The organism is Roseovarius sp. MMSF_3281, assembly GCF_030733685.1.
Classification (GTDB): Bacteria; Pseudomonadota; Alphaproteobacteria; order Rhodobacterales; family Rhodobacteraceae; genus Roseovarius.
Map to the genome: position 1 here is coordinate 56,954 of NZ_JASHIM010000004.1, position 112,007 is coordinate 168,960.

110 protein-coding genes, 1 tRNA gene and 2 riboswitches (2 of these 113 running past the window's edge) are annotated in these 112,007 nt (G+C 62.4%); of the genes, 72 read left to right on the forward strand and 39 right to left on the reverse strand.

Annotation, left to right across the window (positions count from 1 at the left end; all coding sequences use genetic code 11):
• From RBB32_RS06565 to RBB32_RS06580, 4 genes are all read right to left on the reverse strand, one after another.
• Window positions 1-24 carry the 5' end (the start) of a rod shape-determining protein MreD gene (locus RBB32_RS06565; protein ID WP_306151905.1) on the reverse strand. It extends 549 nt beyond the left edge of the window, so only the first 24 of its 573 coding nucleotides appear in the window; the start codon lies at window positions 22-24; the stop codon falls past the left edge of the window.
• Window positions 17-940: a rod shape-determining protein MreC gene (mreC, locus tag RBB32_RS06570; RefSeq protein WP_306151906.1), complete on the reverse strand. Its 924-nt coding sequence runs from the start codon at window positions 938-940 to the stop codon at window positions 17-19. The genes RBB32_RS06565 and mreC overlap by 8 nt, the downstream gene beginning before the upstream one ends.
• A 38-nt stretch (window positions 941-978) precedes the next feature.
• Entirely contained in the window at window positions 979-2,025 is a 1,047-nt protein-coding gene (locus RBB32_RS06575) for a rod shape-determining protein (protein WP_306151907.1), read from the reverse strand.
• Window positions 2,026-2,178: 153 nt separating this feature from the next.
• Window positions 2,179-2,253: transfer RNA gene (locus RBB32_RS06580), tRNA-Thr, on the reverse strand.
• Between the two features lie 86 nt (window positions 2,254-2,339).
• On the opposite strand from RBB32_RS06580, the gene RBB32_RS06585 reads away from it, so the two are divergent.
• The 3 genes from RBB32_RS06585 to RBB32_RS06595 are packed head-to-tail and all read left to right on the forward strand — an operon-like array spanning window position 2,340 to window position 4,237.
• Window positions 2,340-2,501: a hypothetical protein gene (locus tag RBB32_RS06585; protein ID WP_306151908.1), complete on the forward strand. Its 162-nt coding sequence runs from the start codon at window positions 2,340-2,342 to the stop codon at window positions 2,499-2,501.
• 3 nt (window positions 2,502-2,504) lie between these two features.
• The gene (gene murA / locus RBB32_RS06590; protein WP_306151909.1) at window positions 2,505-3,773 is read left to right on the forward strand and encodes a UDP-N-acetylglucosamine 1-carboxyvinyltransferase; all 1,269 of its coding nucleotides are present in this window, start codon (window positions 2,505-2,507) and stop codon (window positions 3,771-3,773) included.
• Entirely contained in the window at window positions 3,770-4,237 is a 468-nt protein-coding gene (locus RBB32_RS06595) for a DUF2948 family protein (protein WP_306151910.1), read from the forward strand. Before murA ends, RBB32_RS06595 begins: the two co-directional genes overlap by 4 nt.
• Here the strand turns inward: RBB32_RS06595 and RBB32_RS06600 are convergent.
• The gene (locus tag RBB32_RS06600) at window positions 4,228-4,626 is read right to left on the reverse strand and encodes a c-type cytochrome (RefSeq protein ID WP_306151911.1); all 399 of its coding nucleotides are present in this window, start codon (window positions 4,624-4,626) and stop codon (window positions 4,228-4,230) included. The genes RBB32_RS06595 and RBB32_RS06600 overlap by 10 nt on opposite strands.
• Before the next feature lie 266 nt (window positions 4,627-4,892).
• On the opposite strand from RBB32_RS06600, the gene hisD reads away from it, so the two are divergent.
• The 9 genes from hisD (at window position 4,893) to RBB32_RS06645 (ending at window position 12,120) form a co-directional block, all read left to right on the forward strand.
• Window positions 4,893-6,197, forward strand: coding sequence for a histidinol dehydrogenase (gene hisD / locus RBB32_RS06605; protein WP_306151912.1), 1,305 nt, complete (start codon window positions 4,893-4,895; stop codon window positions 6,195-6,197).
• Window positions 6,198-6,507: 310 nt separating this feature from the next.
• A complete protein-coding gene (locus RBB32_RS06610; RefSeq protein ID WP_306151913.1) occupies window positions 6,508-7,101 on the forward strand; it encodes a LysE/ArgO family amino acid transporter in 594 nt (197 codons plus the stop codon).
• A gap of 89 nt (window positions 7,102-7,190) precedes the next feature.
• On the forward strand, window positions 7,191-8,123 hold the full coding sequence (locus RBB32_RS06615) for a pirin family protein (protein WP_306151914.1): 933 nt from the start codon (window positions 7,191-7,193) through the stop codon (window positions 8,121-8,123).
• A 282-nt stretch (window positions 8,124-8,405) separates the two neighbouring features.
• On the forward strand, window positions 8,406-9,311 hold the full coding sequence (locus RBB32_RS06620; RefSeq protein ID WP_306151915.1) for a DMT family transporter: 906 nt from the start codon (window positions 8,406-8,408) through the stop codon (window positions 9,309-9,311).
• A gap of 53 nt (window positions 9,312-9,364) precedes the next feature.
• Window positions 9,365-9,566: riboswitch (cobalamin riboswitch) on the forward strand.
• Between the two features lie 95 nt (window positions 9,567-9,661).
• Window positions 9,662-9,934, forward strand: a complete 273-nt coding sequence (locus RBB32_RS06625) for a hypothetical protein (protein WP_306151916.1) — start codon at window positions 9,662-9,664, stop codon at window positions 9,932-9,934.
• Between the two features lie 258 nt (window positions 9,935-10,192).
• A complete protein-coding gene (locus RBB32_RS06630; RefSeq protein WP_306151917.1) occupies window positions 10,193-10,672 on the forward strand; it encodes a UPF0262 family protein in 480 nt (159 codons plus the stop codon).
• A 7-nt stretch (window positions 10,673-10,679) separates the two neighbouring features.
• On the forward strand, window positions 10,680-11,141 hold the full coding sequence (locus RBB32_RS06635) for a low molecular weight phosphatase family protein (RefSeq protein ID WP_306151918.1): 462 nt from the start codon (window positions 10,680-10,682) through the stop codon (window positions 11,139-11,141).
• The gene (locus RBB32_RS06640; protein ID WP_306151919.1) at window positions 11,138-11,536 is read left to right on the forward strand and encodes a ketosteroid isomerase-related protein; all 399 of its coding nucleotides are present in this window, start codon (window positions 11,138-11,140) and stop codon (window positions 11,534-11,536) included. Before RBB32_RS06635 ends, RBB32_RS06640 begins: the two co-directional genes overlap by 4 nt.
• Complete coding sequence (locus RBB32_RS06645) at window positions 11,533-12,120, forward strand: GNAT family N-acetyltransferase (RefSeq protein ID WP_306151920.1); 588 nt, start codon at window positions 11,533-11,535, stop codon at window positions 12,118-12,120. The genes RBB32_RS06640 and RBB32_RS06645 overlap by 4 nt, the downstream gene beginning before the upstream one ends.
• A 238-nt stretch (window positions 12,121-12,358) precedes the next feature.
• Here RBB32_RS06645 and RBB32_RS06650 read toward each other — a convergent pair whose 3' ends face one another.
• Genes RBB32_RS06650 through RBB32_RS06660 form a run of 3 tightly spaced genes read right to left on the reverse strand, consistent with a single transcriptional unit; the run spans window position 12,359 to window position 14,186 of the window.
• Entirely contained in the window at window positions 12,359-13,432 is a 1,074-nt protein-coding gene (locus RBB32_RS06650; RefSeq protein ID WP_306151921.1) for a 5-(carboxyamino)imidazole ribonucleotide synthase, read from the reverse strand.
• A complete protein-coding gene (purE, locus tag RBB32_RS06655) occupies window positions 13,425-13,913 on the reverse strand; it encodes a 5-(carboxyamino)imidazole ribonucleotide mutase (protein ID WP_306151922.1) in 489 nt (162 codons plus the stop codon). The genes RBB32_RS06650 and purE overlap by 8 nt, the downstream gene beginning before the upstream one ends.
• 48 nt (window positions 13,914-13,961) lie before the next feature.
• Window positions 13,962-14,186: a YdcH family protein gene (locus RBB32_RS06660; RefSeq protein WP_154149667.1), complete on the reverse strand. Its 225-nt coding sequence runs from the start codon at window positions 14,184-14,186 to the stop codon at window positions 13,962-13,964.
• Between the two features lie 159 nt (window positions 14,187-14,345).
• Here RBB32_RS06660 and RBB32_RS06665 point away from each other — a divergent pair, with 159 nt between their 5' ends.
• The 3 genes from RBB32_RS06665 to RBB32_RS06675 all read left to right on the forward strand — a co-directional run bounded on the left by RBB32_RS06665 (window position 14,346) and on the right by RBB32_RS06675 (window position 15,963).
• The gene (locus RBB32_RS06665) at window positions 14,346-14,759 is read left to right on the forward strand and encodes an Hsp20 family protein (RefSeq protein WP_306151923.1); all 414 of its coding nucleotides are present in this window, start codon (window positions 14,346-14,348) and stop codon (window positions 14,757-14,759) included.
• A 5-nt stretch (window positions 14,760-14,764) separates the two neighbouring features.
• Window positions 14,765-14,992: a DUF1150 family protein gene (locus RBB32_RS06670; RefSeq protein WP_306151924.1), complete on the forward strand. Its 228-nt coding sequence runs from the start codon at window positions 14,765-14,767 to the stop codon at window positions 14,990-14,992.
• A gap of 92 nt (window positions 14,993-15,084) precedes the next feature.
• Window positions 15,085-15,963, forward strand: a complete 879-nt coding sequence (locus RBB32_RS06675) for a hypothetical protein (protein ID WP_306151925.1) — start codon at window positions 15,085-15,087, stop codon at window positions 15,961-15,963.
• Here RBB32_RS06675 and RBB32_RS06680 read toward each other — a convergent pair.
• The gene (locus RBB32_RS06680) at window positions 15,912-16,634 is read right to left on the reverse strand and encodes a hypothetical protein (protein WP_306151926.1); all 723 of its coding nucleotides are present in this window, start codon (window positions 16,632-16,634) and stop codon (window positions 15,912-15,914) included. The two genes, RBB32_RS06675 and RBB32_RS06680, sit on opposite strands and share 52 nt — an antisense overlap.
• A 96-nt stretch (window positions 16,635-16,730) precedes the next feature.
• The gene (locus tag RBB32_RS06685) at window positions 16,731-18,443 is read right to left on the reverse strand and encodes a bifunctional sulfate adenylyltransferase/adenylylsulfate kinase (RefSeq protein WP_306152049.1); all 1,713 of its coding nucleotides are present in this window, start codon (window positions 18,441-18,443) and stop codon (window positions 16,731-16,733) included.
• A 283-nt stretch (window positions 18,444-18,726) separates the two neighbouring features.
• Between RBB32_RS06685 and RBB32_RS06690 the strand changes: the two genes are divergently transcribed.
• Window positions 18,727-19,779: a cytochrome-c peroxidase gene (locus RBB32_RS06690; protein ID WP_306151927.1), complete on the forward strand. Its 1,053-nt coding sequence runs from the start codon at window positions 18,727-18,729 to the stop codon at window positions 19,777-19,779.
• Between the two features lie 263 nt (window positions 19,780-20,042).
• On the opposite strand, the gene trxB is transcribed toward RBB32_RS06690, so the two are convergent.
• Window positions 20,043-21,023, reverse strand: a complete 981-nt coding sequence (gene trxB / locus RBB32_RS06695; protein WP_306151928.1) for a thioredoxin-disulfide reductase — start codon at window positions 21,021-21,023, stop codon at window positions 20,043-20,045.
• A gap of 208 nt (window positions 21,024-21,231) precedes the next feature.
• Here trxB and RBB32_RS06700 point away from each other — a divergent pair, with 208 nt between their 5' ends.
• Complete coding sequence (locus tag RBB32_RS06700; RefSeq protein ID WP_306151929.1) at window positions 21,232-21,732, forward strand: Lrp/AsnC family transcriptional regulator; 501 nt, start codon at window positions 21,232-21,234, stop codon at window positions 21,730-21,732.
• Here RBB32_RS06700 and RBB32_RS06705 read toward each other — a convergent pair.
• The 5 genes from RBB32_RS06705 to lgt form a co-directional block, all read right to left on the reverse strand.
• Entirely contained in the window at window positions 21,729-22,529 is an 801-nt protein-coding gene (locus RBB32_RS06705; protein WP_306151930.1) for a Hint domain-containing protein, read from the reverse strand. The two genes, RBB32_RS06700 and RBB32_RS06705, sit on opposite strands and share 4 nt — an antisense overlap.
• A 336-nt stretch (window positions 22,530-22,865) precedes the next feature.
• Complete coding sequence (locus RBB32_RS06710; RefSeq protein ID WP_306151931.1) at window positions 22,866-23,243, reverse strand: hypothetical protein; 378 nt, start codon at window positions 23,241-23,243, stop codon at window positions 22,866-22,868.
• A 22-nt stretch (window positions 23,244-23,265) separates the two neighbouring features.
• Window positions 23,266-24,021, reverse strand: a complete 756-nt coding sequence (gene pgeF, locus RBB32_RS06715) for a peptidoglycan editing factor PgeF (protein WP_306151932.1) — start codon at window positions 24,019-24,021, stop codon at window positions 23,266-23,268.
• A complete protein-coding gene (locus RBB32_RS06720) occupies window positions 24,018-25,082 on the reverse strand; it encodes a class I SAM-dependent methyltransferase (protein WP_306151933.1) in 1,065 nt (354 codons plus the stop codon). Before RBB32_RS06720 ends, pgeF begins: the two co-directional genes overlap by 4 nt.
• Entirely contained in the window at window positions 25,079-25,966 is an 888-nt protein-coding gene (lgt, locus tag RBB32_RS06725) for a prolipoprotein diacylglyceryl transferase (RefSeq protein WP_306151934.1), read from the reverse strand. Before lgt ends, RBB32_RS06720 begins: the two co-directional genes overlap by 4 nt.
• A gap of 97 nt (window positions 25,967-26,063) precedes the next feature.
• On the opposite strand from lgt, the gene RBB32_RS06730 reads away from it, so the two are divergent.
• Window positions 26,064-26,303 (forward strand): accessory factor UbiK family protein, encoded by a 240-nt coding sequence (locus RBB32_RS06730; protein WP_306151935.1) that lies wholly within the window; start codon window positions 26,064-26,066, stop codon window positions 26,301-26,303.
• Window positions 26,304-26,624: 321 nt separating this feature from the next.
• On the opposite strand, the gene RBB32_RS06735 is transcribed toward RBB32_RS06730, so the two are convergent.
• The 6 genes from RBB32_RS06735 to RBB32_RS06760 all read right to left on the reverse strand — a co-directional run bounded on the left by RBB32_RS06735 (window position 26,625) and on the right by RBB32_RS06760 (window position 31,263).
• A complete protein-coding gene (locus tag RBB32_RS06735) occupies window positions 26,625-27,083 on the reverse strand; it encodes a hypothetical protein (protein WP_306151936.1) in 459 nt (152 codons plus the stop codon).
• 275 nt (window positions 27,084-27,358) lie between these two features.
• Window positions 27,359-28,480, reverse strand: coding sequence for a beta-ketoacyl-ACP synthase III (locus tag RBB32_RS06740; protein ID WP_306151937.1), 1,122 nt, complete (start codon window positions 28,478-28,480; stop codon window positions 27,359-27,361).
• Window positions 28,481-28,561: 81 nt separating this feature from the next.
• A complete protein-coding gene (locus RBB32_RS06745) occupies window positions 28,562-29,521 on the reverse strand; it encodes a D-glycerate dehydrogenase (RefSeq protein WP_306151938.1) in 960 nt (319 codons plus the stop codon).
• Window positions 29,518-29,859: a tRNA-binding protein gene (locus RBB32_RS06750; protein ID WP_306151939.1), complete on the reverse strand. Its 342-nt coding sequence runs from the start codon at window positions 29,857-29,859 to the stop codon at window positions 29,518-29,520. The genes RBB32_RS06745 and RBB32_RS06750 overlap by 4 nt, the downstream gene beginning before the upstream one ends.
• The gene (gene proC / locus RBB32_RS06755; protein ID WP_306151940.1) at window positions 29,852-30,667 is read right to left on the reverse strand and encodes a pyrroline-5-carboxylate reductase; all 816 of its coding nucleotides are present in this window, start codon (window positions 30,665-30,667) and stop codon (window positions 29,852-29,854) included. Before proC ends, RBB32_RS06750 begins: the two co-directional genes overlap by 8 nt.
• A gap of 95 nt (window positions 30,668-30,762) precedes the next feature.
• Window positions 30,763-31,263: a YbjN domain-containing protein gene (locus tag RBB32_RS06760; protein WP_306151941.1), complete on the reverse strand. Its 501-nt coding sequence runs from the start codon at window positions 31,261-31,263 to the stop codon at window positions 30,763-30,765.
• A gap of 768 nt (window positions 31,264-32,031) precedes the next feature.
• Between RBB32_RS06760 and RBB32_RS06765 the strand changes: the two genes are divergently transcribed.
• On the forward strand, window positions 32,032-32,805 hold the full coding sequence (locus RBB32_RS06765) for a sulfotransferase family 2 domain-containing protein (protein WP_306151942.1): 774 nt from the start codon (window positions 32,032-32,034) through the stop codon (window positions 32,803-32,805).
• Window positions 32,806-32,944: 139 nt separating this feature from the next.
• Here the strand turns inward: RBB32_RS06765 and RBB32_RS06770 are convergent, their stop codons facing one another.
• A complete protein-coding gene (locus tag RBB32_RS06770) occupies window positions 32,945-33,904 on the reverse strand; it encodes a LysR family transcriptional regulator (protein ID WP_371931028.1) in 960 nt (319 codons plus the stop codon).
• A gap of 111 nt (window positions 33,905-34,015) precedes the next feature.
• On the opposite strand from RBB32_RS06770, the gene RBB32_RS06775 reads away from it, so the two are divergent.
• The 10 genes from RBB32_RS06775 to RBB32_RS06820 all read left to right on the forward strand — a co-directional run bounded on the left by RBB32_RS06775 (window position 34,016) and on the right by RBB32_RS06820 (window position 43,309).
• Entirely contained in the window at window positions 34,016-34,882 is an 867-nt protein-coding gene (locus RBB32_RS06775; protein ID WP_306151944.1) for an ABC transporter permease, read from the forward strand.
• Window positions 34,882-35,667: an ABC transporter permease gene (locus RBB32_RS06780; RefSeq protein WP_306151946.1), complete on the forward strand. Its 786-nt coding sequence runs from the start codon at window positions 34,882-34,884 to the stop codon at window positions 35,665-35,667. The genes RBB32_RS06775 and RBB32_RS06780 overlap by 1 nt, the downstream gene beginning before the upstream one ends.
• Before the next feature lie 54 nt (window positions 35,668-35,721).
• Window positions 35,722-36,864 carry a PotD/PotF family extracellular solute-binding protein gene (locus tag RBB32_RS06785; protein WP_306151947.1) on the forward strand — a complete coding sequence of 381 codons (1,143 nt, stop codon included), beginning with the start codon at window positions 35,722-35,724 and terminating at the stop codon, window positions 36,862-36,864.
• A 119-nt stretch (window positions 36,865-36,983) separates the two neighbouring features.
• On the forward strand, window positions 36,984-38,054 hold the full coding sequence (locus tag RBB32_RS06790) for an ABC transporter ATP-binding protein (RefSeq protein ID WP_306151949.1): 1,071 nt from the start codon (window positions 36,984-36,986) through the stop codon (window positions 38,052-38,054).
• A gap of 4 nt (window positions 38,055-38,058) precedes the next feature.
• Window positions 38,059-39,411 carry an aspartate aminotransferase family protein gene (locus tag RBB32_RS06795; protein ID WP_306151950.1) on the forward strand — a complete coding sequence of 451 codons (1,353 nt, stop codon included), beginning with the start codon at window positions 38,059-38,061 and terminating at the stop codon, window positions 39,409-39,411.
• A 9-nt stretch (window positions 39,412-39,420) separates the two neighbouring features.
• On the forward strand, window positions 39,421-40,347 hold the full coding sequence (locus RBB32_RS06800) for a 3-keto-5-aminohexanoate cleavage protein (RefSeq protein WP_306151951.1): 927 nt from the start codon (window positions 39,421-39,423) through the stop codon (window positions 40,345-40,347).
• 1 nt (window position 40,348) lies between these two features.
• Complete coding sequence (locus tag RBB32_RS06805; RefSeq protein WP_306151953.1) at window positions 40,349-40,837, forward strand: N-acetyltransferase; 489 nt, start codon at window positions 40,349-40,351, stop codon at window positions 40,835-40,837.
• Entirely contained in the window at window positions 40,834-41,856 is a 1,023-nt protein-coding gene (locus RBB32_RS06810; protein ID WP_306151954.1) for a histone deacetylase family protein, read from the forward strand. The genes RBB32_RS06805 and RBB32_RS06810 overlap by 4 nt, the downstream gene beginning before the upstream one ends.
• Window positions 41,853-42,962 carry an FAD-binding oxidoreductase gene (locus RBB32_RS06815; RefSeq protein WP_306151955.1) on the forward strand — a complete coding sequence of 370 codons (1,110 nt, stop codon included), beginning with the start codon at window positions 41,853-41,855 and terminating at the stop codon, window positions 42,960-42,962. The genes RBB32_RS06810 and RBB32_RS06815 overlap by 4 nt, the downstream gene beginning before the upstream one ends.
• Window positions 42,959-43,309 carry a RidA family protein gene (locus RBB32_RS06820; RefSeq protein WP_306151956.1) on the forward strand — a complete coding sequence of 117 codons (351 nt, stop codon included), beginning with the start codon at window positions 42,959-42,961 and terminating at the stop codon, window positions 43,307-43,309. The genes RBB32_RS06815 and RBB32_RS06820 overlap by 4 nt, the downstream gene beginning before the upstream one ends.
• A 51-nt stretch (window positions 43,310-43,360) precedes the next feature.
• Here RBB32_RS06820 and RBB32_RS06825 read toward each other — a convergent pair whose 3' ends face one another.
• Genes RBB32_RS06825 through RBB32_RS06835 form a run of 3 tightly spaced genes read right to left on the reverse strand, consistent with a single transcriptional unit; the run spans window position 43,361 to window position 46,142 of the window.
• Entirely contained in the window at window positions 43,361-44,497 is a 1,137-nt protein-coding gene (locus RBB32_RS06825; protein ID WP_306151957.1) for a mandelate racemase/muconate lactonizing enzyme family protein, read from the reverse strand.
• The gene (locus RBB32_RS06830; RefSeq protein WP_306152050.1) at window positions 44,494-45,237 is read right to left on the reverse strand and encodes a sulfite exporter TauE/SafE family protein; all 744 of its coding nucleotides are present in this window, start codon (window positions 45,235-45,237) and stop codon (window positions 44,494-44,496) included. The genes RBB32_RS06825 and RBB32_RS06830 overlap by 4 nt, the downstream gene beginning before the upstream one ends.
• Window positions 45,237-46,142, reverse strand: a complete 906-nt coding sequence (locus RBB32_RS06835) for a LysR family transcriptional regulator (protein ID WP_306151958.1) — start codon at window positions 46,140-46,142, stop codon at window positions 45,237-45,239. The genes RBB32_RS06830 and RBB32_RS06835 overlap by 1 nt, the downstream gene beginning before the upstream one ends.
• A 156-nt stretch (window positions 46,143-46,298) precedes the next feature.
• Between RBB32_RS06835 and RBB32_RS06840 the strand changes: the two genes are divergently transcribed.
• The 4 genes from RBB32_RS06840 to RBB32_RS06855 all read left to right on the forward strand — a co-directional run bounded on the left by RBB32_RS06840 (window position 46,299) and on the right by RBB32_RS06855 (window position 50,916).
• On the forward strand, window positions 46,299-47,276 hold the full coding sequence (locus RBB32_RS06840; RefSeq protein ID WP_306151959.1) for a tripartite tricarboxylate transporter substrate binding protein: 978 nt from the start codon (window positions 46,299-46,301) through the stop codon (window positions 47,274-47,276).
• 79 nt (window positions 47,277-47,355) lie between these two features.
• Entirely contained in the window at window positions 47,356-47,850 is a 495-nt protein-coding gene (locus RBB32_RS06845; protein ID WP_306151960.1) for a tripartite tricarboxylate transporter TctB family protein, read from the forward strand.
• The gene (locus RBB32_RS06850; protein WP_306151961.1) at window positions 47,847-49,358 is read left to right on the forward strand and encodes a tripartite tricarboxylate transporter permease; all 1,512 of its coding nucleotides are present in this window, start codon (window positions 47,847-47,849) and stop codon (window positions 49,356-49,358) included. Before RBB32_RS06845 ends, RBB32_RS06850 begins: the two co-directional genes overlap by 4 nt.
• 4 nt (window positions 49,359-49,362) lie before the next feature.
• Window positions 49,363-50,916 (forward strand): thiamine pyrophosphate-binding protein, encoded by a 1,554-nt coding sequence (locus tag RBB32_RS06855; protein ID WP_306151962.1) that lies wholly within the window; start codon window positions 49,363-49,365, stop codon window positions 50,914-50,916.
• Between the two features lie 78 nt (window positions 50,917-50,994).
• On the opposite strand, the gene RBB32_RS06860 is transcribed toward RBB32_RS06855, so the two are convergent.
• The 4 genes from RBB32_RS06860 to RBB32_RS06875 form a co-directional block, all read right to left on the reverse strand.
• Window positions 50,995-52,710 carry a SulP family inorganic anion transporter gene (locus tag RBB32_RS06860; protein ID WP_306151963.1) on the reverse strand — a complete coding sequence of 572 codons (1,716 nt, stop codon included), beginning with the start codon at window positions 52,708-52,710 and terminating at the stop codon, window positions 50,995-50,997.
• A gap of 61 nt (window positions 52,711-52,771) precedes the next feature.
• Entirely contained in the window at window positions 52,772-53,656 is an 885-nt protein-coding gene (locus tag RBB32_RS06865) for an MBL fold metallo-hydrolase (RefSeq protein WP_306151964.1), read from the reverse strand.
• A gap of 23 nt (window positions 53,657-53,679) precedes the next feature.
• Window positions 53,680-54,105 carry a DUF6691 family protein gene (locus RBB32_RS06870; RefSeq protein ID WP_306152051.1) on the reverse strand — a complete coding sequence of 142 codons (426 nt, stop codon included), beginning with the start codon at window positions 54,103-54,105 and terminating at the stop codon, window positions 53,680-53,682.
• Window positions 54,106-54,112: 7 nt separating this feature from the next.
• Window positions 54,113-54,544 carry a YeeE/YedE family protein gene (locus tag RBB32_RS06875; RefSeq protein WP_306151965.1) on the reverse strand — a complete coding sequence of 144 codons (432 nt, stop codon included), beginning with the start codon at window positions 54,542-54,544 and terminating at the stop codon, window positions 54,113-54,115.
• Window positions 54,545-54,766: 222 nt separating this feature from the next.
• On the opposite strand from RBB32_RS06875, the gene RBB32_RS06880 reads away from it, so the two are divergent.
• From RBB32_RS06880 to RBB32_RS06910, 7 genes are read left to right on the forward strand one after another with little or no spacing between them, the layout of a single operon-like run.
• Window positions 54,767-56,032, forward strand: coding sequence for a hydroxymethylglutaryl-CoA reductase (locus RBB32_RS06880; protein WP_306151966.1), 1,266 nt, complete (start codon window positions 54,767-54,769; stop codon window positions 56,030-56,032).
• A complete protein-coding gene (locus tag RBB32_RS06885; RefSeq protein WP_306151967.1) occupies window positions 56,029-56,940 on the forward strand; it encodes a UbiA family prenyltransferase in 912 nt (303 codons plus the stop codon). Before RBB32_RS06880 ends, RBB32_RS06885 begins: the two co-directional genes overlap by 4 nt.
• Complete coding sequence (locus tag RBB32_RS06890) at window positions 56,937-59,393, forward strand: PEP/pyruvate-binding domain-containing protein (protein ID WP_306151969.1); 2,457 nt, start codon at window positions 56,937-56,939, stop codon at window positions 59,391-59,393. Before RBB32_RS06885 ends, RBB32_RS06890 begins: the two co-directional genes overlap by 4 nt.
• Window positions 59,380-60,480, forward strand: a complete 1,101-nt coding sequence (locus RBB32_RS06895) for a DUF3419 family protein (RefSeq protein WP_306151970.1) — start codon at window positions 59,380-59,382, stop codon at window positions 60,478-60,480. Before RBB32_RS06890 ends, RBB32_RS06895 begins: the two co-directional genes overlap by 14 nt.
• Window positions 60,477-61,781, forward strand: a complete 1,305-nt coding sequence (locus RBB32_RS06900; RefSeq protein WP_306151971.1) for a hypothetical protein — start codon at window positions 60,477-60,479, stop codon at window positions 61,779-61,781. Before RBB32_RS06895 ends, RBB32_RS06900 begins: the two co-directional genes overlap by 4 nt.
• Window positions 61,778-62,620, forward strand: a complete 843-nt coding sequence (locus RBB32_RS06905) for a hypothetical protein (protein WP_306151972.1) — start codon at window positions 61,778-61,780, stop codon at window positions 62,618-62,620. The genes RBB32_RS06900 and RBB32_RS06905 overlap by 4 nt, the downstream gene beginning before the upstream one ends.
• Complete coding sequence (locus RBB32_RS06910) at window positions 62,613-64,031, forward strand: AMP-binding protein (protein ID WP_306151973.1); 1,419 nt, start codon at window positions 62,613-62,615, stop codon at window positions 64,029-64,031. The genes RBB32_RS06905 and RBB32_RS06910 overlap by 8 nt, the downstream gene beginning before the upstream one ends.
• 192 nt (window positions 64,032-64,223) lie before the next feature.
• Here the strand turns inward: RBB32_RS06910 and RBB32_RS06915 are convergent, their stop codons facing one another.
• The gene (locus RBB32_RS06915; RefSeq protein ID WP_306151974.1) at window positions 64,224-66,314 is read right to left on the reverse strand and encodes a caspase family protein; all 2,091 of its coding nucleotides are present in this window, start codon (window positions 66,312-66,314) and stop codon (window positions 64,224-64,226) included.
• 212 nt (window positions 66,315-66,526) lie between these two features.
• Between RBB32_RS06915 and RBB32_RS06920 the strand changes: the two genes are divergently transcribed.
• A complete protein-coding gene (locus RBB32_RS06920) occupies window positions 66,527-70,867 on the forward strand; it encodes a CHAT domain-containing protein (RefSeq protein ID WP_306151975.1) in 4,341 nt (1,446 codons plus the stop codon).
• A gap of 163 nt (window positions 70,868-71,030) precedes the next feature.
• Here the strand turns inward: RBB32_RS06920 and RBB32_RS06925 are convergent, their stop codons facing one another.
• On the reverse strand, window positions 71,031-72,146 hold the full coding sequence (locus tag RBB32_RS06925; protein WP_306151976.1) for a zinc ABC transporter substrate-binding protein: 1,116 nt from the start codon (window positions 72,144-72,146) through the stop codon (window positions 71,031-71,033).
• Window positions 72,147-72,202: 56 nt separating this feature from the next.
• On the opposite strand from RBB32_RS06925, the gene RBB32_RS06930 reads away from it, so the two are divergent.
• From RBB32_RS06930 to RBB32_RS06945, 4 genes are all read left to right on the forward strand, one after another.
• Window positions 72,203-72,721: a transcriptional repressor gene (locus RBB32_RS06930; protein ID WP_306151977.1), complete on the forward strand. Its 519-nt coding sequence runs from the start codon at window positions 72,203-72,205 to the stop codon at window positions 72,719-72,721.
• The gene (locus tag RBB32_RS06935; RefSeq protein ID WP_306151978.1) at window positions 72,718-73,476 is read left to right on the forward strand and encodes an ATP-binding cassette domain-containing protein; all 759 of its coding nucleotides are present in this window, start codon (window positions 72,718-72,720) and stop codon (window positions 73,474-73,476) included. Before RBB32_RS06930 ends, RBB32_RS06935 begins: the two co-directional genes overlap by 4 nt.
• Window positions 73,476-74,270 carry a metal ABC transporter permease gene (locus RBB32_RS06940; RefSeq protein ID WP_306152052.1) on the forward strand — a complete coding sequence of 265 codons (795 nt, stop codon included), beginning with the start codon at window positions 73,476-73,478 and terminating at the stop codon, window positions 74,268-74,270. The genes RBB32_RS06935 and RBB32_RS06940 overlap by 1 nt, the downstream gene beginning before the upstream one ends.
• Before the next feature lie 100 nt (window positions 74,271-74,370).
• On the forward strand, window positions 74,371-74,895 hold the full coding sequence (locus RBB32_RS06945; protein WP_306151979.1) for a DUF2478 domain-containing protein: 525 nt from the start codon (window positions 74,371-74,373) through the stop codon (window positions 74,893-74,895).
• A gap of 65 nt (window positions 74,896-74,960) precedes the next feature.
• Here the strand turns inward: RBB32_RS06945 and RBB32_RS06950 are convergent, their stop codons facing one another.
• The 4 genes from RBB32_RS06950 to RBB32_RS06965 all read right to left on the reverse strand — a co-directional run bounded on the left by RBB32_RS06950 (window position 74,961) and on the right by RBB32_RS06965 (window position 79,576).
• Window positions 74,961-76,595, reverse strand: a complete 1,635-nt coding sequence (locus RBB32_RS06950; protein WP_306151980.1) for an acyl-CoA synthetase — start codon at window positions 76,593-76,595, stop codon at window positions 74,961-74,963.
• An 80-nt stretch (window positions 76,596-76,675) separates the two neighbouring features.
• On the reverse strand, window positions 76,676-77,971 hold the full coding sequence (locus RBB32_RS06955) for a TRAP transporter large permease (protein ID WP_306151981.1): 1,296 nt from the start codon (window positions 77,969-77,971) through the stop codon (window positions 76,676-76,678).
• Window positions 77,972-77,980: 9 nt separating this feature from the next.
• Window positions 77,981-78,529, reverse strand: coding sequence for a TRAP transporter small permease (locus RBB32_RS06960; RefSeq protein ID WP_306151982.1), 549 nt, complete (start codon window positions 78,527-78,529; stop codon window positions 77,981-77,983).
• Window positions 78,530-78,604: 75 nt separating this feature from the next.
• Entirely contained in the window at window positions 78,605-79,576 is a 972-nt protein-coding gene (locus RBB32_RS06965; RefSeq protein WP_306151983.1) for a TRAP transporter substrate-binding protein, read from the reverse strand.
• A gap of 214 nt (window positions 79,577-79,790) precedes the next feature.
• Here RBB32_RS06965 and RBB32_RS06970 point away from each other — a divergent pair, with 214 nt between their 5' ends.
• The 14 genes from RBB32_RS06970 (at window position 79,791) to RBB32_RS07035 (ending at window position 96,480) form a co-directional block, all read left to right on the forward strand.
• Entirely contained in the window at window positions 79,791-80,312 is a 522-nt protein-coding gene (locus tag RBB32_RS06970) for a winged helix DNA-binding protein (RefSeq protein WP_306151984.1), read from the forward strand.
• Between the two features lie 157 nt (window positions 80,313-80,469).
• Complete coding sequence (locus RBB32_RS06975; RefSeq protein WP_306151985.1) at window positions 80,470-81,540, forward strand: efflux RND transporter periplasmic adaptor subunit; 1,071 nt, start codon at window positions 80,470-80,472, stop codon at window positions 81,538-81,540.
• An 11-nt stretch (window positions 81,541-81,551) separates the two neighbouring features.
• Complete coding sequence (locus RBB32_RS06980) at window positions 81,552-84,596, forward strand: efflux RND transporter permease subunit (RefSeq protein ID WP_306151986.1); 3,045 nt, start codon at window positions 81,552-81,554, stop codon at window positions 84,594-84,596.
• Between the two features lie 115 nt (window positions 84,597-84,711).
• A riboswitch (cobalamin riboswitch) is annotated at window positions 84,712-84,927 on the forward strand.
• Window positions 84,928-85,052: 125 nt separating this feature from the next.
• Window positions 85,053-87,017, forward strand: coding sequence for a TonB-dependent siderophore receptor (locus tag RBB32_RS06985; protein ID WP_306151987.1), 1,965 nt, complete (start codon window positions 85,053-85,055; stop codon window positions 87,015-87,017).
• On the forward strand, window positions 86,968-87,858 hold the full coding sequence (locus RBB32_RS06990) for an ABC transporter substrate-binding protein (protein ID WP_306151988.1): 891 nt from the start codon (window positions 86,968-86,970) through the stop codon (window positions 87,856-87,858). Before RBB32_RS06985 ends, RBB32_RS06990 begins: the two co-directional genes overlap by 50 nt.
• The gene (locus RBB32_RS06995) at window positions 87,855-88,838 is read left to right on the forward strand and encodes an iron ABC transporter permease (protein ID WP_306151989.1); all 984 of its coding nucleotides are present in this window, start codon (window positions 87,855-87,857) and stop codon (window positions 88,836-88,838) included. Before RBB32_RS06990 ends, RBB32_RS06995 begins: the two co-directional genes overlap by 4 nt.
• Window positions 88,835-89,590 (forward strand): ABC transporter ATP-binding protein, encoded by a 756-nt coding sequence (locus RBB32_RS07000; RefSeq protein ID WP_306151990.1) that lies wholly within the window; start codon window positions 88,835-88,837, stop codon window positions 89,588-89,590. Before RBB32_RS06995 ends, RBB32_RS07000 begins: the two co-directional genes overlap by 4 nt.
• Window positions 89,587-90,249, forward strand: a complete 663-nt coding sequence (locus tag RBB32_RS07005; RefSeq protein ID WP_306151991.1) for an adenosylcobinamide amidohydrolase — start codon at window positions 89,587-89,589, stop codon at window positions 90,247-90,249. Before RBB32_RS07000 ends, RBB32_RS07005 begins: the two co-directional genes overlap by 4 nt.
• Window positions 90,250-90,353: 104 nt before the next feature.
• The gene (locus RBB32_RS07010; RefSeq protein ID WP_306151992.1) at window positions 90,354-90,491 is read left to right on the forward strand and encodes a hypothetical protein; all 138 of its coding nucleotides are present in this window, start codon (window positions 90,354-90,356) and stop codon (window positions 90,489-90,491) included.
• Between the two features lie 314 nt (window positions 90,492-90,805).
• Window positions 90,806-91,819: a TRAP transporter substrate-binding protein DctP gene (gene dctP / locus RBB32_RS07015; protein WP_306151993.1), complete on the forward strand. Its 1,014-nt coding sequence runs from the start codon at window positions 90,806-90,808 to the stop codon at window positions 91,817-91,819.
• 123 nt (window positions 91,820-91,942) lie between these two features.
• Entirely contained in the window at window positions 91,943-92,518 is a 576-nt protein-coding gene (locus RBB32_RS07020) for a TRAP transporter small permease (RefSeq protein WP_371931029.1), read from the forward strand.
• 3 nt (window positions 92,519-92,521) lie between these two features.
• A complete protein-coding gene (locus tag RBB32_RS07025) occupies window positions 92,522-93,808 on the forward strand; it encodes a TRAP transporter large permease (protein WP_306151995.1) in 1,287 nt (428 codons plus the stop codon).
• Window positions 93,809-93,821: 13 nt separating this feature from the next.
• A complete protein-coding gene (locus tag RBB32_RS07030) occupies window positions 93,822-94,262 on the forward strand; it encodes a universal stress protein (protein WP_306151996.1) in 441 nt (146 codons plus the stop codon).
• A 268-nt stretch (window positions 94,263-94,530) separates the two neighbouring features.
• Window positions 94,531-96,480 carry a TonB-dependent receptor domain-containing protein gene (locus tag RBB32_RS07035; protein WP_306151997.1) on the forward strand — a complete coding sequence of 650 codons (1,950 nt, stop codon included), beginning with the start codon at window positions 94,531-94,533 and terminating at the stop codon, window positions 96,478-96,480.
• A 45-nt stretch (window positions 96,481-96,525) separates the two neighbouring features.
• Here the strand turns inward: RBB32_RS07035 and RBB32_RS07040 are convergent, their stop codons facing one another.
• Window positions 96,526-96,813, reverse strand: coding sequence for a DUF2218 domain-containing protein (locus tag RBB32_RS07040; protein WP_306151998.1), 288 nt, complete (start codon window positions 96,811-96,813; stop codon window positions 96,526-96,528).
• Between the two features lie 125 nt (window positions 96,814-96,938).
• Here RBB32_RS07040 and RBB32_RS07045 point away from each other — a divergent pair, with 125 nt between their 5' ends.
• From RBB32_RS07045 to RBB32_RS07065, 5 genes are all read left to right on the forward strand, one after another.
• A complete protein-coding gene (locus tag RBB32_RS07045; RefSeq protein ID WP_306151999.1) occupies window positions 96,939-97,826 on the forward strand; it encodes a siderophore ABC transporter substrate-binding protein in 888 nt (295 codons plus the stop codon).
• 3 nt (window positions 97,827-97,829) lie between these two features.
• Window positions 97,830-98,783: an ABC transporter permease gene (locus RBB32_RS07050; protein ID WP_306152000.1), complete on the forward strand. Its 954-nt coding sequence runs from the start codon at window positions 97,830-97,832 to the stop codon at window positions 98,781-98,783.
• Window positions 98,773-99,717 carry an iron chelate uptake ABC transporter family permease subunit gene (locus RBB32_RS07055; RefSeq protein ID WP_306152001.1) on the forward strand — a complete coding sequence of 315 codons (945 nt, stop codon included), beginning with the start codon at window positions 98,773-98,775 and terminating at the stop codon, window positions 99,715-99,717. The genes RBB32_RS07050 and RBB32_RS07055 overlap by 11 nt, the downstream gene beginning before the upstream one ends.
• Window positions 99,714-100,466, forward strand: coding sequence for an ABC transporter ATP-binding protein (locus RBB32_RS07060; RefSeq protein ID WP_306152002.1), 753 nt, complete (start codon window positions 99,714-99,716; stop codon window positions 100,464-100,466). The genes RBB32_RS07055 and RBB32_RS07060 overlap by 4 nt, the downstream gene beginning before the upstream one ends.
• A gap of 157 nt (window positions 100,467-100,623) precedes the next feature.
• Window positions 100,624-102,597 (forward strand): TonB-dependent receptor domain-containing protein, encoded by a 1,974-nt coding sequence (locus RBB32_RS07065; protein WP_306152003.1) that lies wholly within the window; start codon window positions 100,624-100,626, stop codon window positions 102,595-102,597.
• A 259-nt stretch (window positions 102,598-102,856) separates the two neighbouring features.
• Here the strand turns inward: RBB32_RS07065 and RBB32_RS07070 are convergent, their stop codons facing one another.
• Complete coding sequence (locus RBB32_RS07070; RefSeq protein WP_306152004.1) at window positions 102,857-103,750, reverse strand: LysR family transcriptional regulator; 894 nt, start codon at window positions 103,748-103,750, stop codon at window positions 102,857-102,859.
• Window positions 103,751-103,877: 127 nt separating this feature from the next.
• On the opposite strand from RBB32_RS07070, the gene RBB32_RS07075 reads away from it, so the two are divergent.
• Both RBB32_RS07075 and RBB32_RS07080 read left to right on the forward strand, forming a co-directional pair.
• Entirely contained in the window at window positions 103,878-105,095 is a 1,218-nt protein-coding gene (locus tag RBB32_RS07075; RefSeq protein WP_306152005.1) for a pyridoxal phosphate-dependent aminotransferase, read from the forward strand.
• Complete coding sequence (locus tag RBB32_RS07080; RefSeq protein ID WP_306152006.1) at window positions 105,092-105,511, forward strand: RidA family protein; 420 nt, start codon at window positions 105,092-105,094, stop codon at window positions 105,509-105,511. Before RBB32_RS07075 ends, RBB32_RS07080 begins: the two co-directional genes overlap by 4 nt.
• A gap of 183 nt (window positions 105,512-105,694) precedes the next feature.
• Here RBB32_RS07080 and RBB32_RS07085 read toward each other — a convergent pair whose 3' ends face one another.
• Window positions 105,695-106,564 (reverse strand): LysR family transcriptional regulator, encoded by an 870-nt coding sequence (locus RBB32_RS07085; RefSeq protein WP_306152007.1) that lies wholly within the window; start codon window positions 106,562-106,564, stop codon window positions 105,695-105,697.
• A gap of 80 nt (window positions 106,565-106,644) precedes the next feature.
• Here RBB32_RS07085 and RBB32_RS07090 point away from each other — a divergent pair, with 80 nt between their 5' ends.
• The 6 genes from RBB32_RS07090 to RBB32_RS07115 all read left to right on the forward strand — a co-directional run.
• Window positions 106,645-107,496: an aspartate dehydrogenase gene (locus RBB32_RS07090; protein ID WP_306152008.1), complete on the forward strand. Its 852-nt coding sequence runs from the start codon at window positions 106,645-106,647 to the stop codon at window positions 107,494-107,496.
• A 3-nt stretch (window positions 107,497-107,499) separates the two neighbouring features.
• Window positions 107,500-108,513, forward strand: a complete 1,014-nt coding sequence (locus tag RBB32_RS07095; RefSeq protein ID WP_306152009.1) for a threonine/serine dehydratase — start codon at window positions 107,500-107,502, stop codon at window positions 108,511-108,513.
• A gap of 77 nt (window positions 108,514-108,590) precedes the next feature.
• Entirely contained in the window at window positions 108,591-109,520 is a 930-nt protein-coding gene (locus tag RBB32_RS07100; protein ID WP_306152010.1) for an N-carbamoyl-D-amino-acid hydrolase, read from the forward strand.
• 49 nt (window positions 109,521-109,569) lie between these two features.
• A complete protein-coding gene (gene dctP, locus RBB32_RS07105; RefSeq protein ID WP_306152011.1) occupies window positions 109,570-110,613 on the forward strand; it encodes a TRAP transporter substrate-binding protein DctP in 1,044 nt (347 codons plus the stop codon).
• A 54-nt stretch (window positions 110,614-110,667) separates the two neighbouring features.
• The gene (locus RBB32_RS07110; protein WP_306152012.1) at window positions 110,668-111,135 is read left to right on the forward strand and encodes a TRAP transporter small permease; all 468 of its coding nucleotides are present in this window, start codon (window positions 110,668-110,670) and stop codon (window positions 111,133-111,135) included.
• A 43-nt stretch (window positions 111,136-111,178) separates the two neighbouring features.
• Window positions 111,179-112,007, forward strand: partial view of a TRAP transporter large permease gene (locus RBB32_RS07115; protein ID WP_306152013.1) — the 5' portion only. 497 nt of this gene lie beyond the right edge of the window; the window shows 829 of its 1,326 coding nt (coding positions 1-829); its start codon is at window positions 111,179-111,181; the stop codon falls past the right edge of the window.

Genomic DNA, 112,007 nt, shown 5'->3' on the forward strand with positions numbered 1-112,007 from the left:
GCGTGTCGTGTTGCGCTCAGCCATCGGCAGCACCCGCTTGCGGGGTTTCGTCGCTTGCATCCAATTCCGTTTGGGGCGAGTCTAGGGGAATGATCAGGTTTCCGGGATCCTCGATTGTCTCGTATCCATAGCTGCGCAGCACCCTTAGAAACTCAAGTCGCTCGTAATCGGCGGCCAATCGCACACGCATGCGCCCACCCGGATCCTCGGCCAGGCGGCCAACAACAAGGCCTGCCGGAAAGACGCCACCGTCACCGGATGTCAAAACGCGATCCCCGGGGCGGGCCTGATCGGGGGTTTCAATAAAACTGATCGGGGGGGCCAGCGTATTGTCACCAATCATCAACCCGCGTTGGCCCGATGGCTGGATCGTCACCGGGATACGGCTTGATGAATCGGTCAAAAGAACCACGCGCGCCGTATTTTGCCCAACACCGGAAATCCGCCCGACCAGCCCAAGGCCATCCATCGCCGCCCAGCCATCGACAATCCCGTCGCGCGCGCCGACGTTGATCAGCACCGACTGCCGGAAAGGCGAGCCGCTATCGGCCATCACGACACCGGTGACATAGGTAAGACGCGGATCGACGCGCACATTGTTCAAATCCAAAAGCCGTGCGTTCTCATCACGCAACTGAACGGCGGCCTCTTTCCACGCCTTCATCTTTTTCAGCTCACGGCGAAGTTCCTGATTTTGCTCGTAAAGGCGCTGATAACTTTGGAAATCGCGCAAGATATTCACGGCGCCGGTCACCGGGGCCATGGCCCAATCGAAACTGGGCACCACGCGGTCGACCACCTGCGCGCGAAAGCGTTCCACCCGGGGGCTGTCGATCCGCCACAAAAGGAAGATGCCAACAAGGCATAGTAACAGGACCCCGATCAATAGCCGTTTCAGGGGGCCTGTGTAATCATCGCTCTGTGCGCGGTCCCTGGCCAAAGCTTTCCCTTCGCCTGTGGAACGAAAATCTGCGCCTGTCAGCTATCGTAATCAATCGCCGGACGAAGCTGTTTCTCAAACTCTAGCGCTTTACCGGTGCCAAGTGCCACGCAATTCAGGCTGTCATCGGCAATCGACACGGCCAGCCCGGTTTGCTCGCGCAGGGCCAGGTCCAGATCACCAAGAAGGGCACCGCCACCGGTTAGCATAACACCACGGTCAACGATGTCGGCGGCCAGGTCGGGCGGGGTCGCTTCCAGCGCGGTCATCACCGCCTCGCAGATGGTTTGAACCGGTTCGGCCAAGGCCTCGGCAACCTGGGCCTGGCTGATTTCGGTTTCCTTCGGCACACCGTTCAAAAGGTCACGCCCCCGGATCTGCATCGACGCGCCGCGCCCGTCATCGGGCATGCGCGCCGTGCCGATCGAGGTCTTGATGCGTTCGGCGGTGGCCTCACCCACCAGAAGGTTCTGTTGACGGCGCAGGTAGCTGATGATCGCCTCATCCATACGGTCGCCGCCGACGCGAACCGAACGCGCGTAAACGATATCGCCCAGCGATAGAACGGCCACTTCGGTTGTCCCGCCGCCAATGTCGACAACCATGTTGCCGGTGGGGTCGGTGATGGGCATGCCCGCGCCGATGGCCGCCGCGATCGGTTCGGCCACAAGGCCCGCGCGGCGCGCACCGGCGGACAGGACCGATTGGCGAATGGCGCGTTTTTCCACCGGGGTCGCGCCATGCGGCACACATACAATGATCTTGGGCTTCGAGAAGGTCGAGCGCTTGTGCACCTTGCGGATAAAGTGCTTGATCATCGCCTCGGCTGTATCGAAATCGGCAATCACACCTTCGCGCATGGGGCGGATCGCCTCGATGCTGCCGGGGGTCCGCCCCAGCATCAGCTTGGCGTCTTCGCCGACGGCAAGAACCTTCTTCACACCATCCTTGACGTGATAGGCCACCACCGACGGCTCTGACAGGATAACACCGCGGCCCTTGACGTAGACCAGCGTGTTCGCGGTTCCGAGGTCGATTGCCATGTCCGACGAGAACAAGCTGGGAATATTCTGAAAAAGCGGCATATGCGTCGGCGTCCTGTGATCCGAATAGGTATTGGGGCCGCGACTCATGCCGAGACGGGCCGGATGCCCTTATAGAGCGGCACCGCGCCCTGTGAAAGGGGCACTTTCGCAAGCCGGCCAAGCCATGCGCGTCAATCCGCCAAAAAGGGGAAATGGTGCTGCTGGGGAGGATTGAACTCCCGACCTCACCCTTACCAAGGGTGCGCTCTACCACTGAGCTACAGCAGCAACTCGTGGCGCGCTCCTTAGACCCTTCTTTACGAGGGCGCAAGGGTTATCTGGACGCTTTTTTACACCTGCTGTAGGAAGGGGGTATGGAAAAAAAGACGACACCCCAGAAGCCCGGCAAACGGGCGGAAGATCGCGAAACCCGCCTCAAGGCGGCCTTGAAGGCCAACCTTGCAAGGCGTAAGGCGCAAACGCGTGGCCGCAAGGCACCAGACGAGGCAGAGACGCCCGAGCAGAAGGACAACTAACCGATGGATTCGATTATTGTGAAGGGCAATGGGCCGCTGAACGGGCAAATCCCCATTGCGGGGGCCAAGAACGCCTGCCTCACGCTGATGCCCGCCACGCTTCTGAGCGACGAGCCGCTGACGCTGACCAATGCGCCGCGCCTGTCGGACATCAAGACCATGTCGGCGCTGCTGCAATCGCTGGGGTGCGAGGTGTCGCAACTGCAGGATGGTCAGGTCTTGGTGATGTCGAGCCACGCGCTCGACAATCACGTTGCCGACTACGATATCGTGCGCAAGATGCGGGCCTCCATCCTCGTGCTGGGGCCGATGCTTGCGCGGGATGGCCATGCGGTGGTGTCCTTGCCCGGCGGCTGTGCCATCGGCGCGCGGCCCGTTGACCTGCACCTCAAGGCGCTTGAGGCCATGGGCGCGGAGTTGGAGCTGAAAGAAGGCTATGTGCATGCCAAGGCCCCCGGCGGCCTGAAGGGCGGCACCTTTGAGTTTCCTGTCGTTTCCGTCGGGGCCACGGAAAACGCCCTGATGGCGGCGACTTTGGCCAAGGGTACAACGGTTTTGAAGAATGCCGCGCGGGAACCCGAGATCGTAGACCTTGCCGATTGCCTGCGCCGGATGGGTGCGCAGATCGAAGGCGACGGCACCGATACGATCACCATTCAGGGCGTGGAACGCCTTGGCGGGGCGACGCATCCGGTGGTTACCGACCGGATCGAACTGGGCACCTACATGCTGGCCCCGGCGATATGCGGCGGCGAGGTGGAATGCCTTGGCGGGCGGATCGATCTTCTGGGCGCGTTTTGTGAAAAACTGGATGCCGCAGGGATCGAGGTGACGGAAACCGACAAGGGCCTCAAGGTCGCGCGCCGCAACGGACGCGTGCGCGCCGTGGACGTCACGACCGAGCCTTTCCCCGGGTTCCCCACCGACCTGCAGGCACAGATGATGGCCCTGATGTGTACCGCGGAAGGCACCAGCGTTCTGGAAGAAAAAATCTTTGAAAACCGCTTCATGCACGCGCCCGAGCTGATGCGCATGGGGGCCGAGATCGACGTGCAGGGCGGCACCGCCACGGTGACGGGGGTTGAACGCCTCAAGGGGGCGCCGGTCATGGCCACCGATCTGCGCGCCAGCGTGTCTTTGATTCTTGCAGGGCTGGCCGCCGAGGGCGAGACGATCGTCAACCGCGTCTATCACCTTGACCGCGGCTATGAGCGGGTCGAAGAGAAACTGGGCAATGTCGGTGCCCATATCGAACGGGTATCGGGGCAATGAGCGAAGACGCCAGATTTGAAGACGGGGCCGAGGCCCCGCTGAACCTCGGGGCCATGGACCCCGAGGATTTGCAGGTTGTCTCGTCGCTTGCGCAGGATGCGATTTTCCCGATCACCGAGATGACATGGCGCGCCGGGGAACGGCGTTTTGCCATTCTTCTCAATCGCTTCCGCTGGGAAGATCAGGGCCGCACCCGCCACGATCCAGAGCGCGTGCAATCCCTTCTGGTGGTGGACAACGTTCTGCGCGTCGCCAGCCAAGGTATTGATCGGGGTGACCGCGATACCGTGCTGTCGCTGCTGTCTGTCAGCTTCGAGCCGGGCGAGGAGGGCAGCGGGCACTTGATCCTGACGCTGGCGGGCGACGGGGCCATCCGCCTTGAGATCGAGGCGCTGGATGTCTCATTGAAGGATGTCACGCGCCCGTATCGTGCACCCTCGGGCAAGGTGCCCGATCACTCCTGAATCGATTCCAGGTAAAGCGCCAGGGACAGGATGCGCCCACGTACGATGGTTTCCGCACCATAGGGGCCGGTATTCTCGATATCCGTCTGAAACCGTTTGCCCCAGACCGGCATCGGATACCCATGCCCCTTGATCCCGGGCCGCCCGTCGATTGAGTGAATCACCCGAAGCATGGGAAAAACCCCGTCATTCCGCGCGCTTAGATCAGTGAGCGACGGTACGGGGACGGTCATCAGTTCGGCCAAGGGGCCGGCTCCATCCGCCATCTCGCCGTGGCAGGTGGCGCAACTGTTCATGTATTCGCTCTTGCCCGCCTCTTCGGTCATGGCGGGGCTTGTCCCGAACGTCAGGGCGAGGGCGAGCATGGTGAGTGGTGTCAAACGTGTCATTGCTTTTCCTTCCTTCTGGAGGCCAATGGCGGCCTGCTTGCATAGTGGAAAAGGAATTCGATGCTTGCGTTGACCACCATCAACGGCCCTTGTGCGCTTGAGGCTTGGGCCGCATCGGTCTAAGTGAGGGGCGAAACCAAAGCGTTCCACCTTTTACCTGAGGCATCAGAAAATGGCGGAACGCGCGCAACGATTAAGCGGAGCACTGCGTTTCGCAAAAATCAGTGATTCAGGTTTTTGCGAAACGCTTTAAGGAGGCAGACCAGATGCCGGTATTTCTTGACGCCGATGCCGCCGATTTCGAGGCGCAGTTCACGGCCCTTCTGAGCGCCAAGCGCGAAGATTCGCCGGATGTGGATGACACGGTCGCCGCGATCATCAAGGACGTGCGCGAACGCGGCGATGCCGCCTTGATCGAGTTGACGGCCAAGTTCGACCGGCTTGATCTGACGCCCGAAACGCTGCGGTTTTCCGAAAGTGAAATCAATGACTTGGTCGCACAAGTCCCGGCGCATGAACGCGAGGCGCTGGAACTGGCCGCGGCGCGTATCCGCGCCTATCACGAACGCCAGGTGCCCGCCGATGAAAGCTGGACCGACGAAAGCGGGGCCACCTTGGGCTGGCGTTGGACGCCGGTTTCGGCGGCGGGTTTGTATGTGCCGGGTGGTCTGGCCTCTTACCCGTCTTCGGTGCTGATGAATGCCATCCCGGCCAAGGTGGCGGGGGTCGAGCGGCTGGCCATCGTGGTGCCCACGCCCGACGGGCAGGCCAACCCGCTTGTGCTGTTGGCGGCCCGGATTGCGGGGGTTGACGAGATCTATCGCATTGGCGGGGCGCAGGCGGTGGCGGCCTTGGCCTATGGCACGCAAACCATTGCCCCCGTTGATAAAATCACCGGGCCGGGCAATGCCTTCGTGGCCGCGGCCAAGCGCCGGGTGTTCGGCAAGGTGGGGATCGACATGATCGCGGGGCCTTCGGAAATCCTTGTGATTGCCGACCGCGACAATAACCCCGATTGGCTGGCCTTGGATATGCTCAGCCAAGCCGAACATGACGAAAGCGCGCAGGCCATCCTGATCACCGATGACCGGGCGATGGCCAAGGCGGTCGAGGCGGCGATCGAGCGTAACCTGATGAGCCTTGAACGCCGCGAGATCGCTGGCGCAAGCTGGCGTGACTTCGGCGCGATCATCACGGTGCAAAACCTTGAAAAAGCAGCGGAATTGTCCAACCGCATCGCGCCCGAACACCTTGAGCTTTGCGTGGCGGATGCCGAAGGCTTGAGCCGGAAAATCACCCACGCGGGGGCGATTTTTCTTGGTGCCTGGACACCCGAGGCCATCGGCGATTACGTCGGCGGGCCGAACCACGTGCTGCCCACGGCGCGCTCGGCGCGGTTTAGCAGTGGCCTGTCGGTCATGGATTTCGTCAAACGCACCACGCTGGCACGGATGACCCCCGAAGCCTTGCGCGCCATTGGCCCGGCTGCCGAAACATTGGCGATTTCCGAAAGCCTGGAAGCGCATGGGTTGAGCGTGCGGGCAAGGTTGAATCACCTCAACGAAGGGTAAGGCGAAAGCCGGGTATTGCCTGCCGTCGGGCGCATGGAATTCTGTACAAAACGTACGTTTTATACAGGCTTTTTGTACATTTCGACGGCGCCGGTCAGAGGGCCCGGGATTTTGCTTGGCGGGATCGGCGGTGTGTCACCCGGCGCGCTGATGCCGATCCCGGGCCTGTGGCCGTGGGTGGTCGGGCTGTGGGCCAAGATGGGTCCCGAGATATTGCGTTAAGTATTTCTTATCATGATGCACAAATTTTAATTTGTTTAACCATGTATCAGGCCGTAGGCAAACCCGGACGCAAGGGAAAGGGTGACCGATGCAGGCGGTGATTGATGGGTATCTTCTGGGGTTTTCGCTGATCCTGGCGATCGGGGCGCAGAATGCCTTTGTCCTGCGGCAGGGGTTGCGGCGCGAGCATGTCTTGCCTCTTGTCGTGCTCTGCGGGGCCTCGGATGCGGTGTTGATCGCGGCGGGGGTGTCGGGCTTTGGCGCCTTGGCGCGGGCGGCGCCGGGGATTGCGCAGGTGATGTTGTTCGGCGGCGTTGCCTTTTTGCTGTGGTACGGCGCGCAGAACCTTTTGGCCGCCTGGCGCGGTGGCGAGGTTCTGGAGGCCGGAGAAGCGGCGGGAAGCCTTTGGCGGGCGGTCCTGACTTGCCTGGCACTGACCTGGCTGAACCCGCATGTTTACCTTGATACGGTGGTTTTGCTTGGGTCAATCTCCGCCCAGTACGACAACCGGCTGGGCTTCGGCGCGGGGGCGGTGACGGCGAGTTTCAGCTTTTTCTTCATGCTTGGCTATGGGGCGCGGCTTTTGGCGCCGTTTTTCCGGCGGCCGTCCAGCTGGCGGGTGTTGGACCTGATCGTCGGGCTGACCATGTGGGCCATCGCCGCCAAGCTTTTGTTGGGGTGAGGCGGCTGCACAGACTATGTGCGGGGGTGCCGTAGCGACCGGGCGCCAGGATTTGCTATCATCCTTGCAAACCGGACCGGAGAACCGCCATGAGTTGGAACCCCACGTTAGAACCGCAGTGCCCCGAGGCCGGGAGCCTTGACGACATCGAAACCCTTATCGTGCCGCGGGCGCGGGATATTGGCGGCTTCGAGGTGCGGCGGGCCTTGCCCGCGCCACGGCGGCAGATGGTGGGGCCGTTCATCTTCTTCGACCAGATGGGACCGGCAGAGTTCTTGACGGGGCAAGGGATCGACGTGCGCCCGCATCCGCATATCGGGCTTGGCACGGTGACGTATCTCTACGAGGGCGAATTCCAGCATCGCGACAGCCTGGGCACCGATCAGATGATTCACCCCGGCGAAGTGAACTGGATGGTGGCGGGCCACGGGGTGACCCATTCGGAACGCACCAGCGAAGCGACGCGCAAGGGGCAAAGCCGGTTGTTCGGGGTTCAGACCTGGGTGGCCCTGCCGGAACGGGCCGAGGAGCGTGAGGCCAGTTTCGAACATCACGGGCAGGGGGCCTTGCCGGTGCTGGAGGGAGAGGGCAAGGAATTGCGCCTGATCATGGGGCGCGGCTGGGGCGCCGAGGCGCCGGTCAGCCGTTTTTCCGAGATGTTTTATGCCGATGTGGTGATGCAGGCGGGGGCCAAGCTACCGCTGCCGGACGATCACGAGGATCGCGGGGTGTACGTGACCCAAGGGGCGGTCAGCGTGGCTGGCGAGGTTTTCGAGGCGGGGCAGATGATGGTCTTTCGCCCCGGCGACGCGATCACCCTGACAGCCGGGGAGCAGGGCGCGCGGGTGATGGCGCTGGGTGGCGAAACCCTGAACGGGCCGCGCTATATCTGGTGGAATTTCGTGGCCTCCAGCCGGGAAAAGATCGAGGCAGCCAAGGCGGCCTGGGCCGAAGGGGATTGGGCGCATGGCCGGTTTCAATTGCCGCCGGGGGATGACGACGAATTCATTCCCCTGCCATAGGCGGCCTGACGCAAGCGGGTGCCGCCCAGGTGTGCCTGACCCACCTGACCGAAAGGAGCGGCTACGCCGCGCAGGATAAGCGCGCTTATGCGCGCCGATTGAGGGGCTTTGCCCCTTCGTTGAAAATGAGATTTTCAACGTACCCCAGGATATTTCGGGCCAGAAGAAAGGGGCAGGAGTGGCCATGCAATCCGCTTTTGGGGGTAGGGGGATTCACCTGGGCCATCGGCGAAATGCTTTTGGGGGGTTTTCATTCCGGGCAATGCCGCCCTAAATGCGCCCATGAGTTCCGATCAAGGCAATCGCCCCGGCTGGGGCATCTTCTGGATGGTGGTGACGGGCCTGCAATTCGTGGGCGTGACGGCACTTGTCAAAACGCTGGGCACGCGCATTCCGGCGCCCGAGGCGGCCTTTATCCGTTATGCGCTGGGGCTGGTGTTCTTGCTGCCGGTCATCGGGCAGTTGCGGCGGTTGCGCCCCGGCAAGCGGGTGCTGTCGCTTTTCGGCCTGCGGGGGCTGGCGCATACCGTGGGCGTGGCCCTGTGGTTTTATGCCATGGCGCGGATTCCCATCGCCGATGTGACGGCGATGAATTACCTGGCGCCGATTTACGTTACGCTGGGGGCGGCGCTGTTTCTGGGCGAGCGTTTGGCGGCACGGCGTATCCTGGCGATCGTGGCGGCGCTTATCGGGGCGCTGATCATTCTGCGGCCGGGTTTTCGCGAGGTTGGCCCCGGGCATCTGGCGATGCTGTTCACGGCGATTTTCTTCGGGGCGTCTTACCTTGCGGCCAAGCGGTTGTCGCAGGAGGCCGGGCCGGGCCTGGTGGTGGCGATGCTGTCGATCACGGTGACCATTGGCCTTGCGCCCCTGGCGGCGATGGATTGGGTCTGGCCCACACCATGGGAAACCCTGATCCTGTTCGCTGTGGCCTGTATAGCAACGGGGGGGCATTTCACGATGACGCTGGCCTTCAGGGCTGCCCCCTTGGCGGTGACGCAGCCGGTGACCTTCCTGCAACTTGTCTGGGCCGTTGCGCTGGGCGCTTTGGTGTTCAACGAAGGGGTCGATCTGTTCGTGGTTCTGGGCGGCCTGGTGATTGTCGGCGCGATCAGCTTCATCAGTTGGCGCGAGGCGGTTTTGAAAGGCCGCGCGGTGACGCCGCCGGTGTCGGCCACCAAGGGGTGAGGGGTAATCGCGGCACGGGGTGAAAGAATCCTTGCGTGCGCCCGCGGCCTGCGACAAGGTTTTCATATCAAGGTGCTGCCCGTGCGAGATGTCGCAGGGCGGAGAATTGGGAAGCCGGTGAAAGACCGGCGCTGCCCCCGCAACGGTAAGGTTGGGGGCAAGGGCATCAGGCCACTGGACCGCCGTCATGGTCCGGGAAGGCGCCCTTGCCAGACCCGCCAAGCCCGGAAACCAGCCTTGTGTCACGTCAAGCCGCGGGGGGCGGTGTGGGCGCGTGTCATGGACCGCTTCCCCTCGTACCCTTCGCCCCAGTCCGGCCCGGGGTGTGGCCGGGGGAAGAGAAACGAAAGATGACTGTCACCCGTATTCTGGATGGCTTGGAAGCCATGCCCGCCACCGGGGCCGAGGCTGATACCGCTGCGCGCCTTGGATTCCTGGAGTGGGCATTCGCCATGCCCGGTGATGCCACGCCGCAGGCCGCGCGCGATGCCCTCAGGACCGAGGCGGCGCAGGAGGCCCGAAGCCCGGCTGCGCGGGCTTTCGTGGGCTTTTTGCAAGCGGCCTGTGTGCCGGTCGGCGCGGGGCGCGGGCGCGTGGCGCGCCGGGCCCGGGTGCTGCATTAACCCCGGGCCCTTGTGCTTGTATCACCAGTTGGGTCCGGCGGAAGGCGCCTTGCACGACACGGCCCATGACCATGGGGGCGCCCATCCTCGTGGAGGAGGTGGGAAAAGCCGCTAAGGCAAAGTGACCCGCATCTGGGGGCCGTGCCGCGCCCCACATGCCACAACACCGCAAAATCCCCGGAACGCGTCGCCGCCCTGCATTGCCCAATGGCCATGCCTGCGCTAGGGATCCGGCAATAAACGCCGCGAGGGATACCGATGTCCTATATCAGCCATATCGAGTTGGATGATGCCAACCTGCCGCCGCCCACGCCCGAGATCGAGCAGGAGCGCAAGGTGGCGATGTTCGATTTGATCGAAGAGAATTCCTTTGCCCTGCCCGCGCGCGAAGGGCGCGAGGTGCCGCAGGGGCCCTATCGCGTGGCCCTGTCGATCCGTGAAAAACGGCTGGTCTTCGATATCCGGACCGAAGGCGATGAGCCGGCGGCAGAGTTTCACCTGTCGCTGTCGCCGTTCCGGCAGGTGGTCAAGGATTACTGGGCGATCTGCGAAAGCTATTTCGATGCGGTGAAAAACATGCCGCCCAGCCAGATCGAAACCATCGACATGGCCCGCCGCGGCATCCACAACGAGGGCGCGCGCATCCTTGAAGAACGGCTTGAAGGCAAGGCCAGCGTCGATAGCGACACCGCCCGCCGCCTGTTTACCCTGATCTGCGTTTTGCATTTCGGGGGCTGAGGCGGGAATGGTGCAGGAGCTTCCCCAATCGGTGCTCTTTTGCTGCGACCACAACGCCGTGCGCTCGCCCATGGCCGAGGGCATCATGAAGAAGTTTTACGGCACCGATACCTACGTGCAATCGGCGGGTGTCAAAAGCGATCTGGAGATCGACGGGTTTTCCATCGCCGTCTGCGACGAGATCGGCGTGGAACTGGCCCGCCACCGCACCCGCAGCTTTGACGAGATGGAGCAATGGGGCGACGACCTGTCGTCCTTCGACCTGATCGTGGCGCTAAGCCCCGCAAGCCAGCGCCGGGCGCTGGAACTGACCCGGGTCTTTCACCTTGAGGTGGTCTATTGGCCGATCATGGACCCGACGGGCCTTGGCGAAACGCGCGAGGCCAAGCTGGAGGCCTATCGCCAGACCCGCGATCAAATCATTTCCCACCTCACCGAACGCTGGGGCGATCCAAGGAGCGAGACATGAGCAATTCCACGATCCAGGCCTATTTCGATGCTTTCAACCGGGGCGATGTGGCCGCAATGCTGGCCTGCCTGTCCGAGGACGTGGCGCATCACGTCAACGAAGGCGAGATACGCAAAGGCAAAGACGCTTTCCGCTCGTTTTGCGAGCATATGAACCGATGCTATCGTGAAAACCTGACCGACATGGTGATCTTCGAGGCCGAGAACGGCACGCGCGGGGCGGCGGAATACGTGGTCAACGGGACCTACCTTGAAACCGACGAAGGGCTGCCCGAGGCCGAGGGGCAGACCTATCGACTGCCAGCCGGGTCGTTCTTTTCGCTCAAGGATGGGCTGATCAGCCGGGTGGTGACCTACTACAACCTTGCCGATTGGATGCAACAGGTCTCCAAATGATCCGGGTGGAGCGGCTGACCGGTGAGGCCTTGGCCCGCGCGCTGGGCGACGTGGCGCGCCTTCGGATCGAGGTGTTCCGCGCCTGGCCCTACCTCTACGACGGCGATGCGGCCTATGAAGAGAGCTACCTGCAAACCTACCGCGACAGCGAGGACGCGATCCTTGTGGGGGCCTTCGACGGGGATCGCCTGATCGGGGCCTCGACCGGCACACCGATGCAGGACCACGCCGAAGATTTCGCAGCGGCCTTTGCGAGGCAGGAGATTCCGCTTCGCGATATCTTCTACTGTGCCGAAAGTGTGCTGTTGCCGGAGTACCGAGGGCATGGCATCGGCCACGCGTTCTTTGACGCGCGAGAGGATCACGCCCGGGCGCTGGGGCACCGGTATTCCGCTTTCTGCGGCGTGCAACGACCGGCGGATCACCCCCTGCGGCCCGATGACTACCAACCGCTCGATCCCTTCTGGCGCAAGCGTGGCTATACGCCAGTCGAGGGCGCGGTCGCACGGTTCGCGTGGAAAGACATCGACCAGGCGCAGGAAACCGACCACCCGCTGCAATTCTGGATCCGCCGCCTGACCTGATTGAGCGCGCTGTTGCGCGCGCCTGATATCTCGTCATCGGCCTTCGGCCGTTTCCTCGGATGCCTCCGGCGGGAGTGTTTTGGCCAAGAAAAAACCATATGCCTTGGGCTTTTCCTGGATGAAATACCCCGGGGGGCTTTGAAAATCTTATTTTCAAAGTGGGGGCAGCGCCCCCGTTTGGCGCGCGAAAGCGCGCTGATCCTGTCGCGCCGCAGGGCGCGTCCTTTTGACAGCAGGGTCAGTCCTGACGCGCCACCCGGTTCACGTGGCCCATCTTGCGGCCCGGCTTCACATCGGCCTTGCCGTAGAGGTGCAGTGAGGCGTCGCGTTCTTTGGCGATGCTTGGCACCTTGTCCATGTCATCGCCGATCAGGTTTTCCATCACCACATCGGCATAGCGGCTGCCATCGCCAAGCGGCCAGCCCGCCACGGCGCGGATGTGTTGTTCGAACTGATCAACGGTGCAGCCTTGCTGCGTCCAGTGGCCCGAGTTGTGCACGCGCGGGGCGATTTCATTGACCACGAGGCCCTGCGGTGTCACGAAAAGCTCAACGCCCATCACGCCCACGTAGTCCAGGGCATTGAGGATTTTACCCGCCATCAACACCGCATCGGTGCGCTGTGGGGTGCTCAGGCGCGCGGGCACGGTGGTTGTGCGCAGGATGCCGCCTTCATGCACGTTCTCGCCCGGATCGAAACAGGCCACATCGCCCGCGGCACTGCGTGCGCCGATCACGGAGACCTCGTGGGAAAACTCGACAAACCCCTCAAGGATCGCCTCTTGCCCGGCCATATCCGCAAGCGCGCTTGCGGCGTCGCCCGCCTGCATGATCCGCGCTTGCCCCTTGCCGTCATAGCCAAAGCGCCGGGTTTTCAGGATCGCGGGCAGGCCGATCTTTTCAATCGCGGCCTCCAGGTCCTCGGCCGTGGTCACCGCGGCATAGGGGGCCGTGGTCAGGCCCAGTTCCGACAGGAAATCCTTTTCGGTCAGGCGGTCCTGGCTGACGCGCAGGGCCTCGCGCCCCGGGTGCACCGGCACCAATGATTCGATCAGGTCCAGCGCGGCGGTGGGGATGTTTTCGAACTCGTAGGTCACCACGTCCACCGCCTCGGCAAAGCGGCGCAGGGCCGCTTCGTCGTCATAGGCGGCCTTGAAATGGAAGTTGGAAACATGGCTGGCTGGGCAATCGCCGCCCGGTTCGAACACACAGGTCTTGAACCCCAGGCGGGAGGCCGCGACCGAAAGCATGCGGCCCAATTGGCCGCCGCCCAGGATGCCGATGGTGGTGCCGGTGGAAAGGAGGTCAGTCATCTTGTGGCTCATCTGGAATGGAGGCGGAAAGGGCCTCGCGCCATGCGTCGAGGCGGGTGGCAAGGGCATCGTCATGGGTGGCAAGGATACCAGCGGCCATCAACCCTGCATTGGCGGCGCCAGCCGCGCCAATGGCCATGGTCGCCACCGGAAAGCCCTTGGGCATCTGGACAATGGAATACAGGCTGTCGACCCCCGAAAGGGCCTTGGTCTGAACCGGCACGCCCACCACGGGCACACGTGTCTTGCTGGCCATCATGCCGGGCAGGTGAGCCGCACCGCCAGCGCCCGCGATGATCACTTTCAACCCGCGCTCAGCGGCGGTTTTGCCATAGGTCCACAGGCGGTCCGGCGTGCGGTGGGCCGAGACGATCTTGGTCTCATAGGCCACGCCCAGTTCATCGAGGATAGTGGCGGCCTCGCGCATGGTGGGCCAATCGGATTGGCTTCCCATGATAATGCCCACTTGGATCTGTGCCATGTTTCATGCCCCTTGCAATGAAGGGCGCACTATACGCATCACGCGGGCTTACGCAATAATGTCCGGGTAAAGCCTGTCCTCGATATAGGCGATCATGTCCTTGAGGCGCAGTTTTTGCTGTTTCAGCCGCTTGATGGTCAGCGGATCGCGCGCGCCTTTTTCCTCAAGCGCGGTAATCGCCTCGTCCAGATCGCGGTGTTGGCGGCGGAATTCCTCCAACTCGACGTGCAGCACCTCGTCGGATTTCATCGACAGATCGCCAAAAGCGTTCATGGCTTACGATTCCTTATCATGGATAGCCTCTAAGATACTGTATTTGCCCGATTTCGCAAAGCCCTTGCACCATCGCGGGTCAGCCCCCATATTTTGCCTGTGGGGTCGCCGCGAACGGGGCCGCACACAGGACTGTCGCTTTAGGTGAAGGACGTGTCGATGACGAAAATGACGCTGGGGTCGCACCCCTACATGCTGGGGTTCGAGCAATTGGAGCGCATGCTGGAACGCAGTGCCAAGTCGGGCAACGAAGGTTACCCGCCCTTCAATATCGAACAAACCTCGGAGAATTCCTATCGTATCACGCTGGCCGTGGCCGGCTTTGGCGAGGACGATCTGGCGATTACCGTCGAAGATCGGCAACTGGTGATCCGGGGCCGTCAATCTGACGACAGCGACAACAGGATCTTCTTGCACCGTGGCATAGCCGCGCGGCAGTTTCAGCGTTCTTTCGTGCTGGCCGATGGTGTCGAGGTGGGCGAGGCGATCATGGAAAACGGTTTGCTGCACGTGGACCTGACCCGCGCCCAACCGGAAACCGTGGTGCAACGGATCAAGATCAACAAGGGGTAAGCGAGATGCAGACACCATATGATTTCGGCGCCGATGCGGGCCGTCCCATCGTCTATGTGCGCGCGGTCAAAGTGGCCGACCTGCCCGAAGACGTCCGCGAACAGGCCATGGGCAATGATACGCTTTACGCGGTGCATAGCGCCGAGGGCGAACGCCTTGCCCTGGTGCGTGACCGGCGGCTGGCCTTTATCCTGGCCCGTCAGAACGACCTGGAGCCGGTGACGGTCCACTAACGCCTGTTGGTGGCGCGTCTGCGCCACCTCTTGCGCTTGCCTTGGGATCGTACAGCGCCTAATCACCCCGGTGTAGATCACCGGAGTATCCCATGCCCCAACAAAAGCCCGCTGTCGCGATCTTGCCCAACCATATCAAGCTGGGCTGGACACCGGGGGTATTGTCGCTTGACGATATGATCTGGCCCTTGGGGCAGCCCGACCGCCTGAAGGGCGGTGCATTGCGCGACCTCACGCCGGAGGATCATCTGCTCGTCTTCCCGCGCGGCATGATCCATTGGCGGTTGGGCTTTGGCACCCGTGCCAAGGTGTCGGTCATGATCCTCGAACCGCAAGCGATCCACGGCAAGCATGCGCGCCGCCTGCGCCTGTCTTATCGGCGCTTTTTCCGGGTGCTGAGCTTTTACGAGGATCTATGCGCAACCCTGCCCAACGCCTTGTTCTTCCCCTTTGGAAGTACCTGGGTCCCGGATTGGCGGGAGATCGAGGTCGAAAAGGTCGAAATGTGCTCGCTGATCGCATCGGCCAAACGCTCGCTTGAGGGGCACGCCCTGCGCCACGAAATCGCCGATTGGGCGAATTCCCAAGGCATCGCCCTCGATGTCATGGGCGGGGGGTATCGGCCGTTCAAGGACAAGGCGGACGGGCTTGCGCCCTATCGCTACTCGGTGGTGATCGAAAACGTGCGAGAGCGGCATTACTTCACCGAGAAACTGGTCGATGCGATCCTTTGCAAAACCGTCCCGATCTACTGGGGCTGCCCCAATATTGGCGACTATTTCGATACCTCGGGCATGGTGATCTGCGACAGCGCCGAGGATGTAAGGGCGGCGCTTTGCGCGATGTCCGAAGACGATTATGCGGCGCGTCTGCCTGCGCTTGAGGCCGCGCGCGGCCAAGCCGACGACTACGGCGATGTCTACGGACGCGCTGCCCGTGCCGTGCTTGAGGCCGCAGGCCAAATGCCATAGCGGCGGGTCAACGCCTCGGCGCAGGCCAGGTTGGCCGCCTGCCGATCTTTGCCGCCGACCCTTGCTGCCTGCAAGGCATGGGCATCATCAAAGGCAGGCCGCATCGCGGCACGGGCCCTTGCCACCTCTCGCAGCGCGATCCCCTGCCGGGCCAATTGCCCTGACAGCCATATATCGTCGACGGGCCATGCCGCATCGGGGGGCACCATGTCCGGGGCCGCCAACCAGGCCGGATCAACGCAGACGCCTGAAAACCCTTGGGCAATATCGGTGAACCCCGGCGCGGCACGGCTTTGCCGTTTCAAGCGCCCGACCGAAAACCCTTGGCCCGTGCTTGCCACGCCATCGCCCGCGCCCTGCAAAAGCGCCGCCGCCCAGCCGGGGCCACAGGTCCAATCGTCATCGCAATAGATCAACCGCTTAACCTTGCCGGCCAAGTGCCGCGCGGCGATCATGGCCTTGCCCGCCGGGCCCAAATCCGTGTCGGACCACAAGACCTTGACCCCATCTGGCAGGGCAGGGGGGCGCACTGTTCCGGTAAATCGCCGGTACCGGCGCGGCAGGCACAGGTAGACAGCCACGGGCGCGGGCCGCTGTGCCAGAAGAGCGGCCAAGACAGGCCCAAGCCGGTCAAACCGTGGCGGAATCGAGGTCAGCGAAATGGCGTACATGCCTTGCGCCTAAACGAAACCGGGCCGCCCCGGCAAGGGCGGCCCGTGGATTACAAGCGCTCCACAGGCCTTGCGGCCCTTGTCGCGAATGGCGGCTCAGCCCGCGATCAGGCCCATCTGCTCCAGCTTCAGGATTACCTGGTGGGCGCAGTTGTCCACCTCGGTGCCTTCGGTCTCAACCCGCAGTTCGGGATCGGCAGGCACGTCATAGGGGTCGGAAATCCCGGTGAATTCCTTGATCTTGCCCTCGCGTGCCAGCTTGTACAGGCCTTTACGGTCGCGCCGTTCGCATTCCTCGATCGAGGTGGCGACATGCACTTCGACAAAGGCACCGTATTGTTCGACGTCCTCGCGCACGGCGCGGCGGGTGGCGGCATAGGGCGCGATCGGCGCACAGATCGCGATACCACCGTTCTTGGTGATCTCACTGGCCACATAGCCGATCCGGCGAATGTTCAGGTCGCGATGCTCTTTCGAAAAGCCCAGTTCGCTTGACAGGTTTTTCCGCACGATATCGCCATCCAGAAGCGTCACCGGGCGCCCGCCCATCTCCATCAGCTTGACCATCAGCGCGTTGGCAATGGTCGATTTGCCGGACCCGGAGAACCCGGTGAAGAACACGGTAAAGCCCTGCTGGCTGCGCGGCGGCTTGGTGCGGCGCAATTCCTTGACCACCTCGGGGAACGAGAACCAGTCGGGAATCTCAAGCCCTTCCTGCAGGCGGCGGCGCAATTCGGTGCCCGAGATGTTCAGGATCGTGACGTCATCCTTGTCTTCGATCTCGTCGATCGCTTCGTACTGGGCGCGCTCCTGCACATAGACCATGTGCTTGAAGTCGACCATTTCGATGCCGATCTCGTCCTGGTGCTCGCGGAACAGGTCCTGCGCGTCATAGGGGCCATAGAAATCTTCGCCTTGGCTGTTCTTGCCGGGGCCCGCGTGGTCGCGGCCGACGATGAAATGGGTGCAGCCGTGGTTGCGGCGGATCAGGCCATGCCAGACCGCCTCGCGCGGGCCGGCCATGCGCATGGCAAGGTTCAAAAGGCTCATCGTGGTGGTCGAGCCGGGGTATTTGTCCAGCACCGCCTCGTAACAGCGCACGCGGGTAAAGTGATCCACGTCCCCCGGTTTGGTCATGCCGACCACCGGATGGATCAACAGGTTCGCCTCGGCCTCTTTCGCGGCGCGGAAGGTCAGTTCCTGGTGCGCACGGTGCAGCGGGTTGCGGGTCTGGAAGGCGACAACCTTGCGCCAGCCCAGCTTGCGGAAATAGGCGCGCAATTCATTGGGCGTGTCGCGGCGACCGCGGAAATCATAGTGCACCGGTTGCTGAATCCCGGTGATCGGCCCGCCCAGGTAAACCTTGCCGGCCGTGTTATGCAGGTAGTTCACCGCCGGATGCGCCTCGTCATCGGCCCCGAAAACCTTCTCGGCCTCGCGCGATTTGTCGGGCGTCCAGCAATCGGTGACCGTCATCGTGGCAAGGATCACGCCTTCCTGGTCGCGCAGGGCGATGTCCTGGCCCAGTTCGACCCCCTCGGCAAAGCTTTCCGAAACATCCAGCGTGATGGGCATCGGCCAAAGCGTCCCGTCGGCCAGCCGCATGTTCTCGACAACGCCGTTGTAATCCTCTTGCGAAAGGAACCCCTTCAACGGATTGAACCCGCCATTCATCAAGAGTTCCAGGTCGCAAATCTGCCGTGGGCTCATGTCCCAACTGGTCAGGTCCGCGGCTTCCACCTTCAATTTCTGTGCGGAGTCGAAAGAAACATAAAGTTCGGGGATAGGGGCCATGTTCGGCTGGTACATCGCTACTCTCGGAATTTGTTTTGCTGTCATATGCTGCTGCTGCGCGGTTCGCGCATGTCGCGCGTGCCATATACCCGATGCTCGCATCGGGGCAAGGCGTGGCACTCAGAATTCCGCAAAAGAGGCAAAAAAGACGCGCGGAAAATGAAACCCGGAAATTTGTTCCGGCATCCGCCAATCTGCATTCCGGAATTGACCGGAATTGACATGGATCAGGGTTCAGCGGCGCGGCCAAGTTTAGAATGAATCTAACGCGCGAGCTTTGACTTCGGAGATTAGCCTAATGCCACATTCCCTGACCGTTGTCCTCGGCACCGTATCATGTCTTGCGCTGGGCACCGCCGCGCAGGCCTCGGAACTGCGTGACGATGCGCTTGCCATGTTCGCCGCCGTGCCCTCGACCGTGCCGGCGATGGCCAACAACCCCATCACCCCCGAAAAGATCGACCTCGGAAAGGCGCTGTTCTTCGATCCGCGCATGTCCGCTTCGGGGGTATTTTCCTGTAACTCCTGTCACAACCTCGCCACCGGCGGCGATGACAACATGCCCACCTCCATCGGCCACGGCTGGCAGAAAGGGCCGCGCAACTCGCCCACCGTTCTCAACGCGGTGTTCAACGAGGCGCAGTTCTGGGATGGCCGCGCCGCGGACCTTGCCGAACAGGCCAAGGGCCCGGTGCAGGCCGGCGTCGAGATGGCCAATACGCCCGACAACGTGATCGCCACGCTCAACTCCATGCCGCAGTATCAGGACTGGTTCAAAGCCTCCTTCCCGGATGAGGAAGACCCGGTCACCTTCGACAACTTCGCCAAGGCGATCGAAGCCTACGAGGCGACATTGATCACCCCCGCCCCCTTCGATGCCTACCTCAACGGTGACGATGCCGCCCTCACGGACGCGCAAAAGGAAGGTCTTGCCCTGTTCATGGACAAGGGCTGTGCCTCTTGCCACAACGGCGTCAACCTTGGCGGTACGGGCTACTTCCCCTTCGGCCTGATCGAGAAACCCGGCGCCGACGTGCTGCCGCCCGATGACCGCGGTCGCTTCCAGGTGACCGAGACCGCCGACGATTCCTACGTGTTCCGCGCCGCACCGTTGCGCAACATCGACCAGACCGCGCCCTATTTCCACTCCGGCAAGGTCTGGGATCTCGAAGTGGCGGTGGCCATCATGGGCACCTCGCAACTGGGCACCGAACTGACCGCCCCCGAGGTCGATAGCATCGTGGCCTTCCTCGGCTCGCTCACCGGCGAAATGCCCGAGGTGATCTATCCGGTCCTGCCGACCGAAACCCTCGGCACGCCCCGGCCCACCGGCGAGGTCGTGCCAAACTGACCTGGCATTCGGGTAAGTCGACAAACGGCGCAGCAAAGCCTGCGCCGTTCTCCATTCCGCGGCCAAGACAGGCGGCACAAACGCCGCTCAGGTCACGACAGACCAATCGTATCGCCCAGCCGGATCAAAACCGTTACCCTTGGTTTCTTCTGGCCGAAAATATCCTGGGGTGAGGCCGCAGGCCGAGGGGCAAAGCCCCTCAAACGGCGCGCAAAAGCGCGCTCAAACCTGCCGCGCCGCAGGCGCGCCCTGTTGGTCAGAGTTCAGGCTTGCGGAACATGGGCCTCGGGGGCCGGTGCGTCATCCTCCATCTCGGCGATGAATTTCTCGGCATCCAGTGCCGCCATGCATCCCATCCCGGCGCTGGTCACCGCTTGACGATAGATATGGTCGGTCAGGTCGCCAGCGGCAAAGATACCGGGGATCGAGGTGCGGGTGCTGCCCGGCTCGACCTTCACGTAATCGCCGTGGTGCATCTCCACCTTGCCCTTGACCAACTCGCTGGCCGGGGCATGGCCGATGGCGATGAAAACCCCCTTGCAGGGGATCTCCTGGGTTTCGCCGGTCTTGCTGTGCTTCACGCGCACGCCTGTCACGCCCTTGGGGTTGTCGTCGCCCAGAACCTCGTCCAACTCGTGGAACCACAGCGGCTCGATCTTGGGATGCTTGAGCAGGCGGTCCTGCAATATCTTCTCGGCGCGCAATTCGTCGCGGCGGTGGATGAGCGTCACTTTCGACGCGAAATTCGTCAGGAACAGCGCCTCCTCAACGGCGGTGTTGCCGCCGCCGACAACCACGATCTCCTGGCCGCGATAGAAGAACCCGTCGCAGGTGGCGCAGGCCGAAACCCCAAAGCCCTTGAAGGCTTCTTCGCTGTCAAGGCCCAGCCACTTGGCCCGCGCGCCGGTGGCCAGGATCACGCTATCGGCGGTATAGGTGGTGCCGCTGTCCCCCTTGGCCACGAAGGGGCGGTTGTCGACATCCAGCTCGGTGATGATATCGCCGATGATCTCACAGCCCATTTCCTTGGCGTGGGCCTCCATCCGCACCATCAGGTCGGGGCCCTGTACCTCGGTGTCGCCGGGCCAGTTTTCGACCTCGGTCGTGGTGGTCAACTGCCCGCCCGGTTCGATCCCCTGCACAAGGACCGGCTCCAACATGGCGCGGCTGGCATAGACCCCGGCGGTATAGCCCGCCGGGCCCGAGCCGATGATCAGGGTTTTGGTATGACGGGTTTCGCCCATGGGTCACCTGTAGCGTTATCGGGTTGCATCAAAAGTCGTGGCAGATATAGCCCTGCGGCGCGGCGCATGTAACCCCCACCGACAAGCCGTAAGGGCGCGCGGGTCATCTTTTTGACCTTGAAATGATATTGCGCCTTGGCGAAACATTATTGCGCGCATATATGGGCGTGATATAACAATCGCGAAAAACCCCGAAGGATCGCCCAAGATGCCCTCAACCCGCCTTGACCCCATTGACCGCAAGATTCTGGCTGAACTGCAGGCCGATGGCCGGATGACAAACGTGGAACTGGCCAAGCGCGTGGGGATCTCGGCCCCGCCGTGCCTGCGCCGGGTGCGCACGCTTGAAGAGCAAGGCTTCATCAAGGGCTACCACGCCGATGTCGACTCCCGCGAGTTGGGCTTCGAAGTGCAGGTATTCGCCAGCGTCGGTTTGCAGAAGCAGGCCGAGTCCGATCTCAGTGCCTTTGAAGACCTGTGCCATGGCTGGCCGCTTGTTCGCGAATGTCACATGCTCAACGGCGAGGTGGATTTCATTCTCAAGTGCGTGGCACCTGATCTGTCAACCTTCCAACGCTTCCTGACCGAGGAGTTGACCGCCGCCGAGAATGTCGCCAGCGTCAAAACCTCGCTTGTCATTCGCGGGGCCAAGGATGAACCCGGTGTGCCCTTCGAGATCCTCGAAGAGCGTTTGGGCCAAAACGCCTAGGCGGCTTCCAAACCCTCCGGTGACACCAGCGGCAGCCGTAGATGCGACAGGCCGCCAAATTCGTGCGGCGCCCTGATATGCGGAAAGAACGACAGGAACAGGCCAAGCATCTTCTCGCCCATCTTGCGCTCGAACCCTGATCCGGGGTGATAGCTTTCCACCCAAAGGCCGCCCGCGTTGATCGTGGCGTGTTTTTCAAGGCACAAGTGGTAGACCGTCACCGGGCGCGGCGGGGTGATCTCGATCACGCTATTGCCGTCTACAAGGTGGCGCACTGGTGCAAGCACCGGTTCATTGCCCATGTGCTGGCGCAGGCGCGCCGCCGGGGTCAACAGGCGCGCGCCCGGGCCGAACATCACGTTCGACATCGGTTTTCCCATGCCAAAGGCTTCGGGCATGACGCGTGTCATGCGCGACTCGGGCGGGGTGTCGCCATTGGCTTTCGGGACCAGGGTCATCGACCCCACCCAAAGCAGGCGCGTGGGGCCGTATTCGGCCGTCACGACCTGATCGCCGGGCAGCAAATCCTCGATCGCCACGGGGCCGTTCGTGGTTTGAATCAAGGTGCTGCGCGCGAAGCCCGAAAAGGCCGCCTCGAACAGGGGCAAGGCCGGGCCGATCTGTTCGGACTGGTGAATCCCGCCATCGGGGCGCAGGGATGAAATGTGATATTTCCGCATGACCAGCGAGCGGCGCGGCCCGGCTGGCGTGGATGTGGCGTGCGGCGAAACCGGGCGCGGAAGGGCCGGCGAATGGGCGGCCGCCGAGAGGCGGGCGGCCGTGGAGGGGGTAGTCATGATGCGTCACCTTTTCAGGTCGTCACACCCGCGTCGGCCCCCACCGACAACGACAGACTGACGAGATACTGTTTACGTCTTCTGAAAACAATAGGACGCGATCATCGCCATTCGGTCAAATTCTTGTACCTATTGTCATGAATGGGCAGGCAATGCCGCCGTCTTCCCGGATTTGTTTCAGGAAAGTTAACGCAACTGCCACAATCCATGGGCTCACCCACGCCGAATCATAGAATCGGGGAAAATAAAAACGGGGCCTTCCCAATGGGAAAGACCCCGTCCAACCGATACCCGGAGCAATGGATAAAACTGTGCCGGGCCGCGCGGCCCCTGCGTTCAGGCGGTCTTGAGCTTGGCCATCGACTGAAGACCCGGGCGCGCTTTTTGTTTCGCGTTGCGTTGAAACGGCAGGGCCGGGGCCTCTTGCTTGCTGGTTTCGATGACGCTTTTCATCCAACGCTTTTTCATGGTCTCGTCCTCGGTTCTGATCGGCCCGCTGCGGGCGTTGATGTCTGATTGAACCCAAGCATGCCCCCGTTTTGCGGCCATGTTTTGACGCCATCCAAGAAAATCGGCGGTTTCTCGACCCGGCTTCAGGGCAATTTCGACAAGTCTGCCAAATTCCCTTAAATTCATGGAAATAAATAATAAACTTCCGCGGCCGGTTGCCAATTCACGGGTTTTCAATGGAATTGTTTCCACCAAATAGGGCAAACCTGCCCCCTTTTGGCCCGATTCAAAGCCGTATGGCGGAAATCAGGCGGCCATAATCGGCCTCGCCCGCATGGGTGGCCCGCCGGTAAGAGAAAAACCGCTCCGCATCCGAATAGGTGCAATGCCGCGTCCATTCCGCGGCCCCCACGCCCGCCTGCCGCATCCGGTGAAGGCCAAACGCGGGCAGGTCGAACAAATAACGATCCCCCTCGCCATTGGCGAAAAACCGGTGGTTTTCCGGGTCTTCGGCCATGAAATCGTCCAGGAACTCCGGCCCCACCTCATAGGCGCGCTGACTGATCGACGGGCCTATGACCGCGCGGATCGCCTCGCGCTTGGCCCCCAGACCCTCCATCGCGTCGATGGTGGCCTCCAAAACACCGTCCAGCGCCCCGCGCCACCCGGCATGGGCCGCCCCGATAACGCCATTCTCGGCATCGGCAAACAGCACCGGCTGACAATCGGCGGTCAGGACGGCCAGCGCAACGCCCGGCGTGGCCGTGACCATGGCATCGACCTTGGGGCGCTCTTTTATCGGGCCGTCCACGATCGCCACCTCCGGCGAATGCACCTGGTGCACGGTGATCAGGTTCTCTGGCGGCACCTCCATTGCCTCGGCCACCCGTGCGCGGTTGATCGTCACGACCGAGCTTTGGTCGGATGACCCCTGCCCACAGTTCAACCCATGAAACACCCCCGACGAGGCCCCGCCCTTGCGGGTAAAGAACCCGTGCCGTAGCGGTGCAAGGCTGTCGGCTGTCAGGATTTCCAATGTCATGCCTCGAATCCCGGTGGTGGTGCGGCGCCTTCGGGATAAAGCGCCATGGCTTTGAAGAGCGTCCCCATTTCCTGCGGGTGGGTCAAGCGCCGATGTGCCGCGGTATGCTGTGTCAGCGCCTCGCCACTCATCCCCTTGGCCAGGGCCTGTGCGCGTTGCGTGATGCCAAGCCGCTCCAGAAACACGCCCTGTGGGGTCAGGCGGCTATGGGCGCAAGGCGCGGCCAAGGCCAGCGCCTCGAAATCCACATGCGCCGTCAGGTCCGCCATTCCGGGGTCTGTAAAAGGGTTCACCGGCTCATGCGCTTGCAACGCCTGAAAGGTATCGCCCAAGGACCGCCAATCGCCATAATCCACGATCACCGCCGCGCCGCCCCGTGCCTTGATCTTCGCGCCGATGCTGGCGGCCACGGCCTGTGCGGGCGGCGAAAATTCCACCACGTCGCCGGGGCGCGAATCCTCCAGCCGATGGTCCAGGGCGGGCAGGGGGCTGGCCTCGCTCAGGCCAAGGGTCAACGCCCCCTCTTGCAGCCCGACCGAACGTTCGCGCCACATCTCGGCCTCGGCGCGCTCCACCTGCCGTACCGGCAGGGCATCGAAGAATTCGTTCGCCACAAGGAAAAGCGGCGCATCGGGCAAATCCTCAACACCCTCGTGCCAGGTCACATTCCAATGGGCCAGGGTCTCGGCCTGCACATCGCGCAGGGTTGCGGAGGTCTCGACCAGATGCACCGACAAGGCGGCGTGAAACCCCGGCACCGCGCGGGTCGCCCGCAATATATCGGCCATCAATGTGCCGCGCCCCGGCCCAAGCTCGGCCAGTGTAAACGGCTTCGGCGCGCCCTGATCCAGCCACGCCTGCGCCAATGTCAGGCCGATCAATTCGCCGAACATCTGGCTGATCTCGGGGGCGGTGGTGAAATCGCCCTTGGCCCCCAAGGGGTCGCGCGTTGTGTAATAGCCATGCTCGGGGTGCATCAGGCAAAGCGCCATGTATTCCGACAGGGGCATCGGCCCCTCGGCCCCGATCCGCGCGGTGATGACCTCGCGCAGGGGGCTCATGTCTCATGCCGCCGGGCAATCAGCAACAGGAACAGGCCCAGGGCGACCATCGGCAGTGACAAAAGCTGCCCCATGCTCAGGCCCCAATTGCCCAGATGTACGACATATCCCATCGGGTTGTCGGGCGTGATGAACTGTGCATCCGCCTGCCGGAAAAACTCCACCACGAAACGCGACAGGCCATAGCCGATGAAAAACACGCCCGCGACCAGCCCCGGCATCCAAAGTGCCCGGTGCCGCCAAACCAGCCAGAGAATCACCGCGCCCAGCAAAAGCCCCTCAAGCCCCGCTTCATAAAGCTGCGAAGGATGGCGCGCGCAGGGGCCCTCCACCCCCGGGCAATCCTGTGCCGCCGCCGTTGGGAACACCACGCCCCAAGGCGCATCGGTGGGCCGGCCCCAAAGCTCGGCATTGATGAAATTGGCAATCCGGCCCAGCAACAGCCCGACGGGGGCGGCCATGCACAGAAGATCAGCCAGCGAAAGAAACCTGATGCCGCGCGACCACGCAAAGCCCAGGCAGGCCAGCATGACGCCCAGCAATCCACCGTGAAAGGCCATGCCGCCTTGCCAGACCTTCACGATCTCAACCGGGTTCTGCAAATAATATCCCGGCTGGTAAAACAGGACAAAGCCCAACCGCCCGCCAAGGATCACCCCAAGGATCACCCAGGTCAGCAGGTCTTCGATATCGCGCACGCTTAACGGGGCCTCGCCACCCCGCCACAGGTGCCCGCGCCGCACCGCCATCACCACCAGGCGCCAGCCCAGAACGATGCCGACGATATAAGCCAGCGCATACCAGCGCAGGGCAAATTCCATGCCAAAAAGCGAGATGCTGAAAATCTCGGGCGAAATATCGGGGAAGGGGATCACGGCCTGCATGTGCGTCTCTGTGCCTCTGGTTTGCCGGGGAAGTCAATCCTTGTCCCCCGTGCCTCATACGCCCATATAGGGACAAAGCGAAACCGGAGTGTGACCGATGCAAAGCCGTAACAAAGTGCTCGACGATATCTCGCAGTTGATGACCAATGCCATGGGCGTGGCGCAGGGCGCGAAAGACGAGGCCGAAACCGCCATGGCGTCGATGATCGACCGTTGGCTGGCCGACCGTGATTTCGTCACCCGCGAAGAATTCGACGCCGTCCGCGCCATGGCCCAAAAGGCGCGCGAGGAAAACGAGGCGCTCAAGGCCCGGATCGAGGCATTGGAGAAGAAGTAAGGGAAAGCAGTGGGCTTGTCTAAGGGCATGCTTTCATGGCTGGCGACCCTTTCCCGGCTCAGGCCCGTCCAATCCCGTCTGCAGGGCCGAACACACTCACTTCGCCAATGCCCGGGGCTTTTTGCAGGCTTCTTGCGACCTGGTCGTGCCGCGCCTCGCCGTGTCTAAAGTGACGCCTGTTAAAGCGCCGGTTTCGTACGACTCGTACGACATGCCCACGGGTCGCCGGGATTTTCGTACGAAAACCGGGGTGTAAACGTACGACTCGTACGAAAATTTTCGGCCAAACGGGGCCCAATCGGCGCGAAGATTCCGGCTGAATCAGCTCGCCTCTTCCTCGAGATGGATCTTCATATCAATCAACACCTGCTGTAGTTGCGAGGTCTCGCGCAGCAGGCGCTTGGCCTCGTTCACGGTGATAATTCCATCTTCTATGGATTGCTGGTATTCGGCCATAAGCATCGCAAATCGTTGAGATAATGCGATCACGTCGCTGTTTACGCCACCCTCGCGGTCGGTGTTGCGGCGGGGGCCTTCGAAGGTCAGGCCGATCCCCTTCAACTCCGCCAGGGCCCCGGTCACATGCGGATAGCTTGCCGCCTCTTCCAGGGCCGCCACCGCATCAATCGGCATAAACCGATCCGCATGTTCGTCATGATCCGAATAATAACGCCCCAAAGTCGCCTTTGACTTGCCTGTCAATTCGCAGGCAGGTTCGATTCCGACATCTTTCACAAGCGCCTCGGTATGCTTCTTCAGATAGCTTCCGATCTTCGACATTCACTCATCCTCACGGCCGGTTTCCGCACTGCGGGGAAGTCCCGGATTTCTTTCCCATTCAGGGCTTTATCACAATATGCAAGCTTCAACGCAATCCCGGGTTTCGGGATAAGCCTATGCCCGACGTCCCCAGCGGCGGGCAGAGGGGGGCGGACGCAAGATGCGACCTTCTCCCGGCCGCCTGTTCGCGGTGTCGGATTTCCATCCCCTGGGCTTTTTGCCCACCCGGCCCAGTCGGACAGGCGGCCCAGTGCCCGGAAAAACGCTTGGCTCTCTCAACCCCTCTCGACAAGTACGGACCCCACCGAATACCCCGCCCCGAACGAGCAGATCAAACCATGGTCGCCCGGTTGCAAGTCACCAGAATACTTGGAAAATGCCACGATCGACCCCGCCGACGAGGTATTGGCATAGTCCTGCAGGATGTTGGGCTGTTCCTCGGGTGTCGGTACCCGGCCCAGGACCTTCTTGCCGATAAAATCGTTCATCGACTTGTTGGCCTGATGCAGCCAAAGCCGCTTGAGGTCATCCGGGGTCACGCCCGCCGCGTCCAGATGCGTGGCGATGTGCTTGGAGACCAGCGGCAGCACCTCCTTGAATACCTTGCGCCCTTCCTGAACGAACTGCATGTCGCGCCGGTCTTCCATGCCCTGTGGACGGCTGCGGCGCAGGAAGCCGTTGTTGTTGCGGATATTATTGGAAAACTGGGTGGCGCATCGGGTGGACCGGACGATGAAATGCGCGCCCCGCGCTTCCTCGGCGCGTTCCAGGACAACCGCCGTGCAGACATCGCCGAAGATAAAATGGCAATCCCGGTCGCGCCATTCCAAGTGGCCCGAGCAAATCTCGGGGTTCACGACAATCGCGCAACGTACCGAGCCCGAGCGGATCATATCCGCCGCCGCCTGTATGCCGAAGGTGGCCGAAGAACAGGCGACATTCATATCGAATGCAAAGCCAACCGTGCCCATAAGTTGTTGAATTTCAATGGCAATCGCGGGGTAGGGGCGCTCGTGGTTCGACGCCGCGCAAATCACCAGATCGACCTCGTCGGCCCGTCGCCCGGCCTGCTCGAGTGCCTTGCCGCAGGCCTCAAGCGCCATTTCGGCCATGATGCCCGGCTCTTCGTTGCTGCGCTCACGCAGCAGGGGGTGCATCACGGCCGGGTCCAGCACCCCGGCCTTGTCCATCACGTAGCGCTGTTCAATCCCCGAGGCGCCGACGATGAATTCGGGCGACGAAGGCCCCTTGGCCTCGACCTCGCCTTTGGCGATCGCTTGGGCATTCTCGGCGTTGAATTTTTCCGCGTAGGCATTGAACGCCTCGACCAATTCCTCGTTGGTGATGACCTGATCGGGCGTGAAGACGCCGCTACCGGTGATCGCGGGGGTATGCATGGTTGGTCTCCCGAAAATATCGGAACAGATCAACCTATGCCTGCCCTCGCGTCAAGCCTGACGGTGCGGAACTCTGCGCGCCTATTCAATCAGGTTCGGAGGGGTCTCGCCCGCAAGCGCGGCGCGCAGGTTTTCAACGGCCAGAAATCCCATGGCCTCGCGCACCTCAAGGGCCGCCGTGCCAAGATGCGGCAGAAGGGTGACATTTTCCATATCTATCAAGGCCTTGGGAACGTCTGGTTCCTTCTCGTAGACATCGAGACCGGCCCCGGCAATCTGCCCATTTTGCAGGGCTTTGATCAAGGCGGACTCCTCCACCACATCGCCGCGGGCAATATTGATGAAATGTCCCGTTGGTTTCATTACGTCAAAAACGGGCGCACCGATCAGGTGATGGGTATCCGCCCCGCCGGGGACGGCCACCACGACGATATCGGCCTTGGCGGCCAGTTGTGCCATGCTGTCGGCGCGGGTGGCGGGAATGTCCAGCTCCTTGGCCGAGCGATTGAAATAGACAACTTTCATGCCGAAGCCCATATGACAGCGCCGGGCAATCGCCTGTCCGATCCGGCCCATGCCGATGATCCCCACTGTCTTGCCCGAGACATGCAGGCCCAGCATTTGGGTGGGGTGCCAGCCGCTCCACTCTCCCGCGCGGACCATGCGTTCGCCTTCGCCTGCACGCCGGGCGCTCATTAAAATAAGGGTCATGGCGATGTCGGCAGTGGCATCGGTAACAGCACCGGGGGTGTTGGTCACCATGACGCCCGCGCCCTTGGCGGCCTCTGTGTCGATATGGTTATAGCCCACCCCGAAGTTGGCCAGCACCTTGCAACGCGGGTTTTGTGCCTCGTCGAACACTTCGGCCGAGAACATATCGCCCAAGGTTGGCAAAATCCCGTCATAAAGGTTAAGCGCGGCGCGCATTTGTCCGATTTTCAAAGGTGCCGTGTCTTCGCGCACCTCCACGTCATCGAACAATTCGCGCGCCCGGGTCAGAACGGCCTCGGGCAAGGGACGGGTCAGGTAGACGCGGGTCAATGCATTTTCTCCCCGTTTTCAACAGGTTGGTCCGGCCGCAACAGGACGATCCCGCCCTCGGTATCCGACAGGCCCAGAACGAGAACCTCGGACATGAAGGGCCCGATCTGGCGCGGGGGGAAGTTGGTGACGGCCATCACCTGCCGCCCCGGAAGATCCTCGGGGCTGTAGTGCGCGGTGATCTGGGCCGAGGTCTTCTTTTCCCCAAGCTCCGGGCCGAAGTCGATCCAGAGCTTGATCGCGGGCTTGCGCGCCTCGGGGAAGGGGGCGGCACGGGTGATTGTTCCGACGCGAATATCGACCTTCAGGAAATCCTCGATACCAATCTCATCAGCCATCCCGCAACTCCCGTGACCGGTCGGCGGCGGCCTTGACCGTGCGTTGCATCAAGTCAGGCAAGCCGTTGTTTTCGTTCATTAACACCTCAAGTCCGGCCTGCGTGGTGCCATTCGGGCTGGTGACGTTCTTGCGCAGTTGCGCAGGTGTTTCATCAGCGGCTTCGGCAAGCGCGCCCGCGCCGGCCACGGTGGCCTGGGCCAGTTGCATGGCAAGCTCCGGGGCCAGCCCCTCGGCCTCGCCCGCGCGGGCCATGCATTCGATCATGTGAAAGACATAGGCCGGGCCCGAGCCGGACACGCCGGTGACGGCATCCATCTGGTCTTCGCTGTCCAGTCGCACGACTTGCCCGACCGCTTCGAGAAGCGATTGCGACAGGTCCAGATGCGCGGGCGTGGCATGCGCGTTGCCGATGATCGCGGTGATCCCCCGGCCCACGGCGGCGGGGGTGTTCGGCATCGCGCGGATCAACGGGGTTTTATCGCCAAGCACTTGTTCAAAAACGGAAATCGGCGTTCCGGCCGCGACCGAAACGAACAGCGTTTCACCGTTCCCCATGGCTGTGATCGCGGGCAGGGCATCGCCCATCATCTGGGGTTTCACGGCGATCAGGACGATGGCGGGGGTGGCGGGAAGATCGGCGTTGATGTGAACGCCGGTGCCTTGCAGCCAGTCGGAGGGGTTGGGGTCGATCACCCAGACGGAGGTGTTGGGTAAGCCCTTGGCAAGCCAACCTTCCAGCATGGCCGAGCCCATCTTACCGCAGCCCAGTAGCACCAGCCCGTTGCGGCTGACATGGTCCATGTCCATGAATTCACTCCCTTTTTTCCTGTCGGCCTTGTGGCGTGTTTCCCTAGGATTACGCCGACAGAAGGGCTTGTGCAATGGGGCGGGCGAAAGGCTGCTCAGGCGCGGCCGTAGGCTTCGGCGATGGCCACTTGCAATGCGTCCTGCGGTGTGCGGTCACCCCAGATAACCAATTGAAATGCCGGGTAAAATCGCTCTGCGCTCAGGACGGCGGCCTTGATCAGCGTATCCACCTGGTCGGGGCTGACGCCTTGGCCGCCGGCCATGACCAGACCGTAGCGATAAACCATCAGTTTCTGCTCGGCCCAATAGGTGAAGGCCCCGGCCCAGCATTGATCGTTCACGTCGTTAAGTGTTTGATACAAAACGGGAAGTTTGTCCTCGGGGGGCTCCATTTCGAAGGTGCAGACCATGCGCAGCGTTTCGTCATACCCCGACCAGGCGAGGGTGATGGAGTAGGTGCGCCATTGGCCTTCGACGGCCATTGCGATCTGATCGTCGGCGATGCGGTCGAAGTCCCAATCATGGTGTTCGGCCAAATGTTCAACGATATCAATGGGATGAAGGTCTTCTTGGAAGAAATGCTCGGACAGTGCCATGGCCCACCTCACTTGGTTGTAGCGCGCGGAGATGGCAGCACCCCAAGCGCTATGTGCCTGCTCTATGGGAAGGGGCTAACCCCCTAGCCCATACAAGATATGGTGCGGGCAGAAATGCCGTCTGTAAAGCTATTTGTTGTGGATAACCGCAATAAGTTGTGGATGACATCAAAACTTCATCAAGATTAAGCGGCTACCATGGAGTTTCGTACGAGTCGTACGCAAGAGGGCGGAGTTTCGTACGAAAATCGGCGCGGTCGCGGGGACAGTCGTACGAGTCGTACGAAACTTGCGGCGCTGTACAGTCTGTACATTTTCTACGCGGGATCTGTACGGAAATCGGGGGCGGCGGAGGGGGGAATGTACAAGTTGTACAGATATGGGCCCGTGGTTCGGTTGTTTAAGGTGATGTTAAGGCTTTGGGGCGAGGGTGTGTGCGATGGGTAGAGCGCCACGCCTTCAACCTGTGACATCGGCGAGAGGCGGGGCGCGTGCAACGATTGAGTGGAGCACCGCGTTTCGCGAAACGCTTTGGGAGGTGTGTGATGTGATTGCCTTGTTTCAGTCCGAAGCGGACAACGATAGCTGCGAGGCGGTATGCCACCGCAGGTCGCCCGAATTTTTACCGCGCCGTGTTAGCGGGGCTGTTAGCTATTCTGAGAGACTATTGACCGCAGGACTTCCTTCGGCAAGTTTGACCCCGAGCAGCTTGCCGCTCGGGGGGGGTGTCGAAACATCGAGCTGAGAGGCCGCAAACATGAAGCTATAATGCGGTGGGATCGCGACGTGAATTTTCAGACTCTCAAGAAAAATTACCACAGCAAGCGGCATTTTCTGCAAAATTTGCACCTGGCAAACCCGGGCGTGTCGGCAAGGCCATTCGTTTACATGAAGAACCACAAGGCCGCGTGTTCAACCATCATTGCCACTCTACTTCGACAAACGACGGCGCATGACGGGGCCGCGATCGGCGAGCTTGATGCGGCAACGATCCATAGCCCGCCAAAACGGCTGCTTGCCACCGGCGAAAGGGGGCTGAACGTCGATCAGGCCGAACAGGCATTAAACAACAAGGCCACATTCAAATTCACTTTCGTACGCGATCCGGTGTCACGCACAGTGTCGGCCTTTGCCGACAAGATGGGGGCAGGCAGCGTCAATAAAAGACGGCTGATGCAGTATGTCGGACGCCCTGAAGAGGATACTATCACTTTATCTGAATTCCTTGATATCATCGCGCAGGATGCCGGCGCCCTGGACCTGGACCGGCATTGGCGCCCGCAATCGAAAGAGATTTCGTATGATCAGATCGCATACGACTTTATCGGACGGGTGGAAAATTTGACTGCCGATCTGGGCCACGTGGTGCAGACCTGCTTTTCCATCGAGAAACCGATGATCGAGGACACTCGAAAGACGATCCGCCACACCTCGGATAGTCGAAAGTTGAAACAGACGCTGACCAGAGAAGACAAACGCAACCTCGAAACGGCGCTTGAAGCTGACCTTGCGATGTATGACCGGGTTAGCATGGCGGTGTGACCGGGCAAGTCGGCCCCCGCTGAACGCCGTTTTACCTGCTGTCGCCTACGAGGAAACTGTCCGACCGTGGCCGCCTTGATAAGAAGCCCTAGCGACTTTTGGCGCGGCCCGGGGGCGCTTCAAGGGGCTTTATCCCCCATCATCTATACGTCCGCTCTTCCATCGGGGTGGCCTCGATCCGGGCCAGCAGCCGATCAAGCAGGGATTGTTCGGCCCGGTTCAGCGTCGCCTTGGGGTTCCAGACCACGTGCACGTCGATCGCCGGGGGCTGGTCGTAGGGCGGCAATTGCCAAAGGAGGTCATCCTCGACGTCGCGCTTGGCGACATGGACGGGCAGGGGGCCGATGCCGAGGCCCGCGATTATCATGCGGCGCACTTCCTCAAGGTGGCTGGAGGTGCCGACCACCAATTCGCCCATATCCGCCTCGGCGCGCATCACGGCCACGGGTTTCAGCGCATCCTGCAAACGGTCGGTGTCGAAACTGACCGCCGATTGCCCGGCCAGGTCGGCGCGGGTCAGGTGGCGTTGACCGAAAAGCGGGTGTGGCGGGCCGCAGAAGAGACCGAAAAATTCGCGGTAGAGCCGCCGGTATTCCAGTTTCGGATCGCGCCGGTTTACAAGGCAAATGGCGAAAGAGGAGAACCGCCCCGAAACGCTGTCGACCGCCTCGGCGGAGGACAGCACGTCAATGTCGAGGGTGGCACGGGGATGCCCCGCGTGGTGTTCGGCCAGCACCGCGTCGAACAGGGGGCAGACCACGTGGCTGGCCAGGGCCACGCGTACATGGCCCGTGACCTCGTCGGTCATGTCGCGCATCAGGGTGGAGAGCCGCAGGATCGAGCCCTGGATATCCATCGCCTCGCGGTAAAGCACCTCGCCGGCCTGGGTCAGTTGGAAATGCCCCGGCTTGCGATCAATCAGGCGCTTGCCCACCCGATCCTCCAGCCGTTTGAGCGCGGCCGAGACAGAAGGCTGCGTCAGGCGCAGTTTATGGGCGGCCTCGGTGATCGACCGCGATTGCGCCAGAACCACGAAGCTGCGCAGCAGGTTCCAGTCAAGATCGCGCATCATGCGTTCGGGGCGGGGGCTATCGTCCATAGGTTTCATCTATAGTTATCATTCTGATTATCTATTTGATTAATGCTTAGCGGCTTTGCATCGTCAAGTCCAAGCTCCGGCCAAAACGGGGTATGGAAAAAGGGGAGATACATGTCGGTCGAAGCCCGTGAGGCGCGACAGCCTTGGATTTTGCTGTCGCCCGCTTTGACGGCGGTGGCGTTGCTGTTGTTCGTGCCGCTTTTGTTTATCGTGGTTTATTCCTTCTGGCTGCGCACGGCGACGGGCGCGGACGAGGTGGGGTTCTTCCTTGATAACTGGCAGGAGGCGCTGACCGATGCCTTTTACCGCGATATCCTTCTGAACACCCTGAAGATCGCCGCGATCACCACCCTGGCCTGTGCCGTGATGGGCTATCCGGCGGCCTATTTCATCGCCCGCAGCAAGGGCAACAAGGCAATATTGTTGCTGCTTTTGATGCTGCCCTTCTGGATCAGCTACATCATTCGCACGATGAGCTGGATCAACATCCTTGGGGTGTCGGGGGCCTTCAACACGGCGATGATGGCGCTGGGCATCATAGATGAGCCGATACAGATGCTGTATAACGAGGTGACGGTGATCCTTGGGCTGGTGCATTTCCTGCTGCCTTTCATGGTGCTGAATGTCTTTGTCAGCCTCGATGGTATCGACACCAACCTTGAGGATGCGGCCAATTCGCTGGGGGCCACCCGCTGGCAGGCCTTTACCAATGTTACGTTGCCTCTGTCGCTGCCCGGCCTGGCCGCCGGTGGGTTGCTATGTTTCGTGCTGGGCGCGGGGACATATATCACGCCGCTGGTTCTGGGCGGGCCGACCGATGCGATGTTCGCCAACCTTGTGTTCGAGGCCATCATCACGCAATTGAACTGGCCGCTTGGGTCGGCCCTGAGCCTGATGCTCTTGGTGGTGCTGGGGGCCTTGGTGCTGATCTACAATCGCTATCTTGGCATGGCGCAACTGATGAAGGGGCTGGGCTGATGGGCTGGAACCTTGTGCGCATCTGGACCGTTCTGGTCTATCTGTTCATGTTTCTGCCGGTGGCGGTGGTTGTCCTGTTGTCGTTCAACGCCAGCCAGTTCGGCAGCTTCCCGATGACCGGTTTTTCCTTTCGCTGGTTCGTGGAGCTGGCCCAGAACGAGGCGATCCTGCGGGCCTTTCGCACCTCGATCGTGCTGGGGCTGTTGACGGCGATGATCTCGACCACCTTGGGGGTTTTGGCCAGTCTTGCGCTGGTGCGGTATCGTGTGCCGGGGTCGAACCTGATTTCCACGCTGCTGATTGCGCCGATCTTGGTGCCCGAGGTGGTTTTGGCGGTGGCGCTGTTGTTGTTCCTGAATTTCCTTCAGATCAACAAGAGCTTTACCCTGCTGCTGCTGGGCCATGTGATTTTCACCCTGCCGTTTGTAATACTGGTGGTGCAGGCGCGGCTGGTGTCGATCAAGCGCGACGTGGAAGAGGCGGCGATGAGCCTTGGGGCCAGCCCGCGCCAGACGTTTTTCCAGATCACCCTGCCGCTGATGCTGCCCGCCGTGCTGGCCGGGGCGCTGTTCGCCTTTACCATCAGTTTCGACGACATCACCGGCACCCTGTTCTGGAAGCCCGGCGGGGTGGAAACCGTGCCGACACAGATTTTCGCCATGCTGCGCAATTCCATCAGCCCCGAGATCAACGCGCTGGGCACGGTGATGATCGTGATGACGGTGGGCCTGCCGCTGCTGGGCCTCGCCATCGCGCGACAAGTTGCAAAAAAGAGCGGCGGCTAGAACCGCCCGATCCACATTGATCCAACCAACAAGGAGAGACGAATGACAAGGAAGATGGATAACACAACCCGCTATGAGCGCCTGCGCGAGCGGTACATGAACGGCGATATAGATCGCCGCGGTTTCCTTGGCCTGATCGGGGCCGCCGGTCTGGCTTATGGTGTGCAGACGCCCTTTGCCAAATATGCCAACGCCCAGACCGTTGCCCAAGTGCGCTTTGACGGTTGGGGCGGCGTGGTGTCCGAGGCGCTGCGCGAAAACGCCTTTGACCCGTTTCAGGCCGAAACCGGTATCGACGTGGTCGATGGCACCTTCGGCGGGGGCGATGAATACCTCAGCCGTGTGAAGGCCAGCCAGGAAGGCGAATACAACATCGCCCACCTGTCGGGCGTCTTCGACTATGCCCGGTATCACAATCTCGGGCTTTCCACGGTTCTCAACGAGGATAACATCCCGAACTTGCAATACGTCATCCCCAAGCTGGTCGACGTCTTCCGCAAGGTGACCGACGGCAAGCTGTCCTGTGTGCCGTATGACTATGGGACCACGGGCCTTGCCTATAACCGCAAGTATATCTCGGACGAGGAAATGCAGGAGAAAGGCGCCAAGATCCTTATCGACGAGGCGCACAAGGGCAAGATCGCCGGGTGGAGCGATTGGCGCACCCGCCTGTGGTATGCCGCCCTGCAAACCGGGCAAGACCCGAACAACATCGAGGATGTCGAGGCCGCATGGGAAGCGGTGCGCGCGCATCGTGACCTGAGCCTGAAATACTGGGGATCGGGCGCCGAGTTGATGAGCCTTCTGGCCGAGGAGGAAATCCATGTCACCGAAGGCTGGTCGGGCCGCATCTACGCGTTGCAGGAGCAGGGCCACGACATCGGCTACATGGACCCGCCCAACGGCTTTGGTTGGCAGGAATGCATGTTCGTCATCAAGGGCAGCCCGATGGAAGCCTGCGAAGAACTGTTGAACTTCATGCTGGCGCCGGAAACCTCGATCGCGGTGGCCGAAGGGCAGAACTATCCGCCCGCGCTTGACCCGCAGAAGGTGGACCTTGGCGACAAGATCCCGACCCTGCCGGCCTTCGACCCGACGGGCAAACTGGACGGTTTGACCTTTGCCGACCCGGCCTATTGGAACGGCAATGAGCAAGAGTGGTCGAAAACCTTCGGTCGCGTGCAAAAGGGCTATTGACGCCCGCCGCCCAAGACCGTCCCGCCCCGACCGCCGCGCCGGGGCCTCGGATCAAGCCACGAGGCCCCGGGCCATGCCCGGGGCGGGATATCCCAGACGCCTGAGCAAGGACAGTGCAGATGAGTTCCGTCACCCTGAATAATATCGTCAAACGCTTCGGCAATTTTACTGCCGTGCACCAAAGCTCGCTTGAGATTCCCGAGGGGGCGTTCATCACCCTGTTGGGGCCGTCGGGCTGTGGCAAGACAACCAATCTGCGGATGATCGCCGGGCTTCTGGACCCGAGCGAGGGCGAAATCCTGATCGGGGGCAAACGGGTCAACGATGTGCCGATTCACAAGCGCAACCTTGGCCTTGTCTTTCAGAATTATGCGCTGTTTCCGCATAAGACCGTGGCCGAGAACGTGGCCTTTGGCCTGAAATACCGCGATGTACCGACAGAGGAAATTCCCAAGCGGGTGCAGGATGCGCTGGACCTGGTGCAGCTTCCGAATGTGGGGGATCGCTATCCCAAGGAACTGTCGGGCGGGCAGCAACAGCGCATCGCGCTGGCCCGTGCCATCGTGATCGAACCCGATGTTCTGTTGCTGGATGAGCCGCTTTCGGCGCTGGATGCCAACCTGCGCGAGGATATGCGGGTTGAGTTGAAGCGTATTCAGGAACGGATCGGTGTGACCACGGTTTTCGTGACCCACGACCAATCTGAGGCGCTGGCCATGTCGGACCAGATCGTGGTGATGTCGGAAGGCCGGGTCGAGCAGGTGGGCGCACCGGAAGAGGTGTATAATACCCCGGCCTCGGAATTTGTCGCCAACTTCCTTGGGGCCTCGAATATCCTCGAGTCCCGCTGTACCGGCACGGGCGATGGCGTGGCCATCGACGCGCCGATTTTCGGGCAAATGACCATTCCCGCCGAAAAAGCCCCGCGCATCACCGGCGAGGGCCCTGCAAAACTGGTGGTTCGGGCCGAGAAGCTGCAGCTTTCCGATCAGCCCGCGCCCGACGGTTCGGTCTCGGTGCCCGCCACCGTGGAAACGGTGGATTACCAGGGGCAGGCGGTGCGCTATTTCGTGCGCGCGGGGGATACACAACTGCAGGCGATCAACATGATTGACGGCCATCCTTTTGCCGAAGGCGCCGAGGTGCATTTGCACCTGCGCCCGCAGGACTGCGCGGCCTTGCCGGGATAATACCATGACTGAACGACCAAGCCACCTGTTTTACCAAGGGCGACAACGGCGGCCCGTGCTGGACCAAGCGCGCGGCGTCTACATGTGGGATGTGGACGGCAAGCGCTATCTTGATGGCTCCAGCGGCGCGATGGTGTGCAACATCGGCCATTCCAACGAGAACGTGCTTGAGGCGATGCGCCGCCAGATGGAGAAAAGCACCTTTGGCTACCGGTTGCATTTCGAGACCGAGGCCTCGGAAAAACTGGCCGCGAAAACGGCGGCACTTTGCCCCGAGGGGTTGAACCGGGTGTTCTTTGTCTCGGGCGGGTCCGAAGCGGTGGAAAGTGCCATGAAGCTGGCCCGGCAATACGCGATTGCCGTGGGGCAGGAGAGCCGGTGGAAGATCATTTCCCGCGCGCCCAGTTATCATGGCTGTACGCTGGGGGCCTTGGCGCTGACCTCTTACGATCCGCTGACCAAGCCCTTTGATCCGATGATGCAGTCCATGCCCAAGGTGCCCGCGCCGACGGCGTACTTGGATGGGCTGGATGCGCAGGACGAGGCGACGGGCCATCATTATGCCGATATGCTGGAGGCCAAGATTTTGCAGGAAGGCCCCGACAGCGTGCTGGCCTTCATGGTCGAACCTGTCGGCGGGGCCTCGACCGGGGCCTTGCCGCCGCCCAAGGGCTACATGGAGCGGGTGCAGGAGATTTGCCGCAAATACGGTGTTCTGCTGATCTTGGACGAGGTGATGACAGGCGCGGGGCGCACCGGTGCTTTCCTTGCCTCGGAGCATTGGAATCTTGAACCCGATATCGTGGTGATGTCCAAGGGGTTTGCCGCCGGTTACGTGCCGCTTGGGGCCATGGCCGCGCATGAACGCCTGGTCGAGGCGGTTCTGGATCAGGGCGGGTTCCTGCATGGCTATACCTATGCCGGGAATCCCTTGGCCTGTGCCGCCGGGGTGGCCGTGATCGACGAGATCGAGCGGCAGGGGCTGGTGCAGAATGCCGCCCGGATGGGCGAGAAGCTGATGGCCCGGCTTGAGGGCTTGATGCAGCGATACCCGATCATCGGTGACGTGCGCGGCATGGGGTTGCTTACGGCCTTTGAATTCATGGCCGACCGGGGCAGCAAGACGCCCTTGCCCAAGCACCTCAAGGCCTTTGACCGGTTCGTGAACATCGCCTATGACAACGGGCTGATCGTCTATTCGCGGCGCACCCGCAACGGGGTGGAAGGCGATCACATCATCGTTGCCCCGCCGATGATCGTGAACGATACGCATCTGGACGAAATCACCGGGATGCTGGATACCTCGCTTGCGCAATTCACCGATGAAATCCGGCCCGAGCTGGACAAGATCGCATAAAGGCCCGAGATGCGGAAAATCCTGATCACCTGTGCCGTTACCGGCTCGATCCATACGCCCAGCATGTCACCGCACCTGCCGGTGACGGGCGAGCAGATTGCAGACCAAGCCATTGGCGCGGCCAAGGCCGGTGCGGCCATCCTGCACCTGCATGCGCGCCACCCCGAGACCGGGCGGCCATCGGCCGAGGTCGAGCATTTCATGGGCTTTCTGCCGCGTATCCATGAAGGGTGCGACGCGGTGCTGAACCTGTCGACCGGGGGCAGCGCGATCATGAGCCTTGACCAACGGCTTGCCGCGCCCAAGCGGGTGGAGCCGGAAATGGCCTCGCTCAACATGGGGTCGATGAATTTCGCGCTTTACCCGATGGCCGAGCGCATCACCGATTGGCAGCACGATTGGGAAAAGCCCTTTCTTGAGGGCACCGACGATCTGGTCTTCAAGAACACCCCGCGCGACATTGGCCGCATCCTGACCGAACTGGGAAAGGAGCGCGGCGCGCGGTTCGAGTTTGAATGTTATGACCTGTCGCATCTCTACATGCTCAGGCATTTCGTGGACCGCGGTTTTGTGCGGGCGCCGCTGTTCATCCAGTTCGTTTTCGGCGTGCTGGGCGGTATGGGGCCGGACCCGGAAAACCTGACCCATATGGTGCGCATCGCCGATAAACTTTTCGGCGAGGATTACATGTTCTCGGTGCTGGCGGCGGGGCGGCATCAAATGCCGCTGATCACCATGGCGGCGGCCATGGGCGGGCATGTGCGCGTGGGGCTGGAGGATAGCCTGACCATCGCGCGCGGCACCTTGGCGGAGAACAATGCCCAACAGGTTGAAAAAATCCGCAGCATCGTCGAAGGCTTGGGCCGCGAGGTGGCCACCCCCGACGAGGCGCGGGATATCCTTGGCCTCAAGGGCGCGGACGAAATGGCGATTTGAGATGAGCGAGATTTCCCTGCGCGTGGTGGATACATCCGACGATCTGCCCCTGTTGGACGAAGGCCTGAGGCGGCTGAGTGCCGATCTGGGCGATGAGCACAAGGGCGACGTGGCCCTGTTGGAACAGGCGCTTTTCGGCGTGCACCCCTCGGCCTATGCGACGCTGGCGATGGCGGGCGAGGATTTGCGCGGCGTGGCCCTTTACAGCCCCACGCTTTCCACCGTGCGCGGCGCGGCGGGGGTTTACGTGTCGGACCTTTGGGTTGCGCCCGAAGGCCGGGGTCATGGCCTTGGGCGGCGCTTGCTGGCAGGGGCGGCGATGCTGGCGGCGCATTGGTGGAACGCGAAGTGGCTTTCGCTTGCGGTCTATGAACATTCGACCGAGTCGCGCAAATTCTACGAGCGGCTGGGCTTTGGCCCGCAAACCGGCGCGACGGTGATGAAACTGGATGCGGAAGGCTTCGAAAACCTGAAAGGGCATGCAAGATGAAAGCGATCTTCGACGAGCGGCAATGGCACCATGACCCCAAGCATTTCATGGCCAATGGCAAGCGCCTGCCGTGCCCCGAACAACCTGCGCGGATCGACAAACTGCTGAGCGGGGCCAAGGCCGCGCAATGCGAGGTTGCGGCCCCCACCGACCACGGCCAAGGGCCTATCGCGGCGCTTCATTCGCCCGAATACCTGACCTTTCTGCGCAATATCTATACCCGCTGGCAACGCATCCCCGATGCGGGCGACGAGGTGATCCCCAATATCCACCCTGCCAACCGCAGCGACAGCTACCCGCGTTCGGCGGTGGGACAGGCGGGGTTTCACCAGGCCGATACGGCCTGTCCCATCGGCGAAGGCACATGGGAGGCGGCCTATTGGTCGGCGCAAACGGCCCTGACCGCCGCCGATCTGGTGGCGGGGGGCGAAATGGCGGCCTATGCGCTGTGCCGTCCGCCGGGGCATCATGCCTTCGGCGACCTGGCGGGGGGCTTTTGTTTCCTGAACAATTCGGCCATCGCCGCCGAGCACCTGCGGATGAAGGGCCTGCGCCCGGCGATCTTGGACGTGGACGTGCATCACGGCAACGGCACCCAAGGCATCTTTTATGACCGCGACGATGTGCTGACGGTGTCGATCCATGCCGACCCGGTGCGCTTTTACCCTTTCTTCTGGGGGCATGCGCAGGAGCGCGGCGAGGGGCGGGGCCTTGGCTATAACCTCAACCTGCCACTGCCGCGCGGCACCGATGACAAGGCCTTTTTGCAGGCGCTTGATACCGGCCTTACCCGCATCGCCGATTTCGGGGCCGACGTGGTTGTCGTGGCGCTGGGCCTTGATGCGTTCGAGGGCGACCCCTTCCAAGGGTTTGCCGTGACCACCACAGGATTTGGCCGCATCGGCGCGGCGATTGCCAAGCTGGGGCTGCCCACGCTTTTCGTGCAGGAGGGCGGATACCTTTGCGACGAGTTGGGCGAGAACCTTACCGCCACACTGACAGGGTTCGAAGACGCATGACACATCCCGATATCATCGTCATCGGCGGCGGTATCGCCGGGATCAGCGCGGCGGCGGAAATGGCCGCCGAGGCCAATGTGCTGGTCTTGGAGGGTGAGGCGCAGATCGGCTATCACGCGACGGGGCGGTCGGCAGCGATCTTTATCCGCAACTACGGCAATGCCACGCTGCGCGCGCTCAATGCCGCCGCCGCGCCGATCTTCGAGGCGCCCGAGGGGATTTCCGACCGCTCGCTTTTGTCGCCACGCGGCGAATTGATGGTGGCGGGCGAGGCCGAGATCGACACGCTGGACGCCTATTGCGAGGGCGCCACGGGGATTGAGCGGCTGACAGGGGGGGAGGCGGCGGAGCTTGTGCCGATTTTCAAGCCCGGCCTGATCGCGGGCGCGGTTCTGGAACGCGATGCACAGGATATTGATGTGGACCGCCTGTTGCAGGGTTATGCGCGGCTTTTGAAATCGCGTGGCGGGCGCGTGGTGACGGCTGCGCAGGTCGAAGGCATCGCGCGCGGCCATTCGGCGTGGCAGGTCACGGCGGGGGGCGAGACCTATACCGCGCCGGTGGTTGTCAACGCGGGCGGCGCTTGGGCCGATCCGGTGGCACAGATGGCCGGCGTGCAGCCATTGGGGATACAGCCCTATCGCCGTTCGGCGGCGATCATCCCCGCGCCAGAGGGCTATGACGTGGAAGACTGGCCGCTTTTCGGGTCGATCACCGAGACATGGTATGCCAAGCCCGAGGCTGGCAAGCTGATGGTCTCGCCTGCCGATGAAGACCCCGTCCCCCCGCATGATGCATGGCCCGACGACATGGTGCTGGCCGAGGGGCTTTACCGCTTTGAACAGGCCGTGACGCATCCGGTGACGCGATTGGAACATTCCTGGGCGGGGTTGCGCAGCTTTGCCCCCGACCGCACCCCGGTCGTGGGATTCGACACCGGGGCCGACGGGTTTTTCTGGCTTGCCGGGCAGGGCGGTTACGGGGTGCAGACCTCTCCGGCGCTGTCGCGGCTGACGGCGGCCCTGATCACCGGCCAGACGCCCGATTTAGACCCGACAACCGTGGCGGCCCTTTCGCCCGAACGCTTTAGGAAGGATACCCAATGAGCAATGTAACCCGCACCCATACCAATCAACGCATGAGCCAGATCGTTACCCATGGCGATACGATCTACTTGGCGGGCCAGGTGGGCAACCCCGGCGATAGCGTGGCCGGGCAGACGACGACCTGTCTTGAAAAGGTCGAGGCGCTTTTGGCCGAGGCCGGATCGGATGCCACGCGAATCCTGCAATGCGTGATCTGGCTGGCCGATATGGCGGATTTCGCCGAGATGAACGCGGTCTGGGATGCATGGGTGCCCGAAGGCCACGCCCCGGCGCGGGCCTGTGGCGAGGCAAAGCTGGCCACGCCGGAATTGAAGGTGGAACTGATCGTGGTGGCGGCCAAGGGATAAGGCCGCTCGCCCCTCGTTTCGCAGTAGTTTCTTTCAGGAAACCGGCGCTGGCTAAAGCGTTCCGGCATGTGCCTCCAGTGCCAGTGTTTCGAACTCTGAAAGGCTTTCGGAGAGGGTTTCGAGGCCCAGCCCCGGGGCCTTGGAAAGGTGGAAAGCCCCGTCGCGCAGCGTGCCTTGGGGCAAGAGATCGTCGCGCAGGGGGTTGGCGTTGATGTCAAGTTCCAGAAGCCCCGCGCCACCCGCCGCGGCCAGAAGGTGGGCCGAGGCCAGAAGGCCCAAACCGCCGCCCAGGAAATGCGGGCAATAGGTGCGGCCCGCTTGGGTGATGGCTTGCGCGGCCTCAAAACACCCTGTCACCCCGCCCCATTTGGCGACATCGGGTTGGATGTAGCCGAGGTGCTTGCCGGCTTTTTCGAAGTTTTCGACCCCGGTGATGTTTTCTCCACCTGCCAAGGGGGGCTGGCCCAGAGCGGCAAGGCGCGCCCAATCGGTGGCGGGGGCGTCGGCGGCGATGGGTTCTTCCAGCCATCCGATATCCAGATTCTTGGTGGCCTGCATGAACTGCTGTGCGGTGGGGGCGTCCCATGCCTGATTGGCGTCGGTGAACAGGCGTTCGTTGTCCTGCAGACCCGCGCTTAGCTTTTCCAGCGTGGCAAGGTCGCTTGCCATGTCAAAGCCGACCTTGACCTTGAAAGCCGTGATGCCTTGGGCGCGGGCGGCTGCGATTTCGCCCTCTGCCTCGGTGATCTTGATGCCGCTGGCGTAGACCGGAACGGAAAGCGCGGCCTTGGGATTGAGCGCCTTGGCCAAGGGCAGGCCCGCCCGGCGCGCGGCCAGATCGTGACAGGCGGTATCAAGCCCGGCGAGTACCTGCGCGAAGGGCCCCCATTCGCCGCATTGCAGGGCGCGGATATGGGTTTTGCGCGTGAGATCGTGCCAGAGCGTGGCGGGATCATTTGAGGGCTGGCCGAGGACCAGCGGCGCGATGTCTTGGATCAACAGCTGCGCGCGGTGTTCGGCCCCGGCAGCGGGCCAATTGGCGAAAACCTCGCCCCAGCCGAAGGCGCCGTCGGCGGCGGTGAGGCGGACAAACACGGCGGGCCGGTCGCGCATTACCCCAAAGGAGGTGGCGACGGGGCGCGGGGTAGGGGCGCGGAAGACGCGCACCTGGATATGCTCGATGGTCATGTCAGTGCTCTTATCATCAGGATGATCCCTGACAGCAGGCACATTGAGATCAAGAGCCTGCGGAAGAGATCGTCGGAGAGGCGGCGAAAGACCGAGATGCCGATCTGTGCCGAAATCATGGTGGCGGGCAGGGCGATGGCGAGGTTGATCAGCACCTCGCGGCTGTAAGTGCCTTGCCACCAGAGCATGACGGCCGTGAGGCCGAGGATTGCCACGTTGAAAGGTTGCAGCACGGCGCGGGTTTCGGCCTTGGGCCATGGCCGCATGGAGCACCACATGGTGGGCAATGCGCCCGAAAGCGAGGCGGCGCCACCGAGGATACCGCCGGCAAAACCCACGGTCATGTCGATGAAGGGGGTGGGCCGCTCGAACTTGGGCAGGGCGCGACGCAGGCTGAAGAAGCCGCCGTAGATCAGCAGGAATGCGGCAATCACCAGTTTCAGGGTTGCCGCGTCGATGATGTAGAGGGCGGCGATCCCTAGCGGGATGCCGATAATACCGGGGCCGAGGAAACGGGCCATGCGGCGGGGATTGTCGAAAATCGCGTGACGGACGATCCAAAGGCCCTGCAACCCGCTGGCGACCGAGAGCACGACGACAACGGCCACGGCCTGTGGCGGGGTCATGACCGTAAGGAAAAAGCCGAGCGCGAAAAGCGCCGTGCCGAAGCCTGCCAGCCCGTTGATAAAGCCGCCCGCCGCCGCGCCGAGGACGACCATGAGGATAGTGTCATTCGAGATCATGTGGCCCCCAGTGAATTCGGGTCGAGTTTTCCAATTGCGGCGCTGTCGAGCAGGACGCTTTCGATTTCCTGCAACATATTGAGGCGCAGGCTGTCGCGACGGTAGATCAGCCCGAGGTGGCGCATCGGGGCGTCAGGGCCGAGGGAAAAGCGTTCGACGGCCAGTGGGTTTTGCGAGGGCACGCAACTGGCCGGAACGATGGAGACCCCGAGATTTGCAAAAACCATGCTTGAAATGGCTTCGAGACCGTCAAGTTCCATGCTTTCCTGCACGCGGATGCCTTTGCGTTGCAGCCAGCTTTCGATCATCTGGCCGACCACGGCATCGCGGTTGAAGCGGATGAAGGGGCGGGAGGCCAGAAGCTCGAGCGGGTCGTCGCAGGTGGTGCCCTTGGCGGCCAGAAGTTGCAGGGGTTCGTCGGCGATGTGGCGATAGTCGAAATCCGGCGGCAGGACAGGCGGGCGCGCGACGATGGCGGCATCCAGCGTGCCGCGTTCGATTCGCGAGATCAGCGGTGTGGTCAGGCCCGGATGGACCTGCACGTGGAGCTTGGGAAAGGCGGACTTGAGTCGCGAGACGGCCAGCGGTACGAGGCCCGTGAGGGTGGTGGGCACGGCCCCAAGCGCAATGTCGCCTTCGAGGGTGTCGGAGTCGACCACCGAGGGGACGATGTTATCATAGGCGCGGACCACTTCGCGGGCCTTGGCGACGATGGCGCGGCCAACGGGCGTGAGTTCGGGAGTGCGTTTCGAGCGGTCGAAGAGGGCGATTTGCCATTCGTCCTCGAGCGCGCGCATTTGCTGGCTGACGGCGGCGTGGGTGACATGCACCGCCTCGGCGGCGGCGCTGAAGGTTTTCTGCTCTTCCACGGCAATCAGGGTGCGCAACATGCGGATCGACAAAGGGAGGCTCCTGCTGATAGGTTAGCTAACGGTTTTGGTAAGCTATTATTACTTCTATTAAGTTCACCTTAACGTTATACCGAAGTCAAGGGCGGCTGATAAGAAGCAAATAACTCAAGCCTGGACTAACTAGACGTCGATTAATGGGAGGACGACATGAACTTCAAATCAATCCTTGCAGCAGGCACCATGGTGGCCGGGCTGACGGCAACGGCGGCCTTTGCGGAATACCCCGAACGGCCGATCAACATGGTGATCCCGTATGGCGCGGGTGGTGCAACGGATATCTCCGCGCGCAGCATTGCAGAGCCTTTGGGCAATGCCGTCGGCAAGCCGTTGGTCATGGCCAATGTGACCGGCGCGGGCGGGGCCACCGGATCGGTGACCGTGCAGAACGCCGAGCCCGACGGGTACCGGATGCTGTTTGCGCGGGTCGGTTCGCACTCGGTCAGCCCGGCGATGAAGGCGACGCTGCCCTATACGCTGGATGATTTCCGATTCGTGACGGTTTACGAGATCAACCCGGTGGCCTGCGCGGTGAACCCGTCGTCGGGGATCGAGAACATGGACGACCTGATTGCCAAGGTGAAAGAGGGTGGCGTTACCTATAGCTCTTCCGGGGTTGGGTCGCTGCTGCATCTGGCGGGGGCCATGGTCTTGCGCGAATTCGGGGTCGAGAATCCGCTGGAAGCGGCCACGCATATTCCGCTTAAGGGCGGTGGGGCCGCGGCAACGGCGGTGTTGAATGGCACGGCCACGTTCATTTGCACCAACTCCTCGGCCTTGGCGAGTTTCGTTTCCAACGATCAGTTGGACCCGATTCTGGTGACCACCGCCGAGCCGGTGCCGGGCTTCGATGCGCCGACCGCGGCGGATCTGGACAAGCCCGCGTTGCATCAGCTTGTCGGCTGGACCGGGATTGCCGGGCCGGATGGCCTGCCTGACGATGTCGCGGCCAAGTGGGGCGAATGGATGGCCGAGGCCACTGCCGACGAAGGCTTCCTTGAGAAGATGACGGCGCGTGGGTCGGTTATCCGCCTGATGGACCCCGAGGAGGCCAATGAGTTCATCGAAACGCAGTACAACACCTTCCGCGAGCTGGTGGACGAGTTGGGCATGCGGGTCGAAGGGTGAGCTTTCGGCACTAAGCTTTTGACATGATACCGCGCCGGGCCTTTCATGGCCCGGCGTATAAGCCATGAGGGAGGGGCAGGTGAGCGAGCGTCGCCTACAAATGCAGCTTGGGATCGGGGCCTGCCTAGCCTCGGCGTTTCTGATATTCGCGGCAATCCCGAATTGGGTGGCCGCCCCGAGCAACATCAAGAATATTTTACTGTCACCGATGTTCTGGCCCTATGTTCTGGCCGGCTGTACCGGCGTGGTGGGCCTTGGCCTGATCGCGGCGGGGTATCGGACGGCCGAGGGACCATCGGAAGACTTCGTGGATGCGCATGACGAGGGCATGGGCGCATGGGTGCGCATGATCGGTATGGCCCTGATCATGGTGGGCACGATGGCCTTGATGCCGCGGCTTGGCATGGTCTGGACGTCGATGCTGTGCTTTGCGCTGACGGCGTTTCTGGTCAAGACGCGCCACCCGGTGGCGGCGGTGATCTGTGCCGTGGTGCTTCCCCTGGTGCTTTATGCCTTTTTCGCGCATGTGGCGGGGGTTGCGATCCCGCAGGGCAATTTCGTGAGGCTGCCATGAGTTTTATCGACAGCTTGATGGCGGGGCTTTCGCTTGTCGCCAACCTGGAGTCTTTCCTTGCGCTGGCCGGTGGTGTCGCCATCGGGGTGTTCGGCGGTGCGATTCCGGGGATGTCGGCCACGATGGCCGTGGCCCTGACATTGCCGTTCACCTTCGCGATGCAGCCCATCACCGGCATCCTGTTGCTTTTGGGTGTCTACAAGGGCGGGATTTTCGGCGGTTGTATTCCCGCGATTCTGATCAAGACGCCCGGAACCCCAGCCTCTTCCGCCACGATCCTTGACGGCTACCCGATGGCGGAAAAGGGCGAGGCGGGCCGCGCGTTGGGCATGGCGCTTTGGGCCTCCTGTACGGCGGATGTGATTTCCAACCTCGCGCTGATCGTCTTTGCCGGTTGGCTGGCCTCTTTTGCGTTGAGCTTCGGGCCGCCGGAGTTCTTCACCCTGATCCTGTTCTCGCTGACCATCATCGCGGGCGTGTCGGGCGACAGCCTGCTGCGCGGGGCGTTGTCGGCCATCCTCGGGCTGTTGCTGGCCACGGTGGGGCTTGATCTGATCTATGGGACCAACCGCTTTACCTTTGGCGATCCGAACATGATGGGCGGGTTGAATTTCATTGCCGTGCTGATCGGGCTTTTTGCGATCCCCGAGGTGCTGGCCATGGTGTGGCACCCGACGGCGCATTTGGGCAAGGCGCGGAGCCTTGGCAATAACTGGGTCAGTTTCGACGACTACAAGAAGAGTTTCCGGTCGATCGTGCGCGGTAGCCTGATCGGTGTTTTCCTTGGCTCGATTCCCGGTATCGGCGCGGCGCCTTCGGCATTTTTGAGCTATTCCGAGGCGCGGCGCAAATCCAAGAACAAGCCGAATTTCGGCAAGGGCGAGGTCGAGGGCGTGGCCGCCTCGGAGGCTGGCAACAACGGCGTGGCCGGTGCCACGCTGATCCCGCTTTTGGCGCTGGGTGTGCCGGGGGATGTGATCACCGCGATCATCATCGGCGCCTTCATGATCCACGGGTTGCAGCCGGGGCCGATGATGTTCGTCCTGAACGTCGACCTGATTTACGGGTTGTTCATCGGCCTGATCGTCAGTTCGATCTGCCTGTTCTTTGTCGGCTCGGTGGCGATCAAGGGGTTCAAATACGTGGCGGATGTGCCCAAGCGGCTGTTGATCCCCGGGGTTCTGGTGCTGTGCGTCTACGGGGTGTACGCGGTGAACAACAACATCTTTGATGTGGGCGTGATGTTTGCCATGGGCTGGGTCGGCTATGCCATGATGCGTTGGCGGATTCCGGCGGCGCCCTTCCTGATCGCCTTTATCCTTGGGCCTTTGCTGGAGGACAATTTCCGGCAGGCCATGCTGATGTCGGGCAGCGATTGGAAGGTGTTTTTCCGGGGACCGATTACCTGGTTCTTCTGGACGGTCACCGCGATCACCATTTTCGCCATCGTGCGGATGGGGGTGAATGCGGCCCGCGAGGGGCGCAATCAGCCCGAGAAAGAGAGTTGACGTGATGCGCGGTGCAGACCTTTTGGTGAAAACGCTGGCGGCCTCGGGAGTGAGGCGGATTTTTGCCCTGTCGGGCAATCAGATCATGCCGATTTTCGATGCTTGTCTCGATGCCGGGATCGAGTTGATCCACACGCGGCACGAAGGTGCGACGGTGTTCATGGCCGAAGCCTATGCGCAACTGACCGGGCAGGTCGGGGTGGCCTTGGTTACCGCGGGCGGCGGCTTGGCCAATAGCGTTGGGGCCTTGGCCTCGGCGCGGGCGTCGGACACCCCGGTTTTGCTTTTGTCGGGCGACAGTCCGCGCGGGCAGGATGGCACCGGGGCCTTCCAGGAAATGGACCAGGTGGCGATCACGCAGGCGGTGACCAAGTATTCCTATCGCTCGGAGGCGTCGGAGGGGCTTGGCCGCGATGTGGCTTGGGCAATCGAAAGCGCCGTGACCGGGCAGCCGGGGCCGGTGCATCTGGCCCTGCCCTTTGACGTGGTCAAGGCGGAGGCCGATGGCCCGGCGCTGACGGCGGACCTGTCGGAGCGGCCTGCCAGCGCCGAGGATCTGGAGGCGGTGCAAACCCTTGTGGCACAGGCCGCGCGGCCCCTGGTGTTGCTGGGGCCGTCATTGACGCCGACGCGGCAGGCTGGACTTGAGCAGAGACTGGGCGCGGCTTTGGGCGCGCCGGTATATGCGATGGAAAGCCCACGCGGATTGCGTGACCCCAGCCTTGGCCGGATTGCCGAGGTCGTCGCGCGGGCCGACCTGGTGCTGAGCCTGGGTAAGCGCGTGGATTTCACGCTTGGCTTTGGCGCGGGCGAGGCCGAGTGGATCACGGTGAGCGCCGATGGCGCGGATCATGCTGTGGCGGCCAGGAACCTGGGTGCGCGACATCGGGCCGGGGTCGTGGCCCCGGCGCGGGTGATGGCGCGGGCGTTGTGCGACAGCGCGGCCCCGGCGCGTGAGGCGTGGTGCGCGGAAGCGGCAGAACTGACGGCTGTGCAGCCCGACGTGGGGGGCGGTTTGACATCGGCCAGCCTGTGCGCGGCAGTACAGGAGGTTGCAAGCGCCTGTGACGAGAGCGTGATTGTCTGCGATGGCGGGGAATTCGGCCAGTGGGCGCAGGCCCTGACCCGTGGCACGGCGCGGGTGATCAACGGCGTGTCGGGCGCGATCGGCGGTGGGTTGCCCTATGCCATGGCGGCGCCCGTGGCGCGGCCCGGGGCCACGGTTTTCGCGCTGTCGGGGGATGGCTCCATCGGGTTTCATTTCGCCGAGTTCGAGACGGCGGCGCGGCATGGGTTGCCCCTTGTCATGGTGATCGGAAATGACCAGCGGTGGAATGCCGAACATCAGATCCAGTTGCGCGATTATGGCGAGGGGCGGCTTTCGGGCTGTGGCCTGACGGCGGCGCGCTATGACTTGTCGGCCGAGGCCATGGGCGCGCATGGCGAGTTCGTGACCGATGAGGCGGAGTTGCGGCCCGCGCTGGAGCGCGCCGTGGCGAGCGGCAGGCCCGCCTGTGTCAACGTGATGATCGAGGGGCTGCCCGCACCAGTGGTTTAGGGCGTGCCGCGCCCCGGGCTTGACCCGGGGCCACTTGGCCCGCTGCAAGGTCCCGGGTCAAGCCCGGGACGGGTGCGCTTAGCCCTCGCGCAGGGCTTGCCATGCCGCGTATTGCGACAGGTACACGGTGCCGCCCAGTTCTTGCAGGAAATGACTGCGTTTCAGGCGGTCCATGACCGGGCCTTTGACCTCGGAGAGGTGCAGCTTGATACCCATGGCCTTGAGGCGGGTGTTGATGGCCTCAAGGCTTTCCAGCGCGGACATATCGACCTCGTTCACCGCGGCGAAATGCAGGATGACGTGCTTGACGGCGCAGTCTTCGGTGATGCGGTCGGCGATGTAATCCTCAAGGAAGCGGGCATTGGCGAAATAGAGGCTTTCATCGACCCTTAGGGTGACGACGCTGGGGTAGGTGATGACCTTGTGGCGCTTGATGTTGCGGAAATGCTCGGTTCCCGGAACGAGGCCCACCTCGGCCACGTGGGGTTTGGAGGTTTTGTAGAGGTGGAGCGCGATGGAGAGCACCACCCCGGCAGAAACGCCGATTTCCACGCCGAACCCGAGGGTCAGCAGGATGGTTGTCAGGATCGCCGCGAAATCGGCACCGGAATAGGCCCATGCGCGTTTCAGGATCGAGAGGTCAACAAGGCTTAGGACGGCGACGATGATGGTGGCGGCCAGCGTGGCCTTGGGCAGAAAGTAGATCAGCGGCGTGAGGGCAAGTGCGGCGATGGCAAGGCCGATGGCGGTGAAGGCCCCGGCGGCGGGGGTGGCGGCGCCCGCGTCGTAGTTCACCACCGAGCGGGCGAAACCGCCGGTCACCGGGTAGCCGCCGCTGATGGCTGCGCCGAGGTTGGCGGCGCCAAGCCCGATAAGTTCCTGGTTGGGGTCGATGCGCTGGCGTTTCCTGGCGGCGAGCGTTTGCGCGACCGAGATGGATTCGACAAAGCCGATGATCGAGATCAGCACGGCGGGCAGGAGCAGCGCCTTGACCAGGTCAAGCGAGGCATCGGGCAGGGTGAAGGGCGGCAGGGATTGCGGCACGGTGCCGACGATGGCGACGCCTTGGGTATCGAGGCGGAAAAGGCCGGCGGCCAAGGTGGTGACGACCACGGCGGCGACGGGGCCGGCCTTGGTCAGCACATCGGCGAGGCGTGGGCCAAGCCCAAAGCTTAAAAGCAGGGGGCTGAGGCCCTTGCGAACCCAGAAGAGGAACGCCGCCGCTGTGCCCCCGATCAGCAGGGTGATCAGGTTCACGCCGCCAAGCCCGGACCAGAGGCTATGTAGAAGGTGCGGCAGGGTATGGCCGGAGGTTTTCAGCCCGAGGATATGGCCCAATTGGCTGAGCGCGATGAGGATGCCGCTGGCGTTGATGAAGCCCGCGATGACGGGGTGCGAGAGGAAGTTTGCCAGGAACCCCAACCGCAGCAGGCCAAGGCCTAGAAGGATCAGCCCCGACAGCCCCGCCAGCGTGAGCGCCGCCGTGGCGTAGCCCGCGGTGCCTTGCTGGGCCACTTGCCCAATGGCTGCCGCCGTCATCAGCGAGACCACGGCCACCGGCCCCACGGCGAGCACCGTCGAGGTGCCGAACAGCGCGTAAAGCATGATCGGCAGGATCGAGGCGTAAAGCCCCGCCTCGGGCGGCAGGCCCGCCAGCAGGGCGTAGGCCAGCGATTGCGGGATCAGCATGATCGTCACGATCAGGGCCGCGATCAGGTCCTGGGCGAAGGCAGAGCGGGAATAGGCCCGGCCCCATGTGAGGATGGGCAGGTAGCGGGCAAGCAAGCGGGGCATTTGGGGGGACTTTCGGGAGAGAGGGGCGGACAGGCGCAAGGGCACCTGCCCCAGCGGCACATCAGAGCTTGTTGACCGGCACCTTGAGCATCGGGTTGCCGTCGGAGTCGGTGGGCACGTCGCCCGCGCGCATGTTCACTTGCAGCGAGGGGATGATGAGGCGCGGCATGGCCAGCGTTGCATCGCGTTCGGTGCGGAACTTGATGAACTCTTCGCGGGTCTTGCCGCCGCCGACGTGGATGTTGTGCGTCTTCTCCTCGGCCACGGTGGTTTCCCACGCGATATCACGGCCGTTTGGGCCGTAATCGTGGCACATGAAAAGGCGCATGTCGTCGGGCAGGGCCAGCACCTTCTGGATGCTGTCGTAAAGCGTGCCCGCATCGCCGCCGGGGAAATCGGCGCGGGCCGAGCCGCCATCGGGCATGAAGAGCGTATCGCCCACGAAGGCCGCATCGCCCATCACGTGGGTCATGCAGGCGGGCGTGTGGCCGGGGGTGTAGAGGGCCACGGCCTGCATCTGGCCGATTGTGTAGGTATCGCCATCCTCGAACAGGGCGTCGAATTGCGAGCCGTCGCGCTGAAACTCGGTGCCTTCGTTGAAGATTTTGCCGAAGGTATCCTGCACCACGAGGATTTTTGAGCCGATGCCGATTTTGCCGCCCAGCTTTTCCTGAATGTAAGGCGCGGCCGAGAGGTGATCGGCGTGGACGTGGGTTTCGATGATCCACTCCAGCTTGAGGCCCTGTTTCTTGATCTGGGCGATCAACTCGTCGGCGTGGTCATAGGTGATGCGGCCAGCGGCATAGTCGATGTCCATCACCGAATCCACGATGGCACAGCTATCGGAGGCGGGATCCTTGACGATGTAGGAGATCGTATTCGTGGCCTTGTCAAAGAAGGCCTGAACCTGCGGTTTGATGTCCATGTTGACGTGGTGGTTGGTCATGGCGGACTCCTTGTTTTGGTGTCTCAGGAATGGGCGCGGGCTTGCAGCGCCTTGGCGATGAAGATGCCTGCGATCAGGGCGGCGGCGAAGATCAGCACCTCGGGCTTGAGGGAGCCGACGGCGGGCAGGGCCCCACCCGGGCAGAAGCCCGCGATACCCCACCCCAGGCCGAAGACGGCCGAGCCGCCCAGAAGGCGGGTGTCTATGGTGCGGTTTTGCGGGATTTGGAAGGTTTCGTCCATGACGGGTTTCTTCGGGCCTTTCCCGAAAATCAGGCGGTAGCCAATGAAGGTGACCACAAGGGCACCGCCCATGACGAAGATGAGCGAGGGATCCCACGTGCCTGCCACGTCGAAGAAATTGAGCACCTTGGCCGGATTGGCCATGCCCGAGATCATGATGCCAAGGCCGAAAGTGAGGCCGATGAGGTAGGTGATGACGATACGCAGCATTGGCTTAGCCCCCGATCACGTGGCGCAGGATGTAGACGGTGATGCCGGTGAACAGCATGAAGGTCAGCGTGGCGGCGATGGAGCGCGGCGAGAGCCGGGCATTGCCGCAGACGCCGTGGCCGCTGGTGCAGCCCGAGCCATAGGTGACGCCGATACCCACGAGGATACCGCCCACGACCAGCATCGGGATGCTGACCGGCACGTCGATGGCGGGCATGTGACCGGTTGTCAGCAGCATCAGGCCGGGGGCGGTGACCATCCCTGCCAAAAGGGCGGCGCGCCATGACCAATCGCGCGGCGAGCTGGGTTGCATGAAGCCTGCCAGAATGCCGGTGGCCCCCATGACGCGGCCCAGTGTCAGCATCAGCAAGACGCTGGCCAGTCCGATCAGCGACCCGCCGACAAGCGATTGGAAGGGTGTGAATTCGGTTATCATGTCATGCGTTTCCTTTGGTGTCCTTGTTCCGGGGCCGCGCGGCCCGGATTTTGAGGGATGATATATATAATAATTGGAATATGTCTAGCCCGCGGTTTGAAATCGCCGTGTTCAAGATAGGGTTTGCCGGATGTTTCCATGGAACCCCGGGCTTGCTAAGCGTAAGGTTGCCTGAGTTTTAATGGTTTCATGGCACAATGAATTCTTGCGGAGTGTTTTACGGTGATCATTCCTTTTCACGTAACCGAGATGCTGCGCCGGGTGATGGCGCGTTATGACGCGGAAAAGACGCCGCAAAAGATGGCGCCCAACGATGACGCCTTTAGCCTGCTGCGCCCCATGCGCAAGATTACTGCGGCGACGGTTGAAAAATACTGGGCGCGCCTGAAGCCCATGGCGGGGGAGGCGGATCAGGCGGCGCTGGCCGACCCCGCGACCATGGAACAGGCCGAGCAATACAGCGCCAATATCGAGAATTTCATCGGCACGGTGAAACTTCCGGTGGGGATCATCGGGCCACTGCGCCTGACGGGGATGAATGCCAACGGCGATTATCACGTGCCGCTGGCCACCAGCGAGGCGGCCTTGGTGGCCTCTTATGCGCGGGGGGCGGCGGCGGCCACCAAGGCCGGTGGGATCAGTACCGCCGTGTTATACGAGGGCGTCATTCGCACGCCCGCTTTCGTGATGAAAGACCTTCTGAGCGCGGGCCAATTCGTGGAATGGGTGGTGCGCAATGTCGAGGATTTGCAAGCGGCGGCAGAGGCCACCACGCGGCATGGCAAGCTGGTCTCGCTGGAGCCTTTTATCGACAACAATATCGCCTTTCTGATTTGCCGCTACACCACCGGCGATGCGGCGGGGCAGAACATGGTGACGATCGCCACCGATGCCCTGTGCAAACGGATATCCGAGGCGTGCCCCGTGCCGATCGAGGCGTGGTATATCGAGGGGAATTTCTCGGGCGACAAGAAAGCCTCGGCTTTGGGGATGGTCACCGGGCGGGGGCGCAAGGTGAGCGCCTCGGTTACCTTGCCGCGCGAGGTGGTGGAGCAGGTGCTGGGCACCACGGTTGACGGCATGCTGGCCTATGGGCGGGTGGCGAACTTGGGCTCTCTTTTGTCGGGGCAGTTGGGCGCGCAGGCGCATTATGCCAATGGGTTGGCAGCGCTTTACATCGCCACCGGGCAGGATGCGGCCTGTGTTGCGGAAAGCGCCATGGGGGTGACGCGAATGGAGCCGCGGGGCGAGGATTTATACGTGTCCGTGACCATGCCGAATATCCTTGTCGGATCGGTCGGGGGTGGCACGGGCCTGCCCAGCCAGTCGGCGGCGCTGAATATTCTTGGGTTGAAGGGCGCGGGCCACGGTGCGGCCTTGGCCGAAATTGCGGCGGCGACCTGTTTGTGTGGGGAAATATCCATCGTGGCGGCAATCACGGCGGGGGATTTTACCCGCGCGCATGAAAATCTGGCGCGGCAAAGATGAGTTTTTTGACCCGTCTTTGGACTTATCAGGCCGAGCGCTTTCCGCTCAAGAAAACCGCGCCCTTGCTGGCGGCGTTTTCGGCAGCGAGCATTTGCGTTTCGGCGCAATTGGCGGGGCGGGATTTGCCCGGCTGGCCCGTGTTCGTGGCGGGTTTCGTCGTGGCCATGGCGCTGTTTTTCCAGATGCGGGTTTGCGATGAATGGAAGGACGCGGCGGATGACAGGCTTTACCGGCCCGAGCGGCCCATTCCGCGTGGGTTGATCGCGCAGGGTACGGTGCTCTGGCTCGGGGCGGCGACGCTGCCCTTGGCGGCGGGGGCGGTTTGGTTGTGGTATCCGCCCGCCTTGTGGTTGTTGGCGCTGGTCTGGCTTTGGCTGGCGGCGATGACCTTGGAGTTTGGCGCGCCGGAGTGGCTCAAGGCGCGGGCGGTTTTGTACCTGCTGAGCCATATGATGATCATGCCGCTGATTGACCTGCTGCTGACAGGGCTTGAGTGGCTGCCCGGCGGTGGCCCCGCGCCGCAGCTTTGGCTGTTTCTGGCGCTGTCCTTTGTGAATGGCTGTGTGCTGGAGATCGGTCGGAAGCTTTGGGCGCCGGAGAACGAGATTGCCGGGGTCGATACCTATTCGGGCCTTTGGGGGCCGGGGCGCGCGGCGCTGATCTGGATGGGCTGTGTCGGGGTGTCTGCCGCCTTGCTGGTTGGCACGGGGGTAGCCACCGGGGTTGGATGGATCACCCTTGGCTTGGCCGCTTTGGCGCTTTTGGCCTGTCTTCGGGCGGCGACGGCTTATCGCGCAAATTCCACGGTCAAGGCGCAGGAACGGATGGATGCCGTTGCCGGGCTTTGGGTGTTTTTCTGTTACGCAACGGCGGGTTTCCTGCCCTTTGTCATCGGGTGGTTCGGATGAGTTTTATTCTGTCTCAGGATCAGGCGAAGGATGCCGGGGTGGTTGGCGGCAAGGCGGCGGCGCTGTCGCGGCTGGCGCGGGAAGGCTTTGCGCCGCCCGCGTTTTTCGTGATCCTGCCGGGGGCGTTCAACCATGGCAAAACCGGGCCGGTGATGGCGAAGGGGGTGAAATCGCAAGTAACTCGCGCCTTGGAAGATTTGGGCGCGGGGCCTTATGCGGTGCGCAGTTCGGGACGCGCCGAGGATGGCGCCGAGCATAGCCATGCCGGGCAGTTCGATACGGTGCTGAATGTCCAAGCGGACGCGGTTTTGGCGGCGGCCAAAAAGGTCTGGCAATCGGGATTTGGTGACACGGTCGAGACCTACCGCGCCAAGACCACGGGCGATGGGGCCGAGGCCCCGGCAGTGATCGTGCAGCGGATGATCGCCGCGCGCGCCTCGGGCGTGGCGTTTTCCGCCGATCCGGTGAGCGGGCAGCGCGGGCGCGTCGTGATCTCGGCCATTCAAGGGCTTGGAGAGCGGTTGGTCTCGGGCGAGGCCGATGGCGAGGACTGGGCTTTGGATGACCAGGGGCAGGTGGTGAATGCCCCCGATACGCCCGAGGCCTTGACGCTTGAAAAGGCCCAAACCGTGGCCGATCTGGCGCGGCGGGCCGAAGCGGCGTTTGGCCATCCGCAGGATATCGAATGGGCGATGGATGGTGACGGCCTGCATATCCTGCAAGCGCGCCCCATCACCACGGCGCTTTTGCCCGCAGCGCGGCCTGACGAGACCCTGACGATTTTCGACAATTCCAACATCGTCGAAAGCTATCCGGGGATAGTCAGCCCGCTGACCTATTCCTTTGCCCTGCATGTTTACGCCCGGGTCTACCGCGCCTTCGTGCGGCTTTTGGGGGTGCGCGAGGCGGTGGTGGCCGAGAATTCGGCGGTTTTCGACAACATGCTGGGCCGGGTCGATGGGCGGGTCTATTACAACCTTGTGAACTGGTATCGGGCGCTGGCGCTGTTGCCGGGGTTTGCCCTGAACCGGGATCACATGGAAACCATGATGGGCGTGTCCGAGCCGATGCCGCGCGAGGTGACCGATGCGATTGGCCCGCCGCCCGCGAAAGGCGTGGCGCGGCTGTGGGAATATGCCAATCTGGCGCGCGTTGGCGCGGGGCTTTTGTGGCAGGCCGTCCGCTTGCCGCGCACCCGGCGGGATTTTTACGCGCGGCTGAATGCGGCCTTGGAGGGCGATTTGGATGTCGCCACGGCCAATGCCAGCGATCTGGCCCGCGAATACCGGCGGATCGAAAGCACGCTTTTGGACCGGTGGGATGCGCCCTTGGTCAATGATTTCCTGTGCATGATGGCCTTCGGGGCCTCGCGGAAACTGATGGAGCGTTGGCTGGGCGAGGCGGGCGTGCAACTGCATAACGATGTGATGATCGGGCAGGGCGATATTGTCTCGGCGGAACCGGCGCAGCGGATTGCACGGATGGGGGCGATGGTGCGCGACGCCGGGCTGGCCGAGGATATGCGGGCGAAGGGCATGGCGGCGCTTGACGATGCGCCGGAGATCCGCGCCGAGGTGGAGGCCTATCTGGCGCGCTTCGGGGATCGCTGCACCGAGGAGTTGAAGCTGGAAAGTATCCCGCTGAGCGAAGACCCCAGCAGCCTTTTGGCCGCTGTGGCGGCTTCGGCAGGGCGCGCAGAGGGGGCCAAGCACGCGGTGCGGGAGCCGGATTGGCAGGCCCTGTTTCCGGGCAAGCCGGTAAAGCGTGTTCTGGCGCGATGGATCATCGGCTGGACCAAGGCACGGGTGCGCGACCGGGAAAACCTGCGGTTCGAACGCACGCGGATTTTCGGCCATGCGCGGCGGGTGTTTCTTGGCATTGGTCGTGAATTGACGTCGCGCGGGCATCTGTCGGCGCCGCGCGACGTGTTTCACCTGACCACGCAGGAGGTTCTGGGCGCGGTTGAGGGGTTCAACCTGTCGCCGGATTTGAAGGGTATCGTGGCGATGCGGCAGGCCGAAGATGCAGCTTCGGCCCAGCGGCCCGATCCGCCGGAGCGGATCGAGGTGCGCGGCCCCGCGATTTTGCCGCGTTGGGAGGCGGGCGAGGTTGCCCGTGATGACAGCCGCCGCAAGACCGGGACGGGCTGTTCGGCGGGGCAAGTGCGGGCCAAGGCGCGGGTCATTCGCGACCCCCGGACCGAGGCGCTGGAGCCGGGGGATATTCTGATCGCACGGCACACCGACCCGGGCTGGATCGCGGTGTTTTCCAATGCCTCGGCCATCGTGGTCGAGCGCGGCTCGCTTTTGTCGCATTCGGCGATTGTCGCACGGGAATTGGGCATTCCATGTGTTGTGGGCCTGAAGGGCGCGACGCAGTGGATCGCGGATGGCGAGATGCTGGCCGTCAACGGGGCCACCGGAGAAGTGGAGCGGCTTGATGGCGACAAGTGAAATCGAGGCCCGCGCCGATTTTGACCACATCCGCTATGCGCAATTGTGGGAAGATGCCGATGTGCTGACCCAAGGGTTGGGGGAGCAGGCGGGCCGGACGCTGGTTTCCATTTGCTCGGCGGGGGATAATGCCTTGGCGATGCTCACGCTGGACCCGGCGAAGGTGGTTGTTGTGGACCTTTCGCCGGCGCAGATCGCCTGTTTGAAGGTGCGGATCGGGGCGTACCGCAGGCTATCGCACACCGAATTCCTGGAACTGATGGGTTCGCGCCCCAGCACGCGGCGCGCGGCGCTTCTGGCGCGGGCCTGTGAGAATTTGGACGCGAAAACGCGGGCCTTCTGGCAGGGTCTTGCGCCTGAAGTCGAGGCGCATGGCCTTGGCGGGGTGGGCAAGTTCGAACGCTATTTCCGCATTTTCCGAAAGTGGCTTTTGCCGCTTGTGCATTCGCGCCGGACGGTTGAGGCGATCTTTGAGCCGCGCGACCGGCAGGCGCGGGAGGTTTTCTTTGACACGCGGTTCAACACATGGCGTTGGCGGCTTTTGTTGCGGGTATTTTTCTCGCGCGTCGTGATGGGGCGGATGGGCCGCGACAAGGCGTTTTTCGACCATGTCGAGGGCAGCCCGGCACAGCATGTGGCGCGGCGGTTGCGCCATGCGGGCGTTGACACCGCCCCGTCGCAGAACCCTTACCTGCACTGGATCATGACCGGCACCCATGGGGATGCTTTGCCCATGGCGTGGCGGGCAGAGCATTACGAGGTGATCCGCGACCGGCTGGACCGGCTGGACATTCGCCCCGGATCGTTGGAAGCCTTTGTTTCGACAGGGGAAAAGGCCCATGGCTTCAACCTGTCGGATATTTTCGAATACATGTCGGCGGAGGTTTTCGCGCAGGTTTACGGCACGATCCTTGGGGCCTCGACCCCCGGGGCGCGGCTGGTTTACTGGAACATGATGGCGCCGCGCCGGGTGCCTTCGGAGCATGCCGAGAAGGTCGAAACCTTGCTTGAAGTGGAAGACCGATTGAAAGCTCAAGACATGGCGTTTTTCTATTCCGATTTCGTGGTGGAAGAGGTGCGCGGGTGAGCGTTGTGGCGCAAATCGTGCTTGCCCTGGCCTCGGTTGCGGTGCTGTTGGGCTTGATGGCGGTGGTGCGGCGGGGCGCGCGGGCCATGGGCCTTGGGGCCGAGGTGCAAAGAAAATTGGTGCACGTCGGCACAGGGCTCTATGCGCTTGTTCTGCCTTGGATTTTTCCGGATCGCTGGCCGGTTTACATGCTGATCGGGCTGACCCTTTTGGTGATGGTCGCCCTGCGCCTGCCACGCTTTGCCAAGGGGATCGGTGGCGCGCTGCATGGGGTTGAGCGCAGCTCTTATGGCGATTTCCTGTTGGCGGTCTCGGTGGGGCTTTGTTTTTTCCTCGCCGATGGTCAGGCGCTTTTATACGTGTTGCCCTTGGCGGTTTTGACGCTGGCCGACGCGGCGGCGGCCCTGGTGGGCACGCGCTATGCCACGCGGCTTTACAATGTCGAGGATGGCCACAAGAGCCTTGAGGGAACAGCGGCGTTTTTCGCGGTGACGCTGGTCTTGTCGATCCTGTGCCTGGTGGGGTTTACCGATCTGCCGGTCGCCAATGTCTTGGCGCTTGCGCTGATGGTCACGGGGTTTGGCACGCTGGTCGAAGCGCAAAGCTGGCGCGGGTTCGACAACCTGTTTTTGCCGCTGGGCCTGTTGCTGTTCCTGTCGGTGCATTTGGAAAGCAGTCTTTTGGAACTCATTGTTTTAGCAGTGATTTTCCTGATCGCCTTGCTGGGATTTCATGCCGTTGGCGCGCGCGTGGGGCTGAGCGGGCATGCCAGCCGGGTTTACGTGGTGGCGATGTTTCTGGTGCTTGCGGTGACCGCGCCGCAGAACGCGGTCTTGCCCGCGCTGGTGCTTTGCGCGCATGTCTGGGCGCGGGTGCAGGCCCCGGGGCGTGATACCTATGGCGACTTGGATGTTGCTGCTGCCTTGGCCTTGATCAGCTTTGGCTGGCTGGCGGTGGGCAATGCCGTGGGGGCAAGCGCGATTGGCTTTTACGGCTTGACCGCCATGGGCCTTTGCATGGGGCTTTCGGTGATCGCGCTGCGCGGCTATGTGCCGTGGATCATATTGATTTCATTGGGCCTTTTCGCGCTGCGCGAGGCGGTTGTCATGCTGAACCCCGCGCTGTCGAACTGGGCCGAGCCCTTGGGCGTTGTGGCGGGGGTGAGCCTTGTGTTTATAGCGGGGCTACCGCTTATTTTGCCGGGAATGTTTGCCCGTGACAGGGTGATGAAGATGACCGCTATGTCGCTGGTTTTTCCCGTTATATCATATGTTTACATGGTTCTTGGAGGTGCCGTTTGACAAAGGATTTGGTGAAAACGGATGGTGCAAAACTGTCGATCTTTTGGGATGGCCCGAAGTGGGGGGGGCGGGCCACGGCGAGTTTCGGCGAGGTTGCGTTCAAATCCCTTGAGGCAGGGACGGAGGTGTTAACGCGGGCGATCGAAATGGTTAAGAACGCCGGGTTAACACATGTTGTCGGCCCGATGGACGGAGATACATGGCATTCATATCGCTTTGTCAGTGAAAGCGATGGATCACCGGCCTTCTTGATGGAACCGAAAGACGCGCCCGTGGCGCGGGAGGTGTTTCAGGCCGCAGGGTTCGAACCCATCGGGCGTTATTTCTCGGCCCGGCAAAGCCTGTGTGATATCGGCACGGCACCGCCCGAAAGCGGGGCCTTCCGGATTGAAACATGGGATGGGAACGACCCGGAAGCCCTGTTTATGCAGGTGTTTGAATTATCTGTTCAAGCTTTTGAAAACAATGCATTTTACAAACCGATCTCGCCCGAGGATTTCCTGGCGATGTATATGCCCATCGTGCCGATGCTGAAGAAAGACCTGATCTTTTTCGCGCGCAGGCCAGAGGGCGAATTGGCGGGGTTCCTGTTTGCCATTCCCGATTATGCGCAGGGGCCGGAGAGTGACACGGTGATCCTGAAAACCTATGCCAGCCTTCTGCGGGGGGCCGGGCGGGGTTTGGTGCAGGCTTGCCAGACATCCGCCAAGACATTGGGGTATAAGAATTTAATCCACGCCTTGATTCATGATTCAAACCAGTCGGCAGAGCGCAGCGAAAAAGAGGGCGGCCAGATTTTCCGCCGGTACGAATTGCTTGGGTTGAGGTTAAGTGACTGATCTACTTGACCATTTCGACGCGGCGGTGGCCCGGCACCCGGAGCGGGTGGCGATTGTCGACGGTCGCGGCCAAGCGGTCACCTTTAGGGAATTACAAAGCCTTTCCAACGGGTTAGTCGAGAAATGGCGATGTAAGGGCGTGCAACCCGGCGACCGTGTGCTTTTGGCGATGGGAGTGAGTGCCGAACTTTACGCCAGCCTTGCGGCGCTTTGGTCCTTGGGGGCTACAGTGGTCTTGCCGGAACCGGCCATGGGGCTGAAAGGGCTGCGCCACGCGGTGGCGACGACCAAGCCAAAATTCTTTTGTGCCAACGGGTTATATTGCTGCCTGAAAGCGCTGCTGCCGCCGCTTTGGCCGCTGCCCCTGTTGCGGGCCAGTGGGCCTCGGGAGGTAACCGAGGTTAAAGAGCGGGTTAACACGGAGGTGGCGTTAATCTCTTTCACCTCGGGCACGACCGGGGCGCCGAAGGCCATCCCGCGCAGTCATTTTTTCCTTATGGCGCAACATGATGCGGTGGCCCCGATACTTGAAAGCGAGGCGGAAGAGCGTGATCTGGTCGCCTTCCCGGTCTTTACCTTGGTAAATCTGGCGGCGGGGCGAACCTCGATCCTGCCGGGGTGGAAGATGAGCCGCCTGGCCGATGTGACGCCTGCGCGCTTGGGCGATTGGCTGCGCCGAACCGGGGCCACGCGGGCGCTGTTGCCGCCGTCATTGGCGGGGCTTTTGCCGCAGGCCGGGCAGACCGATCTGCGCCATGTCTTTACCGGCGGCGGGCCGGTTTTTCCCAACGTGGTCAGAGCCATAAAGGACGATCTTGGAGCCGCGGTGACCTGTGTCTATGGCTCAACCGAGGCCGAACCGATTGCCCATCTGGAGGCGCATGAAATCAGCGCGCAGGATGCCGCGCATATGGCCCAAGGCGCGGGGCTTCTGGTGGGCCATCCGGTGCCGGAACTGCGGTTAAGACTTTGCGAAGGCGAGATCGAAGTTACCGGAGATCACGTTAACAAGTCTTACCTCGACCCGGCACAAACCCTTGAAAACAAGGTGGTCGCGGGCGGTGAGGTTTGGCACCGCACGGGCGATGCCGGGCGGCTGGATGCGCAAGGGCGACTTTGGCTTTTTGGGCGCGTGGGCGATGAGGTTTCGGGACGAAACGGCCCGATCCATCCTTTTGCCGTGGAAGTGGCGGCGCAGGATTGGCCGGGGCTAAGCCGTTGTGCCTTAATGGAAAAATCGGACGGTCCAATATTGGCGGTCGAAGGGAATGCGGCCTGTTTGCAAAACTGGAGCGAGCGGGCGCGGGCCTTTGGCATTGAGCGGGTCGAGGCAATCTCGGCCATGCCGATGGACGCGCGGCACCATTCGAAAATCGACCGGGTGAAACTGGCCGACCTGTTGAAAGGTTAACGTACGAGTCGTACGTTTTACCCCCGGTTTTCGTACGAAAATCCGGCTGGGTGCGACAGCTTTCGTACGAGTCGTACGAAACGTCATGTCGAAACGAGGTCTTTCAGCGGCATTCGAGGGCCGTCCTTGGTGGCGAAGCTGGCGGTCATGTGACGCGGTACGGCGGTTATCGCGGCCTGACCTTCGCCGGTGTCAACGCGTGGGGGCCACGTTCAACTCGAATTGCCGGACACTGGCCTTGGGGCTGTCGTCCTGCGTGAGGCTGGAGCCGCCGCGCATGGTTGTCCCGAAGGCGGCCACGTCCAGGGCGGAGGCGATATCGGACAGGTTGGCCGGGGTGCCTGCGTTTTGCTCCCGGGTCGTGATCACGCTGTCCTGTTCCAGAAAGGACAGGTCCTGTATCAGGGTGCCGCGCGCGGCAGGGGAGACAACCACGACCAGACGCTCGCGGCCAAAGGCGCTGTCGGTGATGCCGACCAGCCCCTTGTCGAGGCGGTCGCCGGGTTGCATCCGGCCCTTCCACATGTGGCTGATGCTGTAATTGGCGTCGATGTAGAGCGCGTTGAGGTCCACGGCCTGACCCATGTTGTTCAGCGCCATGATATGCAGTTCATCCCCCGGGATCATGCGTGGCACCTTGGCGGTGCTGATCGGGGTCAGCTCTGTCTTGCCCGCCTCGTTGGGGTTGCGGGTTTGCAGTGTGACCTCGACATCCAGCGAGGCGGCGCCAAAGGCATCGCCCATGCGCATGACATTGAGGGCGCGGGCCATTTTCGACAGGGTGTCGCCCATGGCCGAGGTCAGTGCCCCGGTGTCCTTGTCCGCCGTCGAGATGGAGGGCGCTTGCGGATCGAAGAGGCCGGAGGCGGGCAGCACCCAGACCGCATCGGGCCGGGGGCTTTGCGGGGCGATGGCAAGGCGCAGGTCGGCGGGGGCGCCGGGATCGACGAAGGTGATGCGCGGCCCCAGGGTGCCGTTTGCCGCAAGTGCGCGCGTGGCCGCGTGCGCGGCCTGTGTGGCGGGGCCGTTCAATTCGGGCAGGGCGATCTGCAATTGGAAGTCGAGGCCGGTTTCGAGTTTGCGCAGGTAGGCCCCACGCGGGATATCACCCAGTGCGAGGGCGTCCCGGGTTTCGGTGGCAATCGGCGCGGCGTTGGCCTCAAGCGCGCTGGCGCGGGTAATCCGGGCATGACCCAAGGCGGCGGTCCCCGGATCGGCGGGAGAGGCCATGATGGCCAGCCTGTCGCCCTCGTTCAGCCCAAAGAGCGTGCCCGCCGGGATTGAGACCGTGCCGGTTTCATAGTCGGGCGTGAGCGGCCATTGGGCAAGGCGGCCCGCATCGCCCCGCCCGAAGACCGGGCGATCCAGATCGCCTTCGAAGTAAGGGGTGGAGCGGGCCAGCCGCGAGACGGCATAGCGGCGCAGCACCTCTTGGCCCAGTTGTTCGTAGGTCATGTTGCCGTTCGCGGCCAGCGACTGGAACAAGGTGAAGGTGAAGACCCCATGGGGTTTGCGGCCCGTCTTGCCGGGGGGCATGTTCATCTCGGGCGTGGGTTCATTGGTTTGCGCGGCGTAGAAGGCCACGAAGGCGCCTTTTTCCTGCGCGTTGCCGGGCAGGGCGCGCGTGGTGGGGGCGCCGGCGATGTCGAGGGCGGTATCCTCGGGCGTGACCGGCAGGGTGTTGCCGGGGATGCCAAGCACGTCGGGGCCCAGTTTGCGCATCACGACCTTGTCTTCGCCGCTGGGCGCGCTGCGGGTGACGGTGCCGGAGTGGCAACTGTCGAACACCGCCCAGACATTGGCCCCGCGGGCGCGCAGGGCGGCGATCCTTTGGCCGATCTCATCGTCCACGAGGGCGTTTTCGACCTTGCCAGCCGCGTTTGCCCATGGGCCGATATCGACGGGCAGGAACAATTCGTCCAGACCGTCGATTTCCGTTGCCGGGTCGCGGGCCGGGGCCTGTGTGCCGTGGCCTGCGAAGTGCAGATAGACGAAATCTCCCGGGGCGACGGAGGTTTCGAGCGCGTCGAAGGCGGCGCGGATACGCGCCAGCGTTGCCGGGCCGTCGGCATTGTCGGTTTCGCCCAGAAGGGTGATGTCTTGCGGGGTGAAGGGAATGGGGGCCGCATTCACAAGGTAATCGTGGACAAGCGCGACGTCGTTGGTGGTGCCCTTGAGCCAGTAGCGTTCGTCGAGGGCCGGATAGGTGGCGGCCCCAACAAGCAGGGCGTGATTGTTCCCGGCCAAAACGGGTGACGCGTGCAGCGGGCCCCAAAGTGCCAAGGTGAAGAGCCCGGAAAAACGGCAGACGGTTTGGCAAATGCCAAGAATTCGGGACAGCATGGGGCACCTGTTCGCGCTAAGAAGGCTTGAGCGGCAAAGTGTTAGTGATTTTTCCCGACCCGTCAAATCCGGCGCGTGGCTTGGCTTGGCCTTGCATCGAATCCCCTGCCGTCTATCATTCGGGTTTGACCATGATGAGGCGGCCGATCCACGTGATACGTTTTTATTCCCTACTTGTGGCAGGCGTGCTTGCCTTGGTGCCGGCCACGGGGTGGGCTGCGTCCTGTGCCGAACTGGCGGCCCCGATGCAATCCCCGGCGATCGGGGTGCGGTTCGATGACATCAGGACCGAGGCCGCCTTGCTAGCCTGCGAGGCGGCGGTTGAGGCAGACCCCGCCGACCATGCAAGCCGTGCCCATCTGGCGCGGGTTTACAACAAGCTGGGCCAGCAACGGCGGGCTTTTGACCTGCTGGACGATATCCGCGACAGCGATGACCCCGATGCCTTGGCCTATCTCGGGGTGATGTTCGACGACAAGGATGAACCCTGGGCCGATCCGGCATTGGCCTTCGGGTATTTCGAGCGCGCGGCGGCGGCGGGCAACCTGTTTGCCATGTCGAACCTTTCCAACATGCTAATGGACGAGGATGGCGCCTTTTACGACCCCGAGCGCGGCCAAGCGGTGCGGCGCAAGGCCGCCGAGGGCGGCAACCCCTTTGCCGCGGAGAACCTTGCCCGAAACCTGATGTATGGCGATGACGCCAATGAGGCACATATGGCGGAGGCGGTGACGTGGTACAAGCTTGCGGCCAAGGGCCGGTCACCGCGTGCCATGGCCGAGCTGGGGCGGGCTTACCGGTATGAGAAAGGGGTCAAGCGCGACGATGCCGTCGCGCGGGCGTGGTGGGAAAAGGGGGATGCGCTGGGGAACAACTATTCCACTTATCAACTGGCAAACCTCTATCGTTTCGGCAACGGGGTTGCGAAAGACCTCGACAAGGCCGCCGCGCTGTTCACCAAGGCGGGCGACAATGGCTATGCCAAGGCCTATTACGCCTTGGGCAGATTGTATCGGTTCGATACTGCCGGGGCGCATGAGAAAGCCGTCAAAGCATGGCGCAAGGCCGCGAAACTGGGGTATGCCGCCGCCTATGACGAGCTTGGGGTGGCCTATTACTTCGGGCGTGGTGTGCCGCAGGATTATGCCGAGGCCGCGCGGCTGAGCATGATCGGGGCCGAGATGGGGAACCGCCGGACGCAGGCGACGATTGCCGACATGTTGTTCAACGGCATCGGCGTGACCCGCGACGAGCAGACCGCCGTGAAGTGGTACCAGGAGGCGGTTGAGGACGGATACGCCTATGCCATGCATAAACTGGCGATTGCCTATGGTGATGGACGCGGGGTTGAGCAGGACCTTGAAAAGGCATTCGAGTTGTATTCGCAAGCCGCGCAAAAGGATGAAGAGCGGGCCTTTCTGTCGTTGGGTTATGCGCTGACCAATGGGGCGGGTACCGAGGCCGACCCCGAGGCGGGGATCAAGTGGTATTTCAAAAGCAATAGTGCCGTCGCCAAGTCCAACATCGCCGAGCTTTATCAAAAGGGTCTGGGGGTGGAGCAGAGCGACAAGAAGGCAAGGTATTGGTATCGCCGGTCTTCCAATCAGAAGCATCCGCGCGCCATGCGCAAATATGCCGAGATACTGATCGAGGATGGCACGCCCGACGCCTTGCAAGAGGCGGCCGCGTTGTACCTGACGGGGGCGTCGCGGGGGGATATCAAGGCCGAGCGGCGCTTGAACCGGGCGTTCGCGCAAGACGATGATCCCTTGGCGCCGGTCTTGCAGGCGGTGTTCGACGAGAACACCAAGGATGTGATCAAGCTGGGCCGCCGGTACGAAGAGGTGCGCGTGAGTTGCCTTGTTCTGTTGGTGGATTGTGGCAAGCTGGCCAAGCAGAAGCTGCATTTGGCCAATGCCGCCAACTGGTATCGCCGGGCGGGAGGGGCCCCGGAGGCGCAGTTCCGCCTTGGCCGGTTGCTGAGCGCCAATCCGCAGGTTGCGCAAGGCCCGACCGAAGCGGCGGATGTCTTGGCCGCCGCCAAGGCGGCGGGCAATGCCGATGCGGGCCTGTGGCTGGCCATGCAGGGGGGTGCGTCACCGCGGGACGCTTCCGAGGCCATGCGCGGCGCACTGGATGGATTGGAGGCGGAGGAGGCCGCGCGGCTGGCGCTGTTGTCGGTGGTGGGCCGGTTCGGGGATGATGCCATCGGCCCGGGCTGGACATGGTTGGAGGCCAAGGCGGACGCGGGCGAGGCCGAGGCGCAGGCGGCAATCGTGGGCGCGGCGCTGTTCCTGGGCAATTTCGACATGGCCGCCAAGCGGATCAAGGCGCTGGGCCCGGGGGCCGCCAGCTTCGATCTTGAGGCGGTGGATTACACGTTGCGCCAGGCGCTGACCTTCCTGATGGGGTCCGTGCGCGACGGGGTGACGCCGGATGCCGGGCAATTGGACGATATCGGCACGCTTTTGGATGTGCTGGCCGAAACCCGCGCCGAACAGACCGGTGAATTGCGCCTGATGCTGAAGGAGGTGCGCTATCGCCTGGCGACGCGGGAGGATTTCACCCCGCTTCGGATCGAAAGCACGCAGCCTGCCGATCTGCGGTTGACGGGTATCGACGAGCGTATCGCGGACAAGACCAAGGGGCTGGGAGAATCGGCTTTGCTTGTGCCGCTTTACCAAGAGCGGGCGCGGATCCTGGCCGAGCTGGGCAACCTTGGACAGGCCGAGGAAGCGGTTTACAAATCGGTCGCCATTGCCAAATCCATCAATGACCAAAGCCGCCATATCACCGGGTCCTTGGTGTATCACATGGAGATGGCCTGTAATCAGCGGAAGGGCAGCGACCTGTTGTTCGACATCGGGGCCGAGGCCGCCGGGTTGGCCCTGGCCAAATCCGCGGTGAACCACCTGCAATCGGCGCGTGGCAAGTTGTTGGAATTGCCGCAGAACCTGCAAAACTGTTTCCGCGATCTGCTGTCCGATCAATACCGGCGGATGGCCGATCTTTTGATCCGCAACGATTACTTCGACGAGGCGCAGGTCATCCTGGCGCAGTTGAAGGATTTCGAGACCTATCGCTATTCCGGGGGGGACAGCGGGCGCGTTGGCGCGGCCTTTGACCCGGTGCCCATGTCGGGCGAGCAGGAGGCGATCATGACGCGTATTCACGGGTTGCCCATGCGCGAGATGATCGCCTTGGAGCAGCGCCTTGAGGCCCTGCCCGAGGAGGAGGCCGATGCGATCGCGGAGGTCGAGGCCAAGTTGGACGCAGCACACCTCGCCTTGTCCGACAGCCTTGATGAATTGTCCGATGCGTTGGACGCGATGGATACCGACGCCAGCGTCGACTTGGCGCGCGAGGTGTCGTCGCGGACCCTGCGGCGGTTGGCGGGGCGGTTGGACCGTTTGGACAGCGTGGCCATGGTCTATTCCGTGTCGCTGCCCGAGCGGACGCATTTCCTGATCGTGACGGGCGCGGGCACCGAGCACCGCGAACTTGAAATCGGACAGGAGGCCCTGACCCGGGATATCGAGGATTTGCGCGCCGCGCTGGGCAATCCGCGGATGGACCCGGCCCCGGCAGCGGAAGCCTTTTACAAGGCGGTTTGGGCACCTGTGGAAGAGGCGCTTGACGTTTTGCCCGCCGACGGTCAGGTGCTTTTGGTGCTGGACGGTGTGATGCGTTACGTGCCGGTGGCGGCCCTGCGCGACGCGCGCGGCTGGCTTGTGGAGCGGCGCAATTACGTCACGTTTACCCCGGCCTCTCGCGATCTGCTTCTGGATGACGAGCCGCTGGAGGATCTTGAGGTCGAGGCGCTGGGCGCGTCGCGGGGCGGCGATGGGTTTGAGCCATTGCCCTACGTGCGGCAGGAGTTGGAAAGCATCGTCGGCATTGAAGGCAAGCAGGCCGCTATCCTGCCCGGGCGTGCCTGGCTGGATGACCGCTTTGATGCCGGGACCTTGGAAACGGCCCTGGAGTCGGGCGCGCCGATTGTCCATGTCGCCACGCATTTCGATTTGACCGAAAGCGAAGATACCTCGCGTCTGCTGTTGGGGAACGGTGAGACCGTCAGTATCGCGGAGTTGAAAAAGGGCGCGCGGCGGGGCCGGTTCGATTTCGCCGATGTGCATATGCTGGTGCTGTCGGCCTGTCGGACAGGGGTTGGCAATGGATCGGAATTGGAAAGCCTTGCCACCGAAATGCAATACGAGGGCGTGCGCAGTGTGCTGGCCACGCTTTGGCCGGTGGCCGATGTCTCGACGGCGGCCTTCATGGGGCGGTTTTACGAACAGTTGAAAGCCGGTGCGAGCCGGTCAGAGGCGCTTCATTCCACGCAGCGGTTCTTCGCCAAGGGCGCGAACCTGGCCGATGCGGGCGGGGCCCTGCGCGGCGGTGCCGCCTTGCAAGAGTCCAAGGCCGATGCCTATCCCGGTGTGACGCATCCCTTTTATTGGGCCGGGTTTCGGATGATTGGGCAGTGGCGGTAGGTCGTGGTTTTTCGGCGTGCCCCCGGGAAGGTCTGGAACGTACAGACGCCGCCGACGAGCCTGAAGGCGATATCGTCAGTGGAAAGAGCGCCCTTGGCCCCCGTGACGTGCCCAAGGGCGGCAATTGACCGGCGGCGGGATGGCCCGCCGCCGAACGGAGGCGTCAGAGGCAGGTGGCCAAGGCCTGTGCGAGGTTGCGCAGGATCTGCGGATAGAGGGCCGGGCCGGGTTCAAGGCTTGCCCCGAGCGGGTCAAGCACGCCTGTCTTCACCTCGGACCCTTGCAGGATGGCCGATACGACACCGGGGTCGAACTGTGGCTCGGACAAGACGCAGGTGATGCCCTCTTGGGTGACGCGCGCCCGGATCTCCTCGATTCGCGCCGGGCTTGGATCGCTGGCGTCGGAGACCGAGATGGCACCGGAGGCCGGGATATCGAAGCTGTCTTCGAAGTATTGATAGGCATCGTGGAACACGACGAAGTTCTTGCCGCGCACAGGGGCCAGCGTGATGTTGATCTCTTGTGACAGGGCGGTCAGCTCGTCCCGGGCCGCTGCGGCATTGGCGTAATAGGTGCTCGCGTTTTCGGGATCGGCGGCGGAGAGTTTGGCCGCGATGGCGTTCAGCCATGCGGCGGCGTTTTCCGGGGAGAGCCAGACATGGGGGTCATATGCGCCATGGTGGTGGCCGTGGCCTTCGGCGTGGCCGTCTTCCTGCGCATGGTCGTGTGTGTCGTGATCATGGGAATGATCATGCGTGTCGTGATCGTGATCGTGATCATGCGCTTCATCGTGGCCATGGTCATGACCGTGGTCGTGGTCATGATCGTGGTCATGGCTGTCTTCGTGGCCATGCGCGTGGTCTTCTTCGCCGTGTCCGTGATCATCGTGGGCGCTGCCATGATCGTGATTGTGGGCTTCGAAAAGCGCGCTTTCGCGTGTTGGCAGGGTCTTGGTCTTGTCCAGCTTGGCCAGCGCTGTCACCTCGGCGTTGCCGGCAAGCGTTTCAATGGCGTCATCGAGCCATGGTGTCAGGTCCGGCCCGATCCAGAATACAAGGTCCGCGTCTTGCAGGGCCTGGGCTTCGGAGGGGCGGAGGCTGTATTCATGCGGGCTTGCGCCGGGCTGCACGATCAGGTCGGGGGTGCCCACATCGGCCATCACCCGCGCGACAAGGGAATGAACCGGTGCGATATCGGTTGCGACCTCGGGGACATCGGCCATGGCCGTGCCCGCCAGAAGCGCAGCGGCAAAGGAAAGCGGGAGAAGGTTTCTGGACATCCTGGGCTCCGTGTGATTTTATAACATTGATGCCGCGATATATGATATGAGATAACATGACAAGCCCCGTATCTTCGAAGTCCGACCCCGCAACGGAAGCCTTGGGATTTGCCGCGCATGACCATGATCATTGCGTCGAGACAGCGATGGCCGCCGCCGAAGCACGTTGTAACGCCGAGGGGCTGCAATTTACGCCGGTGCGTCGCAAGGCGCTTGAAATCCTGTTGCAGGAGCATCGCGCGCTTGGGGCCTACGAGGTGCTTGACCGTTTGCGCGATGCGGGCTTCGGCTCGCAGCCGCCGGTGGCCTATCGCGCGCTTGATTTCCTTGTGGCGAATGGTTTTGCCCATAAGATCGAGCGGCTGAATGCCTTCATTGCCTGTGCCCATCCGGGGACCAGCCATTCCCCGGTTTTCATGATCTGCCGGCTGTGCGATTCGGTGGCTGAGGCCAGCGCAGGGCCGACGCGGGGGGCCTTGGGCCAAGCCGCGCGTGACGCCGGGTTCCAGATCGAGCGCACGGTGGTCGAGGCCGAGGGCATTTGCCCGGCCTGTTCGGAAAAGGCGCAGGCATGAGCCTTTTGTCGCTTCAGAACCTGAGCGTCCGTTACGGCGCGTCCACGGTGCTGCACGATGTATCGGTCACGATCGAGCCGGGCGAGATCGTGACGGTTGTCGGCCCCAATGGATCGGGCAAGACCAGTTTGCTGCGGGCGATCATCGGGGCGGTGACCCCATCGGCGGGGCGGGTCACCCGGAAACCGGGCCTGCGGATCGGCTATGTTCCGCAAAGACTGCATATTGACCCGACCTTGCCGATCACGGTGGAGCGGTTTTTGCGCCTGCCGGGGCCGGTGGACAAGCGGGCCTGTCTCAAGGCGCTTGAAGCCGCAGGGGTGCCCGACCTTGCCGCGCGGCAGATGTCGGGCCTGTCGGGGGGGCAGTTCCAGCGGGTTCTTCTGGCGCGTGCGCTGATCAACCTGCCCGATCTCATCTTGCTGGATGAGGCCACGCAGGGCCTTGACCAACCCGGATCGGCCGCTTTTTACCGGCGCATCGAGGAGGTACGGCGCGAAACCGGCTGTGCCGTCTTGATGATCAGCCATGAATTGCACGTGGTGATGAGCGCCTCGGACAGGGTGATTTGCCTGAATGGGCATGTCTGCTGTGAGGGGACGCCGGAAAAGGTATCCTCGGCGCCGGAATACCGGGCGCTGTTCGGCAGCGGAACGGGCGGGGCGCTGGCGCTTTATCGACACGATCACGACCATGCCCACGATGGGGCCTGCGATCACGATCACGCACACGATCATACCGAGGCTGCCGAATGATACTGGACGATTTCATGATGCGCGCCACGCTGGCGGGGCTTGGCGTGGCCTGTGCCGCCGCCCCCTTGGGCAGTTTCGTCGTCTGGCGGCGGATGGCCTATTTCGGGGATGCCACGGCGCATGCCGCCGTTTTGGGGGTGGCGCTGTCGCTGGCGTTGCAAATCTCGGTTTTTGCCGGGGCGATGGCGGTGGCCCTGGTGATGGCCTTGGCGGTGACCCTGTTGACCGGGCGCGGCTATGCCATGGATACGTTGCTTGGGGTGCTGGCGCATTCGGCCCTGGCCTTCGGGCTGGTCGCGGTGTCGTTCCTGTCGGGCATTCGGATTGACCTGATGGCCTATCTTTTCGGTGATATTCTGGCGGTATCAACGGGTGATCTTGCGGTAATCTGGGGTGGGGCCGCCTTGGTTGTCGGCTTGATCGGCTGGCGGTGGTCGGGGCTTTTGACCTCGACCCTGAACGAGGATTTGGCCCATGCCAGCGGGATTGATCCCAAGCGTGAGAAACTGATCCTGACGCTGGCCTTGGCGATTACGGTTGCGGTGGCGATCAAGGTGGTGGGGGTGTTGTTGATCGCGGCGATGTTGATCATTCCCGCCGCCGCCGCACGGCCGCTTTCGCGCACGCCCGAGGGCATGGCATTCGCGGCGGCCGCCCTGGGGGCAGGGGCGGCGGTGATCGGGCTGCGCGCGGCCTATATGTTCGACACGCCCGCAGGCCCGACCATCGTTTGTGTCGCGGCACTGTTTTTCGTGGCTACAAGCCTTTTGGGCAGCGTATCGCGCGCGGGCTGAAGCGGGCGGGCGTGCAGGCCCGCGGCGCATCTGCCGGCTGGTGGCCCGGGTGGTGCCCTGGGGCAAAACCTGCCATTCTGTGCCGGTCGAGGTGCGAGAAATGAACATTGCCTACACGATGTCGCCGGGGCGCGGCGATACGGACCTTATTCTGGCGCGGCTTGCGGGGGCCCTTGAGGCGCGTGGCATTCGGTGCCGTGGCACCGTGCAGATCAATACCGAGCGCCCGGACACGCATCTGTGCGATATGGATGTGATGGTTTTGCCCAAGGGGCCGGTGTTACGCATCAGCCAGAACCTTGGGGCCAATGCGCGTGGTTGCCGGCTTGATCCTTCGGGGCTGGAGGCCTCGGTGGGTCTTGTCGAAGAGGGGCTGACGCCGCAGGCGGATTTGCTGATCATCAACAAGTTCGGTAAGCATGAAGCAGAGGGGCGCGGGTTTCGCGATATTATCGGCAAGGCCCTTGCGATGGAGGTGTCGGTGCTTGTCGGCCTGAACGCGATGAACAAGCCCGCCTTCGAGGATTTTGCAGGCGATCTGGCGGTGCAGGTGGAGCCGACGCAAGAGGCCCTTTTGGCGTGGGTTCAATCGGTCACGGCCCTGTCATCCCCGGTGGCGGTCTGACCTTCGGCGCAGGCAATACAAGCAAGATGGGATGATCCGCCCGGCCTGTGCCGGGCAGGGTGGTGTCAGGTTGTCAACTCCGACGCGCGGTCGCGCAGGACGAATTTCTGAATCTTGCCGGTCGAGGTGCGGGGGATGGTTTCGAAGATGATCCGCCCGGGCACCTTGTAGTGCGCCAGATGCGCGCGGCACCATATGCGCAGGGTTGCCTCGTCCGCCTTATGGCCTGCGTTCAACTCGACGAAGGCACAGGGGGTTTCGCCCCATTTCTCGTGCGGCATGGCCACCACGGCGGCCACGGCCACCGCCGCGTGGCGGTAGAGCGCCTCTTCCACTTCGATAGAGGAAATATTCTCGCCTCCCGAGATGATGATGTCCTTGGAACGGTCCTTGAGCTGGATATAGCCATCGGGATGCACGACGCCCAGGTCGCCGGAATGGAACCAGCCGCCCGACAGGGCCTTTTGCGTGGCGTCCGCGTTACGGAAATAGCCCTTCATCACCACGTTGCCGCGGAACATGACCTCGCCCATGGTTTCACCGTCGCGCGGGACGGGCTGCATGGTGTCGGGGTCCAGCACGTCAAGCTGTTCAAGCGGCAGGTAGCGCACGCCTTGCCGCGCCTTCAGGCGGGCCTGTTCGGTGGCGGGCAGGGCGGACCAATCGCCGTGCCATTCGTTGACCACCGCCGGGCCATAGGTTTCGGTCAGGCCATAGAGGTGTGTTACGTCGAACCCGGCGGCATCCATGCTGGCCAGAAGGCTTTCGGGGGGCGGGGTGGCGGCGGTGAAGAACTGCACCCGGCGGTCAAGTTCGCGCTTTTCGTCGGCCGGGGCGCTTTCAATGAGCGACATCACGATGGGCGCGCCGCACAGATGCGTGACCCCTTCTTCGGCTAGCGCGCGCCAGATCGGTTCGGACCGGACCTGCCGCAGGCAGACGTGGGTGCCGATGATGGCCGAGAGCGTCCAGGGAAAGCACCAGCCGTTGCAATGGAACATCGGCAGGGTCCAGAGGTAAACACTGTGCTTGGCCATCGAGGTGGTCAGCGCGTTGCCCTGCGCCAGAAGATAGGCCCCGCGATGGTGCGAGACCACGCCCTTGGGATCACCCGTGGTGCCGGAGGTGTAGTTGATCGAGATCGCGTCCCATTCATCCTCGGGCATGAGCCATTCGAATGCGGGATCGCCCGAGGCGACGAAATCCTCGTAATCCTCGGCCCCGTCCATGGTGCCGGGGCCGGTGTATTCGGGATCGTCGTATTGGATCACCTCGGGGGTGACCTTGGCCAGCGCCAAAGCCTCGGCCATCAGGGGTGCGAATTCGCGGTCCACGATGACGATTTTCGCCATGGCATGATCCAGTTGAAAGGCGATGATCGCCGCATCAAGGCGGGTATTGATCGAATGCAGGACCGCGCCGCACATTGGCACGCCGTAATGGCATTCCAGCATCGCGGGAGTATTGGCAAGCATGGCCGAGACCGTATCGCCGCGCCCCATGCCCCGCGATGCCAGTGCCGAGGCCAAAGCCCGCGAGCGGGCGTAGAAATCCCTGTAATCGCGGCGTAAATCACCGTGGACCATGGCGGTGTGATCGGGGAAGACGCTGGCCGCGCGTTCCAGGAAGCTGAGTGGGGTCAGTGGCTGAAAGTTGGCCGGGGTCCGGTCGAGGCCGGTGTTGTAGGGGCTTTGGGTCATGTCTTTTCTCGCTTCTGCCGTTTGGGCATGCGGGTTACGTTTCTTTTGGCCAAGGCCGAAGCGCGCGCAGGCCCAAGACGCTACATTTGCTGCGGCAGGTAGGTGACGATCTGTGGAAAGACAGTAATCAACACCAAGGCGGCCACCATCAACAGGAAAAACGGCAGTGCAGCCAAGGCGACGAACAGGATATCCCGCCCCGTCAGGGATTGGATGACGAAAAGGTTGAACCCGACAGGCGGTGTGATCTGGGACATTTCCACGACGATCACCAGAAAGATGCCGAACCAGAGCGGGTCGATCCCCGCCTCCAGGACCATGGGCATGATCACCGAGGCCGTCAGCACGACGACGGAAATGCCATCAAGAAAACATCCCATGATGACGAAGAACACCGTCAGCGCCGCCAAAAGCGTGAAGGTCGAAAGGCCCAGTGAGCCGATCCATTCGGCAAGGATGCGGGGAATGCCGGTAAAGCCCATGGCAACCGTCAGGAAGGACGCCCCGGCCAGGATGAAGGCGATCATGCAGGATGTGACCGTGGCGCCCATCAACCCGTCGATAAAGCTTTGCCGGGTGAGTGACCCGCTGCTCCATGACATCAAAAGCGCCAGCACGACCCCCACGGCGGCCGCGTCCGTGGGCGAGGCCAGACCGGCATAGATCGACCCGATCACGCCGAGGATCAAAAGCACGACCGGAATAAGCCGCCGGGACCGCCGAAGCCGTTCCGCCAGGCCGACGGAAAGCGATTCGTCCGGCAGGCGGCGCCGGTTGATCAGTGCCCAGACGATCACGTAGCCCACGAAAAGCGAGACCAGCACGATCCCCGGCAAGACACCGGCCACGAAAAGCCGGGCGATGGATTGCTCGGTGGCCACGCCGTAAACGATCAGGATGATCGACGGCGGGATGAGCAGGCCAAGGGTTGCCGAGCCGGCCAGCGTGCCGATGACCATTTTCTCGGGGTAGCCCCGCCGTGACAGTTCCGGGATCGACAGTTTGCCGATGGTTGCGGCGGTGGCCGCCGAAGAACCGGAAACCGCCGCGAAAATCCCGCAGGCAAAGACATTCACGTGCAACAACTGCCCCGGAAGGCGGGTCATCCATGGCGACAGCCCTGAAAACATATCGTCCGACAGGCGTGACCGGAACAGGATTTCGCCCATCCATATGAACAGGGGCAGCGCGGCCAGCGCCCATGAATTGCCGTGGCCCCAGATGGTTGTCGCCATGACAAGGCCCAGCGGCGCGTCGGTGAAAAGTGCCATGGCGGCGACGCCGACCCCAAGCAGCGCAAAGGCAACCCAGAGCCCCGCGCCAAGAAACGCGAACAGCAACATCAGCAGGATGATGGAGAGCAGTGCAACAGACATGGCGGGGCCTCACTCGTTCAGAAGGTTTTCGCCTTTGCCGCTCCAACTGGCCTCGTGGCCGCGCAGCAGGCTGAAAAGCTCATCGGCCAAGGCAAGGGTAAGAATGGAAAGGCCCGCCGCGACGGGCAGTTGCGGAATCCACAGCGGCACCGAAACCATGCCGGCGCTTTTGTCGCCGAATTCATGGGATTCGATGACCAGAAGGATCATGTAGTAGGCCGCGAAGGCGGACATCGCCAAGGCCAGCGCCGTGATCCCGATTTCGAAGACATGCTGCATGCGTGGGCTGAAGCTGCGGGTGACAAGCGTCACCCGGATATGACCGCCCGCGCGCAGCGTGTAGGCCAGCGCCATGAAACTGGCCGCCGCAAGGAAGAACCCCGTGAAATCCGAATAGGAGGGGATGGTCACGCCAAGGCCCGCGCCGGTCACCGCCGCGGTGATCTTGTCGGCAAGGTTCAAGACGACCTGCGCAAAGACCAAGGCCACGATGGCCACGATGAAAAGGGCCGCAAGCCCACCGGCCAGCCGGTAGAGCGTATCGAGAAAGCGCCGCATCTGGGGATCCTCCCTGTGGATCGCAAAGGAAATTGGCCCGGGCGCGTCTTGCCGCGCGCCTCGGGCCGGGGCCGCTTAGCCTTTGTAGGCGTCGAGAAGCTGCTGACCGGCATCACCGGCGTCGGATTTCCAGCTTTCCAGCATCTGGTCCCCGATGGCGCGCAGGCCATTCATCAGCTCGTCGGAGGGTTGGCTGACGGAAATTCCGTTTTCTTCCAGGACCTTCACCATTTCCTGCGACTCGGCCATGCTCATTTCCCAACCGCGTGCTTCGGCGGCTTCGGCGGCCTCGAGGACGGCATTGCGGGTGTCTTCATCCAACCTGCGGAAGGCGCGCTTGTTCACCACGACGATATTTTTGGGAATCCAGGCCTGAATGTCGGTGTAATGCGACAGGAAATCCCAGGCTTTCGAGTTCACGCCGGTCGAGGGCGAGGTGATCATCGCCTCGACGCGCCCGGTGCTGAAGGCCTGTGGAATGTCGGGCACTTCAACCTGTGTGGGGGCGGCCCCGGCAAGGTTGGCGAACTGTTCCAGCGTGGCGTTGTAGGTGCGGAATTTCAGGCCGGCCAGATCATCGACCGAGGTGATTTCCTTGGTGGTATAAAGCCCCTGCGGCGGCCAGGGCACGGCGTAAAGCGCCATCAGGCCCTGGGCATCCAGAAGATCGGTGATCACTTCGTTCTGGGCTTCCCACAGTTGGCGGGCCTGATCGTAGCTGGTTGCCAGGAACGGCAGCGAATCCGCGCCGAAGACCGGGTTGTCATTGGCCAGAAGCGACAGGAAGAATTCCCCGGCCGGGACTTGGCCGCTGCGAACCGCTTTGCTGATTTCGGGATGTTTGAACAAGGACCCGGCGGAATGGACCTTGATGGTCAGGTCGCCGCCTGTCGCCTCGTCGATGTCATTGGCGAATTCCTGGATGTTCACCGTGTGGAAGGTGGCATCGGGATAGGGCGTGGGCATATCCCAGGTCTCGGCCTTGGCGGAAAAGGCAAAGGCCGTCAGTGCGACGGCCGCGCTGCCCAGAATGCGTGTCATGGTCATTTTTAGCTCCCTGATTATGGTTGTTCTTTGCGCAAGGCTTACGTAACGTTGGCATTTTGTCAACGTTTTATAATTATAGGGGGTGGCAAGCAAAGCCCTTTGCTGGGGCATTACTCGGTTAGACCCATTGGCTTGACGAAAAACGTCAGCCGCTTCAAAGTGGGAAAAAGTTTTCGAAACGCTTGCGTTTTGAATGCAAAAAGGGTCCGAATTCATGACAAATCCGCAATCCGAAAGCCGCCGTATCGTTTCATCCCGACACCTTGCCGAGGGCGAAGGTTGGGAGATGTCGGAGTTCGAATTCGGGTTGATCATTGCCTTCAACGCCTTTTCCCGGTGGATGACGCGATGCATGGCGGCGGCGGGGCATGCCGACCTTAACCCGCTTGATATCCTGATCTTGCACAATGCGAACCACCGCAATCGCGACAAGCGGCTTTCGGATATTTGCTTTCTTCTCAACATCGAGGATACCCACACGGTGAATTATGCCCTGCGCAAGCTGTCCAAGGCGGGGCTGATCGTATCCGAAAAGCGTGGCAAGGAAGTGTTTTACAGAACGTCCAGCGAAGGCGCCTCGCTTTGCGAGGCCTATCGCGATGTGCGGCGGCAGTGTTTGCTGGACGTGTCCGGGGGCACCGGGTTGAGCGGTGAGGAACTGCGGGATTTCGCCCGCGTCCTGCGGGGGCTTTCCGGGCAATACGACCAAGCCAGCCGCGCGGCGGCATCGCTTTAGGCGGGGTCTGCACCTGTTGGACCACCCCGGCGCGAGACGGATTTTGCGGGGCGCGGCGGGTGACCGGTGGTAAAGCGATTCGCGGGCTTTTGTGATTTGCAATCAAAGGTCGAAGCCTTCATATGCCTTCCCAAACGTAGATACGCGGGGCCTGTCGATGCGAATTCTTGTTGCAACTCTGGTTGGTCTTGGTCTGCTGTTTCCCATCGGCGCCGCTGCGCAGGACGCCGATGCGCCAATGCCGAAGCCGGTCAAGACCACCGTTGTCGATGCAGGCACCGACAGGATAACCCGGCAATTCTTCGGCACGGTCTCGGCGCGGGAAACGGTTGATCTTAGTTTCCAGGTTTCCGGGCAATTGCTTGAATTCCCGGTGCTCGAAGGGGACGCGATCGAAAAAGGCGGCCTGATCGCCAAGCTTGATCTTGAACCCTTCCAACTTGCGCTTGACCGCGCAAGGGCCGAACAGGCACGGGCCCAGAGGACATTGCGCAGGCTGGAACAACTTTCGGCCAATTCGCGTAGTCAGGCCAGCCTTGAGGATGCCCAGACCGCCGCCGAACTGGCCGGTATTGCCGTGCGCGACGCCGAGCGCGCGTTGGAACTTGCGACGCTGTCGGCGCCGTTCACCGGGCTTGTTGCATCGCGGAACGTGGCGAATTTCACGACCGTGCAAGCCGGCACGCCGGTGGTGCGTCTGCATGATGTCAGCGAATGGCACGTCGAAATTGATGTGCCTGAACAACTGTTCCGGCAGGTCAGCGGCGAAAATGGCGGTGATCCCAAAAGCATCGACCTGAAACTGCGCTTTCCGGGGGAGAGCCGAACAATCCCGCTTGTGCCGCGCGAATTCAACGCCGAAGCCAGCCAGATCGGTCAAAGCTTTTCGATCACCCTTGCCATGCAAGAGGCCCCCGGGCCGGGCATCCTTCCCGGTACGGTGGCGTCGGTCATCGCGCAGATCCCGGTGCGGAATGCCCCGATCGTCCTGCCGCCCGCGGCCATCGTGATCGCGCCGGATGGCGGAACCTCGGTGATGGTTTTCGAAGCCTCCGGCGGGGATGGCACAGGGGTTGTCTCCGAGGTGCCTGTCGAACTCGAAAGCGGGCAGGATGGGGAATATGTCCTGCGTGAAGGGTTGGAACCGGGCGCCGAAATCGTTGTTGCGGGGGCGAATATGCTTCGGGACGGGCAAAGCGTGCGCCGTTTCACCGGCCTGTCGAATTGAAAGGCGCGCAGATGTCAATCGCACGCGCCTCCATTGATCGGCCCCTTTTCATCTGGATTCTTATCCTCGGTCTTCTTTTCGGTGGCATCTGGGCTTTCCTGACGCTGGGGCGGCTTGAAGACCCCGACTTTACCATCAAGCAGGCCGTCGTCGTGACCCAGTACCCCGGCGCAAGCGCCGAGGAAGTCGCAATTGAAGTCAGCGAACGACTGGAATCGGCAATCCAGCAGATGGGCGAAGTTGACGAGATCAACTCGATCAACCAGCCGGGACTGTCGACGATTGACGTGATCATTCGCGATACCATCGGCGGTGACGAGCTGCCCCAAATCTGGGACAAGCTGCGCGCCCGCGTGGCCGAGGCCGCGCCCCGGCTGCCGGATGGCGCCGGTACGCCAACGGTCAACGACCAGTTCGGCGATGTGTTCGGGGTGTATTATGCGCTGACGGCACCGGGCTTCACGGATGCCGAGATACACCAGATCGCCACCTACCTGCGGCGTGAAATCCTTGCTGTCGACGGTGTCGCCGATGTCAGTGTCGGTGGCCTGCCTGAAGAGGCGATCTTTGTCGATGCGATCCCGGCGCTTTACGCCACGCAGGACATTTCACCCCTGGCTTTCGTGGACGCGATCAACAATGCCAATTCCGTGGCGGATGCTGGAACGGTCAAGCAGGGCGGCGTGCGCGCGCGCATCACCTATCCCGAGGGATCGGACAGCGTGGGCGAGATCGCGGGATTGACCATCGGGGTCGAGGGGCAGGTGCTTAACCTTGCGGATTTTGCGCAGGTGCACCGCGAGCGGGTCGAAACACCCGGCCTGATGATCCGGTACAATGGGCAAGAGGCGATCACGCTGGGCATTGCGGGGATTTCGACCGAGAATATCGTGGATGTCGGCAACCGTGTCGATGCGCGGCTTGATACGTTGATGGACAATCTGCCGGTCGGTGTGCAGCTGCAAACGATCTATGCGCAACATGAGGTTGTCGACGAAAGCTCGCAGGCCTTTCTGATCAATCTTGCCACATCCGTTGCCATCGTCGTGGTGGTGTTGGCGCTGTTCATGGGCTGGCGGGCCGCGGTCGTGGTCGGTGGAACGCTTCTTCTGACGGTTGTGGGCACGCTGTTTTTCATGGGGATTTTCGCGATCCAGATGGAGCGCATATCGCTGGGCGCATTGATCATCGCGATGGGGATGCTGGTGGACAACGCCATCGTGGTCGCCGAGGGGATGCAGAAATCCATGGCGCAGGGCAAATCCTCACGCGGGGCCGCCGACGAGACGACCCAGCGCACGCAGGTGCCGCTTCTGGGGGCCACGGTTATCGGGATCATGGCCTTTGCCGGGATCGGGCTGTCGCCGGACAGCACGGGCGAATTCCTGTTTTCGCTTTTCGCGGTCATAGGTATCTCGCTGTTGCTGAGCTGGATTCTTGCGATCACGGTGACGCCGCTTTTGGCGCATATGCTGTTCCTGCGAGGGACCGAAGATGCGGGCGACCCTTATGGCGGGGCCCTCTTCCAAGCCTATGGCGCGATACTGCGGCGGGCGTTGCGCGCGCGCTGGATGGTGGTGCTGCTGCTGATCGGGATCACCGCGGCATGTTACGCGGGCTTTGGCCGGGTTGCGCAGCAGTTCTTTCCCAATTCCAACACGCCGCTTTTCCTTGTGCATTACAAGCTGCCTCAGGGTACGGATATCCACAGCACGAGCGAAGACCTTGCAAAGGTCGAAAACTGGCTGTTGGCACGTGACGAGGTTGTCAGTGTCAGCGCCTTCGTGGGCGAGGGGGCGGACCGTTTCCTGTTGACATACCAGGGGGAGCGACCGAACCCCAGCTACGGACACTTGATCATTCGTACCGAAACGCTGGAGGATATCCCGCCGCTGCGGGCCGATCTGGACGCCTTCGGGACACAATCCTTGCCCGGTGAATTCCGCACCGAGCGCATGGTCTTTGGCCCCGGCGGCGGGGCGCCGATTGCGGCACGTTTCTCCGGGCCCGACCCGGTGACGCTTCGCCGGCTTGCCGCGCAGGCAGAAGCCGCCATGCGCGAGGCCAGCGACAACCTTAGCCACCTGCGCAACGATTGGCGGGAACAGGAATTGGCCTTGCGCCCGCTATACGCCGAAGACCGGGCGCAAACGGCGGGTGTGACGCGCGACGACATCGCCACGACCCTGCGGGTCGCCAACGACGGTATCACCGTTGGCAACTATCGCGAGGACGACCGCAGTGTCCCGATCGTGATACGGGACAAGGACACCCCCCAACTGTCGCTGATGGACCGGGTCGTCTTTTCCGACAGCGCGGGCAGTTTCGTGCCGCTGCAACAGGTGATCGACGGCTTCGACCTTGTTCCCGAGAATACGCTTTTGATGCGGCGGGACCGGGTGCCGACGATCACCGTGCAGGCCGGTATTCCCGCCGATATGACCGCCGCGCAGGTCCATGCCGAGATTCGGGATGCCGTTGAGGCAATCGAACTGCCGCGGGGCTATACCTTCGAATGGGGCGGGGAGTATGAGAACGCGCGCAACGCCAACGAAAGCCTTGCCGGTCAGCTGCCGGTGAGCATCCTGATCATGGTACTGATCTCGGTGCTGCTGTTCAATGCGCTGCGCCAGCCCTTGATCATCTGGCTGCTTGTCCCGATGAGCGTGAACGGCGTCGTACTGGGCCTGCTGGGCACCGGGCTGCCGTTCACCTTCACGGCGCTTCTGGGGTTGCTGAGCCTGTCCGGGATGCTGATCAAGAACGGGATCGTTCTGGTCGAGGAAATCGACCTTGTCCGCGCCGAGGAACCGGATCTGGATCGCGCCATTGAAAGTGCCTCGGTCTCGCGTCTGCGTCCGGTGATGCTGGCCGCTGCGACGACGATCCTTGGCATGGCCCCGCTGCTGGGTGATGCGTTCTTCGTTTCCATGGCGATCACCATCATGGGCGGGCTTGCCTTTGCGTCGATCCTGACGCTTATCGCGGCACCGGCCTTGTACCGCATCCTGTTCCAAGGCGATGCGCAGGGCAAGCGTTCGGAGGTGCCGCAATAAAGGGCGGCCTGACAATTGCAGACGCCGCCCAATGCGTTGCGCGAAAGACCCGCTATGCGCCACCGCGACAGATTGAGCATGTAAAGATTTTTCTTTTCATGGCCGTGGTTCCGCGATATCCACCACGCGCTTCGGTCCGAACGATGCAAGGTTCGGGTAATAGGGAACACGGTGCGGTTTAGCCATCAGGCGCCAAATCCGTGACTGCCCCCGCAACTGTAGGCGGCAAGTGAAGCCGGAATATGTCACTGCGGCGCGCAAGCGCGGTGGGAAGACCCGGCCAAGCAATGACCCGCAAGTCAGGAGACCTGCCGAGGTGATCACCCTGTCCGGACGCGGGGCGCGTCGCGGGCAACGGACCTTCCGTAGTGGTGGCATTATCACCGTTTGCGGGAGGGGATTCCTCCGCAGGCCACAATAAACACTACGCGCCGTGCGCGAGCCGAGGAATTTGCGATGTCCAAACAGATATCAACACCACTGAAAGCGGCACTTGCAGTTTTTGCTACGCTCCATTCCGGATCAGCTTTGGCCCAGGAGGGCACGTTTGACCTGGGTGAAATCGTTATCACCGCCACGACAAAGCCCATCGAGAAATTGCGCTCGGGCGCATCTGTCGAGGTTCTGGGCGAGGACGAGACCGTCGCCCAAAGCGGTGATTTGCAGTTGAAATCGTCGTTGCAGCGCCTGCCGGGCGTGACCGCGCAGCAAAACGGCCCCGCGGGCACTCCGTCCAACATCGGCATTCGTGGCGCGCAGGAACGGTATACGGCGATCTATATCGACGGCATCAAAGTGAACGATCCGTCCTCGACCTCGGGCCAGTACAGCAATCTTGGCGGGCTTACGGCCAGCGGCCTCAGCCGGGTTGAGGTTCTGAAAGGATCTCAATCGGCGCTTTACGGCGGCTCGGCCGTTGCGGGGGTGGTCAATGTCTTCACCATGCCCGATCTTGATGGCCCCGAGGGAACACAGCATCGCGCCGAAGTGATGTACGGAAGCCATGGCACTTTCACGGGCTCCTATTCTTTTAGTCGACGGGTCGGCGACCTGAGCCTTTCTTTGGGCCTTTCCCATGCCGAAAGCGATGGCTTCTCGGCAGGAGATGAAAACCGTGGCAATACCGAGGATGACGGATACAGCAACGACCGCCTCAGCTTTGGTTTGGCCTACCAGGCATCGGATGCGGTGCGTGTCGGCGTGAACGGGTTCTATTCGGTCGGGCGCTCGGAATTCGACGAAGGCACCGGCGCGGGCCCCGTGGACGGCACGCCCGGAGACGAACGCGGCAAACGCACCGAACGGGGCATACGGACCTTTGCCGAGATCGACAACGGCGGGGCCTGGACACATGAATTTTCCGTGTCCTATTACGATGTTGACCGCAGTCAATCCTCGATAACCGTGGCCCCCGGTAGCTTCAGCCCCTACACGAGCCGCTTCAAAGGGGAACGCCGTCGTCTGGACTGGCAGTCGAATGTCGAAGTGTCCGAACAGTTCAGCCTCAGCTTTGGCGGTGATCATGAAAAACTCACGTCGAAGGACAGCTCGATTCCAGGCGGCAGAGCCAGCACCAGCAATAGTGGGGTCTTTGCGGAAGCGATCTATAGCCCGCGCGATGATCTCGATGTGATCGGAACCCTGCGCTACGATGACAATTCGCAATTCGGGGATAAGACCACCGGCAGGCTTGCCGTCAGCTATCGCCCGACCGAGGCACTGACCTTGCGGGGTGCAATCGCGAATGGTTTCCGTGCGCCTGTTCCTTCGGAACTTTACAGTGCCTTCCCCGATCCGCTTTACCCGTATCAAGGCAACCCGAACTTGGCCCCCGAGGAAAGCGAAAGCATCGAAGTCGGTTTCGATCTGGCGCTTGGTGGCGATACCACCATCAGCACAACCGCCTTTCACAAGGGCATCAGCAACCTCGTGCAATACGACCCATGCCCCGTGACGATCGATTTCACGCTGTTTTCCTGCGATCCGGGCACTTTTTCCACGGTCACGAACACCCCCGGAACGACCACGTTCCAAGGTTTGGAATTCCAGCTTGAGCACAGTTTTTCCGAGCATTTGGGAGTGATCTTGGCCTATACTTATATCGACGCGGAAACCGCCGCGGGCGCGCGGTTGCCCCGCGTGGCCCAACACGAGGCCTTCCTTGGCCTTGACGCCGCGTTGACGGATCGCGTGAATGGGCAGCTTTCGGTGACCCATGTCGCGGACCGCGCGCCCGACAACAACCCGGCGCAGGCCATGCCGGATTACACGGTGGTCGATTTGGGCTTTGATTATGAGATAAACGAAGGCACTACGGCCTATCTATCGGTGCACAATGTACTGGATGAACAGTATCAACAGGTTGGCGGCTATGGCACGTCCGACAGGGCTGTCTTTGTCGGGCTTCGTGCGGAATACTAAAGCCATACGGCGTGCGGCGCACAGCCTTGTGCTGTGCGCTTGTCTTATCGCGGGCGCGGCGCAGGCCGCCGCGCCCGAGCGCGTGGTGTCGATCAACCTGTGTACCGATCAACTCTCCATGCTGCTGGCCGACAAGGGGCAACTCCATTCGGTCAGCCATATTGCGCTTGATCCGCGGGTTTCGGCCATGGTCGACACGGCCCGCGACTACAAGGTCAACCACGGGCTTGCCGAGGAAATCTATCTTATGCAACCGGACCTCGTGGTGGCCGGGGCATGGTCTGATCGCGCAACGGTGGATTTGCTGCGGCAGCTCGATATTCCGGTGGCGCTTTTCAAACCGGCGAATTCCTTGGACGATGTGCGCGAGCGTATCCGGCAAATGGGCACCGTTTTGCACCGTCAAGACACCGCAGAGGCCGTGATCGAAGGGTTCGATGCCCGCCTTGCCACCCTTGGGCCCGGGGGCACCCCCAATCCTAGCGCGGTGGTCTATTATGCGAATGGCTACACGGCGGGCGACGACACGCTGGCCGGGGAAATCCTGCGTGTGGCGGGGTTCGATAATCCCGTGGGTACAGGCGGCTACGCCATGGGCCGTAAGCTTTCGCTTGAAATATTGGCGATGACCGACCCCGATATCGTCATCACCGCACGGCCCTATCCGGGTGCGTCGCGATCCGAGGCGATTCTCGAACATCCGGTGGTCAAGGCGCTGCGGCACGATCGCGCCAATGCCACGATGGCCGACCACGATTGGGTGTGTGGGACGCCTTATGTGTTACGCGCCATCGAACAGCTTGCGGCGGCCCGCAAAGACATCACCGGGCAGGCCGAATGAGCCGGCTGATGATCGTTCTTTGGGTCTTGGTGGTGGCCCTCGCATCGGTTTCGCTGCTGACCGGCCCGGCGGGCATCGGTCCGGGCGACAGCCTTGCGGCCCTTGTCACCGGCGATGGTGGGCCGATCACGCTGGTCATGCGCGAGATTCGCCTGCCGCGCATGATCCTTGCGCTTCTGATCGGTGGCTCGCTTGGGTTGGCGGGGGCGGCGATGCAGGGCTACCTGCGCAACCCGCTGGCCGAACCGGGGCTGATCGGGGTTTCGGGCTCGGCCGCGTTTGGCGCGGTGCTGGCGATCCAGACGGGTCTCTCGGCGACTTTCGCCCTTGGCCTGCCGCTTATGGCATTGGGTGGGGCACTGGCGGGCGTCATGCTTGTGATGCTGCTTGCCGGGCCAAGGGGCGGGTCGCTGACGCTTATTCTTGCAGGCATTGCTGTCTCGGCGCTTGCCGGTGCGCTGACCTCGCTGGTGCTTAACCTTTCGCCCAATCCCTTTGCCGCCAATGAGATCGTCTTCTGGATGATGGGCTCGCTTGCCGACCGCTCGATGACCCATGTCTGGCTTGTCCTGCCCTTCATGGCGGTGGGTATCGCGATCCTTGCATCGCTTGGCCGTGGGCTTGATGCCCTCACTCTTGGCGAGGACGCCGCCGAGGCCTTGGGCATGGCCCCCAAGGGCCTGCGCCTCAAGTTGGTGCTTGGCACGGCCTGCGTGGTGGGGGCCGGAACGGCGGTGGCCGGTGCGATCGGTTTCGTGGGGCTGGTGGTGCCGCATATACTGCGCCCACTGGTGGGCGCGCGGCCCTCGCGGTTGCTTTGGGCCTCGGCGCTTGGTGGTGCGGCAATGGTCCTGGCCGCCGATATTGCCGTGCGCGTTATCCTGCCTGAACGCGACCTCAAGCTCGGCGTTCTTACGGCGCTTGTGGGCGCGCCGCTTTTCCTGCACCTGATCCTCAAACTCAGACAGGAGCGGATATGAGCCTTCTGACCCTGTCCAACCTCTCGGTGTGCTTGCGCGGGCGTGACGTGTTTCGCGATATCTCGCTTTCCATCGGGACTGGCGAACTTGTCGGCCTGATCGGCCCGAACGGTGCCGGCAAGACAACGCTGATGCGGGCGGCGCTTGGCCTTTTGCCGTCCTCCGGGCAAAGCACGCTGGCCGCCCTGTCGCAGGCCGAGCGCGCCCGGCAGGTGGCGTGGATGCCCCAATCGCGCGAGATTGCCTGGCCGGTCAGCGTGGCAGACGTGGTCATGCTGGGCCGTTTGCCGCATATGACCAGCCGCCAGCCATCGCAGGTGGACCGGCAGCGCCGGGACGAGGCGCTGGCGTGGATGGAGCTTGAGAATATGCGCGACCGCGCCGCGACCCGGCTGTCGGGCGGGGAGCAGGCGCGGGTGCTGATCGCGCGGGCGCTTGCGCAGGACACACCGCTTTTGATGGCCGATGAACCGGTTGCCGGTCTTGATCCGGCACATCAGATTTCCACCATGCAAACCTTTGGCAACCTGGCGAAGGCGGGTAAATCCGTACTTGTCTCGCTTCACGATCTCAGCCTTGCGGCGCGGCATTGTACGCGGATCGTGATGCTGGGCGAGGGCGGGCTGGTGGCCGATGGCCCGCCCGCAGAGGTGCTTACGCCTGAACGCATTGCGCATGTTTTCCATATCACCGCGTGGTACCGCAGCACCGAAGACGGCCCGATTTACCAACCGCTTGAGGTGATCCGATGAGCGCGGTGATGCTTGATCGTCCTTGGCTTGAATTCGATCTGGGACGTGAAATGCAGGTCTTAAGCTGGGCCGTGCATCGCCCCGGTCTTGTGAAGGCCCGGCGTATCCTCTGGCGCGAAGTGCGTAACGCCGACCTGCCCCCGGACCTTGATGTCGAGGCGTGGCTTGAACGTCAGCTTGCACAGCGCGGCGCCGAAGATGCCGTTACCTTCCTGACGTCGCGGGATATCCGGCAGGTGACACAAGCCACAGTCGCCTCCGGCGCAACCGAGGCCCAAGCCGTGGCCACGGTGGGCCTGTCCAATGCCGAACGGGTGGGCCACAGGTTGGACCGTTCCGGTCAGGACTGGGGCACGATCAACGTGGCGCTGCGCCTGAACCGCAGTTTGACCCAGCCCGCCTTGCTGGAAGCGATGAGTGTCGCGGTGCAGGCGCGCACCGCCGCCGTCATGGATGTCGACATGCCGCTTGCCCCCGGGCGGGCGACGGGCACGGGCACCGATTGCGTTGCCATCGCCGCTTTCGAGGGGGGCGTCAAATATGCTGGGCTGCACACCGAGATCGGCGAGGCCACGGGCCGCGCCGTCTATACCGCCGTTTTTGAAGGGGCGCGTCAGTGGATGGCGACGCAGGGGCGAAGCCTCGATGCGATGATATGACGGTGCGCCGCTTAGATATCGGGTCGACATGATGGCATCCCAAAGGCCTGCGCCAACCCTCCTCTGACCTGCCACACCAACGTCAACCCCATGAGGAAAGCGCGATGAACCCGGCGGAATGGCTGTTGCGCACGGCCCGCCGGATGCCCAAGGCCCCGGCGTTGGTACTGGGAACCGGCATCGTGGCGGATTACCATGAATTCGAACGCCGGGCAGCGGCCATGCGGTCCAAAGGGCCTTGACGACGCGAAGCGCGTGACCGGTGTCTAGGGGCCGGTCGCGTCCATCTTTCGGTGTCCGACCGCCTCTTTTCACGACAACCCGCGGGGGAATTCCTGTTTTGCGCCCAGATCAGCTTTTATTTTCCTAAGCACTTCCAGGCGTTGGCAAAATTTGGAGATCACTTAGTAACACATTGATAATAATAGGGTATTTCCATCACTGCGCTGGTGGCATGCACGCGGTTTTACTTTGGAGTTATTTGTAATGGATCATTGACAGGTTACAATCACGGCGTCAGCTTAGACGAAATGACGCAGTAATAAGGAGATTGGCCATGGCTAGATTTTTGCACACATCCTTGGCGGCAGCCATTGCAACCGGCATGACGTTCAGCGCAAGCGTCGCTCAGGCAGACACTTGGCGATATGCTTTTGAAGAGGCGCTCGACGAGGTGCAGGGTGTTTATGCCCAGAAGTTCAAGGAAGAGGTCGAGGCCAATTCCGACCACACCGTGCAACTCTTTCCCTACGGCACTCTTGGCGAATCCGCCGACACGATGGAACAGGCCCAGACCGGTATCCTGCAATTCGTCGACCAAAGCCCGGGTTTCACCGGGTCGCTTATCCCCGAGGCACAGGTTTTCTTCGTGCCCTACCTGCTGCCGCAGAGCACCGAAAAGCTGGGCGAGTTTTTCCGCACCTCGAAGGCCATCAACGAGATGTTCCCAGAGCTTTACGCCGAGCAGGGTCTGGAACTCCTGACAATGTTCCCCGAGGGCGAGGTCTGCATGACCACGCAGGAACCGGTCACCGGGCCGCCCGATCTCGACCAGGTCAAGTTCCGCGTGATGACCAACCCGCTGTTGGTTGAAAGCTACAAAGCCTTCGGTGCCACGCCCACGCCGCTGCCGTGGGGCGAAGTTTACGGCGCGCTTCAGACCGGTATCATCCAGGGTCAGGAAAACCCGATGTTCTTCATCGATTCGACCAAGATGTACGAGGTGACCGAGGTCATCACCTGTGCCGGCCACAACAACTTTACCACCGCCGTGATGGCCAACAAGGATTTCTATGACGGTCTGTCCGAAGAGGATCAGCAGGTGGTCCAGGACGCGATCGACGTCGCCTTCGACCACATCATCGACTACCAGAAGGGCCTTCACGAACAGAGCATCGAGAACATCAAGGAAGCCAAGCCCGAGATGGAGGTGAATACCCTCAGCGAAGAACAGCGTCAGCCTTTCGTCGAGGCCGGTGCTTCGGTCGAGGAAACCTTCCTTGAAATGACCGGCGACGGCGGGAAGAAGATTCTTGACCAGCTGAAGGCCGATCTCGAAGCCGTGCAATAATTATAAAAGACCATACGGCGGCTGCGCCTTTCGCGTGGCCGCCGTGGCATCTATTGAACGCGGGGACAGCCAATGTCAGACGAACACGGCTCTCAGATTCAGTCGCAGACCGACACGACGGGAATGGACGACGAACCCACGGGCGAATACGTATCCACGCTGCCCGGTTTTCTTGGAACCATTGATATTCTCATAAGTAAGATCGAGGCGGTGATGCTTGCCGTCGGCGTATTGCTGATGGCGGCCAATACCATTGCCAACGTGATCGGGCGCTTCGTTTTTCAGAACAGCATTTTCTTCTCCGAGGAACTTAACCGTATCCTCATCATCCTCATTACCTTCGCCGGGATCAGCTATGCGGCACGCCACGGGCGGCACATCCGAATGTCGGCGATCTACGACACCATGCCGCCCAAGGGGCGCAAGTTGATGATGATCGTCATCACGCTTGTCACGGCGGTCTTCATGTTGGGCCTTGCCTGGTACGCCTATGGCTACATTCTTACGCAGGCCGGACGCGGCCGCGTGCTGCCCTCGCTTCAGATCCCGGTCTGGATCACGCTGGTCTGGGTGCCCGTGGGCTTTTTCATGACCGGCGTGCAGTACCTGCTGACGGCCATCAAGAACATCATCGACAAAGATATCTACCTCTCGACCGCCGTGCTCGAAGGGTATGACGACGACGAGAAGGAGGTCTGAGACATGGCCCTGACCATCTTTTCCATCATGATCGTACTTTTGCTGCTGGGCTTTCCGATGATGATCCCGCTCATTGTCGGTGCCTTCGTGGGGTTTTACACCATGTTCGGCGGCTTCGGGCAGCTTGAAACCATGATCCAGCAGATCATGGCCGGTATCCGGCCCGCCTCGCTGATTGCGGTGCCAATGTTCATTTTCGCCGCCGATATCATGACACGCGGGCAGTCGGCCAACCGTCTGATCGACCTTGTCATGTCCTTCGTGGGCCACCTAAAGGGCGGGCTTGCCGTATCCACCGCCGCCGCATGTACCATGTTCGGCGCGGTCTCGGGCTCCACGCAGGCGACCGTGGTCGCCGTCGGCTCTCCGCTGCGCCCCCGGATGCAGAAGGCGGGTTACAACGACAGCTTCATCCTTGCGCTTATCGTCAATTCCTCGGATATCGCCTTCCTGATCCCGCCCTCTATCGGCATGATCATCTACGGCGTTGTCTCCAACACCTCGATCGCCGAGCTTTTCATCGCCGGTATCGGGCCGGGCCTGCTGATCCTGTTCCTGTTCTCGATCTACGCCTGGATCTACGCTGTTCGCAACAACGTGCCGACCGAACCGAAATACAGTTGGGGCGAACGCCTCGTCGCCGGGCGCAAGGCGCTTTGGCCGCTGGGCTTTCCGCTGATCATCATCGGCGGCATCTACGGCGGCATCTTCAGCCCGACCGAGGCGGCCGCCGCCTGTGTGTTTTACGCGCTGGTGCTCGAGGTTCTCATATTCCGCGAACTCGACCTCAAGGGCGTCTACGAAACCGCGAAATCCACCGGTCTCATCACCGCCGTGGTCTTCATCCTCGTGGGTGTCGGCGCGGCCTTCTCATGGGTGATTTCCTTCGCCCAGATCCCGCAGCAGATCCTTGGGTCCATCGGCATCGACGAGATGGGCCAGATCGGGGTGCTGTTCGTGATCTCGGTGGCATTCTTCGTCGGCTGCATGTTCGTCGACCCGATCGTGGTGATCCTCGTTCTGGTCCCGATCTTCGCCCCCGTGGTCGATTCCGTCGGCCTCGACCCGGTTCTGGTCGGCACGATCATCACGCTGCAGGTCGCTATCGGGTCGGCCACACCGCCCTTCGGATGCGATATTTTCACGGCCATCGCCGTGTTCAAGCGTCCGTACATGGAGGTGATCCGCGGTACGCCACCCTTCATTTTCATCCTGCTATCGGTCGCCGTGCTGCTGATCTTCTTCCCCCAGATCGCCTTGTTCCTGCGGGACCTTGCCTTCGCGAAATAAACGGGAGACAGAGATGTACAAGTCCATACTGGTACCCTTCGACGGGTCGCCCAATTCCGAGCTGGCCCTCGACCGGGCCCTTGAAATGGCCGAGCTTTGCGGCGGCGCGGCTGTCACCATCCTGACGGTCTATCGCCACCATTCCATGCTGGAGGCGTCGCTTTCGATGGTGCGCCAGGAAGATCCGGGTAACATGGACGACGCCATGCGCAGCCACGCCGAAGAGGTCGTGGCCACCGCGAAGAAACGCGCGCAGGACGCCGGCAAGACCGACGTCCGCGCCTTCGTCAAATCCGGTGCCACGTCGCGTAACATCGTCAAGTTCGTCAAGGAACACGACATCGACCTCATCGTGATCGGCCGCCGTGGCATGGGATCAATGGAAGGTTATCTTCTGGGCAGTGTCTCGCAGAAGGTCACATACCTGTCTCCGGTGCCGGTGTTGATCGTCTGACCCGCGCGATTTCGCGAAAATTCGAACACGGACCCGCAAAGGTGCTCGAACCGGTATGCGGTCAATGACGCTTGGCCTGCCGTAGGCGCTCTATGCGTCGGTGGGTTGCGCATGCCGGATTCCGCGCCCCGGACCATCCCGCCGCTTGGGGTGTCGCCCTTGCCGGGGCGCGAGTGGTTCTCATTGCAATTCCGGGCGCCTTGTGAAAAGTGTGGCGAACAGGCAGCCAATTATCCGCTACCCAGAACAAGACCAAATCTACTGGGGAATGGATATGCGCACTGTCACGCCGTTTGCGTCGGCTATTTTCATCATCGGAACCGGGGGCGCGTTGGCGCAAGCACCCGAACCATTCGTACTCGGCACGATTTTTATCGGGTCGGATGCCACCACCTCCATCGGGATCGACAACGAGGACCTGACGCGCACGACGCCGAAGGATCTGCAGGAAGTCTTCAAGTCCGAGCCGTCGGTATCGGTTGGAAGTTCGCTGCCCATCTCGCAAAAGATCTACGTGAATGGGGTTGAAGAGAATAACCTGAACGTCACCATTGACGGTGCGCGTCAGAACAACCGGATCTTTCACCACAGCGCCACGACCTATATCGACCCCGAACTGCTGAAGGCGGTGCGGGTGGACCCGGGTGTTGCGCCGGCGGATGCGGGACCGGGGGCCATGGCCGGTGCCATTGCGTTCGAAACGAAGGACGTACAAGACCTGTTGGAGGAGGGGCGCACATTCGGCGGGCGCTTCATCACCGAGTACCAAAGCAACGGCGATGTCTTCACCAACAGCCTGGCGCTTTTCGGCGTGTCGGGGCAGTTCGAATACCTTGCCTTCGGCAAATACGCGGATGGGGGCCTGCGCGAGGACGGCTCGGGCGTCGATATCACGGGGTCTGGTACGGGGCTGACCAGCGGGTTGGCCAAGGTCGCGTATAACGCGGAAAATGGCGGTCGGCTGGAGCTGAGCTACGAGTCCGTGCGCGACGATGCCCAAAGACCGTTAAGGGCGGATTTCGCGGGCCTTCGCGGCGTTTTGGCGACGCGGACCTATACACTGGAACGCCAGAACCTTGTCCTGTCTTACGATTTCGGCAACACCACCGAGATGTGGAACCCCTCGGTGCAGGTCGCCTATAATTCGACCGAGCTTTACACCGGGCCGATGCCGGGCGCGACGGATGCCTATTCAGGCGAGACCACCAGTTTCACCGGCAAGGTCCAGAACGAGTTTCAACTGGCGAACGGCACCGTCAACGCGGGTCTCGATTTCTATAGTGACGTGGCGGATATCAACGGCGAGGGCACGGCGGTCTTCTTTGCCGAGGAGAAGGCCACGAATATCGGCCTGTTCGCACAAGCGGAACTGGACATAACCGAGCGGCTTCGCCTGTCCTCGGGCGCGCGCTACGATTTCCAGGAGTTCGAGGGCGTCGATGGCACGAGTTATGACAATGACGGGCTGTCGGCGAATATCGCCGGGGATTTCGACGTGACCGATGCGCTTACGATCAGCGCCGGGGCCTCGCGCGTGTGGGGCGGTATCGCGCTGGCGGAAAGCTTCCTCTTCGATCCGGCCTGGGCATACCCTGCCTCGATCGAGCCGGTGACCTCCGAGAACTATTACCTCGGGGCCAACTACCGGGTTGGCAGGTGGGACTTCAACGCCAAGCTGTTCAAGACGGATATCGACAACGCGCGGACCCTGCTTGATCCGACAACGGGTCTCTTCAACGGCGGACCGGGGCAGGTTTCGGACCTCGACACCGAAGGTTTCGAGGTTGGCGCGGCCTACACATGGTCGAGCGGGTTTGCGCGGATCGCCTATGCCGATATCGACACCAAGGTCAATGGCGGCCCCGCCGACAGTTATACCGGGCGGTACCTGTCGACGCCCCTTGGCGACAACCTTGTCTTCGAGGTGGCCAATACCTGGGACAGGTCGGGCCTGACGCTGGGTGCGGATGCGCAGATCGTCTTCGACAAATCGGCGGCGGGTGCACCCGGCGGCAAGATCGGCGGGTTCGAGGTGGTCAATGCCTTTGCCGAGTATACCCCCCGCCAGATGGAGAACCTGACCGTGCGGGCGGAGATCGACAACATCTTCGACGAAACCTACACCGAGCGGGCGACCTATGGTCAGGACTTCGCGACGGTCACACCGCTGCGCGAACCGGGCCGGTCCTTCAACCTGCGGGCCACGCTGCGGTTCTGAACTGGGCGCTGCCCGGGCCGGTGCGGTCCGGGCAGAGCACCCGCGTCAGGCTGCGGCCCATTCCATGCCCTGGATATTTTCGCGGTGGGCGAAGGTCACGAGGTGATTGTCGATGACGCCCTTGGCGGCGGGCACGTTCTCGTCCTTGTCCACTTCGAAGCGGATCGTAAGCCCCTGCGGATCGGCCTCCATGATCGCGGGGCCGAAGACAAAGTCGGCCCGGCCATGGTTGCCATCGTATTCGGCGTCGATCTTGTGGGCGAAATGCTTGCATAGCTGCGTAAGGTATTTCGCGCCGTTCTCGGTTTCGATGCGTCCGATGATGGTGGGCATGGCCGCCTCCGTTTCGTGATCTCTTGGCCGTAGACTCTTCTTTTGTCTCCGGTTAAGCAAGCCGAAATCGCACCTGCAAAGCCAGACTTCCCAGCCATGCGGGTATTACAAGACAGAGGGAAGACATGTTCCGAAAATTCGCCTTTGCGCTTTGCCTTTCGGCAGGCCCCGTCGTCGCGCAGGACGTGACCGTCGACACGTTTCGCGGGGCCGTGTCCGTGGCGCCGAACCCCGAGACCGTCGCCGTCTACGACATGGCCGTACTCGATACGCTGGAGGCGTTGGGCGTCGAAGTGGGCGGCACGATTTCCAATGTCTACCTTGATTACCTCGAGGATGCGGCCGCGGATGCAGAGCGTATCGGCACCCTGTTCGAGCCGGACATGGAGGCGCTGTATGCCTTGCAGCCCGACCTGATCATCGCCGGGGGGCGCAGCCATGACAAGGTGCCTGACCTTGGCAGGATTGCCCCGACGATCGACATGACGATCCACGACAGGACGCTGGCGACAGGGCTGAAACGGTTGGAGGCCTATGGCGCGATTTTCGACAAGAAGGCCGAGGCCGCGGCACTGGCCGAGACCCTGACGCGCAAGCAGGCCGAGGTCACAAAGGCCGCTTCGGGCGCGGGGCGCACGCTGATCGTGATGACGAACGGCCCGAAGGTATCGGCCTATGGCGCGTCGGGGCGCTTCGGTTGGCTTCACACCGCCTTCGGGCTGGAGGTGGCCTCCGAAGAGATTTCCGGCTCGGACCATGGCGAGGCGATCAGTTTCGAATTCATTCGCCAGGTTGACCCCGACGTGATCCTGGTGATCGACCGCAGCGCCGCGATCGGGGATGTCGAGACGGCGAAATCGACGCTGGACAACGCGTTGGTGCGCGAAACGAAAGCGTGGCAATCGGGCAGGGTCGTTTACCTGGACAGCGCGCCCATTTATATCGCGGCGGGTGGGGTGCAGGCCCTCGAGGCCACCATGGACCAGATGATCGCCGCGTTTTCCGGAAACTGACGTATGTGGAGGGTCGTCCTCGGGCTGGTGGGGCTGCTGGCGCTTTCGGGCCTGTCGCTTTTCATCGGCGTGATTGATTTGCGCCCCAGTGCGCTGTTGCGAGACTCCGAAGCCTTGCAACTGCTTGCGGTGAGCCGCGCACCGCGCCTGTTCGCCGTGCTGATCACCGGCGCGTCGCTGGCGGTGGCCGGAACGATCCTGCAGATGCTGGTGCGCAACCGGTTCGTCGAACCGATGACGGTTGGCACGGGGGAGGGCGCGGCGCTGGGTATCCTGCTGGTCACGCTTTACGCGCCGGCGGCATCGCTTTTTGCAAAGATCGCGATGGCCTCGGCGACGGCGTTCGCCTCGACCGCCGGCTTCCTGGTCCTCGCGCGGCGGCTGCCCCCGACGCAGCCATATATGGTTGCGCTTGTGGGGCTGGTCTATGGCGGGGTGATCGGGGCCGGCGTGACCTTCGTGGCCTACCAGAACGACCTGTTGCAGATGATCGGCGTCTGGGTGACCGGGGAATTCTCGGGCGTGTTGCAGGGCCGGTACGAAACCCTTTGGCTTGCCGCCGTGGCCGCAGTGCTGTGCTTCGTGGCCGCCGACCAGTTCTCGATCCTGGGGCTGGGGCACGCGGCCAGCATCAACCTTGGGCTCAATTACCGGCAGGTGATACTGTTCGGGCTTCTGGCCGTGTCGCTGGTCAGCGGGCTGACCGTGGTCAGCGTCGGTATCATTCCCTTTGTCGGGCTGATCGTGCCCAACATCGTGTCGCGCATGATGGGCGACAACCTGCGCCGCACCCTGCCGGTGATCGCGATGACGGGCGCGGGGCTGGTGTTGGTGGCGGACATCTTGGCCCGTGTGCTGCGCTATCCGTTCGAGATGCCCTCGGCCACGGTTCTGGGGGTGATCGGGTCGGTCGTCTTTATCTGGCTGCTTTACCGCCCGGCGCGTCATGCACCGTAGGCGGCTGATCGTTCTTGCGGTGCTGTGCGTGGCGTCGGCGGTGGCGTACATGACGATCGGCGCGCGCGGCAACTGGGGTTTCGTGCTGGAGTTCCGGGGCGCGAAGCTGGCGGCGCTATGCCTTGTGGCGGTGGCGCTGTCGACTTCGACGGTTCTGTTCCAGACCATCACGCAGAACCGCATCCTGACCCCGTCGATCATGGGGTTCGACGAGTTGTTCGTGCTGATTGTGGCGATGGGGGTATTCGTCTTCGGGATGACGGATGAGCTTGTCGTCACCTCGTGGATACAGTTCACCGTGTCGCTGGTGCTGATGACCGGGGCGTCGCTGCTGCTGTTCGGAACGCTTTTGTTGCAAGAGCGGCCCGACCTGATGCGAATGATCCTGACCGGGCTGGTGCTGACCGTGCTGTTCCGGTCGCTGCGCACCCTGTTGGTGCGGATGCTGGACCCCAACGAATTCAGCGTCGTGCAGGTATCGTCCTATGCCCGGTTCCACCAGATCGAGACCGGCCTGCTGGCCATTTCGGCCGTGACAATCGGTGCGGCGCTGATCGGTGCGTGGCGCATGCGGCATCGGCTGGACGTGCTGTCGCTGGGGCGCGAGGCGGCGATCAACCTGGGCGAGGACGTGCGCCGCGGCACGTTGCAGGTGTTGGTCCTGATCGGCGTGCTGGTGTCGGTGGCGACCGCGCTGGTGGGGCCGACGGCGTTCCTGGGGCTGTTGGTGGTCAGCATCGCCCATGCGGTGACGCCGACGGGGCGGCACGCGGTGTTGCTGATATCTGCCGCGCTGATTTCGGCCACGACGCTGATCGGGGGGCAGGCCCTGCTTGAACGTGTGTTCGGGCTGGTGACGCCGCTGACCGTGGTGATCGACCTTGCGGGGGGCGTGCTGTTCCTGTTCCTGGTGATGAAAGGATTGAAGCGATGATTTCCGTGACGGGTGTAAGCCATGCGCTGGGCGGTAGCACGGTGCTGCACGATATCGAACTGGAGATTCCGAAGGGTAAGGTCACCGCGCTGATCGGGCCGAACGGGGCGGGCAAAAGTACGCTTCTGTCGCTGATCGCGCGGCTGGCGCGGCACCGGACGGGGCGCATCATGGTGGACGAGCTAGAGGTCGGGGCCTGCGCGTCAAACACGCTGGCGCGGCGGCTGGCTATCTTGCCGCAAAGTTCCGAGATCGCGCCGCGCCTGACCATCGCGGAGCTGGTGGCATTCGGGCGCTACCCGCATCACCTGGGGCGTCCCGGCAAGCATGACCGCGAAAAGGTCGCCGAGGCGCTGACGCTGTTCGATCTGGACGGGCTGGCGCAGCGGACGCTGGATACCGTGTCGGGCGGCCAGAGACAGCGCGCGCTACTGGCCATGATCTTTGCGCAGGATACCGACTACTTGCTGTTGGACGAGCCGTTGAACAACCTCGATATCGCGGCGTCGCGGTCGCTTATGGCGCTGTTGCAAAGGCTGGCGCGGGAACATGGGCGCACGGTGGTGATCGTGCTGCATGACATCAATTATGCCTGTGCCTACGCCGATCATATCGTGACCATGAAAGGCGGGCAAATCGGCCCGCAGGGCGATGCCGAAACGCTGGTGGATGGCAGGCTGATGCACGATGTTTTCGGAACCGACGCGGCTGTGCACAGGATTGGCGGACAGACCTTCGTGGCTGTCTGAACCCGCGCCGGGGCCGCCAGAGCGGCGGCATTGATGCAATATTACCAGCCCGGCCATGGGTTGCGGATGATGATGCTTGCACTTTGCGCACCGGCGCTTAAACGTCGCCGCAGAACCGCCAGGGAAGCATGACCGCACGTACCCAGCTTCGACAAGAATGAAATGGGACACAGTCATGAACCTCTCTCGCCTCAGCGTTTTGCTGATCACGACCGCTTTCGTTCCCGTGCCTGCCGCTTTCGCGCAGGACGCCGAAGGCGCCGGTTTCCTCGGTACGATCCGCATCGGCTCACCAGAAGCGCAGGCGCTTCTGGGCAACGACGAGATTTCGGAAGAAGAAATCGAACAGCGCAACCCGCAATCCATCCGCGATGTATTCGACGGCGAAACCTCGGTCACCACCAGCGGCGGCGCGGCGATTGCCAACAAGGTCTTCGTCAACGGTGTCGAGGAAAGCCTGTTGTCGGTCACGATTGACGGGGCGCGGCAGAACAAATCGGCGTTTCACCACACCGGCAACGTTCTGATCGACCCGGCGCTTCTGAAGAAGGTCGAGGTCAGCAAGGGGCTGGCTCCGGCGGATGCCGGGCCAAACGCATTGGCCGGCTCGCTGGCCTATGAAACCAAGGATGCCGCCGACCTTCTGGAAGACGGCGACAATTTCGGTGGCATGACGACGCTGAGTTTCGGCAGCAACAAGGACCGGGGCCGCGCCGGGCTGACGGTGTTCGGGCGCAATGGCGGGTTCGAATACCTGATAAGCGGCACGCGATCGGACAGCGACAGCTACGAAGACGGCAGCGGCGTGACAGTGCCCGGTTCGGGGGCCGATCTCGCCAGCTACCTGGGCAAGTTCGCCTATACCTCTCCGACGGGTCACCGGCTGGAATTCGCGGCCTCCCAGACCGAGGATACGGGCCTGCGGGCCGGGCAGGCGGGGCCCGGCGGCATCATATTCATCCGGCCCGACTTTAGCGGCGTGGTGGGCCGGCCCAGCGTGCTTGTCCCGGCGCTGTCGAAGCGCACTTCCTATACGCTGACCTATACCAAGGACACGGCGACAGATTGGTTCGATCCGTTTTTCCAACTGAGCTATAACGAGCAGGAGATCGACGCTTCGGGTGTCTTCGGCAAGAACGAAAGCTTCAGCGGGACGTTCAAGAACCGCTTTGCCATCGCTGGCGGCGACCTTTCGGTGGGTGTCGATTTCTTCGACGAATCCGCCTCGGGTTTCGGTCGTGGCCCGGGTCCGTTCGGCAGTTCGGGGCGCGAGGATCATCGCAACATCGGGATATTTGCACAGGCGCGGCAGGATCTCGGCGCGCGTGTCTCGGTGTCCTATGGCGCACGCTATGACTGGCAGGAGTTCGAGGCCGCCACCGGCCAGACCTTCAAGGACGACGGTGGCAGCGCCAACGGCTCGGTCGATTTCAAGATCACCGATGCGCTGACCCTGAATGCGGGCTACGCCCACAGCTGGGGCGGGTACGAACTGGGCGAAGCGGCATTGATCAATTTCGGCGGGGCCTGGACCTATAACGGCTTTACCACGTCTCGGTCGGATGCGGGCCGGATCGGCCTGCGCTATGAGCAGGGTCCGTGGCAGGTGAGCGGCGCGTATTTCGAAACCTACGTCAACGATATCAACGCCGTGCTACCCGCCAGCGGTGCCCGGGGCGCGATTGCTGACCTCTCATCCAAGGGCTGGGAGGCGTCGGTCGGCTATAACTGGGGCAACGGGTTCATCCGGGCCAACTACACCGATGCGGATGTCGACCTGAACAGCACGACCATCGGTTCGACGGCGTATTACCTTGGCCGGCCCGTCGGCAAGGCGATTGCCTTCGAAGGTGCCATTGATGTGAGCAACGAGTGGACCCTTGGCGGCACGGCAGAGCTTGCCTTCGAGAACCGCGATACCCCGGTGCCGCTGTCGGGCTACGAGGTGGTCAACCTTTACGCAACTTACACGCCAAGCAGCTTCGACCGGCTTGAGATGCGCCTGGACCTGCGCAACGTCTTTGACGAAACCTACACGAGTCGCTCGTCCGACGGGGTCGGGCAGGGTAACGTGATCGCGTTGACAGAACCGGGCCGCGCGATCAGCCTGACGGCGAACCTCGCTTTCTGAGGCGTGTTCGCTTGCACGGAAAGGCCGCCGCGCTACGCGGCGGCCTTTATTCGTTCACCGGCATCTTGCCGATGGGGCGCGAGTGGGGGGCAAGGATAAGGCCCTCAATAATATCGCATCCAAGGGGCCGCCGCTCAGCAGCGCGTGAACGGTCCTTCACGCCTTTCCATCCAAATTGATTCCGCCATGCTGGCCGTCCGCCGAACCGGGGGGCGTGGGCTGTTGCCTTGGTACCCGGTCCGATGGTGCCGGGGGCGGGTTATTCGGCCTGCTTGCTGGCGTTCTCCCGCGGTCGGGGCTCTGCACAGAAATCGACGAAGGCGTTGATCGCCGCGATGCGGGCGCTGGAGGACGACCACAGGATGCCGGTTTCGCGCACTCCGCACCCGGACAGGCGCTTTTTGCGAAGTGTCAAACCCTCGGGCCAGGGTGGGGCCCAGTCCGGCACGATCGAGACGCCAAGCCCCCGGTTGACCATCGAGGCAATGGCATCCAGCGCATCAAGCTCCAGCCATTCCTGTACCCTCAAACGGTTCCTTTGCAGGTAACGCTCAACGATCTGGCCGCCCCACTGGTTGCGGTCATAGCGGATGAAAGGATGGCTCATGATGGCCGCGTGAGGATCGCCCAGATCGACGTCGCCGGCGGCGATAAGCAACATGTCCTCTTCCCTGATCGTAAGCCAGTTAAGCGATTTCGGGATCGGGAAATGGGGGCGTACGATCACGGCGGCATCCAGCTCGCCGTCAAGTAGCCCGCGATACAGCGCCGCCGATGAGCCCGGCTGCAGGAAATACTCGATCTTGGGGTGTGAAACGCGCAGCCGGGCGATGGCATCGGGCAAAAGGCCCAACAGGGTGGTCGCCGTGGCGCCTATCCTCAGTTGCCCGGCGGGTTCTTCGTTGGCCGCGATGGAGCGTAGATCGCGAACGCTTTCGATCACCGACGGTGCATGGCTCAGCACCGCCAGCCCGGATGCCGTCGGGCGCACGGTCCGCCCGGCGCGCCGAACAAGGTCGTGGCCCAGCTCATGTTCAAGGGCGCGTAACCGCTGTGCCATGGCGGCAGGGGTAAGGTTGAACCGCCGCGCCGCCTCGGCGATCGAGCCGCATTCGGCGATGGCCACGAAAGATTCCAGAAATCGAATATCCATAAGATAGAATTTCTATCGTTTGAAAATACATATGACAACTTTTTCTGCATTTGTTTCGGGCCTAGACTGGCGGTCGAAACGCGAACCATGGGGTGTTCGCGGCCATTCGCATTTTCAGGAGGACATCATGTCGATAGAAGACAAGTTCCGCAGGTTGGGCACCGATAACGCACCGGGGCAAGAGGTCCGCCAGACCTCAACCGGGATCGAAGAAATACTGCGCGGAGACCCCCTGGAGGGGCGGCCCGTCGATTTCTCACATGGGGATGTCGACGCGCATGAACCCACCCCGGGGGCCTTCGAACTGTTCGAGGCCGGGTTCAAGGCAGGCGGTGCGCAGGCCTATACCGAGTACCGCGGCGATATGGGCATCCGGGAAATGCTGGCGCCGCGTCTGGCCGATTTTACCGGCGCGCCGGTGGATGCGGCGGATGGGCTCTTTATCACGCCCGGAACGCAAGGGGCCCTGTTCCTTGCCATCGCCTCGACCGTGACCACGGGCGACAAGGTGGCCATCGTACAGCCCGACTATTTTGCGAACCGTAAACTGGTCGAGTTTTTCGAGGGCGAGATCCTCCCGGTGCAGATGAACTACACCGAGGCCAGCGGCGACGAAGCCGGGCTCGACCTTGGAGAGCTGGAAGAGGCGTTCAAGGCGGGGGCGAAGACCTTCCTTTTCTCGAACCCGAACAACCCGGCCGGGGTGATCTATTCCCCCCGGGAAATTCAACAGATCGCGGCCCTTGCCGACCGCTACGGGGCGACGGTGATCGTCGATCAGCTATACTCGCGTCTGCGCTATAGCGGGGTGGACTATACCCATCTGCGCGCCGAAAGCATCGACCCCGAAAACGTCGTGACGATCATGGGCCCATCGAAAACCGAATCCCTGTCGGGGTTTCGTCTCGGGGTCGCCTTCGGCTCGAAGACGATCATCTCGCGGATGGAAAAGCTTCAGGCCATCGTCAGCCTGCGTGCGCCGGGGTATTCCCAGGCCGTGCTGCGCGGATGGTTCGACGAGCCGCAAGGCTGGATGGACGAGCGTATCCGCCAGCACCAGCGTATTCGCGATGACCTCATGGAGATCCTGCGCGGTATCGAAGGTGTCTTCGCCCGCACGCCGCGCGCGGGAAGCTACCTGTTTCCGCGCCTGCCCGAACTGGCGGTCAGCCCGGCGGATTTCGTGAAGATCCTGCGCCTGCAGGCCGGGGTGATCGTGACACCCGGCACGGAATTCAGCCCGCATACCGCCCGCAGCATTCGGTTCAACTTCTCCCAGGATCACGCGGCGTCGGTGGCTGCGCTGGAACGCATGGCCACCCTGATCGAAAGATACCGCGCGTGACAGCCGCGATTCCGGTCCCGCAAGGCCATTACAGGCCGGCCATGCGCCACGGGGCGATCATTTACACCTCTGGTATGACGCCACGGGTGCAGGGTCGTCTGGTGGCGTCCGGTCCGGTGCGGGCCGACGTCCCGCTTGAGGACTACCGGGATGCGGTCGTGCTGGCCTGTTCAAACGCATTGACGGCGGCCCGCGCGCAGTTGGCCGAGGGCGAGGCGCTTGCCGCCGTCCTGACCCTTTCGGTCTTCATCGCGGCCGAGCCGGGCTTTACGGCGCATGCAAGGCTTGCCGATTTCGCGTCGCACTACCTGCAATCCGAACTCGGGGCCGATGGGGTCGGGGCGCGGGCGGCAATCGGTGTTGCCACGTTGCCGGGAAACGCGCCGGTCGAGGTTCAATTGACCGCCGCGGTTTGACGACACGCTGAAATCATCGCCTTCGGGCCGGTCGCTCCTTTCCACGGCGACCGGCCCGGGCCATTGGCCCTAAAGCGTTTCGCGAAAAACCTGAGTAACAGATTTTCGCGAAACGCAGTGCTCCACTCAATCGTTCTACGCGTTCCGCCTTTAGCTGATGCCTCAGGTTAAAGGCGGAACGCTTTAGTTTTGCTCGGTCACGGTGGTGAAAAACATCTTTGCAAGCTTGGACATGGGCCTGTGGCGTGCACGGTATAGCAGGGCGGTGACCGTCAGGTTCGGTTCGAACGGCACAACCGCAAGGCCCCCCATCTCGATCTGCTGGGTGGCATAACTGTCCACCAGCGCCACGCCAAACCCCGCCTTGACCAGATTGCACGCCGATGCGCTATAGGGCGTTTCCACCGCCCAGTTCAGCGGTAGCCGCGCGTCATCGAATGCCGAGGCGATCAAGGAATGCAAAGGCGATCCGCGGGTCATCATGATCAGCCGATGCCGGGAAAAGTCGCTTGGCCGAACGACAGTGTTGGCCGCAAGCGGATGATCGGCCGGGCAGACACAGATAATGCGGCCGCTGCCAATCGGGGTCGACACGATGTCGGGCGCATCGGTCGGCAACAGGCCCAGGCCAAGTTCGGCCACGTTGGCGCGCACCATCTGCAGCACGTTCTCGCGTCGGCGGATGTCCAGCGAGGTTTTCATCCCCGGCCGCTTGCGCAACACCTTTTCCAGCGTCAGGGGCACAACCGAATGGGCAAGGCCGGGCGTCGCCGCGATCCGCAATATCCCAAGCCGACCTTCGCGAATATCGACGACGCGTTCCTGCACCGACCGGAACGAGGTGATGAACGGGTCGATCTCCTGGAACAGCTGCTCGGCCTCCTCGGTGGGCACAAGGCGGCGACCGACCTTTTCGAACAGGGTCAGGCCCAGTTCGGCTTCGGCGGCTTGCAACATTCGGCTGATGGCGGGTTGCGTCACCGACAGTACATCCGCCGCCGCCACAACCCCACCATGCGAGATGACGGCATGAATAACCTGTAGATGGCGCATCTTCATTATATGCATTTCCCTTATGTGAAATGGAAAGAATTCATATGATATTATATCTCAAGACAGGTATGAATTGCCACATGGGTAATGCTACCAATGAACAGACTACGCAGAAATCGGATGCCGGGGGCCTGACCGTTGGCATCGCGGGGCTGGGCGCGATAGGCCTGCCCGTGGCGCGCTGGCTGGATGCCGGGGTGCCGGGCCTGACACTGACCGCCGCCTCGTCTTCCTCGAATGACAAGGTCCGCACCCTGACGCAGGATTTTCGCCGCCTCCCCTCGGCCGTTGCGCTGGGCGAGCTTGCGGATCATGCCGACGTGGTGGTCGAGGCGCTACCGCCTGACCGTTTCGCCGAACTGGCCGAGCCGGTCATCCGCGCCGGCAAAACGCTGATCGTCGTGTCGATGACGCAGCTTCTGGCAAACCGGCATCTTGTCGATCTGGCACGTCAGACAGGCGCCCGGATCATCGGGGCAACCGGTGCCCTGGCCGGGCTGGATGCGGTCCGCGCCGCGGCCAAGGGCACGCCGGGGCGGGTCATCATGCGCACCCGCAAGCCACCGGCCGGCCTGGCAAACGCGGCCTTCGTGCGCGAATCCGGCATCGACATGGCCGGGCTGAAAGAACCCAAGCGTCTTTACGCGGGCACCGTCACCGATGCCGCACAGAAATTTCCCGCCAATGTGAATGTCGCCGTCGCCCTTTCGCTGGCGGCCTGGGGGCCGGAAAAGACGGAATACGAAGTCTGGGCCGATCCGACGCTGGATCGCAACACCCACACGGTTCGGGTCGAAACCGACGATGTCCGGCTCGAAATCACCATGGAAAACATCCCCAGCGATGAAAACCCGGCCACCGGGCGCATCACGCCTTTGTCGGTGATGGCAACATTGGAACGCCTTGTCGCTCCGCTAACGATAGGAACCTGACCGGTGAAACTCGACACCAACCTGCACGCCTCCGCCATGACGCCACCGGCCTTTGCCGATGTTCTGGGCGCGGCCCAACGAATCCAGGGCATCGCCCTGCGCACCCCGCTTGTCGAATGCCACGCGTTGAACGAGCGGCTGGGCGGTCGCGTCTTCCTGAAGTTGGAAAGCCTGCAGCGCACCGGGGCCTTCAAGTTTCGCGGCGCGGTCAACCGCCTGTCGAGGCTGGCGGAAGACGGGGTTGAATCGGTCATTGCCTATTCCACGGGCAACCACGGTCAGGCCATTGCAACCGCGGCCCGGCTGTTCGGACAGCAGGCCACCATCGTCATGCCGCAGGACGCCCCGCAATCCAAGATTGCCCGGGCAAAGGCCGCCGGGGCGACGATCCGGTTTTACGACCGCAGCACCGAGTCACGCGAAGGGATCGCGGCCGAAATCCGTGAACAGCAGGGCGGCGTGATCGTGCCGCCCGGCGACGATCCGGCCATCATCGCGGGCCAGGGCACCGTGGCCCTTGAGGCGGTTCAAGATTTGCAGCGCCTTGGGCTGACCCCCGATGTGCTGCTGACCCCCTGCGGCGGCGGCGGGCTGAGCGCGGGCTGTGCCATCGTTCTGAACGCGATCTCCGCACAGACAGAGCTCTACGCGGTCGAACCCGCACAGTTCAACGATACCGAACGGTCGCTGGCGGCTGACGCGCGGCTGGAAATCGCGGACCGCAATGCGCGTTCGATCTGTGACGCACTGCTGGCCCCGATCCCGGCCGAGCTGCCGTTCAGCGTCAATCGTCATCACCTGAAAGGGGTGCTGACAGTCACCGATGCCGAAGTGATGCGCGCGATGCGGTTCGGTCTTGAGGACGCCAAGGTTCTGATCGAACCGGGCGGCGCCGTTGCCCTGTCAGCAGCCCTTGAAAAGCGCATCTCGCTGGAGGGGCGCACCGCGATCATTGTCTGTTCAGGCGGCAATGTCGATACCGACCTGATCGCGCGACTCTTGGAACAGGAAGGCTGATCCCGGCTTTTCGAACACCATCCAAATTGCCGCGATCCGGAAACCGGGTGCGGCGCATTAGTTGAGGAGAGAATAAAATGAGCCGAAAACTGATCGTGGGCGGCGCCCAACTCGGACCGATCCAGCCAGACGAAAGCCGTGAAAGCGCGGTGGCCCGCATGGTCGAACTTCTGCGTGAGGCCAAATCGCACGGCTGTGGCCTCGTGGTATTCCCCGAAATGGCGCTCAGCACCTTCTTTCCGCGCTATTACGCGGAAGACATCACCGAGATGGACCACCATTTCGAACGCGAAATGCCGAATGACGCTGTTCGCCCGCTGTTCGAGGCCGCCGCCGAGGCCGACATCGCCTTCTATCTTGGCTATTGCGAACTGACACCGGATGGCCACCACTACAACACGTCGATCCTTGTCGATAAGGGCAAGATCATCGGCAAGTACCGCAAGATCCACTTGCCCGGCCATGCCGAACTGGATGAAAACCGGCCATGGCAGCACCTTGAAAAACGCTATTTCGAGCCGGGCAATCTGGGCTGGCCGGTGTGGCGCTGCAAGGGCGGCATCATGGGCATGGGGCTGTGCAACGATCGCCGCTGGCCCGAAACCTACCGCGTGATGTCCCTGAAAGGCGTCGAGATGACGATGTTCGGCTACAACACGCCGGATCGCAACACCGCCGCCCCCGAGCCGAACCACCTGCGGATGTTCCACAACCACCTGACCATGCAGGCCGGGGCATATCAGAATTCCACCTTCGTCGTCGGCGTGGCCAAGGCGGGCCTCGAAGACGGCTGCATGTTGATCGGCGGCTCGTGCATCGTTCAGCCATCGGGCGAAATCATCGCCCAGGCCTCGACCGTCGAGGACGAGTTGATCGTCGCGACATGCGATCTGGATCTGGCAAAGATGGGCAAGGAAACGGTGTTCAACTACGCCAAGCACCGGCGTATCGAACATTACGGTATCATCTGCAGCCAGACCGGCGTTGAGATTCCGGAAGGCGTCTGAACGTGAATAAGCCGATACAAAAAAGACCAACCAACAGGAGAATGAAAACATGAGTATTTTCTCACAGATCAAGAAGGGCCTTGTCGCAGGGGCGATCCTTGCAACGACGGCGCTGACCGCTCAGGCCGATACCCTGAAGTATTCGGACCACGACGCGACGGGCGGTATGCGTACCGATTTCGTCAACGACGTCTGGCTGCCCGAGATCGAAAAGCGCACCGACGGCGAAATCAACATTCGCCCCTTCTTCGGCGGCACGCTGCTTGGCTCCAAGGAGGTGCTGGGCGGCGTTGGCGACAACATCGCGCAACTCGGTTTCGTGTTCCCGGGGCACTACCCCAACCGGATGGTTGCACATTCCGTCTTTGCCATGTTCCCGACCGGCCCCGCGGCGTTCGAGGATCAGGCATGGATGTACAACCAAGCCTACGAACAGATTCCCGCGCTCAAGAACGAACTGGCCAAGGCAGGCGTCGTGCCGCTGATGATCACCGCCGGTTTGCCGGGGGCCTTCTTCGGCAACAACGAACTCAACGGCCTGGACGACATCCAGGGCGACAACTGGCGGGCAGGCGGCAAATGGCTGCTGCGCTATCTGGAAGCGGCAGGTGCGAATCCGGTTTCGGTCCCGTGGGGGGACGTCTACGTGGCCCTGCAGACCGGCACCATCGACGGGGTGTTCGCCAATTATGACGGGATGCACCTGATGAAGTTCGACGAGGTCGCAAGCAACATCATGATCTCCAAGCGCCTCTGGTACGCGACCCCCTTCGTTCACTTCATCAACAAAGATATCTACGACTCGATGTCGGAAGAGACGCGCCAGCAACTGCACGACGCATCGCGTTATGCCGAACAACAGTTTGCGGGCGTCTACGAAGAAGCCTTCAACACGGTCCGCTCGGAACAGGAAGAGGCAGGCTATTCCATCGTCGAACTGTCGGACGAGGACATCGCGAAGTGGTCCGACCCCGACAAGCTGACGGCACTGCAGGAAGCATGGGTCGAGGATGCCAAGGCCGTCGGGCTGGAAAATGCCGACGAAGTGATGGCCAAGATGCGTGACCTGCACGCCCAGGCCATGGCACGCTAAGCAACACACCCAGGCCCCGCGATGCGAAGAGTTGTCTCTGCCGTAAACGCCGCCATGTCGGGTTTTACCGGCTGGCTGTTATTCGCGATGATGTTGATACTGGTGGCGGATTTCGTTGCGCGACTGTTCGGTTGGCCGCTACAGGACATGGCGCAGATCTCGGTTTTCGTGATGATGATCGTGATCTACCTCGGGTTCTCGCGTTGCGAGGAACACCACGACCACGTCGGCCTTGAATTCCTTGCCAATGCCCTTCCCGATGCTGCGCGGCGACGCTTGGCGCAGTTTTCCCAGGTTCTCGCGGTGCTGACGGTGTGCTTGCTGCTTTACGCGGCCGCCAAGAATGCCGGCAAGGCCTATGTCGACAACGAGGCGATTGCCGGTGCGGTACAGATTCCCACCTGGCCCACCAAGTTCATCATGGTTCTGGGGCTGGTCGTCTTTCTTGTGCAGGCAATCCTGAACATCGCCACACCACCCGGACGCGGCGAAGTCGAGACCCCGGATGGCGGCTATGAATAGCCCGGTCTCCTTCACCGTTTTTTCGTCACGAGAGGACACCTAGATGGACTTCATTCTCGCCGGAACGATCTGCATCGTCTTGTTGCTGATCCTGATGTCCATCGGGTTGCAGATCGGCCTTTCCTTCCTGCTCAGCGGGTTCATCGTTTCCTACCTGCTGCTGGGGTTCGACAGCTCGGTGTCGCTGCTGGGACAGGCGTCCTATTTTTCCATCGCGACGCCGACATGGGGCGCGATTCCGCTGTTTATCCTGATGGGGACATTCGCCTCCAACGGCGGGTTGGCACAGCGCGCCTATGACGGGGTGCATGCGCTGGCGCATCGCCTGCCGGGCTCACTGATGATCGCCACCTGTTTCAGTTGCGGTGTCTTCGGCGCGATTTCGGGGTCGTCCATCGCGACCACCGCCATCTTCGGGCGGATGGCCCTGCCGGAAATGAACCGCCTTGGATACGACAAATCGTTGTCCATCGGGGTCATCGCCTCGGCCGGGACATTCGCGTCGATGATCCCGCCCTCGATGATGATGATCATCTACGCCCTGTTCACCCAGCAATCCATCGGCAAGCTTTTCGCGGCGGGTATCCTGCCCGGCGTGATCACCGCGCTTGCCTATGCCGTGCTGATCATGTTCATGGTCAAGCGGAACCCCGCGCTCGCGCCCGCGATCAAGGCCGGGGCCGAGGCGCGCAAGATCAACAAGCGGCGCGAGGTCGGGCGCATGTGGCCGGTTCTGACCATCGCGTTCATCGTGCTGGGCGGGCTGTATTCAGGGGTCTTCACCCCCACTGAATCCGCGGCCGCGGGGGCCTTGGTGTCGCTGTTCTTCGCTTGGTATCTCAAGGCCTTTACCAAGTTCTCCGATGTCACCG

Excerpts from the sequence above, each read along its gene's own strand:
- RBB32_RS06735 (WP_306151936.1), bottom strand. The coding sequence starts at position 27,083 with ATGTCGAAGATCGGAAGCTATCTGAAGAAGCATACCGAGGCGCTTGTG.
- trxB (WP_306151928.1), bottom strand. The coding sequence starts at position 21,023 with ATGGGCGAAACCCGTCATACCAAAACCCTGATCATCGGCTCGGGCCCG.
- RBB32_RS07065 (WP_306152003.1), top strand. The coding sequence starts at position 100,624 with ATGAAATGGGACACAGTCATGAACCTCTCTCGCCTCAGCGTTTTGCTG.
- proC (WP_306151940.1), bottom strand. The coding sequence starts at position 30,667 with ATGGACATGGACCATGTCAGCCGCAACGGGCTGGTGCTACTGGGCTGC.
- RBB32_RS06775 (WP_306151944.1), top strand. The coding sequence starts at position 34,016 with ATGTCGGTCGAAGCCCGTGAGGCGCGACAGCCTTGGATTTTGCTGTCG.
- RBB32_RS06995 (WP_306151989.1), top strand. The coding sequence starts at position 87,855 with ATGAGCCGGCTGATGATCGTTCTTTGGGTCTTGGTGGTGGCCCTCGCA.
- RBB32_RS06680 (WP_306151926.1), bottom strand. The coding sequence starts at position 16,634 with ATGTACGCCATTTCGCTGACCTCGATTCCGCCACGGTTTGACCGGCTT.
- RBB32_RS06625 (WP_306151916.1), top strand. The coding sequence starts at position 9,662 with ATGACTGTCACCCGTATTCTGGATGGCTTGGAAGCCATGCCCGCCACC.
- RBB32_RS06800 (WP_306151951.1), top strand. The coding sequence starts at position 39,421 with ATGCGGAAAATCCTGATCACCTGTGCCGTTACCGGCTCGATCCATACG.
- RBB32_RS06840 (WP_306151959.1), top strand. The coding sequence starts at position 46,299 with ATGAACTTCAAATCAATCCTTGCAGCAGGCACCATGGTGGCCGGGCTG.
- RBB32_RS06615 (WP_306151914.1), top strand. The coding sequence starts at position 7,191 with ATGAGTTGGAACCCCACGTTAGAACCGCAGTGCCCCGAGGCCGGGAGC.
- RBB32_RS06640 (WP_306151919.1), top strand. The coding sequence starts at position 11,138 with ATGAGCAATTCCACGATCCAGGCCTATTTCGATGCTTTCAACCGGGGC.
- RBB32_RS06670 (WP_306151924.1), top strand. The coding sequence starts at position 14,765 with ATGCAGACACCATATGATTTCGGCGCCGATGCGGGCCGTCCCATCGTC.
- RBB32_RS06750 (WP_306151939.1), bottom strand. The coding sequence starts at position 29,859 with ATGGCTGATGAGATTGGTATCGAGGATTTCCTGAAGGTCGATATTCGC.
- RBB32_RS07020 (WP_371931029.1), top strand. The coding sequence starts at position 91,943 with ATGGACGACGAACCCACGGGCGAATACGTATCCACGCTGCCCGGTTTT.
- RBB32_RS06705 (WP_306151930.1), bottom strand. The coding sequence starts at position 22,529 with ATGACTACCCCCTCCACGGCCGCCCGCCTCTCGGCGGCCGCCCATTCG.
- RBB32_RS06860 (WP_306151963.1), bottom strand. The coding sequence starts at position 52,710 with ATGCCCCGCTTGCTTGCCCGCTACCTGCCCATCCTCACATGGGGCCGG.
- RBB32_RS06635 (WP_306151918.1), top strand. The coding sequence starts at position 10,680 with ATGGTGCAGGAGCTTCCCCAATCGGTGCTCTTTTGCTGCGACCACAAC.
- RBB32_RS06740 (WP_306151937.1), bottom strand. The coding sequence starts at position 28,480 with ATGCATACCCCCGCGATCACCGGTAGCGGCGTCTTCACGCCCGATCAG.
- RBB32_RS07025 (WP_306151995.1), top strand. The coding sequence starts at position 92,522 with ATGGCCCTGACCATCTTTTCCATCATGATCGTACTTTTGCTGCTGGGC.
- RBB32_RS06815 (WP_306151955.1), top strand. The coding sequence starts at position 41,853 with ATGACACATCCCGATATCATCGTCATCGGCGGCGGTATCGCCGGGATC.
- RBB32_RS06820 (WP_306151956.1), top strand. The coding sequence starts at position 42,959 with ATGAGCAATGTAACCCGCACCCATACCAATCAACGCATGAGCCAGATC.
- RBB32_RS07035 (WP_306151997.1), top strand. The coding sequence starts at position 94,531 with ATGGATATGCGCACTGTCACGCCGTTTGCGTCGGCTATTTTCATCATC.
- RBB32_RS06780 (WP_306151946.1), top strand. The coding sequence starts at position 34,882 with ATGGGCTGGAACCTTGTGCGCATCTGGACCGTTCTGGTCTATCTGTTC.
- RBB32_RS06990 (WP_306151988.1), top strand. The coding sequence starts at position 86,968 with ATGGCACGTCCGACAGGGCTGTCTTTGTCGGGCTTCGTGCGGAATACT.
- RBB32_RS06790 (WP_306151949.1), top strand. The coding sequence starts at position 36,984 with ATGAGTTCCGTCACCCTGAATAATATCGTCAAACGCTTCGGCAATTTT.
- RBB32_RS06965 (WP_306151983.1), bottom strand. The coding sequence starts at position 79,576 with ATGACCATGACACGCATTCTGGGCAGCGCGGCCGTCGCACTGACGGCC.
- RBB32_RS06885 (WP_306151967.1), top strand. The coding sequence starts at position 56,029 with ATGAGTTTTTTGACCCGTCTTTGGACTTATCAGGCCGAGCGCTTTCCG.
- RBB32_RS06895 (WP_306151970.1), top strand. The coding sequence starts at position 59,380 with ATGGCGACAAGTGAAATCGAGGCCCGCGCCGATTTTGACCACATCCGC.
- RBB32_RS06765 (WP_306151942.1), top strand. The coding sequence starts at position 32,032 with ATGCGGTGGGATCGCGACGTGAATTTTCAGACTCTCAAGAAAAATTAC.
- RBB32_RS07100 (WP_306152010.1), top strand. The coding sequence starts at position 108,591 with ATGAGCCGAAAACTGATCGTGGGCGGCGCCCAACTCGGACCGATCCAG.
- RBB32_RS06730 (WP_306151935.1), top strand. The coding sequence starts at position 26,064 with ATGCAAAGCCGTAACAAAGTGCTCGACGATATCTCGCAGTTGATGACC.
- RBB32_RS06770 (WP_371931028.1), bottom strand. The coding sequence starts at position 33,904 with ATGGACGATAGCCCCCGCCCCGAACGCATGATGCGCGATCTTGACTGG.
- RBB32_RS07070 (WP_306152004.1), bottom strand. The coding sequence starts at position 103,750 with ATGGATATTCGATTTCTGGAATCTTTCGTGGCCATCGCCGAATGCGGC.
- RBB32_RS06985 (WP_306151987.1), top strand. The coding sequence starts at position 85,053 with ATGTCCAAACAGATATCAACACCACTGAAAGCGGCACTTGCAGTTTTT.
- RBB32_RS06690 (WP_306151927.1), top strand. The coding sequence starts at position 18,727 with ATGCCACATTCCCTGACCGTTGTCCTCGGCACCGTATCATGTCTTGCG.
- pgeF (WP_306151932.1), bottom strand. The coding sequence starts at position 24,021 with ATGACATTGGAAATCCTGACAGCCGACAGCCTTGCACCGCTACGGCAC.
- RBB32_RS06630 (WP_306151917.1), top strand. The coding sequence starts at position 10,193 with ATGTCCTATATCAGCCATATCGAGTTGGATGATGCCAACCTGCCGCCG.
- RBB32_RS07090 (WP_306152008.1), top strand. The coding sequence starts at position 106,645 with ATGGGTAATGCTACCAATGAACAGACTACGCAGAAATCGGATGCCGGG.
- RBB32_RS06865 (WP_306151964.1), bottom strand. The coding sequence starts at position 53,656 with ATGACCAACCACCACGTCAACATGGACATCAAACCGCAGGTTCAGGCC.
- RBB32_RS06935 (WP_306151978.1), top strand. The coding sequence starts at position 72,718 with ATGAGCCTTTTGTCGCTTCAGAACCTGAGCGTCCGTTACGGCGCGTCC.
- hisD (WP_306151912.1), top strand. The coding sequence starts at position 4,893 with ATGCCGGTATTTCTTGACGCCGATGCCGCCGATTTCGAGGCGCAGTTC.
- RBB32_RS07010 (WP_306151992.1), top strand. The coding sequence starts at position 90,354 with ATGAACCCGGCGGAATGGCTGTTGCGCACGGCCCGCCGGATGCCCAAG.
- RBB32_RS07075 (WP_306152005.1), top strand. The coding sequence starts at position 103,878 with ATGTCGATAGAAGACAAGTTCCGCAGGTTGGGCACCGATAACGCACCG.
- RBB32_RS06720 (WP_306151933.1), bottom strand. The coding sequence starts at position 25,082 with ATGAGCCCCCTGCGCGAGGTCATCACCGCGCGGATCGGGGCCGAGGGG.
- RBB32_RS06795 (WP_306151950.1), top strand. The coding sequence starts at position 38,059 with ATGACTGAACGACCAAGCCACCTGTTTTACCAAGGGCGACAACGGCGG.
- RBB32_RS06760 (WP_306151941.1), bottom strand. The coding sequence starts at position 31,263 with ATGGCACTGTCCGAGCATTTCTTCCAAGAAGACCTTCATCCCATTGAT.
- RBB32_RS07055 (WP_306152001.1), top strand. The coding sequence starts at position 98,773 with ATGCACCGTAGGCGGCTGATCGTTCTTGCGGTGCTGTGCGTGGCGTCG.
- RBB32_RS06955 (WP_306151981.1), bottom strand. The coding sequence starts at position 77,971 with ATGTCTGTTGCACTGCTCTCCATCATCCTGCTGATGTTGCTGTTCGCG.
- lgt (WP_306151934.1), bottom strand. The coding sequence starts at position 25,966 with ATGCAGGCCGTGATCCCCTTCCCCGATATTTCGCCCGAGATTTTCAGC.
- RBB32_RS06890 (WP_306151969.1), top strand. The coding sequence starts at position 56,937 with ATGAGTTTTATTCTGTCTCAGGATCAGGCGAAGGATGCCGGGGTGGTT.
- RBB32_RS07045 (WP_306151999.1), top strand. The coding sequence starts at position 96,939 with ATGTTCCGAAAATTCGCCTTTGCGCTTTGCCTTTCGGCAGGCCCCGTC.
- RBB32_RS07000 (WP_306151990.1), top strand. The coding sequence starts at position 88,835 with ATGAGCCTTCTGACCCTGTCCAACCTCTCGGTGTGCTTGCGCGGGCGT.
- RBB32_RS07060 (WP_306152002.1), top strand. The coding sequence starts at position 99,714 with ATGATTTCCGTGACGGGTGTAAGCCATGCGCTGGGCGGTAGCACGGTG.
- RBB32_RS06575 (WP_306151907.1), bottom strand. The coding sequence starts at position 2,025 with ATGCCGCTTTTTCAGAATATTCCCAGCTTGTTCTCGTCGGACATGGCA.
- RBB32_RS06805 (WP_306151953.1), top strand. The coding sequence starts at position 40,349 with ATGAGCGAGATTTCCCTGCGCGTGGTGGATACATCCGACGATCTGCCC.
- RBB32_RS06700 (WP_306151929.1), top strand. The coding sequence starts at position 21,232 with ATGCCCTCAACCCGCCTTGACCCCATTGACCGCAAGATTCTGGCTGAA.
- RBB32_RS06650 (WP_306151921.1), bottom strand. The coding sequence starts at position 13,432 with ATGACTGACCTCCTTTCCACCGGCACCACCATCGGCATCCTGGGCGGC.
- RBB32_RS07040 (WP_306151998.1), bottom strand. The coding sequence starts at position 96,813 with ATGCCCACCATCATCGGACGCATCGAAACCGAGAACGGCGCGAAATAC.
- RBB32_RS07085 (WP_306152007.1), bottom strand. The coding sequence starts at position 106,564 with ATGCGCCATCTACAGGTTATTCATGCCGTCATCTCGCATGGTGGGGTT.
- RBB32_RS06665 (WP_306151923.1), top strand. The coding sequence starts at position 14,346 with ATGACGAAAATGACGCTGGGGTCGCACCCCTACATGCTGGGGTTCGAG.
- RBB32_RS07050 (WP_306152000.1), top strand. The coding sequence starts at position 97,830 with ATGTGGAGGGTCGTCCTCGGGCTGGTGGGGCTGCTGGCGCTTTCGGGC.
- RBB32_RS06975 (WP_306151985.1), top strand. The coding sequence starts at position 80,470 with ATGCGAATTCTTGTTGCAACTCTGGTTGGTCTTGGTCTGCTGTTTCCC.
- RBB32_RS06850 (WP_306151961.1), top strand. The coding sequence starts at position 47,847 with ATGAGTTTTATCGACAGCTTGATGGCGGGGCTTTCGCTTGTCGCCAAC.
- RBB32_RS06595 (WP_306151910.1), top strand. The coding sequence starts at position 3,770 with ATGAGCGAAGACGCCAGATTTGAAGACGGGGCCGAGGCCCCGCTGAAC.
- RBB32_RS06970 (WP_306151984.1), top strand. The coding sequence starts at position 79,791 with ATGACAAATCCGCAATCCGAAAGCCGCCGTATCGTTTCATCCCGACAC.
- RBB32_RS06810 (WP_306151954.1), top strand. The coding sequence starts at position 40,834 with ATGAAAGCGATCTTCGACGAGCGGCAATGGCACCATGACCCCAAGCAT.
- RBB32_RS06610 (WP_306151913.1), top strand. The coding sequence starts at position 6,508 with ATGCAGGCGGTGATTGATGGGTATCTTCTGGGGTTTTCGCTGATCCTG.
- RBB32_RS06950 (WP_306151980.1), bottom strand. The coding sequence starts at position 76,595 with ATGACCCAAAGCCCCTACAACACCGGCCTCGACCGGACCCCGGCCAAC.
- RBB32_RS07110 (WP_306152012.1), top strand. The coding sequence starts at position 110,668 with ATGTCGGGTTTTACCGGCTGGCTGTTATTCGCGATGATGTTGATACTG.
- RBB32_RS06855 (WP_306151962.1), top strand. The coding sequence starts at position 49,363 with ATGCGCGGTGCAGACCTTTTGGTGAAAACGCTGGCGGCCTCGGGAGTG.
- murA (WP_306151909.1), top strand. The coding sequence starts at position 2,505 with ATGGATTCGATTATTGTGAAGGGCAATGGGCCGCTGAACGGGCAAATC.
- RBB32_RS06930 (WP_306151977.1), top strand. The coding sequence starts at position 72,203 with ATGACAAGCCCCGTATCTTCGAAGTCCGACCCCGCAACGGAAGCCTTG.
- dctP (WP_306151993.1), top strand. The coding sequence starts at position 90,806 with ATGGCTAGATTTTTGCACACATCCTTGGCGGCAGCCATTGCAACCGGC.
- RBB32_RS07030 (WP_306151996.1), top strand. The coding sequence starts at position 93,822 with ATGTACAAGTCCATACTGGTACCCTTCGACGGGTCGCCCAATTCCGAG.
- RBB32_RS06960 (WP_306151982.1), bottom strand. The coding sequence starts at position 78,529 with ATGCGGCGCTTTCTCGATACGCTCTACCGGCTGGCCGGTGGGCTTGCG.
- RBB32_RS06825 (WP_306151957.1), bottom strand. The coding sequence starts at position 44,497 with ATGACCATCGAGCATATCCAGGTGCGCGTCTTCCGCGCCCCTACCCCG.
- RBB32_RS06600 (WP_306151911.1), bottom strand. The coding sequence starts at position 4,626 with ATGACACGTTTGACACCACTCACCATGCTCGCCCTCGCCCTGACGTTC.
- purE (WP_306151922.1), bottom strand. The coding sequence starts at position 13,913 with ATGGCACAGATCCAAGTGGGCATTATCATGGGAAGCCAATCCGATTGG.
- RBB32_RS06875 (WP_306151965.1), bottom strand. The coding sequence starts at position 54,544 with ATGATAACCGAATTCACACCCTTCCAATCGCTTGTCGGCGGGTCGCTG.
- dctP (WP_306152011.1), top strand. The coding sequence starts at position 109,570 with ATGAGTATTTTCTCACAGATCAAGAAGGGCCTTGTCGCAGGGGCGATC.
- RBB32_RS06675 (WP_306151925.1), top strand. The coding sequence starts at position 15,085 with ATGCCCCAACAAAAGCCCGCTGTCGCGATCTTGCCCAACCATATCAAG.
- RBB32_RS06685 (WP_306152049.1), bottom strand. The coding sequence starts at position 18,443 with ATGTACCAGCCGAACATGGCCCCTATCCCCGAACTTTATGTTTCTTTC.
- RBB32_RS06945 (WP_306151979.1), top strand. The coding sequence starts at position 74,371 with ATGAACATTGCCTACACGATGTCGCCGGGGCGCGGCGATACGGACCTT.
- RBB32_RS06980 (WP_306151986.1), top strand. The coding sequence starts at position 81,552 with ATGTCAATCGCACGCGCCTCCATTGATCGGCCCCTTTTCATCTGGATT.
- RBB32_RS06645 (WP_306151920.1), top strand. The coding sequence starts at position 11,533 with ATGATCCGGGTGGAGCGGCTGACCGGTGAGGCCTTGGCCCGCGCGCTG.
- RBB32_RS06925 (WP_306151976.1), bottom strand. The coding sequence starts at position 72,146 with ATGTCCAGAAACCTTCTCCCGCTTTCCTTTGCCGCTGCGCTTCTGGCG.
- RBB32_RS06585 (WP_306151908.1), top strand. The coding sequence starts at position 2,340 with ATGGAAAAAAAGACGACACCCCAGAAGCCCGGCAAACGGGCGGAAGAT.
- RBB32_RS06620 (WP_306151915.1), top strand. The coding sequence starts at position 8,406 with ATGAGTTCCGATCAAGGCAATCGCCCCGGCTGGGGCATCTTCTGGATG.
- RBB32_RS06785 (WP_306151947.1), top strand. The coding sequence starts at position 35,722 with ATGGATAACACAACCCGCTATGAGCGCCTGCGCGAGCGGTACATGAAC.
- RBB32_RS07005 (WP_306151991.1), top strand. The coding sequence starts at position 89,587 with ATGAGCGCGGTGATGCTTGATCGTCCTTGGCTTGAATTCGATCTGGGA.
- RBB32_RS06660 (WP_154149667.1), bottom strand. The coding sequence starts at position 14,186 with ATGAACGCTTTTGGCGATCTGTCGATGAAATCCGACGAGGTGCTGCAC.